The organism is Paenibacillus sp. NPDC058898, from assembly GCF_049316025.1.
GTDB lineage: Bacteria > Bacillota > Bacilli > Paenibacillales > Paenibacillaceae > Paenibacillus_AQ.
Map to the genome: position 1 here is coordinate 1 of NZ_JBMOSM010000003.1, position 115,343 is coordinate 115,343.

The window sequence follows — 115,343 nt, forward strand, 5'->3', positions numbered from 1 at the left end:
ATATCAGGAAAGCCCAAGCCTCGAAGTTTATACTTCCTGATATCTAAAGAAAAACGTCTATCGACGTACTTTCTCGGAAGACAGACCGCGGTTAAAGGAAGTTTTTCTTGCGATATCAGGAAGGCCCAAGCCTCGAAGTTTATACTTCCTGATATCTTTACAAAAGCCGCGGGATATATTCCAGCGGCTTCTTTTCCTTTTATTTTTTGGCCATATATTTGCGAATATCAAATGCGACCGCTGCTACGATAATAAGCCCTTTAATGATCAATTGCCAGTAGGGGCTGACGCCGATAAAGGTTAATCCGTAATTGATGACACCGAAGATAAGAACCCCGGCCATCACGCCTGGCACCGTGCCGATGCCTCCCGCAGTGGATACCCCGCCAACCACGCATGCGGCAATCGCATCCAGTTCATACATATTGCCGTAGTTATTCGTCGCGCCCCCGGTTCTCGCAGCCTCCAGTACACCGGCGATGCCATACAACGCACCGGAAATCGCGTAGATCGCTATAAGATTGCGGGCTACATTGATCCCCGATACATGCGCCGCTTGCACGTTGCCGCCGATGGCATACATGTTTTTGCCGAGCCGGGTTTTGTTGAATATGACCCAGCAGATGAACGCAACGAAGACGGCGATAATGACGATGTAAGGGAGTGAATATCCGCCGCCGAAGTCAATGTAGCCGCTGCCCCACACGGTAAAGTCCGGTCTCAAGCCGCCAATCGGCTGGGATTGGTTCGGCTCCATATCAAAATAGATGGAATTGATGCCGTAAATGCCGACCATCGTACCGAGCGTGGCTATGAATGGCGGCACATGCAGTTTAGCTACAATGAAACCATTGATTAACCCAACGACAAGCCCCGCTAATATACCGATAAGAATCGGCAATACAACCGATACTTGGGGCAGGTCCGGGAAGAAGCGGTTTGCGTATACATCCGTTTGCAGCATGGAAGCCGATACAACCGCCGTTAATCCGACAACGCGTCCTGCGGAGAGGTCAACCCCGCCGGTGATCAGAATGAACGCCGCACCAAGGGCGATAATTAATCGGGTGGAGGATTGCTGCAAAATATCCCGTAGCGTGGAGAAGGCCAGAAAATTGGGATCTGCGACTGCAATCCCGACAACAAGTAATATCAATACTACAAATATGGCGCGCTGCGCCAAATAATCTTTCACCTTACCGATGGTTTGCGTATTCATCGACTTCCCCTCCCGAATCAGCTGACCGCTGCTGTGCGGCAAGCCGCATGATTTCCTCTTCGCTTGCTTCCTGCCCTGCGAGAATTCCCGTCAGCCGCCCTTCGCTCATCACCATGATTCGGTCGGACATTCCGAGCAGCTCGGGCATTTCGGAGGAAATCATAATAATGCTCTTTCCTTGCTTGGCTAACTGCGTAATGATCGAATAAATCTCAAACTTAGCGCCTACATCGATTCCACGTGTCGGCTCATCCAGCAGAAGGATTTCAGGCTCGGTCAGAAGCCACCTTGCCAGCAGCACCTTCTGCTGATTGCCACCCGACAGGTTCCGTATCTGGGTATGGACCGATGGCGTTTTGGTTCTCAACTGCTCCACGTTCGTTCGCGCATCCTCGATTCCTCTGCGTTCATTTAACAGGAACGCGAAGTTTTGATACTTGCGAAGATTGGCAATGACGGTATTCTCATAGACCGAGAGAACCGGGAATATGCCAGTAACTCTGCGCTCTTCCGTCAGCAGCGCCATGTTGTTTTTCTTGGCATCAGAGGGTGATTTGATCTTTACCGGTTTCCCGTTAATCGAGATGGTTCCGGATGCCACCGGACGAAGCCCGAATATAGCTTCAACCAGTTCCGTTCGCTGTGCACCGACAAGGCCGCCAATGCCCAGGATCTCTCCCCGTCTTAGCTCGAAGGATACATTCTGAAACGATTTCGGATTCGTGGAACTTAATTGGTGGACCTGCATCCGGGTTTCGCCGGGAACGTTCGTCCGTTCAGGATAGCGCTCCGTCAAGTCCCGCCCCACCATACGGGTGATAATCAAATCGGTCGTCAGCTCGCCGGCTTGCCAGGTTCCCACATACTTCCCATCGCGCATGATCGTCACGTCATCGGATATGCGCAAAATCTCTTCCATTTTGTGCGAGATGTAGACAATCGACACGCCTTGCGAACGCAGCCTGTTCATGATGCTGAACAGATGCTCCACCTCATTCCCGGTCAGCGATGAGGTCGGTTCGTCCATGACAATCACCTTGGAGTGATAGGACACGGCTTTGACAATCTCAAGCGATTGGATCTTGGATACAGAAAGCGCTCCTGTTCTTGCCCTGGGATCAATATCGATACCGAGCTCGCGAAACAGGCGGAGCGTATCTTCTGCCATCTGTTTCTCATTCACGAATTTCAAAGGCCAGAAGCCCGTCATCGGAAATCTTCCAAGCCATATATTCTCCATCACGTTGCGATGCGGCACGGGATGAAGTTCCTGATGGATCATGGATATTCCATGATTCAGTGCGTCCTTGGAGCTGTTGATGGCTGCCTTGCTGCCGTTTAAATAAATATCACCTTCATCAGGCTTGTATATGCCGAATAAACATTTCATCAACGTTGATTTACCTGCCCCGTTCTCGCCCATAAGAGCATGCACGGTGCCTGGTCTCACCTTGAATGTTACGTCGTTTAGCGCCTGAACGCCGGGAAACGCCTTCGATATATTCCGCATCTCCAGCACATACGGTTCCATCACCTTCGGGATACCTCCTTCGCTAGCCGGATCGAAAAAAGCCGAATATAAAGGGACAACGCTTCGATTAGCCGCTGCCCCTTCCTATAACCCTGCTATTATTTCGCGTCGGCGATATTGTCCTTCGTTATTTTTTTGTAAGCGATCCATACGTATTTGCCGTCGGTAATATCAAATCCGGTGTTGTCCTTGTTCGGCGTTTCCCCTTTGGATAGTGCTGCGGCAATCGCAACAGAAGCTTTGCCCTGGCTCTTGGCATCATTAAGCACGGTGCCGAGAAGCGTGCCATCTTCCAGCGCCTGAATAGCCGGAGCTGTCGCATCTACGCCTACGACCGGCATATATTTGTCGCCGCTGAAATAACCCGCTGCTTTCAATGCCTCAATAGCGCCGAGCGCCATATCGTCATTGTTGGCCAGAACCGCTTCAATCTTGTCGCCATGGGATGCAAGGAAGGCTTGCATCTTTTCCTGTCCTTTCACGCGGTCCCACATAGCGGTATCCACCGCTAGCGCTTCGACTTCGATCCCCGCATCTTGAATCGCCTGTACGGAGAATTTGGTCCTCAGCTCGGCATCCTGATGACCCGGCTCACCCTGCAGCAAGACATACTGCAGCTTACCATCCCCGTTCTTGTCCGCCTTCGGATTGGCCTTCCAATAATCGACAATAAGCTGACCCGAAATCGTTCCGGATTCCTCCGCTTTCGCCCCTACGTAATACACCTTATCCCATTTGTTCATGTCTTCCGCGATCGGCTCCCGATTCAAGAAGACCACTGGTGTATTCGCAGTTTTAGCCTTATCGATAATGACACCGGCCGCCGTCCGGTCCACCGGGTTGATAATCATGGAGCTGTATTTCTTTGAAATAAACAGATCGATTTTCTCATTTTGAGTTGGCTGCGCATTTTGGCTATCCACGATATCCAGTTTGGCTACGCCATTCGCTGCATCGGACATCGCATTCCGAACGCCTGTCATGAACGTGTCGTCAAACTTATAAATCGCCACCCCGACTTGAGGGGTGCTGCCACCCGCCGCTTCACTTCCCTTGCTATCGCTGCCGGTTGAACTGCTCCCGCCGTTATTGCATGCCGCCGTGGTCAGCATCATGCCAGCCATAAGGATTATCAGCCATTTTTTCTTCACCTGGGTTGACCTCCCTTGTTTCATTCGAATTTTCAGTGACGGGTACGGCATTTATATGCCATATCTCACTGTCTACCGCCATTATGCCGCAATGCTCCTGACATTCAAATTCAAAATCCTCATGCTTTCTAGCAAAATTCTCATCACTTTACTTCTAAGCATCGCATCTTCTTTACTTCACAAATGGAAATAGCACCTTCTGATTATCCATCCAGAACATGTTGTCGGCATCAATTACCTTGGTCTCAAGCACAATCGGCTTGTCATATTTCGAACCATCTAAGACCTTCACGGCCTGTTCTACTCCCAGATAACCCGTGCTGAACCCGTTCTGCACAACGAGCTTATGAAGGATGCCATCCTGCAGAAGCTGAAGCTGCTCCAGATCACTTCCGAAGGTGACAATCTTGATCTTCCCCTGAACTTTCCTTCTCGCGACTTCTTTGGCCGCTCCCAAGGAAGCCTGAATATCAAGTGCCAGAATCCCGTCGACCGATTCCCGGTCCAGCAGCTGCTTGGCTGCCTGCCAGCATGCATCTTCACGTTTGCCGCACGCAGCTCCGTCCGCGATTTGAATCCCGCTCATTTCCGACAGTACACTTTTGGCGCCCTCTTCGCGGGCCATTAGGTCGGGATCCTCCCTGTCGGATCGAAGTATGGCGATAACACCCCGACCTTCAAGTAAGTCAGCCAGCTGCTCACCCGCCTTGCGTCCGGCCACCTCATTATTGATTGCAATGGCGGACAGGACACCTGTGGTCATTCGCTCATCATTCAAAGCGATGACGGGGACATCAGCCGCTGATGCCTGATCCCCTAATTTCTGCAGTACGGCTTCGGATGCCGGATCAATCAAAATCGCGGAGGAGCCTTTCTCCAGCACCTTCAATGCAGCTTGCAGTTGCTCCGCTTCATCGTCACTTGGCTCCAGCGGGATATAATCGAGCACCAATCCGTTTTCCTTGGCAGCCGCCTCAGCGCCTAATCGAATGGCATCCCCCTGCTCTTCGGCGTGTATGGGAGCCACGAGGGCAATATGCCGGAGTTCGGTTTCATTCTCATCCATGGTTGCGCCTGATGAACAAGATGTTAATAGGATCAAGGATAGGATAAGCACAACGAGACAGCCCTTAGGTACAACCGGTATCCGTACCACATGATGAATTCTAATCATTCTCCCGCCCCTCCCCCTTGTCGTGAATGACCGGAATCCGTATGCGAACAGTCGTGCCCACTTCGAGCTCGCTCTCAAATTCCAGACCGTAACGATGCCCATAATACAATTGGATGCGGTCATGAACATTTCGAACGGCCACACCAGAGCCTGCCGTATTGATAAATGGAGCCGGATTTTGACGCAGCGCTTCAACCTCCAATATCCTTTCAACCATCGCGGGAGACATTCCGACTCCATTGTCCTTCACCGTCATCTCCAATAGGTCGCCTTTGATAGCAGCCGTTATGTGAATATGTCCATGATCCACCATATACTCGATGCCATGTACGATGGCATTCTCAATTAAGGGCTGAAGCACCAGCTTTAATGTGTAACAAGACTGCGCTGCTTCATCCGCTTCGATCATAAAATCGAATTTCTGTTTATATCTCATCTGTTGGATGGTCAAATAATGCCTTGCATGTTCCAACTCCTCACGGACGCTTATCGATGTTTTTCCTTTACTCAAGCTCAAACGAAACAGCTTTGACAAGGAAGTAATCATCGTAATGACCTCCTCCTTCTTGCTCATGCCTACCATACGGACAACCGAATTCAACGTATTATATAAAAAATGCGGGTTGATCTGAGCCTGCAGAGCTTCCAGCTCGTATCTACGCTTCGATTCCTGCTCCTTCACAATCTGCTTCATGAGCTGCCTGATCTTATCCAGCATCAGATTGAAGCGGCTGGACAACTGTACCACTTCCAGCGGCCCCTGCATCGGGAGCTCCACATTGAAATCGCCCCGTTCCACTGCCTTCATCGTTCTGCCCATCCGGCGGATCGGGCGGGTCAGCATAGCCGAGAGAATTAGGGAGACCACGATGGCTAGCACCAGAACAATCGCCACAACCTGAACCAGATAACGATTGACCTCTTCTCTTGTTGTCATGATTTCATCCAAATAGGAAACCCCAACGATTTTCCATCCGATATTAACGACCGACTTCACCGTATTCAGCCGCTTGACTCCATCCGATTCATCAATGTAACTGTCCGAAGAAGTAAGTGCCCGTTCTACGCTCTCATTCCGAAGCCCCATGTAAATTAACTGCTGCTGGGGATGATACACGATGTTTCCCGCTCCTTCATCGATGATGTACGCATACCCTCGCTTCCCCAGGCTGATGCGGCTGCTCAGCTCATCGATCTTCTTGAAGTTGATATCCACCAGCAGAATGACATACGTCGGCTCTCCGTTATGAACAACCGTAATTCCTTTGCTCATCGTGACCACCCATTTAAATGTATGGTCGTACAAATTCTGCACATGCGGCAGCGAGAAGCTCAGATGGTCGGAGACTCTCATGGCCGAGTGAAACCAGCTCTGCTCCGTCACCCGGGCGCTGGGCTTAACCGGCATGGCCGGGTGGTTCCTCAGCATATCGCCCTGTTCATTAAATAAAGCGATGGAGACAATGTCATCCCGACTTCGCATGATGGTGTTCAGCTGTTGAGTCACCTGCTCATCGTCCCATTGCCCGTCCGCGAGCATATTTTCCTCAATGGCCCGATACAGCTGTGCCATCCCGTCCACATAATCCTCGAGATTATAGCTGACTTGATCCACGATTTGCTGGGCATTCAAAAACACGCTTTGCTCCGCCGATCGCGAGAATTTATTGAACAACAGAACAGCTACCACGATCACGATAAGCAGAATAAATGCCGAGAAGGACCACATGATGATCGATTGAATGCTGTGTGCGCGAAATCGCCTAACCCACCGCTGAATGGTTGGTTTAAACGAGTCCCGCTTAGCATACGTGATTTTCACCGAGTTTTACCCCCTCGCTTGTGTCCGGTATTCCTTGGGTGAGATGCCGACCTGCTTCTTGAAGCAGAAGCTGAAATAATTCGGATCTGCAAATCCGACACGCTCCGCGATTTCGAACGCTTTAAGTTCCGATGATCGAAGAAGCTCTTTGGCCGTTTCCATCCGAAGCTGCATCAAATACTGCACGTAGGTCATTTTGACTTCTCTTTTGAACACAGCGCTAAAATAGCCTGTACTGATATGAAGCTGCACGCACAGCTTCTGCAGCGATAGCTCCGAGTCACCGTAATGCTCCCGGGTATATTGGAGTGCCTTCTCCACGATGTCTTTGTACGCATGCTGCCTGGAGCTGGCGATATGCTTGCGTATAGTCAAACAGACATCCTGAAGCCAGGCTTTAGCCTCCTGCAATCCGGAAAACTTGAAAATCTCCGCATGCAGCTGAGACCCTGCGCCGAACAACACCTCGATCTCAATCCCGGATTCTTGAGCCGATCTCAATATAGCCGTTACAACCTCCAAAAGGTATACCTGAACGTCCTGAATGGTACAGGAGGCACCCATGAGCTCATCAAATATGTGCGAGATTGCTTCAGTTAATTCCTCTTCCGTTCCGAGTTTTAGACTGCGCATCAGCGCTTGCTCCTTTAATTCATCCAGACGAACTCCCTCCGGTCTCGGGCGCTCAACATCATCAATGAAGATGACTTTCTCGGCACCAAGAATCAATCGGTAGTCGAGCGCCAGCAGCGCATCCTGATAGGAATACTTAAGGTCGGACAGACTCCGCACCATAGAGCCCACTCCAATCGTAACCGGGAGCTTCAAATAATGAAGAATGCTTTTTAACAAGCGGTCAAGTGTCACCTGCAGCTCGCTAAACCACATTTCGTCTTCGCTCTCGTCATTCATAATCAACAGCACAATGCTGTCCTGATATATGAATACGCTTACAAAAAATTCAGGATCCAGAAGCTCCTTAGCAATGTTCAGCATGGCATGCAGCATTAAATCCAAGTCTCCCGAATGGCGAAGGGAAGTTGAGGACGTATGCTCCTTATCTACAGATGCGGGATATAATGCCATAACGGCAGCCAGGTAACTCCCCCCATTCAAAGACAAACCGTAATTTCGAGTCTTCTCCTCTATGATCGAGCGGGGCAATTTCCGGGTGAGCAGAGACGCAAAAAACGATTCCCGAAGCAAAGGCAGGCTCGTGCGGTAATGCTCCTTCAACTGGCGCACATCCTCACGCTGCGCAACCTCCATATCGATCTTGTCTTTGATCTTCCCCAATAGCTCCGTGAAGCTTTCGGCAGAGAATGGCTTCAGCAAATACTCGTCCACGCTGAGCGTAATCGCTTGACGGGCATAATCAAATTCATCGTATCCGGTTAAGATCACGATTTTGCACAGCGGCTGAAACTCTCTGAGCCACGAGGCCAGCTGGAGCCCATCCTGAAACGGCATACTGATATCGGTAATGACGACATCCGGCTCCAATCGTTCCGCAAGCTCCATCGCCTCTTTCCCGTTCTCCGCCGTTCCCTCGATCGTAAATCCGCAGGCTCCCCACTGGATTTCCTGCACGAGTCCCTCCCTAACATCGGCTTCATCGTCCACTAACAGCACTTTATACAAGGCAACCTCTCCTGTTCTAATCTGTCAAATTAGTTAAAAGAATCTAATGTGATCTTACCCCGGCGCATCCAAATTTGGAATGCATCTTTTTTCAAGCTTGATGAAGCAAAAAAAGAACGAATGCATGGCTCTTGAACAACAGAATGATTTCTGTTCATTAAGTCATGATTCGTTCTGATTTCAATTGTGTAAAAATCCTTACGCCTGAACAGGTACGGAGACGGGTTTAGCAGGCGCGCTTAATCTTTTAATGCTCAAGTAATAGGCAATGCCGAGCGGAATGACGGCTCCGAGCCAAGCCAGCGGATTTGCCAGGCTTGCGCCGAGGAACCCGATCTGCGCGGTCAGGAAGATGGCTGCCAGTACCCGCATAATCAGTTCCATAATGCCGGCTACGGTTGGGATAAAGCTCTGCCCCAGTCCCTGCAGCGTGAAGCGATAGATGAACAACAGCGACAGCAGCAAATAGGTGCTGCCGTTCGATAAGAAATACAGCCTGCTAAGGGTCAGCAATTCTTCCTCTCCTTGACCAACAAAGAGGCTGACGGCTGCAGGACCCGCAAATATAACCAGCAAGCCCACGGCGAGGCTGAAGGATCCCGAGACCCATATGCATTGTTTAACTCCAAGCTTGATTCGGTCTATGCGATTCGCTCCGAAGTTCTGGGCAGCAAAAGTCGCCATCGTAATGCCAAAGGAACTCATGGGTTGCGTAGCAAGCATGTCAATCTTCTGAGCTGCCGTATATGCGGCTACGGCCGTTGCCCCGAGACCGTTAAGCGTAATCTGTAGTATGATGGCTCCAATCGCAATGATGGAGGCTTGGAAGCCCATCGGAAAACCGACCCACATATGCTTGCGTATAAATGTCCAATCGATGGACCAATCGGCATTCTTAAACTGCAGAAGCGGAACCTTTTTGTGAATGTATAATAAGCAGAGCAGGCAGGAGAACAGCTGCGATACCACCGTAGCAAGCCCCGCTCCGGCTACTCCCATCTTGAATACGAGAATAAATAACAGATCAAGTACGATGTTCAGAATGCTTGCGACCACCAAGAAGAGAAGCGGCGTCCGGCTGTCCCCAAGTGCTCTGAGCAGGTTAGCCAGCAAGTTGAACAGAACGGCTGCGCCAACACCCCAGTTAATGACGATTAAATACGAATAAGCATCATCCAAGATTTCTGCTGGAGTGTTCATCATGACGAGAACAGGCCTCGTGAATATGACACTCACAATGGTAAGGAACACCGTGAATATAAGACTAATCCATATACTTGTTCCCACGCTTTTTCGAACGCCCGCGATATCCTTAGCGCCAAAGCGCTGCGTCGTTATGATGGACAAACCTGCCGTCAAGCCTTGGGCAAAGCCAATGACAAAAAACAAAATACTGCCCGTCGAGCCCACAGCCGCAAGTGCGTTCACACCAATGGTCCGCCCCACGATCAGGGTATCCGCCATATTATAAAATTGTTGAAAAATATTTCCGATCAAAAGCGGTATCGTAAACATAATGATCAGCCTGATCGGACTTCCTTGCGTCATGTCTCTCATGTAGATTCTCCTATGCCGTCCTTAAACGTTCCTCTTTATATTTAATTGATATTATAATGCTTTAAATATGCCTATAGAGCATCGCATTAAGAACATTATAATGGGTGAGGGTCGTTTGTATTCTTGTGTATCTTATCATGAAAGAACATAAATTTCTGCATATTTATCATCAAAACTAAAACAAGAACAGGTTATCAGCATTTGAACCGTTTGTAGCCGATTTTGATCCATGATCTTTCCATAACAGAAGAGGCCAACCGGTTATTCCGGTTGACCTTTTCAACATAATATAATGAGCTATATCAATGGAATCCCGATGATTTATGCTTCTTCAACAGCAAGCTTATCCAAAGCCAGCTTCGCACGCGAACGGGCTTCCCCCACTGTGCCGGCGGTTGACAACGCAACTGCGATCCGTCTTCCGATCTTGGTCACCGGTTTCCCAAAAATGCGCAGCTGCGTATTCGGAACAGCCAGTGCTTGCTCGGCGCCGGTAACTGTATAATTCTCCAGCTCTCTCGCCGCTTTTAGCGGACGGCTGGCTCCTGGCGTTATCAATTCGATCTCCGGGATCGGAAACCCAAGAATGGCACGGACGTGAAGCGCGAATTCAGATAAATTTTGCGTGACCAGTGTAACCAACCCGGTATCATGCGGTCGCGGAGACACCTCGCTAAAATACACTTTATCCTCAGTCAGGAACAATTCAACCCCAAACAATCCATAACCGCCAAGCTCATCGGTAATCTTCCTTGCAATATTTTTAGCTTCCTCGATTTGCTCTTCCGACATATTGTGTGGCTGCCAGGATTCGATATAGTCCCCGCTCTCCTGAATATGTCCGATTGGCGCACAGAAGCTTGTTCCATTGACGGAACGAACGGTCAGAAGCGTGATCTCCGACTGGAATATAATGAATTCCTCAATGATCACTCTTCCGTTCTGCACACGGCCGCCCTCCATGGCGATGTTCCAGCAGGACTCGATATCTCCTTCGCAGCGGCATACGCTCTGGCCTTTACCTGAGGAGCTCATCAGAGGTTTAATTACACATGGAAACCCCATTTCCAGAACAGCCTGTTTAAACTCCTCATAAGTATCGGCAAATCGATAGCCCGCAGTAGGCAGCCCTAACTCCTCTGAAGCTAACCGGCGAATCCCTTCTCGGTCCATCGTAAGCTTTGCAGCTCTGGCAGTAGGAATAACCCGGTACCCCTCTTCCTCCAGCTTAACCAGTTCCGAGGTAGCCAGCGCCTCGATCTCAGGTACGATCAGGTCCGGCTTCTCCTGCTCAATGATTGCGCGCAGTTTCTCCCCATCCAGCATATCGATGACATGGCTATGATCGGCAATCTGCATGGCAGGAGCGTCGGCATAACGATCGACGGCTATGGTTTCCACACCCAGTCTCTGTGCTTCAATCACGACTTCTTTTCCCAGTTCTCCCGAACCTAGCAGCAGTATTTTCTTCGTTTTTAACATCGTTGTTTTATCCCCTTTTCGTAGTTTCAGAGACTTATAGAATCAGAAAATAATAAAGAGGTAAGGGAAATAAGCTTCCCCTACCTCTGCCCAGGCGTACGGCCGTTGTCATCTATGTGCTCCCTCATGGTCCCCCATGCTGCGCCAGTCACACATAAACCTATACATTGTTATTTAAATCATACTGAATCTTCCCGTTAATTGCAATATCACCATAAGGCGACATTAGGATTTAGACTTCAACATATCGATCGCATCCTTCAGCGATTGAGAAAACCACTTCTTGGGGTGAATAACCAACTGAATGTCCAGTCGAATGTCGGAATGCGCAAAGGGAAGAATCGCAAGCTCACCACGTTTGATTTCCTCCTCTGCTACCATCTTCGGCAATAATGAGATGCCCGTACCGGACATCACATATCTCTTGATTGCCTCCGGATTGCCCAATTCCAGGCCTATTCGCATTGGAACTCCGCTAGCACGCAGCGCCTTTTCCAACATCATGCGGTAATTACAACTATCCTCGGGCATAATCCATTCGGCATCAGCCAGGTGTTCTAGCTCTATGACAGGTTTAACAAGAAGCGGATGATTCGGATGGGCAATCAGCAGAAGGGGCTCTTCCCGAATGGCGATCCAATTCAAGGAGGAGTCCTCTGGTTTTCTATCCAAAATAAGACCGAGATCATACTCGCCCTCTCTCACCTTACTGATAATGCTATCTTCACGATCCGGTTGTATGCGGATGACAAGATCTTCATGCCTTTGTTTCAGCTGGTGAATGACGGACGGAAGAAAATAAGCGGCCAGCGAGTCTATCGTTCCGATCGATAAGGTGCCTCCGCCTTGCATGGTCAGCTTTTCCTTCGACTGCTGGAACAGATCCAGCATTTGAACGGCATACTTAAGCAGCTCCTCGCCGGACTTCGTCAGGCGCAAGCCTCTGCCATAACGTTCAAACAGCTTGACGCCATATTCCTTCTCCAGCTTCTGAATCTGGGTGGTTACGCTGGATTGAGCATAACCCAACTCATTCGCGGCTTTCGTAAAACTCTGGCGAATCGCAACCTCCCTGAAGGTTTGCAGGTAGATGAGTTCCATCGCTATCTCATTATCAATAATATTGATAGTAATTATCTATTATTATAGATAACTCCGATCTTAATTCCCATGTTAAAGTATAGCCATCACTCATGAATTGGAGGAAAGGTTATGTTGAGTCAGCAAGAACTGCATGGCATTTTTGTTCCTGTGATCACTCCCTTTTTACAGGATTACGAACTGGATCTTCCTTCTTATCATCATTATTTGAAGAGTTTGTTATCCTACGATATTCAGGGATTGGTCATCAACGGAACGACCGGTGAAGCGCCGACAGTTGCTTGGGAGGAAGTCGTGCAGGTTGTGGAGGAAACGCGGGGGAGTTTGGGCGGACGGCTATTGCCGCTCATCATTGGTACAGGTACGAACGATACGGTATCCAGCTTAAAGCGAACGGAACTGGCAGGCCATATCGGTGCTGATGCCGTATTGGTCGTCACGCCGTATTACAGTCGCCCTTCGATCGATGGCATTCTGCAGCATTTCCGAAGGGTCGCCGAGGTCGGGATCCCGGTAATTCTGTACGAAGTTCCATCGCGTACTGGAATCCGGTTACCGGTTGATGTCATAAGAAGAATCATGGAGATCCCCGGCGTGATCGGGATGAAAGATAGCACTGAGAGTACGGAGCACATGAGAAGCCTATCTCATTACGATACGAAGCCCGTTCTATGCGGCAACGATGTCCTCTTTCATGAAATGCTGGTTCATGGAGCCTCTGGTGGAATATTGGCATCGGCCAATGTGAATACCGAGGTTTTCATTCGGGTGTTTCAATTAGCTGCCCAAGGAGATTACTCTCGATCCGAAATGGAGTTCGAAGGCCTGCTTCCCTACATTCGTAAGCTGTTTGAAGAATCCAATCCCGCTCCGCTAAAATGGTTGCTTGCCAAGCAGGGTATCATCTCATCGGACACCCTTCGACTGCCTATGGGACCCATTACGGAAAAGCTTAAGCTATCTTTAGATCACGCAATTCAACAACTGAAAAACACCGACTTCTCGGTGTAACCTGCTTTCTCCTCGAGAACGGCTAGGCGTACTCGCTGCCTTGCCATTCTTAAGCTGAAAGATTCATATTATGGGGCATGCACACTTTCAATTCAGGACAATTGTGATAGATGATGCAGATATTTATGCAAAAGTATGAAATTCCTGCTTAGATCTATCGCTTTAAAGGATTGATGAATGATTTCGACCCACTTATAATATGGGTACATTCAATCCTCCCAAAATTTTGAAAGGAGATTTGCAGTGCTGCCCTATTCCAGCCCTAATCATGATTTTGCCTTTGAACAATCTGTAATCGGAATGGCAATGGTATCGCTTGATGGAACGATTCTCAATGTGAATTCGGCACTATGTGATCTATTGGGATACACACAGCAGGAGCTAACTGCCGGGGCGCCGCAAGAAGAAAACAGCTTCCGCGAATTATTCAATCAAGTGGTTCAGAACACGAGTGCCGCTCAAGATCATCAGCAATCCATAACCCAGTTTGAATATATTTACCACCATCCATCCGATCGTGAAGTGTACCTGAGTGTACGTATCAGCGTTAAGCAGGACCTCGAGCAAAGTCGCCGTGACTATTTGGTACAATTCGAAGATCGAACCTTGCTGAGACAACTAATGAAGCAGCTTGAGCTGAAGGAACAAAAGCTTAATGAGGATGAAAATTCATTTCTGCAGCTTTTGGAGGGGCTTCCCCTCTCCGTATTCATAACCAAGAAAAGCATTGTGCACTATGTTAATTCAGCGGCACTCAGGCTTATTAACGCAGCTCATCCCCGTGACATCCTGGGGATATCAACTGATGTGATCGTTGACGTATCATACCATAACGAGCTATTCAAACGAAGGGCAAGGTATGCCGAAAGTGGAGAGATCGGAAGCGTCAATTATCTGATACGCTGTCTGGACGGACAAGAGAAAATGGTCAACGGGTTCACGTTAATCATAAATTATGAAGGCGAGAAAGCGGCGGTCGGGATCTTCAAAGACATCACAGAGCAGCTGATGGAAGAGGATCGCGTGATGCAATCCGAGAAGCTGACTACCGCCGGCCAGTTAGCCGCCGGCATTGCCCATGAAATTCGGAATCCATTAACTTCGATTAATGGATTCGTGAAGTTGCTGCGCTCCGCGGAGCGCAGCAACGAGCTTTATTTTGAAATCATTGAATCGGAGCTCAAACGCATCGAGCTCATTGTCAATGAACTCCTGGTGCTCTCGAAACCGCAGGGCGTTCACATCAGCGGACCCATCGACGTGTTTGCCATTATGGAACAGATCATTACGCTAATGAAGGTTCAAGCTGCCCTCAAAAATATCGAGATCATCTCTCATTATCCGAGGGTTCCGGTCTTCGTTCAGGGTGAAGTAAACCAGCTCAAGCAAGTATTCATCAATCTGCTAAAAAATGCCATGGAAGCGATGAATCAAGGTGGTACCATTACCTTAGACATTTTGCACAATTCTCAAGAGGTTCAAATTATCGTGCAGGATGAAGGGGTTGGAATGACGCAGGAGCAGATCCAATCTCTGGGACAGCCCTTTGTTACGACCAAAGACACCGGGACAGGACTCGGAATGATGATTACCAAGAACATTATTCATAATCATGGCGGAACGATGAACGTAGAGAGCATACCTGATCACGGGACAACCTTTACGATCCATTTACCGGCTTTATAACGCATACATATTATCGGAATGGTGCAGCTAGTTGATAACCGACATAATAAAAGACTTCTCTGATTAAAAAAGGGACTTTGCTTCTCAGGCTCTGATACGCACTCCGGGATGCGGGTGAAGGATTGGCTTCCAGCCCCAAATCTTCTACCATCATCATCGCCCGCTTCATATGCAGCGGGTCACTTACAATAAGGTAGGAGGACAGCCCTGCTGAATCTCCTACCTTATTGGCATAATGCAGATTTTGCTCGGTGATCCTCGAAGCCGTTTCGATAAGGATATCGCTCTCTGGAACACCATGCTCGATGGCATACTGCCTGGCGACTTCCGATTCAGCAAGTTCATCATCCGAACTACGTCCACCTGTAAATATCAGCTTGTTTACGTACTGACGGTCATACAGCCATAGTGCATGATCAATGCGTCCCTGAAAAACAGGCGAAGGCTCTCCTTCCCATACTGCAGCCCCCAGCACTATTGCTGCATCAGCCGGGATATTTACTATTCTTTGTGCGTAGTTCCAAATCGTGCTGCCCACATATATCGTATAAATCAGCAGGATTCCCATTAGTCCCAGCATAACTCGAATCACGATACCCTTTCTTCTGCCCCCAGTTTCCCTCGCGGGCATATTTCGCATCATGTTGCACCTCCAACGCCCACTCTTAATCTAGCTAAGTCATCCGTTCTAAGCAAGCCGCCCTTATTCACAGATTTCTGAAAAAATAAGCCCAATGCACCTCATTGTTATGAGAGATACATTGGGCACAGCATGTTAAAACATCAGAACTATGAAATAGTACGCCATTCAGACTTTAGCATAGCATAGGAATACTCATCCCACCAAATATCGCCACGAGGGATGCACTGTTGAAAATAGCCTTCTCTCCTCATGCCCAGCTTCTCCATCACCCGGTACGAAGGTGTATTCTCGGGCTGGCATGTCGCAATGATTCGATGCAATCCCAATACCTCGAAGCCGTGCTGAAGCAAAGCTCTGGCGGCTTCCGTGGCAAACCCCCTACGATGATAGGTCGAATTAAACACCCAGCCGATTTCATACGTATGTTCGCCAAACCATGGATGAAACACCATGTGACCAATCACATGCTGATCTTCCTGCAGCATAACCGCATAATGATGAGCTTTTTCGCCCTTGTTCTGCTCCAAAAATTGCTTCACCGTTTCTTTCGTATGCACCGGCTCAGGCATGTAATGCATCACCACCGGATCGGATGTATACTGCAGAACATCCTGCCAATCATCTGGTTCAAACTCGCGAATCACTAATCTTTCGGTAACGATATCCATTTGCCTAGCTCCTCTTCAAGTTGTATTTAAGTGTCCTCATTCCTCACACTTCAATACAGAGGCAAATGCGATTCGCCGTATATGCAGATCTTTCTTGATAACGCCGGGTCACCCTCTTTCACTGTACAGACTACTCCGAATATATTCGCCCTAAATTATAAGACTCCTTCATAATATGTCAAATTCCCGGTTATTTTGGCTGAGAATCGATTTCATTTTATCAAAATGCATGCCTTCATGATATAAGCAAAAGCTTAAGAATTCTTCTACCCTGGTTAACTTTAAACCTTTGGAGGTTGTATAGGGAGATAAAACCGTCTCGTGCAGATGCGCCCTGTACCTGTGTTCGATCCGCTGGACCTGACCCTCAAGCAGTTCAATAAGTTCTTACATGGAAGGCCACGAAGCGCTAATCTCCCTTGGCTTAGAACCCGTCCGGAACAGCTCGGTATCATGCTCGGGAAGGTGCATGGTCTCTCCAGATAGAATGTTTATTGCTGATTCAACTCGTCCAATAGCTGAAGCAGCGTTTCTTCCTTCACTGCGCTACCCCTCGTCTTTTTCATCAATAACATGATCCTCCAACAATATGGTATCAGATATGCGACGACTTGAACGTGATCCAGTCGGCAACCATTTATTGTTTAATGAATTTCCATTGACACCGGTTTCATTAAGGATATATTATAAACTTAAATAGAGTTTTTTAATATTAATTCTTCATAAACGTTTTGATAATCCCACATCCGCGTCCATTTAAGTTTATTTATTAAACTTAAGGGGCAAAGTGTTTAAAGAGGAAGGTAGTGATCGCACACAATGGAAGTACATTTGCCCAGCACGATTCGCAGGATGAACAAAGAGATTGTGCTCAACACCATTAAGGATATGGGACCTATAGCCCGGACCGACATTGCCAAAGAGACCGGGATAACCAAGGCAACCGTGTCCGATATCGTCAAGACACTCATTGAGGAGAAGTTAATTTTTGACGAGAAGGATGACGCCGATTTAAGCAAACGCGGCACAAGACTTCATTTTGCCAAGAACGCCGCCTTCGGTATCGCCGTTGATCTTGGGGGGACTACCCTCCATTTCGGACAATTCAATCTGGCCGGCGAATGCATCGCTAAGCATACCGTTGCTACTTATAAGCATCAGTCAAGCCGGGAATTTCTAGACCATATGGCAACCGACATCAAAGATTTCATTGAATCTACCAGACAGCCGGCCTACCGCCTCGCATTCATAAGTATTGCCACTCCCGGAATCGTTGATCCATCCTGCGGCATGGTCCTTGAAGGATCTCCCAACTTGCCGGAATGGAAGAACATTGATCTAAGGCAGTACTTTAGCAACGTATTTCAGGTACCCGTTACCGTTGAGAACGACGTGCGAGCTGCGCTTGTCGGCGAGATGTATGCCGGCGCGCTCCAGAATTTAAACTCTGCCGTGCTCATTGGCATTGGAACCGGGCTGGGTTCCGCTATTCTGATTGACGGCAAATTAATACGAGGTGCAAGAAACGCAGCAGGTGAAATTGGTTACATGCTGTTTCAGCAGCATCATTTGTATACCCCATCGGACAAGGGACACTTTGAAATTATATGTTCCGGTTCCGGTTTGGAAGCTGCTGCTCTTAAGATTTTCGATAAGAAGCTTACGGCTAAAGAAGTATTTGAGATGTCTGTGGAGGGAGATATCCAGGCATGTCATTTGGTTTCTAGATTCGAGGAGCATTTGGCCCTGGGCATTCTGAATATTATTTCCCTGCTCAATCCGGAGAAGATCCTGCTTATGGGTGGATTAACGCAATCCCTCTCGCTCGAAGGATTGAAGGCCAAAGTGGGGCTCCACACTACGGACGTGACCGATGTTACGATCGAGATATCAACCCTACAGCATCAATCGGCACTGCAAGGCATAGCCATTCTGGGCTTAAAGCAAGCTTACCCGTCACTTCAATATATGAATGACAAACAACTCTACTAATAGGAGCGTGATTATAAAATGTCAGGAATCCAATTGCACCCGCATGATATTGTAGACGAAGGTATACCGCAGATTATGTCTTATATTCGTAAGCTGAAGGATGTCCGTTACATCTTCCCTGAAGTTAATACTATTTTCGAACGAAATCCGAACCCTGTTGGCCGTTTACCGCGAAACGCCGTGCACGAAGTTGTATTCGGTACGGGAACGATGCACGCCATCCTACCTTCTTATGAGGGCTCTGGACTTGATCAGCGAAGAGAACTCACCCTCAGCCCGGATCAGGACCCTTTGATGATGATTAAAGAATCACTGCAGGACGAAGAGTACGAGATTATCCCGTGGCTGAATATTTTAAATGGCCATTTTGAAGGCCGTTTGCTCGCCAACAACCTAGTTACGGATATGGATGGACAAGTCATACCTCACTGGCTCTGTCCCAATGCCCCTGATGTCATCGGCTTCTGGGAAACAGCATTGCTCGACTTGCGCAAGCGTTACGGATACACGACTTACATGATTGATCGCATCCGGTATCCGGATTGGGGCGGCGAAGAAGTGAACCCGAAAGGATTGTTGACTTGCTTCTGTTCGCACTGCGAGAAGAAAATGCTGAAACAGCACATTGATGTAAGCGCCCTCAAGGATGCGCTGAGACAATGGACCTCTCTAATTGCAGAGAAAAAATTCGAGGAGGCCGTAACGTTTGCCCAAAACCATGAGCTTATACAAGAATGGATCACGTTTCGTCAACGAAGCGTAACCGGCTTCGTGGAACGTCTCATCGATCGCGTAAGGAAAGTAAACGAAGACTTTACCTTGTGGCTGGATCTCTGGCCTCCTGCTTACAGCTGGATGCTCGGTCAGGATTATGCAAGCATCACGAAGTTTGCGCCCGCCTTGAAACATTTTCCGTATCATAAGCTGGGCGGCGGTGCGGACGTACAAGGATTGATTCATTATTTAGCGGATACTGCAGAGGAACAGGAAAGCGCATTCCGAGCTTTTAAAAGATTCTTTGAGCTTCCGTACGACCTGTCCTATGAGACGTTTAAGCGAGAAGGGTTCCCTATTCAATTTGTCGCTGATCAGAACAACAAGGTGCGAAATCTATCCGCCCCCGATACGCGTATCTATAGCGGAATTCAGATGTGGAACATCTCTCCTCAGAATCTGATCGAGGCCGTGAAGGCCGGTGAGCGTAGTGCCGCAGATGAACTGCTGTACTATTGTTACGGCTGGGCTGCGGATGATCTGTTTGAAGCCATACAAACCTATCGAGAGAAAGGAATGAACTAGCATGCAAAAAATACAGCGCCCCATTATTTACTTTCTCATCTTTGCTACCATGTTTGTACTCGGCGGAATTCAGAACACCAAGGGGCTCATTCTGGAGAAGGTCCAGACCGATATCAATCTGGATCTCAGCCAAGTCGGCGTTATGGTATCCGTCTTTCAAGTAGGATTTTTGCTGGCAAGCCTTGTGGCCGGTATATTCGCAGACCGTAAAGGCATCAAGATCGTTATGACCTTCGGTACGGTTCTGATGATTCTCGGTTTAATCGGAACCGGCTCCTCCTATGCCGTGGCCTTCTTTCTCGGATTCTATCTGATTGTCGGTGTTGGTATCGGCTCCATGACAGTCTCTGTTGCGACGCTGATCCCCACCTTCTTCAAGGAACGATCCGGCGTGGTGTTCAACCTAGCCAACGCGTTATTCGGAGTTGGAATGATTGTTACTCCGCTCGTACTGAATGCGATTTTCTCTCACAACATCAGTTGGCGGATGTTCTATATCGGAGTAGCCGTCGTGATTGCCCTCATTCTGGCTGGACTTATGATGTTTAAACCGGAACGGAAGGTCGTCTCCGAAGAACAAGATAAAGTCAGCTTGATGTCGGTTGCAAGATTGTTTAAGGATCGCCAAATCTTATACGTCATTCTGTTCATTTTGTTCTATGTTGCAGCAGAAGCCGGATTCCTGAATTTCTTCCCTATCTTCTATACGTCGCTGGACATAGCCGGGATGGACGCGGCGCAGAAAGCCTCAACGGCAGCGTATATCATTGCCAGCTTTGCTTTCTTATTTACCATTGGACGTTTCGTGGGCGGGTTCATCATCTACAAGCTTGGCGAAAGACGCACCTTGATCGGATTCTCCGTATTCGCTTTTCTAGCCTTGATTCTCGGGCGGGTCCTGGTTGTGAACGCCAGCTATCTGATGATGCTGTTCGGACTTGCCCTGTCCGTATTGTTCCCGACGGCTCAGGGCATTGCTTCGAAACTCACGAAGCAGGCCGGGTCACTGCAAGGCCTCATCTACGTTGCCTCTGGTTTGGGAGGTGCCGTTGTTGGACTCTTGATCGGAGAAGTATCCGATTCCTTTGGCATTCAGCATGGATTTAATATGATCTTTCTTTTTACAGCAATTATTACAGTGTTGGCCCTGCTTATTCGCACCCCTGGACGGACAAAAGCCTAATCATTTCTGCATAATCATTATGCTCCCCAAGATCGCCCGCAGCATCGGGCGATCTTTTTATTTTTAGACTGCCACGATGCTCACAAGAGATTTTTCATCTTCTGTGCAACATTCGCACGTCCCGTCCGTCTATGGATATATAGCAGCAAGTACATTTTACCAATTCATGATAAGACTTAGTTGAATCCTAGCGTACTAGGATAATCTACATTTGGAGGATACTACCATGAAAAAAATCTACAAAGTACTAACAACCGCTACAGTTCTAGCGATGGCGGCAATGCCGATAGCAGCGAATGCACAGGACGTCCCTCCTGCTTCGGCCCACACGGGACAAGGTAACATCATGAACCAGGTGAAGAAGAGCGTGCCTGGAACGATGGGCTACATAACGGACTTCGTAAATGACAAAACAGGCACATGGATTACCGTAACCGGCCGGGGGTTGGCAGCAACCGATCAACAAGAAATCAGGCTCTCCGTATCCAAGGATACTAAAATCATCGATGCCCAAGGGAACCAGGTCCAGCTGCAAACGATCGTGGATAAAAACAAAGCGATAAAAGCTTTCTATAGCCCAAACATAACGAAGAGCTTACCCGCTCAAGGTTCGGCGCTTACGATTATTGTTCAGGATCACGACTTTGCCGTTATAGATGGAACTATCTCCGAGGTTAACAAACAAGGTATCCTTGTGGAGGGAACCAATCTGTACAACGACAGCCAAGAGACCATTCTGCTTCATCTGGATCCAAAAGCAAAAATCATCGATCAAAATGGCAACACTATGAAAGCAAGCGACCTGAAAACCGGCATGAGCATTCGTTCCTTCTATGGACCTGCCGTTGCGTTAAGTATGCCGCCTCAATCAACAACGAATTATATTCGGGTCAACGCGGATGCCGAGAATAACGATCAGGAGCAAGCAGCCGGTATTGACGGAATCCTTACAGAAGTGAAGGATGGAAGAATTTCGATTTCCGGTAAACCAACAAAAGCAGGTGACCTCGAATACATCGTGCTCGCTGTTGATGGCGACACAAAGATTGTAGATGCCGAGGGCAAACCATTAACAGTTGAAGCCTTGAAATCGGGTCTGCGAATCGAAGCTGAATACGTGTCCGTGATTTACCCTGCCCTGTCGCATGCAGATAAGATCGTGGTCTCCGATACCTCAGCGCCCAAAGTCGAAGGCACGATAACTGCATCCGAACGCACTTCTAAGGATCAACTGTATATCAATGTAGGTTCAGATCAATCCACGGATAACGATATCATCATCAACATCTCCAAGGATACTCAAGTGATTGGACTGAATCCCGACGAGAAGCTGGAACCCGGCATGAAAATCGTGGTCTTCCACTCCCCGATCATGACCATGTCCATACCCGCATTCACTTCCGCCGAAGTGATTATGGTTCAAGCCGACAACTAAGCTGATGTTCTGGCTGCTTACCGTAGCTAAAATAAATCGCCAAAAAACAAAAAAAACATCGTACTCAGGAATTCCTGAATACGATGTTTTTTTAATGTAGTAAGATATCAATCGTTACTTAACTATTCCTCAAATTCTACGTTGTGATATACCTGCTGAACATCCTCGAGGTCTTCCAATGCGTCGGTCAGCTTCTCGAACTGTACCTGTCCTTCTTCCGGTAAGGTGACAAAATTCTGAGCCAGCATGGTAAGCTCGGCAACGGTAAATTCCGTAATACCAGCGGCTTTGAATGCTTCCTGAACCGCATGGAACTGGTCGGGTTCGGCATAGACGATCACCGCTTCTTCCTCTTCCAGGATGTCTCGGACATCCAGGTCAGCTTCGAGCAGCAGATCCATGACTTCCTCTGCCGACTTACCTTCAACGCCGATTACTGCGGTTGGATCAAACATATAAGATACCGAACCGCTGACGCCCATATTACCGCCGTTCTTATTAAAGGCAGAACGTACAGCAGGCGCCGTACGATTGACGTTGTTGGTTAAAGCGTCAACAATGATCATCGAACCATTCGGACCAAAACCTTCATAGCGCAGCTCTTCATAATTCTCATCCCCGCTGCCTTTGGCTTTATCCAAGGCACGGTCAATAATGGCTTTCGGCACATTGTATGTTTTGGCACGCTCAAGAACAACCTTCAGCGCACGGTTGGACTCGGGATCCGGCTCGCCTTTTTTGGCAGCAACATAGATTTCTACACCGAATTTCGCGTATACGCGACTTGTATTAGCATCCTTGGATGCTTTCTTTTCCTTAATATTATTCCATTTACGGCCCATACATTTCCGCTCTCTTTCATCATTGAATCTGTAGCCGGTATTCAATAAATACCCCTGTCCATTATATCTCTATTAAGTCCCGTGAACAAGGTTAAGAGCGTATATCCGGAAAATAGACACATCCCCGTAATCATCAATCCGTGATGATCGCCGACGAGTAAGATTATCTTTCCCATGCCATGCCCCAAGGGCACAGCCTCGCTGACCATACACCCATTAACTTGGATGAATTGAAGGATAAAACTTTTATTGGCTTTAGGGAAGATTTTATATTCCAACAAATGAACGAGAAATTCTTGAAGGAGGCTGGAATTGCCCCCAAATATGTATGCCGGGTTGACGAACCTCCGGCTATTGTAAGTCTTGTTCGTGCTGGTCTTAGTGCTGCCCTCTTCGAATGTCTCAAAGGCACTTCCTGCTCATGAACAAATGCGGGAAGCGCTTTTTTTACGAAAAAAAGTAGATGAAATAAAAAAACAGTTGATTATTTATAGACAAAATAATATTATGTCTATGTATTAAACAACGAAATGCGCATTCGCTTGTTTTTTACGATATCCCATCTGTTAAGTACAGATCCCGAAAGGAGAAACCTTCATTTTGCTTAACAATCCCTATGTTCGAACGATTGTCTTGTCACGCATTCTCTTGAATCTTGGCATTTGGGTTCGTAACTTTGCCATTCTGCTATACGTTACCGACTTGACAGGCAATAACCCTGTGTATGTATCCCTCATATCCGTAGCTGAATTTGCGCCCATTTTCTTGTTTGCCTTCATCGGCGGTACTTTCGCGGACCGCTGGCGACCCAAGCGTACTATGGTGAGTTCTGATGCATTGTCTGCGGTATCGGTATTTCTCGTGCTGATTGCCGTTCATAACGGGTCGTGGCAGGCGTTGCTGGTACTCACATTCTTCTCAGCCGCCTTGTCACAATTTTCTCAGCCCTCAGCGATGAAGCTGTTCAAACAGCATGTACCCGCTGAACAGCTGCAATCCGTGATGGCCATGTTTCAATCCATGGTTGCCTTCTTTATGGTCATCGGCCCGATCGCAGGTGCATTTGTATATCAAAGGTTCGGCATTGAAATATCGCTGATCGCAACAGGCGCGTTATTCCTGGGTTCTGGATTGATTCTGACTTTGCTGCCTCGTGATTTGCAGGAAGAGACACAATCCAAGCAGCAGAACCTGAAACAAGAGCTTATCGAAGGACTTCGATATGTATGGAATAATCAAACGCTCCGAACACTGGGCGTGACCTTTGCCGTGGCTGGCTTGGCAGCCGGACTAATTCAGCCGCTCGCGATATTTGTGACGATTGAGAATCTCGGTCAGGATAAGTCATTCTTGCAATGGCTGTTAACGGTCAATGGGGCGGCGATGCTCGTCGGAGGAGGCTTCGTCATGGCATTTGCTAAGAAAATACCCCCTCAAACCTTACTTGCTCTCGGCCTGAGCGTTAGTGCTGTCGGGACCCTTGGTATCGGCTGGTCAACCAGCGTCATCTTTACGATACTGCTTCTAGTGCTTAACGGATTCTTTTATCCGACCATCCACATTGGAATCAACACCATGATCCTAAACAATACGGAGGGGCCGTATATCGGTCGGGTCGGCGGCGCCCTAACCCCCATCTATATGGGAATGATGGTGCTGGGCATGTCGCTGGGGGGATTGCTCAAAGACCAACTGTCCCTGTTCGCCGTTTATGCGGCCAGCACATTCTTATTCCTGACCGGTTCGGCGCTGCTGATCCCGTTGTTTAAAAAGAAAACGAGCACAGCCGGCGTATTGGAGCAATGAACAACAATAAGAGCCGCCTCACACATTTCTAGAGGCGGCTCTTATTCTCTTATTTTATTTTGAACTCCAGCATATGTTTTTCTACTTCTTGTTCAGATGCATACGATGAACGGGATTCAGGATACAACTTCAGTACCATAGACTCTGGATCATCCAGCATATTGCTGCTGAACGTATACTGAGACCCATCCTCCGTTCCGTGTCCCGACAAGCTGGACAATTTAAAACTTCGCCCATCTTCCGTCTTCGATACAATTTCAGATGGTTGTAACATGTCGCTTATCGAAAGCTTGGTTTGAAAATCAATTTTTTTCCCAGGATCGTAAGCGAATCTTACTTGTGTCATGAGCGGAGAAATCTCAACCTCAGATAACACAATCTGATGATCGCCTAGCTTGAATGTTTGATTTGGTTGATACGTCTCTGTCTTGATTGAAGCAAATTTCGGATCCAAGTTGAACTTAATTTTCATCCTCTCGGAGTAATTCATCTCTGACTTGACCGTTCCTGTCTTGGGATCAGACAGTTTGCCTCGATCTACGGATGCAATTTGAAAATCCACTTCAATGCTTCTAGGGAAAGGCTGGCTGCGATCCAACTTTAATGTTCCACGCCCTTGCCAGCTTTGACTCTCCCAGCCTCCTATTTTTGAGGTATTTCCTAAAGAACGGCCTGTTTGCGCATCCTTCATTCTAACACTGTTCACATCATAGATCTCCTGGCTGTAATCCGTCTTGGCTGAATATAACAGTATTAATTTGTTCTCGTCCGCTGTAACAGCATCGATGTTAATCTCGTAAAGTCCCGATTTCACCGACTTGTTGATCATCTGAATATAATTGTTTCTTATCGCCGACTCCAATGTACTTTGATCGATATCATAATCCATTCCCTTAAACTTGCTCAGTGCTCCCCAGTCCAACGTCTGCTCCTTGGCTGCCTGTGGAGCAACGGTGTCCTTGAACGGACTGAGCAGCCACAAACCGGCAGCCATAATAGTTATGAGTGTGATAGCAGCCACTTTCAAAGAATGATTTCGAGATTTCCCGCGCGTCCGTCCCATCGCCAACCCGCGCTGAATAGCGTATGTAGCATCGATAGCATGAAGCAGCTGCCGTTGTTCCTGACGGATCTGTTCCGCATCGGCAAGCATTGCTTGTTCTTCAGGACTAGTCATCCTGCCATTCCCCCCGATTATTCATTAATTTTCGTAAATGCTCCAGCCCCTTGTACTGCCATGTCTTTACTGTTCCCTCCGGCTTGCCGAGGATCGCAGCTATCTCCTTCAGCGTCATGTCATTATAATATTTCAATATCAGCACATGTCGGTACTTGGGCTTCACCTTTTTCAGAACGGGCCACATAGCAAGCCTGTTATGATTGAACCCTCCCAAAGCTGGTTCGACAATCGCTTTTTCCAGCTCATGATCAGGCACTGGGACAGCTCGCTTGCGACGTCTCTGTTCGTCAATACAAACATAGATCAAGATGCGGATGATCCAGGCTTTGAATGCTCTCCCTTCTTTTAACGTTGAACGCTTGACCCATGCTCTACACGTCATCTCCTGCACCGCTTCCAGGGCATCATATCGGTTGCGCAAATAACTGTAAGCAATATGGATCAGTGTGTCCTTGTGTTCCATAATAGCCTGGTAAAAATCGGTTTCTTCTTCCGTTGTTGTCAGTACCACCTTTTTCATCTCTGCTTGGGAGCCCATCATGATCTCCTCTCCTTCTCTCTCTCTATATGATGCTCTATGGGTTAAGACGGACGAACTCCCAAAACGGTTTTAATTTATCTCAATCCCATGTGCAATAAACAAAACAAACCGAAGCTCTCCTCAAGAAGAACTCCGGTTTGTTTATAACTGAGTATCATTATGCATGAAATTGTTGCCCGTCTAATACTTCCTTCACGTAACCGGCACGAATAACAAAGTCACCGAAATGCTCGCCTTGCTCGCGTTCTTGTGCAAATTGCTTCATGATGGGACGAAGGGAATCCAAAATTTCGGCCTCACCGATGTTTTCCTTATAAAGCTTGTTCAGTCGGTGTCCGGAGAAACCTCCACCCAGGTACATGTTATATTTTCCAGGCGCCTTTCCGATAAATGCGATTTCGGCCAGCATCGGTCTGGCACATCCATTCGGGCACCCGGTCATTCGAATGACGATATCCTCTTCGCGAAGTCCGTTCTCTTCCAGAATGACATCGATTTTATCCAATAACGTCGGCAAATATCGCTCGGATTCTGCCATCGCCAATCCACATGTCGGTAGGGCTACACATGCCATGGAATTTCTTCTCAGGGCAGAATCATGATGACCGTCCATAAGTCCGTAACGCTTGATGAGTTCTTCAATCTTTTTCTTCTTGTGGCTGCTGATATTGGCAATGATCAGATTCTGATTGGCCGTCAGACGAAAATCTCCATTATGGATTTGAGCGATTTCACGCAGGCCTGTCATCAGCAGGTAATCGGCTTCGTCTTTCACACGCCCGTTTTGGATGAACAGTGTAAAATGCCATTTGCCATTGCTGCCTTTAACCCAGCCGTAGCGATCACCATTATGATCAAAATGAAACGGTTTTGCCTCCTCCAGCTTCCAACCCAGACGGCTGGTGAGCTCGCCCACAAACCAATCGATTCCGCGATCATCAATCGTATATTTGAAACGAGCATGCTTGCGCACCGCACGGTCTCCGTAATCACGTTGGATCATCACCGTCTTCTCGGCCAAGTCAACGATCTGCTCGGGTTTGCAGAAACCAATGACTTTTGCCACTTGAGGATAGGTTAACGGATCACCGTGTGTCATCCCCATGCCACCGCCTACCGAAACGTTAAAGCCTTTCAATTGTCCTTCCTCAAGGATTGCAATGAGGCCAAGATCTTGGGAATACACATCAACATCATTGGAAGGCGGCACAGCCATCCCGATCTTGAATTTCCGCGGCAGATACACCGGCCCATAAATCGGCTCCTGCTCCTCCTGGAGGCTGTCTACAATCTTCTCGCCGTCCAGCCAAATCTCATGATACGCACGCGAGCGCGGATCGAGATGACTGCTAAGCATACGTGCCCATTCGTATACCTCCGAATGAATTTCGGATTGATAAGGGTTCGGATTGCACATCACGTTACGGTTGACGTCACCGCAAGCAGCCAATGTACTAAGCATGGCTTCATTCACTTCTTGAATGGTGCTCTTCATATTCCACTTCAGTACGCCATGAAGCTGAAAAGATTGGCGTGTGGTCAAGCGAATCGTTCCGTTGGCATACTTTTGGGCTACATGGTCCATCATCAGCCATTGCTCCGGAGTTACGACACCGCCAGCGGCACGAACACGCAGCATGAACTGGTAAGCAGGCTCAAGCTTTTGCTTGTGTCGTTCGTTACGCAAATCCCGGTCATCCTGCATATAACTGCCGTGAAATTTCATCAGGCGGTTATCGTCTTCGGGAATCGATGCCGTAATGCGATCCTCTAATGTCTCTACAAGACTGCCACGCAGATAGTTGCTTCGACGCTTGATGTCCTCAACATCACTATGCGGCGCACTATGGGGTGATACTAGATTATTATCAGACATGTTCCTTTTTCTCCTCTCAAAAACCACAGGGATGATCTCAATACACATCCCGCTGATAACGTTTCTGTTGCTGCATGAGCGTCAGATATTCCGCAGCTTCTTCCGGACTCATGCCGCCTTCTTGCTCGAGAATGGACCCCAGTGCGGAATGCACATCATGAGCCATCTTCTTCTCATCGCCGCAAACATAGACGCAGGCTCCTTCTTGGAGCCACTGATATAGCTCCTTGCTCTTCTCCAGCATGCGGTGCTGTACGTACACTTTTTGGTCCGTATCCCGAGAGAAAGCAACATCCATACGCGTCAGTACTCCATCCTTCAACCAACGCTGCCATTCAATCTGATAGAGGAAGTCCGTTGAGAAATGCTGATCTCCGTAGAACAACCATGATTTCCCTTCTGCCCCCGTCTCTTCCCGTTCCCCCAGAAAGGCTCTGAAAGGTGCCACGCCTGTACCAGGTCCGATCATAATGATCGGAGTGTCCGGATTCTCAGGCAGCTTAAAGTTCGGGTTATGCTGAATGTATACCGGCAGCGAATCGCCAGCTTCCAGACGATCTGCCAATTGTACGGAACATACGCCGTAGCGATGGCGGCCATGTGCTTCATAACGGACTGTTCGAACGGTAACATGAACTTCATCGGGAAATGCTTTGGAACTGCTTGCGATAGAGTAAAGCCGGGCCGGAATCTTGCGTAGTATGGATACAAAATCACTCGCCGCCACTTGCTGCAGACCATAATCCTGTACCAGATCGAGTAAATCCCGTTCCTCAATATAGGTGCGCAATTCCTGCTCATGACCTGGCTTCAGCAATGATTGTAGTCCTTCATTCCCTGAAATCTTAACCACTTGCTCGATCAGTGGTTTCGTGAGAACCGTAATTTCATAGTGACGGAGCAAGGCATCTCGAAGCGCTCGCGCTTCACCATGCTTATTAATGACAACCACTTCATCAGCATTCCATCCCATAGCAGCGATGAGATCATCCACCAGTTGCGGGTGATTTTCCGGATAGATTCCCAAGCTGTCGCCCGGCTCATACTGCAAATTCGAACCTTCAAGAGAAATTTCGATATGGCGTGTTTCACGGTCGGATCCTCTTCCGTTCAAATTCAAATTTTCGAGGATTTCCGCTTGAAATGGATTGCTTCTCGAAAATTCCGATTCCGTACTATCGCTCAGGGCTACCGCACTCCCATTTTCAACAACGGATGATCCCGCTCCAGCCTCGTTCAACGATAGAAGAACCTGATTCATCCATTCTGCAGCCGACTCATCAAAGTCCACATCGCAATCTACTCTTGGCGTCAGCCGCTTGCCGCCCAATTCCTCGAGCCGCTTGTCGAAATCTTTACCCGTTTGGCAGAAAAATTCATACGAGGTATCCCCCAGCGCCAGTACGGAATATTGAAGATGGTCTACCTGAGGTGCCCGCTTGCTATGCAAAAATTCATAGAATGGGATTGCATTATCCGGTGGTTCACCCTCTCCATGCGTACTGACGATAATCAGGAGATTCTGTAACTTCTTCAGATTGTTCGGTTTAAAATCGCTCATAGAAGACATCGTGACCTGCAGGCCAACCTCTTCCAGCTTCTTCGATAACTTTTTCGATAATCCATGACCATTGCCTGTCTGTGATCCGTATAGGACTGTGACTTCTTTAGTAGCTGTTGCCACCGGCGCCGATACAGCGGCTAACGTGTTCGCTTGCGGTGCTGCCACAACTGCTGCGGCTGCCGTTCCCTGTAATGCAGCGATAAATCCGCTGAGCCAGGTCCGCTGGGATTCTGTCAGTGTGGGCAGTAGGCGGTTCAGCAGTTCCACCTGTTCCTGATTAAAAGGACTGTTCATTACTTGAAGTTCCAACAATATCCACCTCTCAAAAGCGCACATTATTAATTCCTACTATTACGATACAATTAATTTTGTTTCTCCTTTGAACCTATCACAGCTTACCTGGACCGGTCAATTACAATGTTCTTATAGCATTTATCAGTTTTACTAATAAATCGGATTTTCCGAGTTTAACTATAAGTGAAACTCCACCAGCTTTAAAGAATATCGATATCCCCGAATGGTAATGATACCAATGATAAGGAGGAAGATATCGGATGCAAAATCAAGATTGCAATTTTACGCCGCTGAAAAACAAATTGAAGGAGCAGCTCTCAGATATCACGAGACAATTACAGCACATCATCGTCAATTTGGACCAGGATAGTTCATGTCTGCTGGGTGAGTTAGACCTTGTCAGAACTAAATTTTTGGAAGCTGAATCGATTTCATCAACGTATTATCTCAATTGTTTTCTCTTCCCCTTCACAAGCAAATACCAAGAAATCGCGAAATCCATATATCATCTCAGTCAAAAAAAACGGGGTGCGCTCATTGTGATTCAACGGGAAGATGGCCTGGATTCGTTAATGACGCCAGGGATTCCCTTGTCTGCAGAAATCACAAGTCCCTTGCTTGAATCCATATTTGTTCCTGGCAGCCCGCTGCACGATGGGGCTGTGCTCGTACGTAAAGAGATGATTATTTCCGCCGCGAACGTGTTGCCTTTAACAGCCAAAACCTATGGTGAACGTAAGCTCGGAACCCGTCACCGTGCAGCCATTGGCCTGTCTGAAATCAGCGATGCCTTGGTACTCGTTGTATCAGAGGAGACGGGCAAAACCTCCTTCTGCATGAAAGGAACGCTTTACCCCTTATCCATTAGCAGCCCCTAATTAGTCACATGAATCTCGGCCGGGCCGGAATCGCTGCATCTTTCATCGTGCAAGACTTAATCGATTAATACCGTTTTGATATCCATCCGATTTGTTCTAAGTAGGCGGCACGCCGATTCATTCTCTCCGCAATGCCTTAAGACCAAACCATGCAAAAAAGAGCCGCAGAATTAGCATCTGCGGCTCTTTTTATGGATCCATCCCATGTTGGGGATTTATTCAAATGTATAGGTCCAGAAACGTTCCGTCCCGAAGCGCTGCTCCACTTCCTTGGCCTTCATCTGTTTCTTGCCCAGCAGCTCTGCTGCTTGGAATTGAGAGCGATGAGCTTGAATGGAGTTCAGCTTCTGTACCATAAACATGGATACATCTTGATAAACATCCGGTTTACCCAATTCTCGCTCACAATTGTTGGAGAATGCCAGACATTGAACGACTGGTCGATCCCCGGCAGGCATACGCTGAATCGTGCGGATTACAGCCGCTCCCGTTGCGTCATGGTCAGGGTGAACGCTATATCCAGGGTAGAACGTGAACACCAGCGATGGCTTTATCTCCTGAAGCAGGGAAGCAATCGCGCTATCCAGCTTATTTTGATCCTCGAATTCAATCGTTTTATCATGGAAACCAAGCAATCTCAAATCCTGTATGCCTATCGCTTTGCAGGATTCCTCCAGCTCTGCTTTGCGAATGGTTGGAAGCGTGATACGGTTTGCAAACGGGGGAATGCCCATATTGCGGCCCATCTCCCCAAGCGTTAGGCAAGCATAGGTAACATGAGCGCCTTCCATAATATATTTAGCCAACGTTCCGGATAAACCAAATGCTTCATCATCCGGGTGCGGCAATATGACCAGTATGTTTTGCTCCATCAATCCTCGTCTCCTCTCTCTATTAAAAAGGCTCCCGGCTCAGCTGCAAAGCGACAACCAGTTTGCCCTGACTGTCATGACCTGCCATGATCAGCCGATCGGTATCACTCTGTTCGAAATGGGTGAGTCCTTCCGTATATACCCAGCCTTGACTCATTTTCAATCCAACCCGATAGGGTCCATTGCCGGATATAGAACCGTGGCTGTAACGAATGGTTGCATTCGTAATAAAGTTAGCCGCGGGATGCTTCGTGCTGTCATAATGGGCAGCATAAGCGCCTGTTGTCATCTCAAGGTGAATATATAAATCCTGGTCCTTCAATTTATCAATCATTTGTTGTACTTCGGTTTGATTTATGAGTTCCATAATTCCCTCCAATATAAAGAATCACAACATGTAAGCAGTCGATATGATAATTCTATCATAATTATAGAGCAGGACGAAAATATATAAACGAAGAAGTTTGATTTATCTCCCAGTAAAAAGAGAGGCGTATTCCGGCTGTGCTGCATATACGCTAAGGTCGTGCTCTGAAATAACCTTATAACCCTCCCTGCGCAGCAGAGCCGTAGTTACGCCATAACCAGCTATCTTCTCATTGGCAAATTCTCCATTATAAATCATGGCACTGCCGCAGGAAGGACTGCTCTCTTTCAGGACAATCAGCAATGCTCCGAGCTCTTGCGCCACTCGAAGCGCTTGGTAGGCACCATTTATATACATCTCGGTCACGTCTTTCCCGGACAATTCAACCACTCTAGCATTCCCTGCCAGTACGTCATCACCGTTTCCTCCAACGATCTCCGCAGGCTCCCGTGGAGTTGAGAATCCGCCAAGAAGTTCGGGACATACGGTCACAGCTTTCTTCGATTTGACCAGCTGCTGAATGTTCGCATCCAAACTGTCCGTAGCGTTATAACGAACCTGCAAACCGGCTAAACACGAGCTTACAACAATCACAGGTGACACCTCAAATCTCTCGTTCTTACTTACAAATAACAATACTGCCTATGCCATTCGCCCTCATTCAAGTATCAGGAATCAGAACCCAAATGTCAACGAAATGCAATGAAGAGCTGCCATGGTGTGCGGTAGCCTTCAATGCCAAAAGTGTATCAACATACGAACCGATCCTCTCCAGGGCTCAACGCAGCATGGGAGCAACCCTTTTGAGAAAATGATTCATTAATAATGGCAAAGAAATCAGAATCGGCGGATCATCCAGCCGGGGAACATGCAGAGTTACATGAAGATGCGGGGTCTTAGAATTTGGGGTAACGAAAATGGGTTCCTTCGAACGGGTACGCAGCGTGGTAGACTTAGGAAGCAAGAAATCAACCGCCTGCATGCCCCATGGGACCGAAGTAGCCATCAGATAATACGTTCCGGGTCTGACGTCGCCGAACCGAAACGAGCCGACGGAGGATAACAAAGTTCCGTATAACGGTAAACCTTCGGGAATCGGCTTGGCGAACAGCCCGATCAAGATGACACCCTGAAATGGAGCCGTTGCCTCTACCGTGCCCTCAACTGTCAGATTGGGATTCACAACCGGTATGGAGTCACGCCAGCTGTTCAGTTTCTGCAGGGATAACAGATGCTCGTCCGCCTCTTCCCTCGAGTTTCGAAACTGGGAAGGGGTTACTCCTACTCTTTCCGTAAAGCGTGTCGTAAATGTACCCAGACTCTGCTGACCGATCTCCATGGCGACATCCCGGATACTCAGATGTGTATGTAATAGCAAGTCCTTCGCTTTCTCCAAACGAAGCGAGGACACGTAATATAATGGAGGCAGTCCGATTCGATCCTTAAATATACGCGAAAAATGATATGGGCTGTATCCTATGTAATCCGCTAGTGTCGATAACGGAAGAGGCTCATAAATATTATTGTGAATATACGCGATTACCTCATCGATTTCAGCATATCGATCAGTCATCAGGTCTGCACCATCCTTCATTCCGGATATTATGTCTGGGTCCAATCCAACTCTTCCGAGGAACAGTTGTTCGCATTTATACTATCATATCCATCTAAAAAATGGAAGCTTTTATATGTTAAAAATATCACCTCACAAGTATAAACAAGCACAAAAAAAGCCGCGCTGCACGCGCGGCTTTCTTACCATCAATCCAAGTCCGGAATATGAATCTCAACCTCTTTTTTGCTTTGGGAAGACCGCAAGATGCCGTCCAGAATCGCTTGATTCCGAAGCACCTGCTCGCCCGGGATCGGTGCCGGCTTGCCTTCGCGCACAGCGCTTACGAAATCCTTGATTTTCTCCTCAAATACGTTAAGCTCATGGTGAACCAGCGGTATTGCGCTTTCGGTATGATGACCTTGGATATCATGGAACAAGGAGATCGATCCTACCTTCCCATCCCACACACCGCTCCAAGGGCCTGAACCTGCCGGTGTAATCTTCATGCCCGCATCCGTTCCAAGGAACATGGTCGCCCCCAAGGTATCCATATGCATAGCCCACGAAGTTTTAAAGTTAAGCACAAGGTCTCCTTCGAATCGTATCATCGCTACGCCGAAATCCTCGACGTTAAACGCTCCGGATTCGGAGTGATATTTGGGATTAGTGCCAAAATAATTCGATGTATACGCGGATACTGTCAACGGTTTGGGATATCCAAGTGCGTTCAGGGCCATATCCAAGGAATAACAGCCAATGTCCGCCATGGCACCTGCCCCTGAAATCTCCTGTCGGACAAACGTGCCACCCGGCATCCCACGGCGGCGACCGCCTCCGGTTTCCACATAATAGACTTTTCCAAGCTCGCCGTTTTGGATCAGATTCTTAATGATGCCCATGTTCGGATCATAACGCGGCTGGAAGCCTACATTGAGCATATTCCCTGTCTTCTTCGCGATCTGGACCATCTCGATGGCTTCATCCAACGTGACCGACATCGGTTTCTCGAGCATTACGTGTTTGCCCGCTGACAGCGCATCAATCGTGGTACTGTAATGAGCGACGTTTGGCGTACAGATGCTTACGCCATCCAGGTCGAGATCCAACAATCTGCGGTGATCATCAAATCCGATTGCCCCCTGAAGTCCCCAGCGCTCAATAAATTGATCGGCTCTGCCGGGTAAAATATCAGCTACGGCAACAATCTGCACATCGTCAATTTGTTTATAATACTTTGCATGCTCCCCCGCAATGCCGCCGCTTCCAATAATTCCTATTCGAATGGTTTTGCTCATGGCTGATACTCCCCCTACAATTTCACATTCATTGCTCGATATGTTGATGGCGTATATCCATATCTCTTTCGAAACACGGTATGCAAATAACTTCCGCTTGAGAAGCCTTCGTGGATGGCGATTTTATCAATCGACCAATTGGTATCGATCAGTTTCCTGCATACGGCTTCAAGCCGGACATGTTCCAGTATTTCGCTGAAGGACTGTCCTTCCGCTTGCTCCTTGAATATTCGCTGCAGCTGCCTTGAGCTGATATGCAGCTTCTCCGCGACGTCATCCAGTACAACCTCTCCCGAAGAGTTAGCATGGATATACTCCAGCGCCAATTGATAACGGTAAGCCTTCATATCCCGTGAAGGCAGCTCCGCTTCCGATGGCTCGGATTCATACGCGCGTACAGCGCGCAGCAATATTTGAATAATGCACTGCTTAATCGTTGTATACAGACCCGAATACTTCTCCTGAGAAGCCTGATAAGCCTCAAGGAAATAAGGCATCGCACGATGGATATCCATCGTTGGCTTCAGCGGTAATCCCCTCAGCTTCTCCATACAGTCATCGGCTTCCGCCATTTCCCATGGATCCGAAACAGGCAGCGCCTGGCTCTCATGATCGGATACCTCATCGCGTGGAATAATGTCCACATGCAGACATAATTCGTCCATCGGCTCCGCTGTATCCGCCTCCTGATAATGAAGCACATTCGGACCCGTTAAATAAAACATGCCTTCCCGCAGCGGATAAGGCTCCTCTTCCATAATAACGGTCCCCTTGCCGCGGGGTATGAAATGAAACTCATACTCCGCATGTTTGTGGAAGGAGACAATCTTTCCTGGCGGAAAGGTGGTGAGATGAAACCGAAGAACCCGGATCTCATAACGCCCCCAATAGACTCTCAGATCAAGTCGCTCCAAGGCATCCTGCCGATCTTTCATCAATTCGTATGGAAAATGGTTATTCATCCTGATGCATCATCCCTGTATCTTATGCTTGCAATTCATCCAAACGAATGGCGCGATGCTCTTTGGCCGAACGGTTGGATGCTTCCATCAGTTTGGTTAGTTCAACCGCAAATGCGATATTTTCCTCTGCAATGGTATCCTCTTGAATATGGGAAATCCATTGTTCAAATGCACTTGCACGATTCGCCGGTACCGGCAGCTGGGCCCAAGCATCCTTGTACTCTTCTTTTTTCGTTGAACGAATCAGAAGTTTGCTATCCGGCGTTCCGTACAGGATCGTACCATCCGTACCATGAATTTCAATCGTAAATGGCGAGAAGCTGTTAACAAATCCGGCTTCAACCACACCGACCGCTCCCGTAGCTGTAGAAAGCGTAGCAACGGCGTTGTCTTCCACTTCCTTACCCGTGATGTATCCGAAATTCGCATTGACATCAACCGCTTCTTCACCCAGGAACAGACGTGTCAAATACATCGGATGACATCCCAGATCGATTAAGGCGCCTCCACGGCACTGCTCCAGGCTGTAAAAATGCTCAGGCAGCCATCCGGCAGTCGCACCATTATGAGACAAGCGTACACGAACAAGTGTTACGGTGCCAAGCAACTCTTGCTGCAATACCTCGCGGATCGCCAAAGTATAACCGTCATTCAGTCGCGGTAGCGATACCGTTAATTTGACTTGGTTCTCATTCACGGCATTGATGATATCATTGACCTCTTGCAGGGTGGCAGCAATTACTTTTTCCGTGAAAATGTGTTTGCCTGCTGCCGCAGCTTTCAACATCACTTCTCTATGCATGGATGTCGGAGCATCCACGATCACGGCATCGATATCGTCACTCTGCAGCATGTCATCCAGGGATTCATAAAAAGGTACGCCTTGCTTCTCCGCTGCTTCTCTTCCGCGCTCTGGGTTCTCATCCCATACCGCTACGATTTGAGCATCCGGATGCTCCTGCGCTTGTTTCGTATAATCCCACGCGTGCACATGCCAATAACTAATTTTTCCGATTCTAATCATTCTCGTCACCTCAGTATCTAATATTAAGACATCATGCCATTAATCTATCACACGAACCGCCCGATTCACAGTGTAAAATTGCGACAATCAAGTTAGATATCACGACACGGTGACACGTAAAAAACTCCGCCAGTTGACGGAGTAGGCTGTGCTGTATCTAAAATTTCAATCGTCCTCTTGCAGATGTGATATGTGCAGTATGGTGCTTTCCATGCCAGGCGTACATGCCCATGGCGTATTCCAGACTGGTTTTTCGCTGGTTCTCTGGGTGATAGAACGTTCTGAGATAGTCTCCGTTATCCATGATGTCTAACAAAGCACCCCATCTGGCATGCATGCCATCAAGCAAAACAAGCGATGCCTCAATGTCCAGGATCAATGAATCTTGAAGGGCTGCCCACTTCTGCTCGTCATAAGGCTTAATTGTTGGGTTGTCTTCCGTTAAAGCAAGTTTAAACCGAATATAGCTGTTCATGTGGCTATCTGCAAGATGGTGAACGACTTGACGGATCGTCCAACCTCCATCTCGATAAGGTACATTCAGTTGTTCCTGGCTTAGCCCCTGGACTGCAGCCCTTAGTTTCTCCGGCAGGCTCTTAATCTCTTGAATCCAGGGCTCCCTTTGTTCAGGCGCGGAGTGCCCTTCCCATTCAAATTGCCCTATCGGGTATCTCAAATCCATGTTCCATCACTCCTTGATCATCATTTTTTGTAAAATTCGTATGGTAATGATATTAGCTTTTTACAACGAGTCCAGTATTCCTGATCTGATGTCAATCCACCGCAATCCGTTCAAAATTACGCAGCGTCCGAAGTGCATTCCATGTCAGAATGCCCTTCCATTCCTCCTTGGCCAACGGCCATACCTCTTCGTACTGGTACCAGTTCCAATTGGGCTCCCAGGCACCATCTTCCCCTTGATTCTCTATAAGCAAATCCAGTTCCAGCGGCAGAAGCTCTTGGTATTTAGCAAAATAAGGTGAATTCGGAGAATCCATAATGCTGAGCGGCGTTGCTCCGTATCCCTCGCGGCTGCCAGGATCCCTGCTTATGCAATTATCCATGAAGACCTCAAGAGTTTCTTCGATCTCGGACGCCTGTTCTTTCGGCAACCTTTCGTTCAAGCGCAAATAACAAAACAATTCATGCATTTCATGAAGATCGCTAGATTGTTTCAGGTAGTTCACAGCATAATCAATCCTTGATTCCAAAAACTCTAAAGGGTATAACTCCCGCTCGTCGATAAAATAGGCGGTGATATCCGCATTCGGATTTCCCCAATGATCCTTGAAGGCTCCGTACTGCCACCAGACCGCCCTCGGAGACTGCTCGGCTTCCTTAGGAATAATGTCCCACCCTGACCGCTCTGGCACATAGGAGTGCTCAAGATACTTTAACGCAGATATAACCCGTTCGCTGCGCTCCGGATGATCTGGATTTAACCGAAGAATCTCAAGCGCTCTGGTTGTTGCCAGAGCAGATGACTCCTTGCAGCGAAGATCGGGCTCAAGACCATGACCAAATCCACCGTCCTCGTTCTGGTAGCTGGCAAGCTTGGTTAATACGTCCGTAAACGACCCGTCCTCGAATTCGTACCGGAATAGTGCCCGTTCAAGGTCCCTGGCCTGGTGCAGCATATATTGCCTGGCTTGTTCAAATCGCATCCTGTTTAGCTTCTTCACTTGGATTCCAACTCCTCGTAGAAAGTGATTCGGTTGCCGAATGGATCAACGACACATAGTTCTTTGCTGTTCCAAGGTGCAGTCTCGATTCCGGGCCTGGAATACGGATAGTTCTGGCTTAGCAGCTGTTCGTGAAAACCTTCAATCCCTGCCATCTCCACGCGAATGGCTGCTCCTGGGGAACAGTCTCCGTAATGCTCCGTCAAATGAATCGTTAACAAATCCTTTGTTATTTGCATGTAGAGCGGTGCCGAGTCATCAAACCGATGTTCCCAATCCAAGGTAAAACCAAGATATTGGATATAGAATTCCCTTGCCTTCGTTTCATCGAATACCCTGAATAATGGTATGATTTTGCTCATGATCTGCCCCCTACTACATCCTTTATTTTTCAAACTCCTTATGTATGTACTGCTGACTTATTTAGAATATATCATAAATTCTGTAAGGCTCGTCCCAAAAATAAAAACCCAGCACAGATACATAAAACCACGTTTGCTGGGCCAGCTTTGGCAAGTATTCTTTTCATTTATAACTATTCATTCCTGGTCACTTTGGGCAGCTTCTTGGCTTTCTCGCGTTTAACACGACTCCACACCAGCAGAACGAGAAATGAACTACCCAGGCAGATAAAGATCACTTTCAAATAATGCTCAACCACATTCAGAATGTACTGCCACTGTTCGCCGAATATAAAGCCTATGCTGAAAAAGACCAGCACCCATGAGGCTACGCCCGTGTACCCATATAGCCACACCGTTCGATAGGGAACCCGAATCATGCCGATAAAATACCCGATAAATTGCCTGACCCCGGGTATGAAAAAACAAATAATGAGCAGCTTATTTCCATACTTGTTGTAATAGGCCTGCGTTTTCTCTACAAGGGACGGCTTAATAAACAGCCATTTTCCATAGCGCTCTATAAGCGGCATCCCCAGCTTGTATCCCAGGATATAGGTAATGGTTAGCCCCATGGCCGCTCCCATAAAAGCAGAGCCAACGGCAGGAACCATATCGATGATTCCTTTATAGGTCAAAAACCCGGTATAGGTTAAGGTACTATTTCCAGGAGGAATTGGAAGAGCAATAAAATCAAGGGGAAGCCCAATCAATAACACCAGGTAGCCGTATTGTTCAAACAACTGCTCAACCAATTCAAACAAATTCATGGGGAAAACTCCTTCATCTTACCGATAACTGTCATAGTAGTGTTGTAGAGCATCATTTACATAAACTTCTTTGTTCAGCACCTCGTAGGGCACCGGATTCATATTTTCAGACCATTCATGAGAATGGCGCTGATTCTGTTGAATATCCATCAATCTTGTGAGGACTGATAAAGCCGAATTTTTATGCGTGTTAATGGCCGCTCTTCGCTTCATTTCTTGCAATAAGGGCGGACTTGTAATTAATGTTAGCAATTGGTGCTCCAGTTCACCCGCCATGGCTTGCCGTGCCACGCCTATTCCAACCAGGTAGTCCGCATTATCCTGTTCTTGGCCTGGCAAGGGTTTCACTAACAGCATCGGCCGTTCCATCGTTAATGCCTCGGAAATCGTGAGGCCTCCCGGCTTTGTAATCATTAGGTCCGCTATCGCCATCAACTCATGCATACGATCTACGTAACCCATGACCGTGATTTGCGGATGATCTGAAAACTCTTCCAGCAGTGATTGATATAATTTCATATTGCGGCCGCACACGACCATAAACCGAACACCCTGCGGGTATGCCCTTGATTTCAAGAGTTCGATTATTTCTTTATCGATCATCCCTTCTCCACCGCCCATAATCAGTACGACCTGTTCGGATGGACACAAGCCGTAATAGGCTCGGAGCCGCTCCGGATCGACAGGTTGACTATACAGCGGATTAACGGGTATGCCGGTCACAGAGATCTTTTCGCTTGGCACGCCTTTGCGCTCCAATGCAACCTGTACCACATCGGAACCAACCATGTAATAATCCGTATGAGAGTGTATCCAGTAACTGTGATCTGTATGGTCCGTCATGACGGTTGCCGTTGGCACATTTGTGAAACCCATCGCTTTCAGCAGAGACATCCCCGCTGCTGCCGGCGGAAAGGTACTGACCACGATAGCCGGATTTTCCGTTTCCAGCATCGTGCTGAGCCTGTGAAGACTGAAGGTACTAAAGCGTTTCAGCATTTGGATGAGGGTGTTTTCCTCGCGCGTTTTCTGGAATAAGTATCCATAAAAGGATGGAAAGTGCTTCATCCATTGCACAAAGAAAAACTGACCAGCCACATGCAGCCGTGGATGGGTTAACTCCATGTAATCAATGACTTTCACGCGCAGATGAGGGTAGTTTCTTTTTGCTGATTCCACAATGGCCTTTGATGCCTGGTTGTGACCCTCTCCCAGACTTCCGGTTAATATGATGATTTTTTGCTCATATATGGATCTCATGAATATTACTCCTTATCTAACGTTATGTGATTCCAATGACATGCATCAGGTAAACGACCAGCCATCCAGAACCGAATCCAATCAGACTGCCTGCCAGGCAATCAGTTGGGTAATGATATCCCCAATATATACGGGATAGACCGACCAGCGCAGCCAGGATAATTAGCAATATCGTTGGCAGCGGAGATACCAGAAACAACAATGGTGTAATGACGGCAAAGATCGCCGTAGTGTGTCCTGACGGGAAGGAATAGTCCTTCAATGGAAAATTTCCAATCTTCACCTGCTCCAGAACCCGAAACGGACGATCTCTTCTGACGATCTTCTTGATGAGGACAACAATCAGATGGCTAATGGTTAAGGCAATGGCACTCTGATATGCCGTTATATCCCATGCTTCAAATGCAGCCCAGGCGATGAGCAGTGCGCTCAGAATCGTAAAGGTGGCTCCGCCGAGATGGGTAATGCCGCCGAACAGCCGATCAAAGGCTCTGTTGCTGATCGTCTGGTTGCACCAGACAAATACCCGGTGATCAAATCTTCGTAATCGCTCGATCATTCATTCTTCACCTGCCGTTACATCAACTGAATCTTTTGAACCCTGCACGACAGGGATTTCCGAACGTTTTTTCCTGCGTTTCTTGATTAAGTGAACCGTCAGCCAAATCCCTCCAATCAGAGCACCTACGGACATCAAAATAATCGTAAGCACGCTGTCCACCATATTCTCTGCAGCACGGCCATATACGTAGAAGAGCACACCTACGGTATAGAACTTCACGGCGCGTCCGATCGCTGCGTAGGTGAGAAGTTTCCATAAGGGATAGCTCATGCAGCCGGATAGAATGGTGAAGATTTTAAAGGGAATCGGTGTAAAAGCACCGACAAGAATTGCGGCTTCGCCATGCTTGGTAAACAAGGCGGTGGCGGAATCGTACCATTTTTTCTTCATGACCTTGGTTAAGACCAAATTTCCGGAAGCCTTGCCAATTCCATAACCGATCGGCGTTCCGATCAAGCAGCCGACAAATCCGATCGAGGCGAGCCAGATCGCACGGTCCGGACTCAATGCACTTAAAGACAATTGCGAGAAAAGCGCCGGGATCGGAAAAATAATCGCATCGATCATGGCATGAATAAATAATCCGATATCGCCTAAATTACGTAAAAAATCCATCAGGCCTTGTCTCCTCTGCTAGACTACACACTGGGCAATCCCTATACTGTGCGATATCGTGGGTCAAATTTATATCCGAAATCATCCGTTCACATTCCTCTCACATATCATGTTAATGTAAGAATATCATGATTGAAGAAAGATGACTTCCGTCTTCAGACGATAATCAACCTAGACTTAGGTCTAGATACTAATAGTAGATATAATATAGTAGATATAGTATAAACGAGTTTTATGATCAATAAGTTGAGTTTATAACCATTTGGACCATAAACAAAAAAAACAGCTTAGCCGCAATATGCGGCCAAACTGCCAAGCTCTAAGACCATGAACTATTCAAATTGACAAATTTGCGCGACCTCTCGGACCGAGTTCACCACATGATCGGCCTGCGATAAGTCCTGATTCCCCGAGTTCGGGTTCACGAAGCCGATGCAATTCATTCCAGCCGCCTTCGCTGCAGCAACGCCATGCCTTGCATCCTCAAGCACCATGCAATGCTCTGGATTCACTCCGAGCAATTCAGCCGCCTTAAGATACACATCCGGTGCCGGTTTCCCTTTCTCCACTTCTTCACCGCTCACAACGCATTCAAACTGATCCAAGAGATCGAACTTACGCAAGACGGCCGATATAAATACTGGTGGCGATGATGATGCAATAGCTGCCGGTATGTTACGTGCTTTAAGCTCAGCAAGGAGCTCCCGAATGCCATCTATAGGCTCCATTTCCCGTGAGGTGAGTATTTCAATTTTATTGGACAATTGGTATTCAATGATTTCCGAAACGGATTGAGCAAGCTGATGTTCATCTTTAATCGCTGCCCACATCTCCGGATTGGTCATGCCTACATACTTCTCCAGCTGTTCATGGGTTATCGCCGATCCGTAGTCGTTCATCACCTGAATATCGACTTCAAAGTGAAGCGGTTCACTGTCAATAATGACCCCATCCATGTCAAAAATAAATGCCTGTATCATGTTCATGCTCCTTTGTTGATATGTATTTTAGTTAACGCCAGATTATATCGAGTAACGTTCCCAGCACTCCGGTTTTATGGCCTCTGAGCACATCGGGATTGAATACTTCGACGAAACCGCATCGGGTACAGGATACAACAAGATCACTCAGATGAAATAATATCGTGCAGTTCCATAAGGGAATGAATCTCATACTTAGGTTGAATGGATGTCGGGTTTGCCTTGCGCAGCGGATTATACCAGCAGGTATCAATCCCGTAATGGATGCCTCCTTGTATATCGGAAGATAACGAATCGCCGACGATGAGAACCTCCTTCTTGTCGGGATGATTCAACTTATCGAATGCATAATCGAATATGCCTTCATGGGGCTTCTGGGACCCAGCATCCTCCGAAACAATGATGCATTCAAAGGAATCGCATAACGGAGACCGGCTAATTCGGTTAAACTGCACTTCCTTAATTCCGTTTGTGATGATCGCCATTCGTTGGCCGTGTTCGGTCAGTTGACTGCACAGCTCTTCTGCCCCTTCCATCAGAAAGGAGCCTTGCCCTAAATATTTTATGTAAACATCGCTAAAGGCATCGGCGTCCAAGGCACACTTAATGCCGTGTTCTGCCAACAGCCGATCAAACCTGGCAGTACGCAATTCAGGCTGTGTAACCTTCCCCTGCTCGAAATCACGCCACAACTGCTGGTTAATGCGTCTGTAGCTGTCTACGATGGCATCCGTGCACTCCTGATCAATCTCGCCAAAAACGCCGGACAACGCAAAAGCCTCCGATTTGGCATAGTCGTATAATGTTTCATCTGCATCAAATAAAATAACGTTGTAACGCACGGCTGCCCTCCTTCTCATGCTGCTTAACTTATGACAATCTGGGTTGCTGATTCACTTAGAAGCTATTCAGTCAAATGAAGAATCCTACACCCAAGGCAAGCTGTTTCATCATACCTCCTTAACCCTCTCTGCGGAGTTTATAGAGATGATACCGCTCCTGCTCAAGTTCGATCTCGCCGATATAGGTAAACCCGCATTTTTGGATGACTTTGTTGGAAGCGTGATTATGAACGAGGGCGACAGCGTTGAGTTCTCGCTCCCTTGTATTTCGGAACAAATAACGGATTAATGCCCGTACAGCTTGCGTTGTATATCCCTTATTGTAATGCTGATTCGAGATTCCGTACATAATCTCTCGATTGGGCTGAGGCAGTTCTTCCTTAGGACCTGTATTGCACCAGCCGATACATTCGCCTGTTTCTTTTAAGACCATGGCTAGCCGCAGACGCAGCTTCCCGACGTCCCCGCCGTCATGAACGGTCTGCAAGAACTGCCGGTTCTCCACAATTTCATAGTTGATTAACCATTCGAGCCGCTGTTCCCTGGGTACATCCCAACCGGGCAGGAACTGTCTGATCTCAGGTTCGTGCGTGATCTTAAAGATCGCATCAAGGTCTTCCACCATATATTCCCTGAGCAGGATGTCCTCACATTCAATTGTGAAGGGCATTCCTGGGGAATGGATACTTGTCTTGTTCAATATAGTCCTCCTGCATTCATTCGCTCGCTCATTTTCCCTGGCCCATCACGAGGGCTATTAACTGATCGGGCCGAGTATAAATATCATCAGGTTCAACGCTAAATTCTACGTTCTGTACGGTATCAAACCAATGCGCTCCAATGGTGAGCACCTGGGCTGATTTGCCTGCCGCTATATCGGCATCGCTGTCGCCGACAAAAACCACGTCCGATGTACTCAGACCGAGCAATTGAACGGCTTTGAATATCCCTTCCGGGTCCGGCTTGGAACGTTCAACCTCATCACCCGTAATGGTAGCGGCAAAAAAAACGTCCAGCTCCAGATTTCTTAGACATATATCCAGGCACCTTCTACTCTTGCCCGTAATAATGACCATGGGTTTATGTAAATCCCACAACTTCGAAATAAGATCCTGAATCGCCTCCGAAACCTGTACATGCTCCTGAAAATCCTTCTCGAAAACTTCGTAATAATAGGCTACGGCTTCGTCAACATGGGCTGGATTCGAGAGATTTTTAGTTATAATCTCTTCCTCCGTTGGCCCAAACGTCTGCACGATTTCCGCATCCGTCAGCGTTTTACCTTCATATTTCATGAAAACCGCCCGGAACGCTTTAAACGAAAGCGGCAGCGTATCTGCTAATGTACCATCAAAATCAAACAGCACTGCCTGAATGCTGGACATACCTCGCTCCCCTTTCATCCTTTGCTTCAAGAACGACTATACACCATCCCACTCAGACTAAATTCATCCTCATCTGAATGCTAATCATCTTCTGATCATCATCTAACGTCGTAATACGGACATCGAAGGGCTCAAATCCAAGCTTATGATAAAAAACCAGCCCTCTGGAGTTGGTATTATGGCAGCTAAGAGAAAAGGTTGTCATTCCATATTTCTCTTTGGCTATATCCATCATGGTCTGTAACAGCTTCTGCGCGGCTCCCATTCCCCTATGCGACGGAGCAACGATAACATTGCCGAGCAACAGAGATTGATCAACATCCTCATAAAAATTCGCATAAGCGACAACCTGCCCTGTAGATTCTTCAACAATAACCGTAGGATCATATCGATTTTCTAGCAAACTCAAGATTTGCTCCGGCGTCCAAGGAAACTCCGATCTGGGACTCACGTAAAACAGCTCCTCCGGCGTTTGAGGAAAGCTGCATATCGTTGATAAATCCTCGTCTGCCAGCGGCCTATGGGTGTACATATTACAAGCTCCTCCTTACTTCATATTTCGTGCAATATACATGCCTCTTCCAATCAAGCCTTGCGGATCATGCTCCACGTGAAGGCCCGCTTCCTGGAATGCCTTAATCATCTCATCCACGGTGAAGAGCCCCATACGATGCTCCTCCGTATAATGTTCAATTCCATGCTCGCTTCCAAACAAATACTCGAATTTCATGATCGAAATATTGCCTTCGCGGTCCGAATGGGACATCCTGCTCATATGGATCCCGCGACGCTCAGTCATGATCGCGTCCACTCTTCCGGCGGTCCAGACATCCGGTGTAAACCACGGCTCAACCAGAATGACACCCTCCTCGTTCAGATGCTCCTTAAACTGCGTAAGGGTCTGCACCAATAGATCCAGCGTTTTCACATAACCGATGGAGCTGAACAGACACAGGATCACATCATATTTCCGATCCAAGTGAAAACGGGTCATGTCGGCAACCGAATAATCACCCTCAGGATTTTTTGACTTCGCTATCGAGACGAATTCGGGATTTAGATCAATACCATCGATTGCATAGTACTTCTTTAAGAACAAAGCATGTTCAGCGGTTCCACAGGCAACGTCGAGCATGGTCCGGTAATCCTTACCCTGTCTTTCAATATAATCCCGGACCTGCTGGGCCTCCTGCTCATAATCCTTAAGGCTGTAAATTACATCATAATATTTCGACGATAAATCAAACATGGATTCACCAACTTTCCGCATCGGATAACATCATCTCAAGCCGGGTCATCCGTGCCAGGCATCTTCCATGATTATACAACTGTTCATCAGATTGAGTAACCCCTTGTTCACATAAGCAGCGGATTCATCAATATCCATGATTTGGGTCGCATGTGCTTACCCTTCGATACGTTTGTGTCTGTACCAATAGGAATAAATCTCTTTGTACTGAAGACGATCATACAATCGGCTTGCAGCAAGATTACTCTGTACCACCTGTAAATAGCTGCTCGTGGCTCCATTCTTCTTGGCCCACTGCAGTATATGTAACAGTAACTGTTTGCAAAACCCGCGATTTCGACATGCCGGAGCCGTAACCAGATCATATATTCCTACAAAGCCCTGCTCCAAAGCTCCGATCCCGCATGCTACAGGTTCAGCTTGATCATATAGGATGAAGAATCCATACGGTATCACGGAATAGTTAAACAGCTTTCTTTTCACAGCCTTGTTTCTCTCGGAAATTCCGGTAATATCCCCGAGCACATTCAGCCATTCATTGGTTAGCTTTTCTTCGATCTTAACCTCCTCATGGGATGGAGGCTCAATATCATCCAAGTGATCCAACACTCTAAAGCTGGTAGGATCCTGTATGGTATATCCCCTGGATTCCAAAATAGGATCGAGTTCCTGCGGATTGAATGGTGTCATTTTAAATATGACGTCAAGCCCGGCCTTCACGTATAAACGCTCACATTGTTCAATCTGGCCATAAAGGTCTATCGAAGGCTCCGTATAGAGAGCATGAATGGAGTTGGATCTCTTGGTATAACCGTCTGCAAATCGTAACAGCCATCCATGATGTGTCAAGGTTTGGAGCGCTGGCCAAGCGTTTAAGGTAAGCTCTTCGATTCTCTTATGCACGTATACCACTCCTACAATATGATAGGAATAAATATACGATAATACGATTTTTTATTCAATAAATAAAAATGTCTGCTTTCAACCAGAACTTCCACCCGACTTCGATAGTCGATTAACCGCCTATAATCTGAATGTAACAGGAACATCCGCAAGCCTTCTTTTCCATATCATATGGTCTGCTCCGCTCCCCCAATGGTCTTGAAGGACATAATTGGGTTCACCCAACTTCTTCTTCCAGATCTTCTGTGCATGGGAGTATCCGCTATCCAAACAAAATTCGGTCATTCCTTTACTGAGAAGCGTAAGATACATGACATTTAACATTAGACTTCCGATCCCTTGCTGTTGGTAATCAGGATCAACAAATACCGTTCCGATTTCAACCACATCACGCCATTCACCATCAGTAGCTTCCCGGATCAATGCATTGGATGGTCCAAACTCGATGCAGCTCACAATGTTGTTGTCTAGCAGTCCGATGAGAAAGTATCTCTGCTCTCCGTGCGTATCAAAATCCGCGTTCAAGTACCTATTTTTGCTGTCGATCTCCTGTTTCATGTCCTCCGATAAATCTGATAAACCTTCTTTGGCAAAAGTATCGGTAATCACGAACCTGAAAAAATCCTCCATGGCATCTATATCACCGCGATTAGGTCGCCTAACTTCTACTTGAAGCATGAAAAGTCCTCCTTGTATCTTCAATTACAATTGACACACAGGTTTTTGGTGTGTTTCATAACATAGGCTTTAACTTCATCCTTTTGTTCATCAGTTAGCTGGACGGGTTTCCATGTTTGGTCATCAGGGATGTGGATGGTTAGAGGCTGATCAAACTCCTGTTCGAGATTATTTGTATCCTCCGTCTGTAGATTTTTCAATCGTTTATGACTCTGATCATATACCTTTGTTATAATAAAGTTACCATTGCTATCATAATAATCTTCAATCGCCCGTACTCGTGACTGAGTTGCCCCTCGATTGTCTTCATAATTGGTAATGGAATTCACTTTTTTATAACCTGCGGGTACAGAGAATCCATCTGCATTCATCATTATATTTTCAGCGATAAAAGCTTCAACATGCTCTACCTTTTCACCTTCGCTCTGACAGGAGCACAAAACCAATACCATCCAGACAGAACAGATCCATAAACCCAATCGAAGTTTATTCTTCAGAGCCACAACCTCCTATATATCCCTAAGCAATTGTATTTTCTTTTCAATTTAACCTTCATGTTCATGAATTCCCGATGAGACGAATAATGTGTTCAACTCGGCAGCTGTGTCCTGTATGAACGTTTCCACTTTATCTAAGGTAAAATAAACCAGCTCAACCTTCGGCTCATTACGTTCATCCAACAGCCACTCTAATTTGAGCGTCCGGTACTGCTCCACCTCTGACTTTTCAACAAAAAGAGGTATGGAATGTCCTGCCGAATCCTTAAGTTTATTCAAAATGGAGTCTGTCCCATGCTGTGATCGTTTCAATTCGAATTCAAGCTGACTGACCTCTTGGTTATATGTATATCTTATGTTTTCTTCGTCCTCTATGTTTTCTTCCTTAAAATCAGCGTACAACGTCTGAACCCACCGTAAATCCGTGTAGATATGGGCAAAATAACCGTATATATATATATTCTTTCCATGCCTTCTCCGGCTTCAGATTTAGATAATGCAAATAATTCTCCTTGATGAGATTTGCGTCAGGCAGCCTTCCGTCATGTACCAGATGCGTAATCCCTTTCTGTTCTCTCGTGATCTTGCCTCTAACATGAATGGCATCCGGAGCGATGCTCCCGATCAGCAAATGCGGAGACGGCTCCGGTCCGCCCAGCTGCTGGGCAACCGCAAAATGGACCATGGGCCACGGCATAGCGATAACCTCCTGAACTTATCGTAATTGTGAGAAAGACCCAGCGCCCCAAATGCTCCCATCTCAGGTCTGAGTCTTGATGATCGGTTTGTCTTATAAATCATTGAAGTATACACCTTTCATGTGTTTACTCCAAGCGTTCATTGCGGATAACCATATGTAAGTGGTCTTCCCAAACCCCGTTAATCTTCAGGTATTTAATGGCCAGTCCTTCTTCGTAGAAGCCTAGTCGTCTCACTACATTCAACGAAGCTTTGTTTCTTGGCATGATGTTAGCTTCCAACCGGTGCAGCTCCAACGTATCAAAACAATAGGCGACCACGGCCCTAAGCGCTTCGGTCATATACCCTTTCCCCGTATGAGCCTGTGCCAGCTTGTATCCCACATGTGCCGATTGAAAGACGCCTCGAACGATATTACTGATCGCAATCGAACCGATGATTTCATCATCTTGATGCAGCCACACTTTAAACAGAGATCCGTCAGCTATGCTTCGACTCTCCGCAGCCAGAATCTCCGCCTGTTTATCGATGGTATAGAACTCAACTTCTCTAGCGGGCTCCCATACCTTCCAATGGTCATCGTTCTTGACTATAAAATCCACCACATCCGCTGCCCGATCCCGATCCATGGTCTTCAACTGCAGACGCGAAGTTTGTAGTGTAATGGACATGCAAAACTCCCCCTTGAACAGCTTAAACTGAAATCAGATCATACCATATTAGTCCCTTGGGATATAATGCCTTAGCTTTGATTGGGTAATTCCACGGGCTTTCCCCTCTGGCGTCAATCGGTATTCGAACTGCATAATCGTATCATGGGCAAAATAAACATATTCGACATCAGGCTCGTCCTTGAACACCACGACGACATAAAAGGGAGGCAGCTTAACGCCCCAGACGCCTTTTACCGACTGTATCTCATCCTTGCTGTAATGTTCTTCTTCAAGCAGGTAGGCATTCACCTTCTTAGCGTAGATCATTTTATTCGCCTGCACGTACACAAAGGGAGACAGAAGCACAAGAGCTAACAATACCAGTAATGCAATTCTGATTTTCTTCATTTTATTCCCTGCTATTTTCATAGATTAAAATGCCGTTTAACCTCTTCGTAGTTCTCCTGAATGCTTCTGCTTCCGTCCACAAATATAACCTTGAATCCCCGATCCATGGCGTCCTGGGCCACAAATGCCGCAAAGCCGATATCTCGTCCCATCCAATTCTGGAACGCGGTATCAGGATCATCGCATTGATTCAGAATATCATGGATCCATTCCCGCTTCGCATAATGCTCCTTCTGGAAATCCGGTACCGGCACGACCCAGATCGCCTGATGAGGGCTGAATACCAGCTCTGCTACTTTTTCCGGCAAAAGCGCTGCACCCTCCACAATGATGGGGCTCGTATCCGGCATGGCCGATACATCATCCACAATCATCCGGAATTCCTCGCGATAAAACTCCAGTTCTTCATGAACCTGCTGCTCTACAGGTCGCGACCACAACGCATTCCAGGTCATATCCTTCAATCGGAACATGGTGGGAAACTCAGACGGATTGCTTGCGTTCACATGCTTCTCGTTGAACAGATCACATTGATAATAGGTGTAGCCATAATCTTTCGTGATCATTTCAGCAATCGTGGATTTACCTGAACAGGGGGACCCCCCGATCCAATATACGTGGGAGTAGTCTTTTTTCTCGTTCATTATATAATCATGCCCCTCTGTCGCTATCTTGTCTTAACTCGTTTCGAATCTCCAGCAATACGTTCCAGATCGCCCTCAAATATACCACAACGAATAAAAAGCCTACTATCAATATCAATGCGAGCATTTCCATCTTCACCCCACCTTACTGCTTGGACTGGAGACCTGCATTCAACCATATCTCTTCTATATGTAATCCCTCTTGCCTTCAGCGCTTTTTCGTATTCGCAGCGTATCAAACAATCGCCCTTCATCATCGATGGCGCGCACTTCCAAGCGATCCAACGTTACAACGACTTGCAGAAAATGAGGCACCGCCAAAGACTGCGAAGTATGCCATTCCCTCTTGGGCAGCAACCAGCCCGGCATGGCTCCGGCGCCGCCTGCTACGATGTACACGATGCCGTTGTCGTAATCCACGGTTCCTTGCGTCAATGGGTGGCTTCGCTCATATACAATCGTATGCGAGTTGATAACCAGATCCACGCCATACCGTTCAAATACCGGGCAAAGCTGCCGCAAATCCTCGACTTGATAGCCGCCCGAAATATATGGCGGGTAGTGAAAATATACAATTTTCCACCTGCGATTGCTTGTTGAGAGCTCGCGTTCCAAGAAATCATACTGCGCATTTCCCGGACTCATTACGCCGGAGCTGCGAGGATAATCTTCTTTTCTGATCAAATCCGTGCTGTCCAAGCAGATAAAATGAGCGTCTCCGTAATAAAATGCGTAGAAATTCTTCGGTTCGGGAAAAGCAAACAGATCGTAATACCATGACGCGTTGTCCTCATGATTTCCCAGGCAACTGTAGATAGGCGTATCCACAAAAAAATCTCGTCCAGGCCCAAAGAAATACTTGTTCCAATCCTTAGCAAGGTTCCCGTCATGGACGACATCTCCTACAAACAAGGCGATATCGGGTCGATACTGCTTCATCCGGCTGAAAATTCTCTGATTTATACATCCTCCCGACGAATCAAACCCGCTGTAACCCCCGGTTTCACTGGTCACTGTAAAAGAGAATGGCTCACCTTGTCCTGCTGCTGTCTTGAACATATAAAATCCCGAATCAATCTTATAGGATTCATGCTGGGTGTAGATCCTGTAATAATAGGTGGTTCCGGGCTCGAGACCCTCCACCGTTATTTGATGTATCCGTGTTGGAGACTCATTAGCGAAAGTACCGAATAGGTCAACAGGCTGCTTGTAGTTCCCTTGATGTCCGCTATGTATTCTCTCAGCAAGCAGAACATCTACCCTGGAAGTTGCAGGGAGAGACGTTTCCCACATCACGGTCATGGTGTGCTCGGTCGGGTTTTGCAGGTACGGCCCTTTCATAATGGAAAGCATGTTCAGCCTCCTTCGTTCCTATTTTTCGGGAAATTATGGTAGCATAACCTCACTTCCTCTCTAATTATAACTATCCTTTCAGCTAAAAAGTTACGCTAACCTTACATTCACGCCAATGTCCAACATAACGAAAAGAACCGGCAAAAACCCCCGGTTCTTAGTGGAATTTATGATAGCCATACCCTCTTGTACCCTGAACTTAGCCTACCACAGCATCCAGTTCCGTCTCACGCTGTTCATGTTCGGGGACTAACACCTCGACCACGACTCTAGTCGGCACGCAGATGATCTGCTGGTAGGGTTCCGAAATAAATCCCATATCCAGTGCAATTCTCCTCGGGGCATCCGAGTATATCATCTGGATCCCGTAGTCGTACACTTTCAGCGTGTTGTGTCCAAACTTGGTCTTAATATCAATGATACGTCCGTCCCCGGTCAGTGGGACGGTTTCGTATTCTTTGCCATTCACCGTAATCAAGGCCTGCAGTTGTCCCTGCTGGTAATCCACATGGCTGTGTTTCCACCATTGCAGACCCGTGAAGGAGCCAAGGATCAGGATCAAGGCAAACAGGATCATATCTCCGCGTCTTATTCTGGACAACATGCTCCCTCCTGACATGCACAGTCTTCGAACCCAAGTATGAACCATCTGCGAAACCATCGAAATGAATTTTGTCACATTCGTCAACTACGCCATACGGCTTGTACAAACGGAAAATGAATCCCGTCTCTTCGTTATGGGAATGTCCGGTCTGTCAACAGGTCTATATCACGCGCGTGGATTTCAACCGACGGAGCCTATTCGCAAGGTGCTGAGCGACGGGTTGGGTTATAAGGAAATTTCAACTGAGGAGCTGCCCTTCTACGCCGGTGACCGTATCTTTATGCTTATTCCGGGCAATGCCGTATCCAGGCAAACTGCGGAAGTTATGATGCAGTCCTCGCTATGGGGCAACCTTCCGGCTGTCCGGAACGGCCTTGTTCATGTGTTGGAGGCAGAACGCTGGAACTACGGAGATGCCCATACGATGGTAAAGCTTCTGAACCTGCTGCCTGAACTATTATTGTCTACGTCCACTTCTAAAACCGCCTTATAGTTTCTCAATAAGCAATGCACAGAAGAATAGGAAAGCCATTCATTCTATCCGTTAAAATAATCCGTTCCGCCACAACTTCATCCGCCAGCAGGTAGCGAGTAATCGCGAGTATACTTTAGGCTTATGAATAGCAATGTTCACAACGTAATGTTGCTTCAAATCGGAACGATAGGAGGAAACAATAGAATGGCTAGAATCCGGATCGGCATGTTCTTCAGCGTATTTGTCGCCATGGTTGGATTAATGATCATCGCTCCCGTTATGCCGCCCTTGATCAGGGAATTGGGATTAAGCGAGACGCATTCCGGCTTGATCATATCCCTGGGTTCCATCGCAATGGCCGTCATGGGACCGGTATGGGGGAATTTAAGTGATTCCAAGGGCAGGAAGCCTGTCATTGTATTTGGTTTTATTGGCATGTTCGTCAGTTATATGTTATTCACTGCGGTTATGTACCTGGGTCTTCATGATAGAATCTCCGGTGTGCTGCTTATCCTCCTGCTCATTATTACGCGGGCTATGGTGGGTTTCTTTATTCCCGCTGTTCCCTCTTCGGCTCAGGCGTATATCGCCGATGTGACCGACGAGAAAGGCCGCTCCGCCGGAATGGCACTGCTTGGCGCGGCTAACGGGTTAGGCTTGGTATTGGGTCCTGCTATTGCCGGCGGGTTTGCGCTCATCAGCCTGATCGCCCCGCTGTATGCTGGTGCCCTTCTGCCGGTAATCGCTGTAGTTGCAGTTCTTTACCTTGTCCCTGCCACAAAACCGGTCATTCAGCAGAAGGCCCCCCGTGTGAATCCGTTCCAAAAAAGAGTTCGTCTTTATTTATTTGCGGGCCTGGCCACCATGCTGGGCATCATTACGGTACAAGTCATCGGCGGGTTTTATTATCAGGATCAGCTCGGGCTGACGACCAAGGAAACAGCCAGTATGATCTCCCTTAGTTTAATGATTAGCGGAGTCGCCATGATTGTCACGCAGGGCCTGCAGATGAAGAAACTCAAATGGTCTCCAAAAGCGATGATTCTGATCGGCGCAGTACTGCTTATGGCCAGTATGCTGCTGCTGCTCATCACCGGAAGCTTGATAAGCTACTTCATCGCATTCTTCTTATTCGGTGTAGGCACCGGACTGATGATGCCTGGATTTATGGCAGGCGCTTCGCTTGCGGTTAGTCGCGAGCAGCAAGGCGGCGTAGCCGGTCTGGTGTCTGCCGTTCAGGGCATTGCTGCCATGATCTCCCCGATTCTCAGCACGACCCTCTATCGAGTGGACAAACATATCCCCTTTGCGCTGATCGGGATCATTGTCCTTCTGATGGCATTGGTTGTGCTTGGAACACGGGATCAGCCCTCTGCGAATGATGCTTGATTCGACGACTTAAACAAAATAAGGCGTCCCCAAACGGGGATGCCTTTATTTGGATCACAAGAAAGTTAAACGATTGAGTGTAAATCTCCGTATCAGTAATACTTCTTAACTTCAGAAGGACTGACTCCATAAGTTTGGCGAAATGTCTGCGAGAATGCACTCACATTGCGATAACCTACGGTCAAGGCTGCCTCGGTCACGTTAGCCTCCCCGTTATGCAATAATTCCATCGCCCGCTCCATCCTGACCTTCCGGATGAACCCAAATACGGTTGTCCCGTAACATTGCTTGAAGCCCAGCTTAAGTTTATAATCATTCAGCCCAATTTCTTTGGCCAGCTCCAGCAACGAAGGCGGTGAAGCGTATCTCGACTCCAAAATCCCATGAGCGAGGCTTAGCTTGCGTACATCCGCCGCTGATAGCCCTTCAGGCAAGGATTCATGACCGAACAGCTGCTGGATCATTCGATCCAGCAGCTCATAAGCTGTACCTTCAACAAGCAGCATGGACCGCATGGGCTGACAGACATCATGAATCAATCTCTTGACCAGTTCTTGTTCAGGGGAGCGGAAAGACAAGTGGATTTTTTGAAATTCGGAAACGTCCAGCAGCTTCCTGAAATGATTCTCTTCACGCCCTGCAGCCTGGGCCACCGCAAAATTAAACAGGGAGACAGGAACGCCAAGCGAGAATGACTGATGCCGCTCTTGGTTCGGCAGCGTAAAGCGAACGTCAATATCCTCCATCAACAGCAGGGCGCTTGTCCCACGGTCCATGGTGCGATCCTTTCCGCCAATATGGATATGCCGTTCTCCGCTAAAATTGAACTGAATCTCGACCATGGGCTCTTTCGATTGAAACCGGTTCGTAAACCGGCGATGATATTGATAATCCGAATAGCACATCTGTAGGCCGCTAAAGGTCCGCAAACGGTGGAAGCCGCCTTCTCCCGCCGATGGAGCGAGCATATAGGCATTGCTGCCGGACTTTTGAATATTTAAAGTGGCAAAATAAGCATCATAGATCATCTGCAATGATTCCGAGCAGCGTGAAGCTGCCGAAAAATCCGGCTGCATGCCGGGCCCCCCCCCACCTTGGATTACAATGTTGATTTCATTATGAACTGCATTAATCACATACCTTTTTCTTCTATCAATACAGCTCCGTTGACCTGCATGCACAGATTACATACCGTCCATAGACTTGGGCTCCCTGATAACACCAATCTCGGCCGATATAAGGGTTCACATATTGCGAGATGCAATCCTGACACTTGGCCCGGCTTCCCACTGGATCGCTCGTATACCACCACCCGGAAGGGTATGGACATAGACCTCGGCAATCGTTAATCACCGTCTTGGGGGTGCAAATGATATAATCGGACGGACAAGAAGCATCTGCGCCGCAGCCCGAGCAATATTGTCCATGCGGAGGCCGGCAGGGCCCCGCAGCAAACGAGATTTTGACGATATCGTCATCATCGGGCCGGACCAATACTTTGGCAAGCGTCTCGGCTGTTTTTTGCGCAAATTTATTCAGCAGCGACTTCCGATTCATCTTCCGGGTAACCCGGCTGATCAACACCTGGGTCTCTTCGTCCTTGTTCTCCGGCTTCCGCCACATACTCTCACCTCATCCTAAGAAGCCCTTGATGCTTTCGCGTACGCTTCAAGTTGTTCCCTGCTGTTCACCAAACCCTTATGCCGGATAACGCCGTTCATATCCACCGCATAGGCATAAGGGGTGACCTGCACATCCAGATGATTCGCAAACTCCGAACTTACGATCAGCACCTCATCGTCATAAGCTATTTTTCGGACATAATCCGATGCTAAATCCACGGACGAGAATAGCAAAAGAATGGGTTTTACGTTATTCATCCTGGCGATCCGCCTAAAATCCGGCAAAATATCGGCGCATTCCTTACACGTCGGCGATCCAAACAGCATGATGGAAGGCCTGCCAATCAACTTGCTCGTGGACCACTCGGCTCCTTGCAAGGTCGTCGTTGTGGCTCCGGGTATTTTTTGGCCGACCGGAATGCCGGACTGATTCACACCTCTCGCAGTCCCCATCACCATAATCCCCAACTGGCGGAACAGGACCAGATTCAGAATGACCAACGGTACGACCAGAATCCACAGCATGGTATATGAGATCCAGAAGAACGTGTTCATCGCGGCCTCCTTACAACTTTTTAATTTTGGAAACATAAGGTGCAGCAATCTCGCGGTATATTCGGATTGCGTGCAGCGCATCCGGAACCCCTATGATGATAAACAGCGATAACAGCAGCATCATCCCCTCCATAAGCAGGCCGGTTACAGCGAAAGAGTGACTATGCGCAAACCAGACAGGATGGCTGTAGGCCAATCCCATGAGACCCATCGCCAGATTGAACCCAACCAATGGAAAGCCAAGCTTGGAGTTGATCTGAGGTCCGAGGCAGCCGCAGTCCACCCTTCCTTTTTTCCAGATGAAATAAGCGACGCCCAAGCCCTGAACGAAATAGAGTAAAGAGATGCCCAAGAAGCTGAGCCGCGATGGAAAACAATATACCAAGGTCACTGACAGGACTTGCAGCAGGGTGAGCAGAACATGCAGACGGGCACTTCCGGGGAAAAGATCCGGGTCACCGAATACACGGCTCCAGCCAAAGCTCACCACCGACAACAGCATGGGCAGAGTAACGGATATCGCGAGCAAATCGTAATACATGGACCGGTATGCTCCTTTCTCTTCAGTAGCTGATGATCCAGATGATGGAACCGATGATCAGCAGCTTGGATACCGTTTGCCGCACGGCCGTGAGAAGCGTGAGGTTGCGTACCCTCTTTTCAAGCATACGGTACACGATGGATCGGATCAGCGGGAGGCTGAACACCGTACCACGAACGACTCCAAACGTTGCCCCTGCCAGCAGGCTCAGCCACCATGGAGCGGTGAACAAGGAGACCAGGATATAGGCGTGAAAGAGGACGCCCACCTGCAATGTGATGAAACCCAAGCCCAGAATCTGGCCCCATAATGCCGCGGAGCGGTACCCTGCGTGCTTGATCCATTCGGAGGGAACGATGAAATTACCGGATGGAAGAATCCCCGTTTTCTGAATGAACTCTAAGCCCAGGAGTATGGCAAACAGCACGACAATAATATAGTTTTGATATAAACCAACAAGGGTTATTTTCAGCAAAAAATTAATGAAACCGATCGCCAGTCCCGTCATAGCGCCGCCCAGGGTACATGACACGATATACACCAGCGCATATTTGGATTTATTAACCTTCGTGCCTTCCAGACTGCCTAACACATTCAACCCACAGGTGGTGTCCACGCTGGCCACTGCAGCACCGACGGCAAATATAAAGAGCAACATCGACAGCAAGTCATGCCACCTCCCCACAATCCCTAGAAATGATCCCTTCACTTCTTCATCTTATGAGTGACAGCCTGTCGATTATTTACACAAATATGCGATGGATATGCCCGCTACATGGCTATCTTATTGAGAAAAAAAGAAACCGTCCATGGACAATCTCCATAGACGGTTTAGATTTATACATGCACGCTCCATGATTTCGTTATGCGACCTTATGATAATCCGAGATATCGACCTCAAGCGGCATTTCGGCTGCGCGTGCTTTTTGGGCCGCTTTAAAGAATACAATGACCAATATGACACTGATGACAGCACCCACGATATAAGAAACATTCATGGACTGCCTGAATCCGATCTGGGCATTCAGAATGTACACCGTCGTTGTGTAGAGCATAAACGCACCGGGAATCAGCGCCACCCAGTAATTTTTACGGGCAATGAACAGGTACATCGCACCGACAAACAGAGCAATAACCGCGGTGGCCTGGTTCGCCCAGGAGAAGTATCTCCAGAGAATGTTGAAATCAATCTGGGTTAAGGCGATCGAAATGATAAACAAAGGAATGGCAATGATAAGACGCCGCTTCATGCTGAATTGTGGCAGCTTGATATAATCGGCAATGATCATGCGCGCACTCCGGAATGCTGTATCCCCCGAGGTTATCGGCAACACGATCACTCCCAGTACAGCCAGCGTGCCTATAACGGCACCTAACGTCACCTTCGCCACCTCGCTTACGACAAGACCCGTTCCGCCGGAGGCAAGAAGCTCGTTCAAGCCATTGGGCCCCTGGAACAAACTCATCGCCGCTGCGGCCCATACCATGGCAATGATTCCCTCTGCAATCATCATTCCATAAAAAATTTTACGCCCCTGCTTCTCAGTCTGTGTGGTCCGGGAAATAATCGGCGTCTGGGTAGCATGGAATCCGGATAGAGCACCGCACGTAATGGTTAAAAACAAAAGCGGGAAAATCGGCATATGATCCGGATGCAAATTGGCTAACGTCAATTCCGGTATCGGTACCTGCTGTACAATCAGCATCCCGCCGACACCAAGAGATGCTATGAGTAACAGTGCGCCGAATATCGGATAGAAGCGGCCAATGATTTTATCAATGGGCAGAAGCGTAGCCAGAATGTAGTACCCGAAAATAAACAGGGTGATGATCCACAAGCTTACCTTGCCGTTCATCAGATTGTGAAGCAGGCTGGCTGGTGAGGTCACAAAGACGGTACCTACCAAGACCAGCAGCAGAATCGCGAAAGCGTTCACAACATGCTTCATCACTTTACCCAAAAACTTGCCAGCAAGCTCCGGCAGATGCGCACCGCGGTTGCGGATGGAGATCATACCCGTCAGGTAATCATGCACAGCCCCGGCAAAAATACACCCCAGCACAATCCAGATAAAAGCAACCGGTCCGTAGAGCGCTCCCATAATGGGTCCGAAAATGGGTCCCACTCCGGCTATATTGAGGAGCTGAATCAGCGAGTTTTTGTTTGTGCTCATGGGCAGATAATCGACGCCGTCCTGATTGACATAAGCAGGTGTGGCACGTTCTTCTTTAACTCCGAACATTTTTTCAATGTATTTTCCATAAGTGAAATATCCAATAACCAGCAGAATGATCGATATGATGAAGGTATACATGCCTTCGCCACCTTTCCTTGAAATCGCTTACATTGATTATAAGAAATTATCGAGGTCATAGGGCGATTTTGAACTAACATGTCGTCTAGACGCATTAAGATGTTCAAATTTAAGGTTATTATGCATATATACGGGGTTCTCTCATCAAGCTCTCATCAATCCTTCATCGACACATGAGCATTCCATACATCCTCATCACATCCACGTTTACTACTAGAGCTCCAAAGCTTCTCGAAATGCCTTGGCATAATTTCGGCTTACGGCTAGTTTGTCACTACAGCCCTTCAGCTCAAGCTGGAATGCTCCGTTAAACCAAGGAACCAGGCTTTTTACATAATCAAGATGTACCACATAGCTTTTATGAATCCGGAAGAATGGATACTGCCGAAGCTTCGTTTCCAGCTCCTTGAGCGGCGTTTTAACATGATATTGCTTATCGGCTGTGACAATCTTGGAGTATGCATCCTCCCGTGATATATAAATAATATCATTCGGGTCTATAAACTTGATTCCCCCCTCCACATCCAGCGACAGCTTGCCTGGAGCTTTTGAATACCCAGGTGCTGCAGAGTCTTCCTTCCGTAATGATTGCTCAAGGCGCCTCACCGTCTCCGCCAGCCGCTCTTCGTCTATGGGTTTTAACAGATAGTCCAGTGCTTCAAACCGGAAGGCCTCTGCACCGAATTGAGCATACGCCGTGGCAAACACGATTCTCGGAGGGAGCCTCAACTCGTTCAAGGCTCTTGCCGTTTCAAGCCCGTTCATTAAAGGCATTTCAATATCCAGAAATACGGCTTCCGGCTTCAACTGCATGGTCTTTAACACCGCCTGTTCCCCGGAATCCGCTTCCCCAACGATCTCGAGTGTAGGATGCTGCTTCAATAAATAGATCAGTTCTTCGCGGCTGTACCGTTCATCATCCACGATGAGTGTTCGAATGCGCTCGATCATGTTTAAGAAATCCCTGCCTTCATGAATGGAGTTTTACGTTATTGGCAGCGGGAATCTGAAATTGGATTTCTGTCCCGACCGCTTCATTACTGTTGATGTTTAATGATGCATGGGGTCCATACATCAAAGCTAATCTTCTGTTCACATTATACACAGCCATTCCCGTACCCGATGAAGAATCGAGCATTTGGCGACCCAATAACTGAAGCCGTTCCGGCGTAATCCCCGTTCCGTTATCCTTGATCGTAACGAATACACCGTTAGCCGGATCACCCTGAATGCGGATAAGGATGACACAATGGTCTGTTTTGTTCCTGAAACCGTGGCGTATGCTGTTCTCTATTAATGGCTGCAAGGTCAGCGGTGGTACAAGCGCCTGCAACGCAGAATCCTCTACCTCAAATTGAATTTGCAGCTTATCCTCGAACCTGGTTTGTTCAATGCTCATATAAGAACGTATATGCTGCAGTTCATCCTGGAGCGTGGCCTTCTCGGCGGTTGCGGCGGTCAAATTCTGGCGAATATAGTCCGATAGACTCCGCAGCAGCTTTCTTGCCTTCTCCGCATCAATCCGTGTTAAGGAGAGGATGGTGTTTAATGCATTAAACAAAAAGTGCGGATGAATTTGTGCTTGAAGCGTCTTGATCTCAGCTTCCCTGGCAAGTTCCTTGGTTTCCTCCAATTGAGCGGCCTCCAGCTGGTAGCTTAACAGCATCGTAAGACCTGACATTAATTCTGTCGTAACGTGGGTAATGTCCTTCGGACTTCGAAAATAGAATTTGAGGGTGCCCACGGTCACTCCTCCCTGTTTCAAAGGCCCGATGACAGCCGCTCCTAGCGGACAATCCGGCTTCTGGCACTGAATATGCGCCCGATCCGCGATCAGCTGCTCCCCTTGTTCAATGACCCGACGCGTCACTTCCGTCTGCAGCGGACGGTCCGACGCGTGATGATCATCCCCCGTCCCGACATGGGCCAGAATCATCCGGTCATTCGTAATCGCAATCGCACTGGCGTTGACTTCCTCGTAAAGAATCCGGCATACCGCTTCCGCGGATTGCGCATTCATCCCCTGACGCATGTATCCGATGGTTCTGCGGGCAATGCGAAGAGAAGCTTGAGCCTGCTGAGCCGCTACCTTCTCCTCTTCATTCAATACGGATCGAATAATGAGCAGAAACAAAGCACAACCGATCCCGTTAGCTACAATCATCGGTACTCCAATATAGCCGACCAAGGACATCGCCTGTTCGAATGGTCTGGACAAAAGCAGGATGATCAGCATTTGAAGGGATTCTGCCAATGCCCCCATTAGAAGCGCAGCTGAGAAAGAAACCTGCTCATTCTTCTTATGAAACAAGCTGGCCAGAAGCCCTGCAAGTATGGTCGCGAGCCCACAGGCCAAACTCGTGAATCCCCCTAATGTAAAACGGTGAAGCCCTGCAATCAGTCCAGCACCGAGCCCGATTCTGCAGCCTCCGAATAATCCGGCCATGACCACACCGACAACCCTTGAATTCGCAATCGCTTCGTCTCCGGACACCTGCATCATCCATTTGTTAACTTCAAGTGATTCGGTGTTCACCGTAATACCGGTATACGTCCCGATAATACCTAAAATCCCGAAGACTAATATGGCTTGTATCTGTTGTACAGACCCCAGCTTGTCCTGGCTTATCATTGTCCGGAAGAACCTCAACCGGGTTACGATAAATGCAATCGTCACAATAATTCCAATCCGCTCGGTCATTGTAATCAGCAGTTCAAACATGGCGTCACCCCGCAATCTGACTTTGAATCGGTTACTCGTCACGCATAGATTCCTTATGAAGTTTGCCGTAAACCTGGCAATACATACTAAATTATCATGGCAGAGGCTCAAAAAACAACAAAAAACCTCCCGCTTCAATTATATCTAAAGCGGAGGTTGTTAAACCCCATACCATCATATTCGTATGAGAATCTCAATCTATATGAATATCACCTGATAACCGGCTTTCTCCATTCCATATAAATACGGTCGCTGAACCCTTTTTCCTCTGTATCATCCTCGGATTTGCGTTCAAATTCCCGGAACCCTAATTTCTGATATAACGATAGCGCGACCTGGTTGCTGTCGGTCACTTCCAGAACATAACGCTTGTATGGCAGCTCCTCCATAACATGCTTCATTAAAGCGGTGGAAACGCCTTTGCCGCGCGCTTTTGTGGTAGTTGCCACACATTCGATATAACCCGTCTCGTCATTATAGGGCAATGCCGGGTTAAATTCGTTTTTCATGACATTATATGCAAGTTCCCCTGTCTTGTCTCCAAAAGCATCCTGAAGCGGAGCTAGTTCGACCGGCATGGCCCGCTGCCCATGATGGGAACAGGCTAAAATCCCGATCATGACTCCCTGGACCTCCGCTACATAAAACACCTCAGGACTGAAGAGACTCCGGAAGGCTTTCTTCAATGTGCTTCGGTCCTGGGTGAAATAGGACAATTCGTTATAATATCCATCAACAAACACTTCCGCCACTTCCTCGCGAACATCTCGTTCATAATCTGCCATTCTTCTAATCGTAATGGAGCACATGATGTTTACCTCCTGTCAAAAATGTAATCTGCGCTTCATATCCTTTCGAAATCCCTTATCTGCAATCAGGCACATCCCGCTAAACGTTAATAAGGCATATACGCCCGCTGCAACGGCTGTCCATAATACGTGCGACATGCCGATGGCGTACAGTAATAAGGGCACAAACCCAAGCAAGATCAGGGTTAACAAGTAACCTGCGAACTCGCGCCAGCGCATTTTTCTGGTGCAGCATATAACGGTAATCAGCAGGGTTGCCGCCATCATCAGGAACGGAATGACGTAACCGGTCGACCAGTAATTCGTACCCGCTGCGACGTTGAGCCAAAGCAGCATGCCGGACAGCCCGAGCAGCTGTACGACGATTTTGCCGCCGAGGTGCGACTTGGACATCAAAGTATGTCTGATGAACAGCCATGCATAGAGCACGCAGGGCATGAGGTACAGACTCCACCATACTTCGTGATTTCCCAGGATATTTATAAGAACGGATAAGCCGATGACGGACACGGCAATGAAGGTAAGCCACTTGGATAAAAGACTGCTCGCACGCTGCTCCTCAACAGCCTCATAGACGGGGTACCAAGAATTATCTCCCACAGATGGTGCGTTGCCCTTACCCTGTAAATTTCTCCGGCATAAGGGACATGTTGCGTGCGCCGGGTTTACGGATACCCCACAGCTCTCACATCTCATGCACCCATCCCCCAATCGTTGCTGACGATCCTTATATCCAATCCGCTTAAGATGGCAAGCTGACGAAAAAAGTGCCTGATCACATCACTTTCAACGATATTCCTGGCAAAGGTGATGGTCAACTGGTCATTGATCGAACTGACGGCACAGTTCATTGGACTCTTGGCTGTAGGATACATCGTGGTTTCCATCGACTCGATATGCGCAGCCATACTCGCAGGGATGTCGACTCGGCCCAGATTGGTAAGCGTTAGCGTTTTGGCCTCTTCACCGTAATGGTCGAATCCATAACGAATCGCCATATCCTTCAGTTTCAGCGGCGTGAATCGGGATAACAGGTTCTTCTCGTATTTCATGCTCCCGGCCATCGCTTGGCTTAGATAAGACTTCGTCGTTTTCTCTTTCATCTGTGCATGCACGATACCTTGTACATCATCCAATGTCATGCCTTCCTTCATCTGTACGCCAATGTTGATGACTGCAAAAAAGTTGCGCAGGCTGCTCGAAGGGAAGATTTTTCGCAGGTTCACCGGCATGCTAATCACGATCGGCCGGTTCTCGTTGTTGAAAGGCAACGTGGTCTCATAAACCGCCATGATCAAAATCGCTGTCAGGTAAGCGGTGAGGGTCACTCCCTTCTGCTTGGCCGCCCCATTCAGCCGCGAGGCGTGAATCATGCCGTGGATGACGTTATGTCCATAAGGCGAGAATCGGGTACCGGGAATTTGCAGGGCCTCCGGCATTCTGGAATCGGCCGTGGCCGAAGTATAATGAGCTTTAAAGCTGTCCTGTGCTTCGGCATAACGGGCAAATGAAGCGGGCGGCAGAATCAGACCTTCCTTGTCCTCCACGTTCTCACCGAGCAGATATAAATACTGGAATACCAAGGTTTTGAGGAACTCCAGTGCCCCACCGCCGTCTGTTAGCGCATGGAAAATCTCCACGCTGATTTTGTTGCCATGATATAAAACCCTTACCAAGCTTCCGTTCTCCGTCGAGAGGGCTGCAGGAGCACAGGGATAGGTGGATTCCGGTTCCACCATCAAACGTGTCTCCTTCTCCCGCAGAAATTTCCAGAACAGGCCATTTCTAAGCTCGACGTTCAATAGAGGGAATCGCTTTATTACACTATCGAGCGCCTGTTGCAAAACCGATGGTTTCACGTGACTTGTCAGCATCATCGACAATCGGTAGGTTGATGAATTCTCCCTCCCCGCAACCGCGGGAAACAGCTTCCCGGCGTGGTCAAGTTTATACCATTCTTCCATCTGTTGCTCTCCTCATTTCTTGTAGAACTCCCATATAACTGCACACAACAGCCTTACCTTATGTACGTCGCAATGCCTCTTTTACTCAAGCTTCAACCGCAGCCGATACCAAGAGGGCATACCCCTCTTCATGTAAAGGCCGCTTATCCGCCATTGAAAATCGCTTCATCAGCGATGAGCGGGTATGTATTAACATCATCGGAACAAGTAATTCGGTTCTTCGATCAATCCGGCTCTTGCCATCCGGGTGCATCACCGATAACAGCATTCGCAGGTAGGAAGTGGTCAGCTTCTGGAACAAGTCCGGTTTCATCGCTTTATGCTCAAAACCAAGCCCGTGCGTTAAACCACGGTGCAGCAGTGTAATCCCGACCAATGCCCTGACCTCGCTGAACTCCGATTGGCCTTCATATGCACGGCTAATCTGCAGCATGGACTTTCTTGCAAGTCTTGCTATTTTCAAAGCCGCACGATCTGGCCCTTCCGATCGGATGAGTTTCAGAATCGTTTCATTATCCAAATGAAGCTCGCCTACCAGATCTCCATTCTGAATAACCGTCGAGTCCTCGCAGACGATGCACTCTCCTCGATGCTTCTTAATCATGACCGTGCATATGCCAAAGCGCGAGATATGCGAGCTGCGGAACCTGGAAATGAAAGTGAAGATACGTTCCCACATCATCCAGGAGCTTTGCATGACGGTTTTAAGTAATTTTCGCAGCAGTTGAAACACCTCACTATATATTTGATTGAATATTGATTGAATATTTCATTCCATGATTCTCCAGTAAAATTCCGTTAATCTCATCATAAAGGAGATCTGCACAGGTTCACACCGCCCCAGGTACAGAGTTGCCCTCGGTCTCAAGACGGAGATGCGGATCAAAAAAAGCTGCCAATCCGAACGTTTTCGAGATGAGCACAGCTCTTGTTGAAATACTCAAAGACATTCCCCTATTCAAATTAATAACCTGCCACGTTCCTAACATCAGTTCTAATTGGTTTTTTTCGTAATATTAAAAAGTAAGCGCTTCATATTTGTGCAAATGTATACTCTTAGGATAAGCAAGCCATTGTAACTGCCGTAGAGTCCATTAGGTTTACATCAAACTGACAAGGATGTGACTACGATGATGCTTTCACATTTACGTAGGTGCGGGCTTTTGTTTCTGGCGGCAGTGTTCATCTCTGCAATCTGGGTTCCACTCCCACATGCCAAGGCAGCAGCGTTAATTACAATCGATTCCCATCAGGATGGGCAAACGCTTCAGCCGGGTGTGTCTGAGTTATTCGGGACCTACAATGGTGTGTATGAGCTTCAACTCATCGTAGACGGAGAGTTTGTAACGGATGTTCAGATGGATGATCCCAATGGCGATGACAGCGGGACCTGGTCCTACAAGCTCGATACGAGTCAATTGGACGGTTCAGTCGAAATGGTGCTGAAAGCAAATGACGCGGTTACGCGTTATGGTATCTGGTCTCCTTGGATACACCTGAACATTGATAATCCCGCAGCTCATATTCCAGAAGTGGAGATTACCAGCCCTATTGAGTATACTTTGCAGCGCAACAAAATGGATATTAACATATCCGCAGCAGGTAAAAATCCGATATCACTTGTTGAGCTCCGCATCGATGGTGGAGAATGGCTGCAGGTCTCCCCTGCCAAAAACGGCTATAAATATACATTCGATTCGCGTCAATCCCCGCTAAGGGTTCACAGCCTGGAAGCCAGAGCAACCGATTCTTATGGCAATACAGGTTATAGTCTAACGGTCTATGCAAGAACAGGGGGGCAGCCACCGGTTAACCAAGGTAATCATCCCGCGACGGTTACAGATGCCGTTTATACGGATCTCATCCATCCAACTCCCGTCAACGTAATTGAAGAAGTATACAGTCCCTCCGCGACGAACCCTAAAACGGTAACTAGCAGCACCTATAACTCAGAACCGCTGACAGATCAAGATCGTGCGATCTGGATCTGGGAAAATGCCTCCTACCCTCTCGTTCTGAATTCGAATTCCCGCGTTGTCCTCTCGTCCATGGCAAAGGATACCGCAACCTTTAATCAACGTCCGATTACGACACTTTATTTGGCTGTAGGTCAATATAACGGAACCAAAATGCTGGAGGATCATCGTAGTAAGGTCCAACAATTCATCGAGTGGGCACACGCCGAGGGTTTTCGGGTTCAAGCGTTGATCGCCGGTGGTACCACCCCGCCTTACTTCGGAGCCTATAATCGATATCTGTCTCATGCCGTAAGGGAATTTGAGCAGATACTGAACTACAATTTGGCCTCCGGCGAGTCTGCTCGTTTTGATGGCGTGAACTTGGATACAGAACCGTATATCCTGCCGGATTTCAAAACAGCAAAGCCTTCCGTCCAGATTCAGTACCTGGATATGCTGCAGCTGCTAATGGAACGTAAGCAGGCATCGGGACTCGCCTTGTCAGTCGGCGCAGCGATTCCTAGATGGTACGACACTTCGGCCGACGCCAGCAATATTACATGGAATGGAAAGACGAAATGGCTGTCTGAGCATATTCAGGACACGGCCGATTATATATCGATTATGAATTATCGTGATCAGGCCGATGGGAGCGCCGGTATTATCGCACAAGCGCTAAACGAGCTGGCCTATGCAAATACGATCAGCAAGCCGAAGTCGGTTGTGATCGGAGTCGAGACGAAAGACATCGCGGATGGCGGGGATCCGGAAACCATCAGCTTCCATGAAGAAGGGCGAACTTACATGGAGCAGGAGTTAAACAAGGTGTATGACGCTTTTCTGAACGATTCGGCGTTTGGAGGCATCGCTCTCCATCACTACTCCTCGATCGTTGATTTTCCAAGCGAATGGGGACCTGGCGGCTACGCATGGCAGCCTCCTGCTGACCACGAACCGCCAAGTACGGTTAGCGGGGCAACAGCTGCCACGTTTGATTTTCAACGCATTAATATAACTTACAATATGGCGATGGATAACTCGGCCGTTAATGCATATCGGATCTACCGCGGGACCGAAGCCGACTTTGAGATCGGATCCGCTACTTACGCCGGAACCTCGAAAGGACTTTCCTACAAAGATACCGGGCTGCTGCCGAGCACCACCTATTATTATAAAATCACAGCGGTCGATATCAGCGGCAATGAAGGAGCTCCCAGCGCGGCTGCTTCAGCAACAACGGCGCCGTCCACCATGAAACCGATGGTGATTGATCAGATGACCATCACCTATTCTAATGGTGCCGCCAGAGTATCCATGCAGATGGTTGATATGGAAACAAGGCAGCCTGTTACGGCCAAGATCAGCGGACGATTCACCCATATGGCAGGCAAATATGTTAATGCCACAACAAATGCGGAAGGCGTGTTCCAATCGCAATCCGAGCTCATCTCCGCATCCCGTGGCGAGATCGGTTTCCTGCCACGGCGCATCATGGCCGACTCCTATTACTGGGCCAGTGCTTATGACCAACTCCCGTACCCAACGGTGATATGGGAGCCTTGAGGCTCAGTTTGATTGTACGTTACAGTCGCATTTAGTAATCCAATAATTCTATTGGACTTACTTCATCTTCTTCCTTAAAAGACTCCTCGTCCGATTCAACTTGGTATACGAATTTAGAGCCGGTTTAAAAGGAAGCTCGAGAGGGGACAGTCTCAGCATTTGTACGAAATATCGTACAATTGGGCTTGCCGTCAGCAACCAGGTTCAGCATTTGTACGATATATCGTACAATCGGGCTTGCCGTCAGCAACCAATCTCATATTTTGTTCGAAAATCATTTTAAACGAACGCACCACGAACGTCTAATTTCGGCAAAGAAACCAAACAGAAACCTCTCCATGTTTATGATGGTTTTATACCACCACATATCAAAGAGAGGTTTCCTTTTTGATAACTATAATCTACTTAATGGTCGACAGCCATCCACACAGCTCTGGACCACGCAACGTGCGCACAAAGAGCAGTACACACGTTGTACTGATTGTACAGTATCCTTAAGTTAAGGCAGCGTGTTCAAGAATGGTCTTACCGTTTTGGCAAGCGTGTAATTCGTGGTCGCATCCCAGTTAATGGACCAAGTCATTGCTCCCCGTATATCAGGGTATTTAGCAACGGGCTTATAACTTCCACAGCTGTTTCCAGTTGCTAGACAATTCAGGGCATTATTTACGACCGTTGGAGAAACATATCCGCCTCCAGCTGCTGAAGAGGTAGCAGGTACTCCCAATCCCAATTGGGAAGGTGATACCCACTGCAGCGTTAAGTCCGAAAGAGCCGTAAGGAAATCAACAGTGCCTTGGGAATAGCATTTTCCGTCACGACCTAGCATGCATCCGGAATTATAATACTGGACATTAATTACGGTTGTCATATCCTTTAGATTGTTATAGAGCTGCATATAGGAGGTGTTTGGATTCTGCATGTCTATCGTTTGGGGAGCCATCGTCAGAACAAAATCATTTCCTACTTTTTGCTTCAGTTGGCGGATCGCATTGGTTAAGTTAGGTACATTCATACCATGCTCCAGATCAATGTCTATCCCATCAAGTCCAAATTGAGTGATGATTCCGTACATGCTGTTCACAAAGTTCGCTACATTCGGGGAAGGGTTATTCAAATTAATGTTCCCCTTTTCCCCTCCAACGGATATAATGACCTTCTTGCCTTGAGCACGTTTAGCCTGAATGTCCGCGATCAGCTCAGCATTTGTGTACCCACCGAGAGCAGCGGATAGCGCAGAATCTACAGTGAAAGTGACACCACCAGGGTTAGCAGGGTCCATCTCGGCAAACGCTAAAACAATGATGTCGTACTGATCCGGTATATCTCTCACTTTCAATTTGCTGGCACCATTGACGAAGTTCTGCCAGTACCCTGTCAATATATGCTTCGTCGGCTGGGGACCTCCGCCTGGTCCTTCTGTAGTTGTTGCATTCACGGTCGCACTAGCAGGGGAAAGATTCCCGGCAGCATCCTTAGCAATGACCTTAAAAGAATATGTCGTTTTTGGTGAAAGACCCGTTATTGTCGCTGTCGTACCGGTAACAGATATGGCAAGGGCTGTGCCTTGGTATACATCATATCCTGTCACGCCTACGTTGTCCGTAGATGCTTGCCAGGATAAAGTAACACTTGAAGAGGTGACTGCGCTTACAGTTACATTCGTAGGAGTTGTCGGAGCTACAGTATCACCACCTCCACCACCTTGAACAAACTGCCACAATGCAGGAACATTAGGCGGTTCCCACCCGGGTAATGAGGTATGAGATTGAATGGCTTTATACGCTTTCCCATCGTATGTCACGTTGTCGTTTACGGCATAAGACACATTGGGTGCCCAAGCACCTCGTTCTGCTGCAGAAACCTCTAGGGGAAAAAAGTTCATAATCATAGACACGACGACCAATAAAGGCAACATCATCACTCTCGATTTGTTCAGCACTCTGGATAAACCCTTGTTCATCCATTAAACCCTCCTCAATAATTGATAATTAAGCTTTAGCCCTATCTTGCATAAGACGACAAACATCACCTCCTGTATAAAATACAATCATCCTGTTACATTCTCAAAAACCAAGATGATCCATTTCACTTACTCAATTTTGATTCATTTACATATTTCGCAAGTTGATTTATATGTTAAAAATTTACTTTATATGTTGATTATTAAAAATAGCTCTGGATAATCAATTTAGTCTATGTAAGAAGATTTTCAAACAAGATGCACCCGGGCCTAGGCCTGAGCGTATGGCTGCTTCCCTATTTTGCAAGAAAAAAATAACCGTCCTCCTTGAAGTGTGTTCAGGAAAACGGCCGCTGTATGGTTAGTTTGGTTATAGGTTATGTTTCAGGCATCTCCCGAATAGATTTCGCCACTCTTATGGCCGTATGCAATGGTGATAAAAACCCAACTCTTCGTGAAGCAGCACTACGTATGCGGATCATACTTTCGATCCCTGTTGCCCCCAGATTTCTTATTGTACTTCTCCAAGGTTGAAATCCGGGGGCAAAGGGGACCGCTCTGCTTCTCCAGCATGCTTCCGCCTTCTCCGTTGGAGAATCGAAGACCCTAAAATGCGAATTATCGAACATGCTTCAATATAGTAAGTTCGAATCCTTGTAACGGTTAAAAACTGGATATACTCAGCGAAATCGTGATAATGTTCAAATTTCAATATCCGCATCAACAAAATATCGGCCCTTTACCCCACCAATCACTTTGTTAAGCTCACTCAGTACCCGCTTCTCTTCGATAGGATTGGTCCACCAATTGTCGCGCCTCCCTTGAGAACGATGGTCTGGGCACCACACATACTCATACCAAGGAGGCATAAAGGTCCTGAGCATCAGCTGGCATCGACGCATATGACCAGGTGCACTGACGAGCAAGAGTCGATGGATTCGTTGTAACCCTAACGCCCGATCAAGCCTCCCGTTTATCATGTTCATCAAACCCAAGCAAAGCTTGGTCGACTTCAGTATCGATAAAATTGCAATAGCTTTGCAGCGTCTGGAGCCCTCATTGTCCCATTAACTTGGACTGAACGGCAGCAGCATCCGCTAGGAAACTCTATACTTTAATCTAATCTACAGATTTAACACGCTTTGCCATAATAATATCCGGTTTTCCTATTCCATTCGCATCTGGTATAACGCCGACGATTACAAAACCTAACTTTCTATAAAAGTTCGCTGGGTGATCTAGACTTTCAAAATTGGATAGATGGGCCGGAATATCATCATACAAATTCACGTTTGCTAGACTGGTTTGATTATACTCATCATCCGTACCCAATATGATGGTTATACCTCCGCGTTGGTAGACCTGACGTTCAAAATCGATCACTAATAACTTGCCAAAGCCTCGCATTCTACTATCTTTTCTAATAACTAACGGATGCAATTCCCACACATTACCGTCATACTGACTTCTCCCGCCAATCCACCCGATAACTTCATCATCCCCATTAACTAATACTCTACTAATTGAATCATCACTGAGAGATTCGAAAACTTCACGTATGGCAGAATCTATTGTGGGCCATGCTTCAAAACTCTCATGCAATAGCCTAGCTGTTTGATTTATCTTTTCTATGTCATTTTCTAACAAATCAATTATGATCATGCATGTACTCCCACCATTCTTTAGGTTCTATAACTTCATCTCATTCCTATAGATTATTCAAAAAAAGACGGATCAAACGATCGTCCCATACCTGCACCTCTATATATCGTTCTGGTCCATGATCTCCATCTTTGTTCCATTCTTGCGGCCAACCATATTCGTCCACCAGCCGGAGGATTTCATTCTTTAAGTAGACCTTCCCTCTGTAAGGCTTTCCGTCTTTATAACGCATTGTGGGAAATAAGTCACCATACGTAAAACTAATCGTCTCGGGGTCAACAACATCGAGGGGAATCTTGACTTCCCTCCCGTTCTGATACCACCGCTTGATCCATTCACAAGGGCCAAGTGTCATGTAATGTGGATATTTATTCATCGCCCTGCCACCCTTGGCTATGAATAGCTCTTTTGCATACGACTCTATTCCACGTCGGATTACGATATAATCATCTGCACGTTGACTCGCAAACATATTTTTATTTTGTTGGAGTCTTCTCTGTACTTGCTGCGCTTCTTCAATGGATAGTGCGGATAGATTTCGAAAGGGTCCGGCTTCTGCATCATAATAATGATATAAGAATAATTCCATAACTCCTTCCTTTCCTTGATTACAGCGATACTATTTCGCTCGTAGATTTAAAACCCACTCATGTTTCTCAGAAGTCTCTGAAGCGTCAAATGTCAGCCCGTCCATGGTCAGCTTACCCTGATTCCATTTTATTCTGGATACTTGCAGCTTTTGATCAGTTGACTGCACATTCATGGGATGATCAGGAATCTCCATCTCCATCTCCATCTCCATCTCCATCTCATGATCATTTATGATTCTTACCTTGGATTTATGAGAAGAAATGACTGGAAGTCCACTTCCATATATCATATAGAGACCATACTTTTGATTATTTTCTTCATAAAAATACATACCCGTCCCTTTTGCATTCCACTCCCGATTTACAATGGTTGTCCATATTTCATATTCATTCTTCATCCATTGATTAACATGAAATAATAAAAACATGGATAGGACTACTGCAAGGACAAGTAATAATTGTTTTTTCATAGGCTACTCCATATTATTAAATAGCGACATACTTCATATATCAAGACTTGTGTTTTATCTTCGCGATCCTCTGCTTTTCACCCTCGATGTAGTCATATACTTTTGAAATCTCTTCTTCGTAGTTCTCTTTAATTTCAAAATATGGGACAGCAGTAGCTAAACACTTTTCACGGAAAGCATCATGCTCCTGTATATAATCTGTAACCGTTCCCTCTTCAGGATACATACGTGTTTCGATAGCATTTCGATGTTTAATGATGTTGGATTGGAAGTTTTGCTGAATATACGTGGTTGAGAATCCCAAGAATACCGGTATGATGTGCGCTGAGTAGGATGGCTCGATATCCTGAAGATGGTGAGGCAGGATGTAGCAGCCCTCAATGATTAGATTCTGATTATTCTCGATGTTCGTCTTGATGATCCCCTTGAGGATCGGCCATAATTTTTCACCGATAAACTCTGTTGAATCCAAGGGGGTGAAGCCACAGTTCATATCCGCTCTGTATAATCCCATTTTCAAATGGTCGATCGAAAGATATGGAACGTGATACCTCTCCAGCAATTGTTGCGCCATATAGGTCTTCCCCGTGCAGCTATTCCCGCTGATTAGTATAATCATGTTCGTCACAATCCTCCTTTAATGGCATAGGCATCAACTCGTTAGGCAAAAATCAGCCCTTTTTTTATATTTCTCTTTTTTATCCGCTCTATAGAACAAGCTGATATGAGTTGCTTGAAATTCTTGAACTGAGCTAACATACGACTCCAGCTCCTTCTTCATTTCGATGATCGAGTCAGAAACTACAGATTTTCGAGCAACCGTGATATGCGGTTTATATCGTTCTAACTCAAAACATTTCATGATTTGTTCCTGATTGGGGTTAAATATCGTTACAAGTCTCTTATGTAGTTCTACTAACTCATGGGATTTCACTTCTAAATAAAGGACATCCATATTCCCGAAAAATTTTAGGTCTCCCACACGTATTGGAAAATCACCAAATTCCGAAATCACCTTTTGACACTGCGGCAGCCATCCTATATCTTCCGTTAGTCCACACGATGCTTTTACCGTGATGTGGGGTCCGGAACTTTGATGACCGTTATACTTGTCTCTTAATTTCATAATTTTATCGTCAATATCCATGGGTGGGACAATTCCGAAGTAATACTCCAATGCAGCTACACCTCGCTTTATAAGCTATTGCAGACCATGATGATATTACTGCAAACGGTAGTATCCTCTACAAAATATACTATTCTTAGGTTTAATAAGAATTAAAAAAGAATTGATGATATCTGAAGATGATATGACCATGTTAAACCAACAAATATATAACATGAGTGATTTCATGAATCCGCTCATACCTATTGAAGCAAAAGCTGGAACTATAGACAACATCATAAGCGGAAGACTCATGAATAACCAAAACCTCTTTTTAGAAAGGGGAGTATCTGTATTAAGCCAAAAAAATATGCCGCTAAAAGTCAAACTTATATCACCAAGCTTATAGATAACTATAATGTGAAAGAACTCATGTATCACGAAAATACAAGCACTAAATAGGATTAATGTTATATAAAACACAACACTACTACTGGAACTGATAAATACTGGATTGGTTTCCGTAATCAATTGTGAGATTAAATCAACGCCAAAAACAAGGCCAGGTGCTAATGCAATACTTATCATTAACAAATATACAAACTTCATATAATGTGTTCGAAACCAAGGCTTTCGAATAAAAGGAAGCCATGAAGAAAAATCAATATCTGTTGCAGGAAGATTTTTAAACCATAAAATCATGTGTTAATTTCGCTCCTTTTCCAATTCAATCGATACCTCTTTGATGTACGACCACTACATAGTTCCCGTTAATGATCATCCATCATATGTTCTTGTATGGGGGCTTCTTCCATGATTATACATCTGTCCACAAAAAGGCGACAGCCAGAAATTACAGAAGAGATCAACTTCTCTTCTCAGAAACCATACATTGGGATTTTATTCAAAAAATTAAACCCTTTTTTATCCAAATGTGGTAAAGTGGAAGTCGAAAGTATAAGCGGTTTAACTTTTAGAAAGGAGGGTTTCATTTTTTTGTCAAAGCCTTCCCCTGTTGTCATTCCAAAAATTAAAAAGGAAGTGTCGCGATGATCACACGAAGCAAAATGATGGTCTTAAGTCTCTGCATTTGTATGTTGATCACATTATTTCCTACATCGGGCTTTGCTGAGGCAGAGGTTGAGGAAGAAACGGCAGCTGCTGCTGTGCCGAGTCCGTGGAAGCAACAAAATATCGGTTCACCGTCAGTGAAGGGCAATGCTTCTTATGATCCAACTGCTGATCAATTTTCCGTAAGCGGTGCGGGCAAGGACATCTGGGGCAAATCAGATCAGTTTAACTATGTGTACCAGCCCTGGACGGGAGACGGCGCAATTATCGCCCTTGTCTCTTCTCAAACCAATTCACACGAATTCGCCAAGGCCGGTATCATGATAAGGGAAACGCTGAATGCTGATTCCAAGCATGTCGATTTGCTGTTGACGCCTTCGAACGGGTTCACATTCCAGTACCGGGCAGAAACAGGCGGAACTTCCCAAAGCGAGAAAATTGCATCGACCAGCCCAGCCTGGATAAAGCTAGAACGTAAAGGCAACGTCATCAAAGGATATGTATCCAACAACGGTTTGAACTGGGGGGATTTAGGCAATGTGACTCTAAACATGAATGCCTCGTTGTATGTAGGATTGGCTGTCAGCAGCCATAATGAGACTAAATTAAGCACGGCTATTTTTGACAAGGTGAAGGTAAATGCGTCAGGTGATGTATACCCGCCTACCGAACCGACCCACTTGCAATCAACCAGTGTAACCGATACAACGGCAAGTATATCCTGGACTGCATCATTGGATGATGTTGGCGTGAAGGATTATGACGTGTATAAAGACGATGTGTTGGCGCAAGCGAATGTAACGGATACTTCTTACACCTTTACCGGTTTAACCCCGAATACCACATATAATTTCACGGTCAGGGCAAGAGATACAGCAGGGAATATTTCCAATGCCAGCAGTCCTCTCACCGTGAAAACGACGAACCAAACCGATACTCAGGCACCGACTGCCCCGACAGAACTTGAAAGCTCAAGCAAAACATCTTCATCAGTCCATTTGACCTGGACGGCATCAACAGATGACGTAGGCGTGTACGAGTACGATATTTATAGAAACGGCTCATTAGCAGGCAGCACGTCTGCCACATCCTTCAAGGTAACCGGACTTACGGCAAATACCACATACAGCTTCACCGTTAAAGCCAGGGATTTAGCAGGAAATATATCTGAGGCTAGCCAAGCGTTGTCGGTTAAAACGAACCCTGCCTCTTCCGATCCATATACACCAGAAGTTGTCGCTAACAACTTGGAAACGCCATGGGCTATCGATTTCGCACCGGATGGACGGATCTTCTTCACAGAACGCAATAGCGGCAGAGTTCGTGTCGTTGAGAACGGGAATTTGAAATCAACGCCGGTCATTACGCTCAGTTCTCCTTTTTATTATATGCCTAAGAGTGAAGGCGGCTTATTGGGACTGGCGCTTGATCCTAATTTTGCCACCAATCATTACATGTATATCTATCATTCCTACAAAACATCCGACAACAAAGTAGCCAACAGAGTTGTTCGTCTTAAAGAGAATAACAACAAAGCTACAATTGACAAGGTTCTGATCACTAATCTTCCTGGTGCGGTCTATCACAATGGCGGCCGCTTGAAAATAGGTCCGGACAACAAACTGTATTTCGGAGACGGCAACTACGGAAATAAAGATGATACACTCTCTTACCTCGGAGGGAAGATATTCCGCCTGAATTTGGACGGTACCATTCCTGCCGACAATCCATTTGGCGCCTCTTCTCCGATCTATAGCCGTGGACACCGGAACCCTCAAGGATTAGCATGGCAGCCTGGAACGAACCGTCTCTTTGAATCGGAGCATGGTGAATCCTCCAAGGACGAAATCAACTTCATAGAGCCCGGTAACAATTACGGCTGGCCTAAATATGAGGGCGGGAATCAGAATCAAACAGGCATTACACCTCCTCTGATTTATGCAAGCGGTACAACCTGGGCTCCCTCCGGCATGACCTTTGTAACTCAAGGGCCATGGGCAGGCAATCTTCTTGTTACCAACCTAAAAGGTAAGCAGATCATCCGCATGGTCATTGGAGAGCAGAACGGAAAGCCGACGATCAACAGTAGTGATCTTAATTATCTGTTTGTGAATAAATACGGCCGCATTCGCGACATTGTCGAAGCGCCAGACGGTTCGCTTTATTTCGTTACCAGTAACAATGGCGACAAAAATGGTGACGGCACTCCGGATAAACTTGTTCGATTGGTTCCTAACTTTTAGCGAATTTGAATCATGTTAATAGCTATACAAACCAGCGCGTGCCGATACCCATTGGCACACGCTGGTTTAAGTTACAGCTGAAACCACAGATCATATAATTTCATCGACTTGCTGTATCTAAGCAACGAGCTCCTTGTATAGCATCCTTTTGGAGCACCTTGTTCGATAATGTGGTACATTCGCGGAAAGCAAAATGTTTACATCCTAAACATTTGTTATGATCCAATCGGGATAATGCGTAATCAATCGCCTCACCCGTATGCCCAAAGAAGTGAGCCGCCCCAATAAAATCAAACAAACCAGTTCTCTTCAATACTTCCATAGGCTGTGGTTGGACACCTGATATAAGAACCAACCCACCAAACTTCTTGAAGTGTTTAACTAAGCTGGTTAAATTGTGCTCCCCTGTTGTATCCATAAAGGGTACTTTCCCCATGCGTAGAAGTAAGACTTTAGGTCTTTGATGAATCGTATCCATGATCGACTTCTCAAACATGTTCGCGGCACCAAAAAAGAGCGGACCTTCAATTGTGTACATACCGATTTGGGGACAATCATGCCCCTCGGTTACCATGTGTGCCTTTACTTTTTCATGGTTATCAGCTGGATCGGGAAGCACTTTAGTTACTCTCAAAACGTCACTCATTCGTTTCACAAACAGAATGACGGCCAAGATTAACCCCACTTCAACTGCAGTCGTTAAATTTGTAAATACGGTTAGTATAAATGTAATGAGGAGCACAATGGAATCGCTCGTTTTGGTTTTCAAGACGTGAGCAAATTCTTTCCGTTCGCTCATATTCCACGCAACGAGCATCAGGATGGGAGCCATACTGGCAAGTGGAATCTCAGATGCGAAAGGTGCAAATAAAATGAGGACCAAAAAAACAACAATACCATGTATTATTCCGGACATAGGCGAGACAGCCCCGCTTTTGATATTGGTTGCTGTCCGTGCAATGGCACCAGTTGCTGGAATGCCTCCAAATAGAGGTGTCACCATATTCGCGATGCCTTGCCCAATCAGTTCACGACTGCTCTGATGACGACTGCCGGTCATGCCATCGGCTACAACAGCCGATAACAAAGACTCAATACCACCCAACATAGCGATAATAAAAGCGGGACGAATCAGCGTTTCAATACGGTCCCAGGTTATTTGCGGAAAATGGAATTGAGGTAATGTACTAGGAATTGCTCCGAATGATGATCCAATCGTTGCTACATCACCTTTGAAGAACACAGCCGCAACCACACTGGATATGACAAGCCCCACTAAGGAACCCGGAACCTTCGGCATAATTCTGGGTGTAAGGAGAAGGACAACCAAACAAACCCCGGCTGTTATGACGCTGTAGATATTCGTGGTTGTCAGATGCATCACAATTTCCTTCATGTTAGGCAGAAAATTTTCATGTTTCTCGATACCACTTAGACCCAAAAAATTAGCAATTTGTCCGCTGAAGATAATTACTGCGATTCCAGCCGTAAATCCAATGGTTACCGGGCGAGGAATAAACTTAATCAACGCACCAAGTTTACATAATCCCATTAAGACAAGGATGATGCCAGCCATGAATCCGGCAATCAGCAAATTTTCGTATCCATATTGCATGACTATAGCGAAAAGGATGGGGATGAATGCACCGGTCGGCCCCCCAATTTGAAATTTAGAGCCTCCGAGCAAAGAAATTAAAATACCGGCAACGATGGTTGTATAAATACCATACTCGGGTTTGACACCAGCAGCAATAGCAAACGCCATTCCTAATGGAATGGCGATAATACCAACAATCAGGCCTGAAATAAGATCTTTACGGAATGCGGATGCATGATATCCCTCAAATCTTCCCGTCCATTTCATCTGCTTTACCTTCTTTTTTTCATATATTTGATTATTTGAATATATGTGAGATGTTACTCCTGCCAATGAATAATGTCAATCGCTAAAATCGTCTATTCTATAAACGAAAAAAACAAGGTGCTCCTGAGTATTGCTCACGGATGCCCTTGTTTTTTTAGTTATGGTTCATTTCGGATGACCTCAAGCAAAGAAATCGCATCAACGAGATGATTATCGAATATTTGCTTTGTAACAGCTAGCAATTCTTTAATCAACGGGTCACGTAAGGAATAAATGACCGATGTTCCGTCTTTTAAGCCAGTAACTACATTTTTATTTCGTAATACTGACAATTGTTGAGAAACGGCTGAACCTTCTGAACCCAAAATACTTTGCAATTCGTTGACGTTTTTATCTCCTTCGCTCAGCACCTCAAGAATTCGAATTCTCATCGGATGAGCCAGCGCTTTAAAAAAATCAGCTTTAAACTGTTGAATATTTTGATTTTGGTTCATGGCTATACTCCCTCAGTGGCTAAACTTTTGAATATATGAATATAATAACACAACCGTATACCAAACATCGCGTAAAAAAGAAACGCCTGAGCATCGATTGTTATTTGGTTGCAACTATCGTATAATACCCCTTATATTCAAATTTTTGAATATTTGATTTTATGACATTAATAAATGAGGAGTGGATGCGAATGTCAGGCTTTATGGTTAATGATCCATCACAACAAGATTCGCTATCCATTCACCCATCGACTTCGTTATTAAAAAAAGTGAGCAGACAAGCTGTCATTACGATTGGTATTCAGGCTCTGCATGAGGTCGGATCCGATCCTATTTGCAAAGTCTGCATTGCCAATGGAGGCTCCTGCTGTAATGGTTGCAGGCATCTTGCGGACGGAATTGGATGCCAGCAACGTAATACAAGTTGTACGGCATGGTTATGTGGGTTTCTTAAATTTTTGTTGTATGAAACAGGCCTGTTACGAGAATGGAATGACTTTTGGGACCAAGTACCGGGACAAGATTTTCGTGAGGATTTCACCCCAGAAGTTTTCTTCATGGAAAAGTCGTTACACCTTCCGGATATTCGAAATCTTAGCGAAGCTTTGGCAGCTGATCTTCAGGAGTTAGCCAGAACTCACATTGCGATTGGGTTCATACTTACACTTCGGGAAAAAATAGATAAAAATATTGACCAATTGGAGTATTTTGAACATGATCCAAAAAAGCAAATCAGCCTGAAAAGAAGCCTTAAAATGTTATCAGGTCCTTTTTATCGTTTTCAAAAAGAATTACATGAATATCGTCAAAAGCTTCAGAATACTAACTAACAACTGCAGGTTCTAGATCTGCTAGTTTATGGTGCATCTGCTCCGGAGAATTCATGTTCCGCATCGATTGCCCAAACGACTGCCGGAAAATCTGAACGATTCTGTTTTTCTCTTGGGATGAAGATTTCAATATCAGCCTCTTCGCTAAAATGAAAAAGCATTCATGCACCTCATTTCTTCCATGATTATACATTTAAAGATTTCTAATTGTTCTAAGTATTTCTCTTTTTACTTTCTCTACCACGCTATTTTTTTCTTGATTTGCATCAATTATGAGATCTGCCTTTTCCTTTACCCGGATTCCATTGAGTAAATACATCTCCTTGACTCCTCCATATAAATAATCCGATAAAAAATGATCTAGCAAGCTTATTAAAACTTCCGGATCATGCTTTAAGTTCTTAATCAGATCATAGATTCTTCTTCCAAGAGATACCTCGGGACTAACATCCAGGTAAATTACTAAATCTATGAGATCTGCCACTTCATCCCTTTCCTTTCCAAAAGGCTCTTCAAGTAATATGATCTCACCTGGTTTTAATTCTAGTTTTTCTTTTGGTTTCAAATTACCATACTCTTCTGCCCAACCAATTCCCTTATTTAGGATTACGGATTCACCATTTATAAGACAGATTAAATGTTCTCTAAGCAATGGTGTTTTAATTTCATTTGGATCTCCTCCACTGTGAATCCAACTAACAATACTCTCTGGAAAGTCTTTTCTTGATACGTAGTCATCGAAAAACAATGTTACGCAAGACAGTAGCTCTTTAGCTAATTCAATAACCAATGTACTCTTTCCAGACCCGGAATAACCGCTAACCGCAACTACTAAAGGTCTTTGCATCTACATCATCTCCTATAAAAAATATAAGAGCAGATCTCAGTAGAGATCTGCTCTTATTGTTGATCATCATAACATAGAAATTGTGCATTTCAAGTACTACTAAAGATTTTAATGCCTCGAGCAGACTGAGTGCAGAACGTCCTGCAGCGTGAGCACATGGTTAGATGATGTATGCAGCGAGCGTCTTTATATACTCTATACTCTCATATATTCTTCTCGTCATTAAATTCAATACAAAACGGTTGCGTTTCTGGGCTTAAACAGCACTCAATTCTTTGTCTAAAATCTTTCCATTCAACTTTTTTCAGTGCTTCTTCTATTGGAAAAAAGCCTGACTCCAAGCTCTCTGATGATTGTATTAATTCTCCACCTATAGGCTTCGCTAAAAATAGTGTATTGCAAATTGAATTTCCAACGTTCTGAAATATTCCACAGAATTTGATAATTTCTATGTCTATCCCTGACTCCTCTTTGGTTTCTCTTATGGCTGCGTGCCTTAAAGATTCTCCTACTTCAACTTGACCACCAGGCATCTCCCAGCCTCTTCTTGGTCCTTTAATAAGCAACAATTCGTTTTTTTCATTTATTACAATGGCAGCTGCCGAAACAATATGCTTGGGTGGATTCATAAAAGTCTCTCCTTAATCGATTGATGTAATTATGATCTAAGGTATTTTTGTAAGGTGCATTGCCCCGATGCGTGAATATGGTGTTGTATGACGTACGCAACTTCTGTGAGATTCTTTAACCAACTACTCGCAGCGTGAATATGTTGTTATCGGATGTTCGGGACTTCTTCGGTTTAGCAAAAAATAGATTTGTTTTTTAAAGCTGTTTTAATGTTTTTATTATTTCATTTGTTATAACTTCAGATCCACTAATATCCAGTAATTTAAAATAGACACTTCGTAAAAGGTTTTTGGTATTTCCTCTTATAATCTCATCTTGAGGATATATTCCCAATCTTTCAAAGCCTCCAAGTTGTTGCACCCAATTAATTATAATATCTTTCTTTAGAGTATTACGCTTTACAATTTGAAGAACGACTTCGGCTATCCTTTCATCTTCACCGTTTGTAAAATAATAGTTATTAACACAAGCCTTTGCCCCTACCAATTCTAAAATAAACAATATCTGTTCATGAGAATAATAGGACGAGGCGACGATTGAATCTAAAGCATCAGCCGCATGTGCAATCGAATGTGCCCATCCCTTGTCTAATACATATCCTCTAAAATCCTTTTCAAGTTCAAAATATAAAGTCACTCTAGAGTAAATATATTCATAATCCGTTTCAGTTAAATAATTGGAGATATCGTTGTAATGTAAAGCAAGTGGTATGAACAATACTGAAAAAGAACGCGTAAATACGGTATCTTGATCGTTATCCCCTATTCCATAGAATAAATGATCATCATCTAAGGTAACGTATAATACTTTTCTTACTGTTTCTATACTTAGTTCTTGATTCATTATCCATTTACTTAAAGTTCCATAAATGAGCTGATCCCTTAATTCCTCATCGATCGACCCAATGTGTTGAATCATTTCTTGAACTACTTGATCAATATCTGTTCCCTCAGGAACCTTATAATTATTATCTCTTACATCTCTCAGAAAGCTTTTAATGTTGTTCATTTTTTTCTCCTTTTGTTTAGGGTTCAGGTACTAAGGTTGCGATATCTCCATCAGGCATACAGGACCGGGGAGCTATTTGCCCCGCTCGGGAACGTAATGTTAGACGATTTTATTAACCTTGATTCATTAACTGTCAAATAATCCTATGTATCGTTTTTCTAATTCCTTATTAAATAAATCTATAGGTCTAAGATATTCTCGTTGATTATTTAGATCTATCGATTTGTAAACTCTATCATTATTCCATCTATTTAAATCATAATAATTATCAAATTCCTTTCTTACTTCCTGCATGATTAGAACAATATCATTCAGTGTTCTGAGAACACTTCTATTGTTAGTTGTTGTATAAACAGCTTCCTCGAAGTCTCTCCAGCAGCCCACGGGCGTCAGCCTGCCCGCTGTAAACGCATTGTTATGCGATTCCCTTGCCCATCTTCCAAACTGCTTCAATCTTTATCAATCTTCAAATTTGTTATACCAGAATACTGCTTTTTCATTAGCTGTCGGAAATTTTGAATAAAGCATATTATCAACTCCACCGATAATAAAATTGTTCTTGGAGTAAAACCTACATGCTGAAATATTAACATCTTGAGTTTCGAGCATAAGACCGATAAGTTTATTCTCCTTTGCCCATTCAATTGCTTTCCCTAGTAGTATTTTCCCAATCCCTTTGTTTCTCCAATTCTTTGCAACAGCGATATCTTTTAATAAAGCATAGCCATTCCAATGAGTACTAAGTTGTATTTGGCCTACACAATTATTATCAACATAATAGAAGTAGACAGCTTTTTTATCGTTATCTATATAACTTACGTCGATGTCTTCATTGTCATATCCCTTAGTATATTGTTCAGAGAATAGTTCTTCCGTGTAAGTCCAAATATCGTCTTCGTATTTAGGAATTATCCTTCCGAATACAGTCAATTCTTCATTAGCCTTATTAAAATCCTCTATATTTTCATGTGTCATTTTAATAATCATAATCCCAAGTATCTCCTTAGATAGTTTACGTTTACTCAGATCTGCAAGGGCTTCGCATAATGCTCTGGTATCTACGAACCCGAGGCTTAAGGAGGTGCCAACGATCAGGTCCAACGGACTTAGCCTCACAGGGTTGTTCGCGAATCTACTTCTCTGCTCACTACTTCTTACAAACCAAGGGCAGAGCCCGTAGAGGAAATACACTATTAAACGACGGACCTTTCATAATCTTTGTATACTATAAACGGCTTGTTCGGCACCAAATCTTATAATTCTTTTCTCCATTATCATACCTACTTTCTCTAACAACTTGCATGATCTAATGTTTGCCGTTTGTGTTTCTGCTACTAACTTCTGTATTCCTAGTTCATTAAAAGCATATTCAATCAATCTACTAATAACCTCCGTTGCAAGACCAACTCCCCAGTATTCTGGAAGGAACTGATACGACACTTCAATGTTTTCACCATCGTAATATTCGTCCAAAGATATCAAGCCGATAAATTCTTTGCTTTCTGACATTCTCACAATCCAATAACTTGAACTATCCTCATTAGATTTATTAATGATTTCAAAATATTTGATTCTCAGGGATTGTTCATCATCAGTTGTTCCGCCAAGGTAAGATCGAACATGCTCATTTATGTATAATCTCTTTACATTTTCATAATCACTTTCTTGAATTATAGAAAGTAAACATCGTTTTGTTGTTAACATGGAGAACCTCCATGGATCATCTTTTTAGTTTTTTAAAATCACGCTGGTTCACATAACGTTTGGTGTTCCCGACAGTTAACTCCACTAAGCCCCAAAGGGGGGAGTCGCAACTGCGGTTAGGGAGTTGAATATGGTTGCTGAGTCCGCTTCTTCGAAATGCTGCTAATACATCTCGTCGGGCGGTCTACTCAATCGGCTGTCCGGTCTATAATATTTAGTTACGATATGGTACAAGGATTTTTCCTTGAAGCCGAGACTCTCGTACAGCGTTTTCGCAGGATTGCCTTTGACTACCTCAAGCTTAACGATCTTTTCGCCACGATGCATCATCTCATTCAAAAGAAATGAAACGAAGGCTTTACCGTATCCACGAGATTGCATATCTGGCCGAACTGCCACCTGACGCAGCTCACAGCCGTCAATAACTCCACATGCCGCTATTTCACCACCGATATCCATTACAAATCTGTTGTTTCTATCTTTCAAAAAATTATTCCGTTCCCATTCTGAAGGTGCAATATAATACGATGGGAGAATACCAACTCGTTCACGCATTTTGTAAAAAGCCATTTCGCGAATAACATGCCACACAGGATAATCATCATCTTCATACTGCCTGATAGGAAAATGACTTTCAGGAAGAATTTCTCCTTCACGCACCATGATATAAGAAGAATGAAGTATATGGTAACCGTTCTTACATACAAATTGCAGAGAAGATCGATCGCCGTCCATACATGCACCAATCGAACGTTCGACTGCCTCGTATTGATTAAGTAATTGTTCTGCGCTTTCAATAAGCTTGCTACCGATGCCCTTTCCTCTATATTCCTTTCTTACAAAGATTGTCATCTCGGTTCCTCTCCCCTTAAAACCGCTAAAGGAGAGAAATCCCACGGTCACATTGTTGTAACAAGCAACAAATATACCTTCAGGAAAATTGATTTCGGTCTCCAGAAACTTTTCCTTAAAGTATTCATCCCCAAACAACATGGCTTGGATAGCGGATATATCCCTTTCGGGTTTGTAGGGTTCTATTATTAGATTCTCCACCTTGATAATCCTTTCAATTAATAGGGAGGTAACATCACCGTTTTGTGTGTTTTATCCACTCGTTATAATCATGACATCAATGTATCGCCTGAATCCTATTCCTCGAACCATCTCCGTCGACCAAGGGGCGAATGCCTCGCAGTAGGAATGTCATGTGAGTTGATGTAATTGCCATCTCCAAAATACCGTTAAATCATGTTTCCCTTATATGTACTTCTTTCTCTCCATCTTCCCAAACCACATGAATTTCGAATGTTCCATCTTGGAAAAAGTAGGGCATTCTTCTTCTGATAGATTGTTGCATAGGTAAATGTTCTAAATCTGAAATCTTCACCCACTCTGGTATACCTTCTGTGAAATCCGACAATAATTCTCCAGAAAAATCGTTTGTTAAGTAATTTAAAATAATGTGTCTATCATTGGCTTCTTCATTTACGTACTCATAGATCCCTTTAAACCTCAGATTTTTAACAATAAGTCCTGTTTCTTCTTTTACTTCTCTGATCGCACCTTCAATTGGACTTTCAGGAAATTCCAATTTGCCTCCAGGAGCAATATATCCCTTAAAATTATCATGGGTTCTATTAAGCATTAAAACCCTATCCTCATCTTGCACCATACACAGAGTCCACATCTTATAATTTACATCTTTCATAATTCACCTCATCGATATAACTTCTTCGCAAAAGAAAACGGATTGATCAGGTAATTTCGTATTCTCAGCTACTCCATCTATGTATTCAATATCTCCTCTTTATCCGATAATCTCATATGCTACTCTTCGGATTTCCTGTTCAGGCTCTATTGCATAGATTTTCTGTACATTTCCGACAAAGTGTCGAGTAAGGAGCCCGGTACCTGCGCCATTATCAGCAACAACTCCATGACTCGCATTGGCTTCATTCATAACAAAAGTACATGCCTCTACGGAATACGGCTATCGATATTTATCATATAACAAAGCTTTTTCATAAGTCATGAAACCGAGAATCTTAAGGTCACGAAGTGACCGGCTACGCTTGCATAGTTAACCTCGCAGGTGTGTCCGCTGATCCCACTTCCCCGAAATGCTTCTGGCGGACCGAGGGTCGTAAGGCCCGATGCGCGAATTTTGTGTTATATGATGTCAAAGCCTTCATCGATTACTTACAAGTTTTTCTCATCAATCTTTGCAAAAATAAATGTATCTCTTAACGTACTCCCATCAACAGATGTATCTTCATTTCTTAGTGTCCCTTCTAATGTAAATCCTAATCTTTCTGGAATTGATCTACTCTTATCATTCAATGTATCGCATCGAATTTCCACTCTTCGAGCTTTTAATACATTAAATGCAAAGTCAGAAATACCCTGTACTGCTTCAGTCATAAATCCTTGCCCACTATGTCGACTGTCTATCCAGTATCCGATCTCGAATTTAGGTATATTCCAGTTAGGATTATGTAGTCCTGAAGATCCAATATATTGGTTAGTATCTTTATGAAAGATAAGAAATCTAAGATCTTCTCTCTTTAAAAATTTCAAATAAGCCTCTCTTAAGTTAGCTTCAATTATTTCCTCTGATTGTTCTTTCTGTGCAAAAGGAAGCCATCTTCTTAATTCATTTAGTGAAGCCATAATGGATTCATATACTATCTTTCCATCTCCAGGATATGGACTTCTGATCAGTAATCTATCAGTAAAAAATTGGCTTGGAAAATCTATTAATATCGGATTCAAAAAATAGTCGCCCCTTTGTTTTTTTATTGTTTGCATTGATTGCATCTAACTCCATATCCACAAACTTCACAAATCCCCACCACACACTGGAATATACGCTCCGGTAATAAACGACGACAAGTCCGAAGCCAGGAATGCCACCGCATTGGCAACGATAATATGAGGCAGCGCGCCGAAGTGTTCAAGCACCGCATCCCGCCAAGGTTCTGACCATGACGCGGCCTAATTGGCCCGCCGCTCCCGTAATTAACGCAATGTTATCCGTCAAATCCATCTTTATTGTGCATTCGCTCCTCTACCGTCTGACTGGTTATTTTCGCCTATCATACCATAATCATCTACCGCCAGGCATGACAAAAAAGACCAGAAAAGATCTTCCGGTCCTGGCCTAAACCTATCATAATCTATCTAATCCATGGATCACGGATCACCTTCTAAACTTTCCAACCTAAACCTTACGGTTCAAAACCCTTCTGACTCACAAACAACTGCTCCTCCGGAAACTCCCTGCTAAATCGATTATAGACCACTTGATAAGCAGCTGGATCGTACCATTCCTGCTCCCCAAGCTCCTCGTATAGAGCTTGAACCGGCAGTCTTTTTGTACGTTTCCCACCACTGCCATCCCCCATAAAATAATCGTCGATGCACACGCGATTCACAAGCGACCGCAGGATCTGTGGGAAAGCCTCCGTGCTCGGAAGCACGGGTGCAATCGCTGCTTGAACGGGAATTCCTGCGTCTCTCAGGAGTGCCAGGGCTTTCAGTCTCGCTTGGATCGGCGGGGCTGATGGCGTAAAATGCTTGCGCATCTCATCACGGTCCGTCTCGACCGTCATGCTTACCCGCACGCGTTCTCCTAACTGCTGCAGCAGATCAATATCCCGCTGGACCAACGGACTGCGCGTCTGTACGAGCAGAAAATCCGGCGGTTCGCTGACCATCACCTCAAGCAATGCACGAGTCACTTCTTCCTTGGCCTCAATCGGCTGGTACGGATCGGTGCTGGAAGACATGAAAATCGTGACGGGTCCCTTGGACTTGGCACGCTTCAGTTCTTTACGCAGGATGGCAGCAGATTCGAGCTTAACGTCAACCCAGCTCCCCCATTCCTGATTGCGGAATATCGATACCGGCATTTGCCGGACATAGCAATAAGAACAAGCGAAGGTGCAGCCCGTATACGGATTCAAGGTATGGCTGTACCCATTCAGGAATCCCGTTCCTTTATTAAGCAGGGTCTTTGGCGTTTTATAAAACACTTCTTGTTTCACCTCGGACACCCCATTCCTGTACTTTCTTCTATTATACTATTTCTCGCCTGACATCCCATAATGAATGAGTGACTCACGAGCCCCTCTATTTGGCATCATGAAAAATAATCCCGAGGCTGTATCGGGTCCCCGACGTAATCGTGCTAACGCCATGCCGGAGCGTGGTCCGGTAATACCCCCGTGTTCCCTGAACGGGACGATGGTTGGTCGGAAAGATTAACCCCGCTCCTTGTTCCAAGGAGATTACATGTCCCCGGCTCTGTGCCCGCGGCCGCTGCTCGATGAGCAGAAACTCTCCTCCCGTGTAATCGACTTCCTTCTCATTCAGAACAAACACCACTTGAAACGGGAAAAATTCATCTCCGTACAAATCCTGATGCAAGCAGTTATAACCGCCCTCTTCATATTTCAAAATCAACGGCGTAGAACGCTCTTGCCCCTGCGCATGGCACATCTCAAGAAACTCATCCAAGCTCGCCGGATACCTCTCCTCATGTCCAAGCCACGTCAACCAGCGGTTGGCCTTCAGCGCAAGCTCAGGATAAAAGCCTTCCCGAAGCTGCTGCAGCGATTCTGGCAGTGGAGCTTGATAATACTTGTACTCTCCGAGCCCAAACCGGTGTCTAGCCATATTGATCGTGCTCCGAAACCGCTCCTCTTCCGAATAGGTGTTGATAATCTCCGTACACTCTTCACGCAGCAGCAGCTTTGGAATGACCGCATATCCCTGTTCATCCAAAGCTTCTTGTATCGCCGTCCAATCGAGCCCTGCTATGCGTTGCGGCAATGAATTAGGCATAATTCATACTCTCTCTCATCCTGGCTCGCTCACCCTCAAGCTCCAGCAGCCGGGTCTTCATGGCAAGCCCCCCGCGATACCCCGTCAATGCGCCGCTTTTGCCAATTACCCGATGACAAGGAACTGTTATCAGCAGCGGATTCGCCCCGATAGCCGCTCCTACAGCTCGAACAGCTGACGGTTTTCCGATTTGGTTGGCGATGTCAGAATACGTAAAAGTCTGCCCATACGGGATCTGACATAGCGTATTCCATACCGCCATCTGAAAAGCGGTCCCCTTGTAGTCCATCGCCACCTCAAACCGATCGCGTTTCCCCTGGAGATACTCCACCATCTCGGCAGCAAACGGCTGCATGGCTTCATCGTTCTGCACGAGTTCACAGCCAGGGAATTTCGCTTGCGCCCATTCTTCCAACTCTGTTAAAGGCTTATCCTGTGATCCGACGAAACATAAGCCCTGCTCCGTGGCCGCGATGTATACATTCCAGTTATCATGACGCAGTTGCGTCCAGTTAATGGTAATCGAATGATTGGATTTCATGATCGTGCACCTCCGCACTCGTATTTTTTAAATGTTGCCCGCGATAGCTTAGTGGGGTCATCCCCGTTTTCCTCTTAAACAGCGTGATAAAATAAGCCGTATTCTCCATGCCCACTTTATGGCCGATATCCGAAATGGCCAGGCTGGAATTCGTCAGGAGCTCTTTGGCCTTGCCGATCCGGCAATCCTGGATGTATTCCATCGGGGTCTGACCTTTGACGCGCTTAAATATCCGGTGCAGGTGGTACGGACTTCCGTGGCTCACATCGGCTAATACATCAAGTGACAAATGATCCATATAGTGTGTATCGATATACTCGGTGACGAGTTCAATCCATTCGTGGTCCGGCAGACGTTCTCCCGTAGGCTTGCACCTTTTGCATGGCCGGAAACGCTCAGCTTTAGCTTCATCCGCCGATTGAAACACGCGCACATTTTCAAACTTCGGGGGTCTGGATTTACAGGATGGCCTGCAGAAGATCTTTGTTGTCTGCACCGCATAGAAAAACTTGCCGTCACTGTCCTTGTCGTTGTTGATAATGGCCTGCCACTGGGCTTCGGTCGGTTGTATTCGGTTTGCCACGTTTCCTCACCTCCGCTAACATTATAACCACAGGATAATCCTGTTGTACGCTTTTTGGAATAGAAGAGCAAGATAACAAAATTATACGGTCTGCATTTATGGTACAACTAGTATAGAAGAGTTCAGGTGCGAAAGGAAACGATGAAGATGCAGGAGCGAAACCAGATACATGACGATAAGCCCTATACTATGGAGAATCATCTCCCCCAGGACAGCTGGGAAGATCATGCCGAAGCCATAAGGCTGTTCGTACCGAAGGAGTTCAGTTTTACGGAGAACCTCAATTATTTGCAAAGATCGCCGAACGAATGTCTTTTTCATATCCGAAATGACAGCATCTACCGGGCTATCCCGCTTGATGGTGACATCGCTGTGATTGAAGTCCGTGCGGAGCCTCAAGAACAGGCGATCCTTGTTCGGTTTTTGGGGAATACCGCCCCCTCCGATCCCTGCAAGCGGGCGGAAGTAGCGGGTTATGTTCGGGACTGGTTCGATCTGAATACCGATCTCGTACCGTTCTATACGATGGCGGAAGCAGATCCATTACTCAGTCAAGCCGTTCAATCCTTCTACGGGCTTCGCAATATGGGTATTCCCGATCTGTTTGAGGCTTTGTGCTGGGGCATTCTGGGGCAGCAGATTAACCTGGCCTATGCCTATACGTTAAAAAGACGTTTCGTAGAAGCCTTCGGCCGCCGCGTGGAGTGTGAAGGAGAGGTTTATTGGATCTTCCCAAGACCTGAAGACATTGCACCGCTGCGTGTTGAAGACCTGGACGGACTTCGTATGACCGTGAAAAAAGGCGAGTACCTCATCGGGGTCGCTCAACTCATGATAGGAGGGAAATTGACGAAGGAGCAGCTCCTTGAAGCAGGCAGCTTGAAACAAGCGGAGAAACAACTGGTCAGCATTCGCGGGATCGGACCGTGGACGGCCAATTATGTGTTGATGCGCTGTTTGCGAATGCCGGCGGCTTTTCCTATCGATGATGTGGGTCTGCACAACGCCATCAAACATCTGCTGGGCTTGGAGGCGAAACCGACGAAGAAGGAAATACTGGAGCTGTCGGCAGCATGGGCGAACTGGGAATCCTACGCCACCTTTTATCTGTGGAGGTTTCTCTATTAAAGTTCAAACATAATAAAGAGGACGTCTCCCTCTTCTGCCATCGCTGACAGCAGGGAGACCTCCCCTATTTAGCAAACCCTTTGATCCGAGAATCAACTATTCGATGAAGTACAGTTTACCGTCAACCTCGAGTGAGATCGCGGATTGCGACAAATCGTCTTTAAGCTTCTTAGCATAATCCACCACTTGATTAAGCGAGTCCTTGTCAAGCTTCTCGGCAAACGCGTACACGATCGTTACTTTTTCCTTGATCAGGGTTTTGTTATTGTCCACCCATGCCCCTTCACCCGGAATCGCCGTTGCCCCGCCAAACCAGCCGGACAGCTTTGTCAGTGTTTGGTCAACAAACTTCTGATGAGCTGCATCCGTAATCGGAATATCTCCCTTCACCGTTGAAGGCACGTAAATCTTAACGACATGATCCAAATGGAACTGATCGTTCAGAGCACTCTGTGTAATGGCGGTTGCCGTCGGATTGCCCTCTGCACTAAAAGACTGCTGAACCGGTACTACGATAAGTGTTAACAATAATGCCGCTGCAAAAGCGATAAGCCAACCTTTTCTCTTCATGTCCATTTCTCCTTTATGTATGGTCTCGTATCCCGTACAAGCATGGCATTTCAGTTCTCCAGTGCAACCTTCCTGCCATCCGCACGATACAAACTAGCACATATTATATACTGGCCTTTGCTTATCAGCTATGGGACATACGGATTATATTATGCGGAATCATGTAAAAAAGCCGATATTCCCGATAAACAAACTACAAGAATTCGACTTTTGATGATTACAGCGCTATTTTATCGATCCGATCCAGGATAAACTCTCCACCGAACGATGATCCATGCTGCCGTTCAAAATAGCTTGAACATCATGCAGCGTATCCTGCAAATGCACCCGCTCGCCAGGTAACCCGGTGTAAGCCTCGGCAACGTAAAAAGGCTGCGTAAGATAAGCCTCAAGCCGTTCTCCACGCTCATAAACCTCCGTCTCGGATGCCGGAATGGCCTGCAATCCTCGCACTTGAACCAGTGAACGCAGCTCGCGATAACGGCGCAGCAGCTTCTGGGCCCGCTGTTGGACCGATAAGTGAGCCTGATCCAGGTGAACGCCTTCCGATACGGAAGATGTAGAATATAACGGGTTCACGGCAGGAAACATATGTCTGGCCGCCAGATCGGCATCGAAATACCACAGCGTCTCCAGCGGTCCGTAAGGCATGTCTTCATCGACAACCGCACCTTTAAGGTCCACAAGAAAAGTCGTGACCTGCCTCAAACCCTCTTGTTGAAGATGTTCCTGGAGGTCGTAGATTTTGCCGGTCAAGACATGCTCCCGGTCCGCTGCAAACACAATCTCTTTATTGGCATTCGCATTCGTCACAATGGAATAGGTTTCTTCTATTGAATTGGCAACCCGTTCTACGTCATTCAGCATATCCTGCAGCTCGGGATATTCGCCTTCCGGCTTCAGCAGAATCGTCATATACCCTTCCTGCTTGAAGTGATGAAACAATTCACCGAGCAGCACCAATTGGCCCATTCCGGGACGGGCGACCAGCCCGACGGTACCGCCTTTGGCCAGAGGAGCAAATAGATCAAGGGGCTTAATGCCCGTTTCGATCATCTCCACGCTTTCCCCGCGCAGGATCAGTTCATCCAGACTGCATTTTGCCAGAGATGCCAATGCGGCAATGGTGCGGACTTCCGCCCGACCAACGGGAATTTTTCCTGTGCATAGGTTGGAGACCGTGGCCGGCCGTAATCCCACGGATTTGGCTGCGCTGGTCAGGTTCGGAACTCTTTGTCGTAACAGTGATACATTCAGCTTCAGATTGTCCAAGTGCGTACACCCTTTTTAGTGATAGATTGATGGTTCTTACTAATCTCTTTCAGAAAAGAGTCTGCGGTGCGGACAAACACATCCACATCCGGTTCAAAAATATTATGATCATGCTCCTCGAACGCCACGATGCTTGCCTGAGGCAGCGACTCCTTATATTGTTCCACTGCTTCTAATGATAACCCGGGATGTGGTTTTACGCCACGGATAATAAGGACTGGGCAAGTCAATCGGGTTAAGTCGTTCCACAATTCGACCCTAGCCGATTCCTGTTGCAGCGCCTGTAAAGCCGATGTTTTCATACGGTCGGACAGCTTCTTTCCTCTCCAAGGCGGTAGCGAAGCAAAGAATTCCACCCATCCCGCTGGCAGCTGGGTATGAACCGCAGGATAGTCTCCGATGATCAGGCCTTGAATTCGTTCCGGATTCTGAACCGCGTAGCCTAACTGATAGGACACCCCTCGGGAGTATCCCATGAGTACGAATTGCTCAAGTTCAAGATGACAAATAGCCGCATCAATGTCGCTGATATGGTCTTCGAGTGCATATCCCGAGACAGGCGAATCACTTCGTCCCCGGCCGCGAAGTGTGATGACAACGATATGTCTGGGCGTCAGCTTTTCCATTATGGCGATGTAATCCTCAGCCGACTCGGACAGTCCCGGGATGATGACCAATGAGTTTTTTTCATTCCTAAGCTCCCGATGTACCTCCGTCACATGAATATATACCCCTTGGTTATTGACCATTGTCTCGTATAACTGCATACATTAGACCTCCTTAAAAATGGACATTTATTTATGAAGTTTGATTATAGAGTTATCTCCTTTTTTTCATCTGTTCACCTCAACGCCCCAAAAGGTAAAAATGCGTGCACGCCCTTTAGGATGTTCACGATCTGGGTTACCCGCAGATCCACCGTCAAGGTGGCGTAGGCGTACGCCTCCGTTCTTGAAATAGAGTAAAGCTCGGTCATGAGATCAAGCATCCCGCTTAAGGCCATCCACATGGCTTCGTCCAGATCCTCGTGGAACCCCATCGTAAGCCACCCGGTACTCGTCTTGGCTCTGGGCATCGTTATGGGCATGTCGTCACGGACATGAAAAGTTAGACATACCTTATCCATGGGGCATTCCAGGGCGGGACCGCTAACTTCGCCGTCGCCCTGAGCCGCATGTCCATCCCCTGTTGAGAACAGCCCACCATCCACAGGAATCGGCAGGTACAACGTGCTGCCAGCTGTCAACTCTTTGCAATCGAGATTGCCTCCATATGGGCGCGGCACAAAAGTCGTATGCTTGCCTATTTCCTTCGGCGGCATGCCCATAACCCCCATAAACGGTTTCAGGCCGATGCTGTGCTTGAAATCTCCGAACTGACTCCTGCCTGTCATTGTCCTGGCATCCAATTCAAAATCCAGCGTCACTTCCTTGGTGTCGGTCATGCCCAGCTTCTCGTTCCAATAACTCGGAAAACCTCCGGCAGAGGTCCACCCCCACGATCCGGGAATTACTTCGTTGATCTGAATCTCCAATGTAAGTCCGGGTTTAGCCCCTTGAATATGGACGGGACCTAATAAAGCATGCCCAAAATGCTTCTCCTGCCGCTCCGGCTTGCGCTCCGTAAACTTCGTTCTCGCCGCGCCCGGGGCAGCACGCTTCTCCAGTCCCCAACCCGCATCCAAGGTTTGATACACGACAGTATCCCCAGACTGAATGTATAGGGCGGGCTCCAGTTCCCTGCTAAAAAATCCATGAAGCGTATGAATATCCGGTAGCAGCATATGAACCTGTGACATCTATCTTTCTCCCTTCACAGCCATAATCAGAGTGGCCATTCCATATCTCATATTCACTCTGTTACTTTATAAGGTATTTTAAATTACTCTTAGAGTCAATAATTAATTACTTCATAACGTAATATTAATTACTCTTAATACATTTTGTTACTCATACCCGTTCGTACCAAAGTAGGTCGTTGCAGCACAAAAAAACCGTCCGCTGAGCAGCTTCACTGCGAGGGACGGTTCATCACCATGTTCACTTAAATTTCATATCAGCTAATGATTGAGCGTTCATGGGAATGGTAACCGTTATTTTGCGCATGGCCATTCTCATTACACTCTATTCTTTCTTCAAATCCTTACACTGGAATCCCGCACGACCATCTGCGGCATCAATTTCACGGCCCGCTCTTCCCTCGGAATTCCCAACATGCGATCCATCAGGATTTGTGCTGCCTTGCGGCCGATTTCCTCCTGCTGCAAGGCAACAGACGTCAGCTTGGGATATACGCGGGAGGCAAGGTCCAGATTATCCATCCCCACAACGGCAACGTCATGGGGAATGCGCAGACCGGCTTCCTCGCAGGCCTTCATGACCCCGATCGCCATTAAATCGTTCGCGGCAACAATGCCCTCCGGATGGTCGGGCCCTTCCAGCCACGCCTTCGCCATTGCATAACCGCCGCTTTCGGTGTAATCGGATTCGGCGATAAAACGCGGGATCAAGGGTATTCCGGCATTCAGCATGGCATCCCGATACCCGCAGAACCGCTCGTGGCCGGTCTGCTCGCTCAGATTGCCGCCGAGATAGGCGATGCTGCGCAGGCCTTGACGGATCAGATGCTCCGTGCTTTGCTTGATCCCGTCATATGTGTCCACATACACATAGTCGAAGCGGTCATTCCCTTCCGGCGAGACATATTTATTCGTGAGCACGACCGGTGCTTGCAGTGCATTGATGGCCCCGATATTCTCTTCACCGAAATGAAAGGACACCATGATCATGCCGTCGGCCACATTTTCCCGCAGGGTCTGAATCGCCTTCATCTCCTCCTGGAGCCTGTGCTTGGTGTAGAACAGAATCATCAGGTAATCATGCTCTTCCAGCACCTGATTGATTCCGTTGATCATATCGAAGTAGAAAGGGTTGCATATATCTGGCACGGCAAAAATGATTTTGTTGGTTTGTCTCATTTTCAGCATTTTCGCTGCATGATCGGGCGCATAGTTCATTTCTTTGGCAGCTTCCAGAATTTTGCTCTTCGTTTTGGGACTGCAGTAACCTCGTCCCGACAAGGCTCTGGACACCGTAGAAGGGGATACGCCTACCCGTTCAGCAATCGTATAAATCGTATGTTTGTCCATCCTATCCTCCATTAACAACCATGGAAACGCCATATGCTCCCGCAAAAGGCTCCATGGATTCACACTATCACCTTACCGCCAGGTAAGCAATAGCTCCTCCTTTATATAACCTCCCGCTCATCATTATCCGGAAGCTCCGGGAATGGCGCATGGGGCTCGGCCTGATACCAGAATGCCGTCGATGCAATATCGCTCTGCTGCGGAAGATACCTTCCTCCGGACCTCCAGCCGAGATCCTGAATGGTCACGCGAAGATCGCTTTGAAAGCGGATTGGATCCATGACATGCCATCGATACATGCCAAAACGCTGTTGACTTCGATACAAACCGTCCGGCTTCAGCACTTGGTGCATCCCCAGATATGGCGTCGAGTAGGTTCGATAGGTACCAATCGGCTGCTCCCAATTCCAGGCTCCGCCAAAATAATCTTCCGTTCCCGTACCGCATAGGGTCGGATAATCCTGATCCCCGTCCATATAGAACTTGATCTCGCCTTCGCCCCACCAGCCGTTATTATTCACCTGCCAAGCGAGGTAAGTCCCTACATAGTGCCCGTGTCCAGTTACGCCATCCAGAATGGTATAAACCTCTTTATAAGGAACGGGATTCGTTCTCCGCCACTGCGCGTGAAAATAAGCCTCATCTTCCGGGATGTCCGTCAGCGTATAGTCAATTTGATAGTAAAGGACTGCCTTTTCCGGCGCACGGTTCTCCATCGTCAATCGGGCATGCTTGCGGAAAGGCATCTGCCAGTAGCTGTTCATGCCGCCGGCCGGATTCACGGCAACCGGAATCGAGTTGACATCGCTGCGCTCCCCCCATCCGTTACAGAACAAATCACCGACGGGTACCTCAACCGAAGGGGACTTCTCATCGTCCCAATACATGCGGATAATCAGATTGCGCCACAGCGTCGGATGGCAGGTAAGCCAGATATGCTGAATCGCCCCGGGACCCTGAATGTCACCCATCGTAAACGTTTCTCCCGGTAAAATCTCCACGGAAGGAGAGACCTTCCAGCCCACGCCCAAGTCCCTGGAAGCCGCTGCGCCCGTGCCGTCGGTGGCCATGCCGCCCTTTCCTTTGTCACCGGTAAAATTCTCCGCGCTGATAGATCTTGTCTGCGCATTGGACAGCCGGGATAAATTTCCGAGGTGCATGTTGAGCCCATTAAAGTTCGTCATCTGTTATCGCTCCTTTAGTATGTGATATCGTATCCGTACCGTTCTTTCAACGTTTGGCCCAGGTGATCCTTAATTCGCAGGTAAGCTTCAGCGGCCGCACCGTTCCCCCAATCGAAGATGGTGAATGTCCCCATGCCTCGTCCCTCCTCGTCCACAACACCATCATGACCGTAATTCTCCATCATGAAGCCGTAATCCTTCTCGTTAAAGAAAGGATACGCCCGCTCCCACTGCTGTTTTGTTTTTTCATTCTCGGGACAATACATCATGACGAACGAGGCCTGCAAAGCGGCGATCCCGCGCTCAATATATTCGGGCAGATCCAGTTCCATCCCATATTGCAGGATCAACTCGGCAAACAAGCTTTGCCGCGCATCATTCCACTCCCCATCACAGTTCATGACGCCGAATCCGCCCAATACGTCAACATACAGGTAGGGAGGCTGCCAGGAAGCCTGCGTCATCAGCATTTCATCCAGCACACATTGGCCAACGTTCAAATAGGCAGGATTGCCGCTCATTTTATACATATGGTATAACGCTTCCGCCGTCCAAAACATGGAGAAATTGCACTGCTTGAACATGTTATTCCTAGCCACCTTGTTGCCTGGAAGATCTTCACGACCATAACCGCAGCAGGACCAATAGGTCTCGAAATCCTCCCACCTGCCGGTCGGCACGATCTCCTTCATCACAACCTCCAGCGCCCGCTGTGCCGCTTCCTTGTATTTGGAATCCGGGCGCAATTCATGCAGCTTCAGCAAAAAAGTGACGGATAGCGAAGTTTCCGGGGACTCTCGAAGAATATCCAGCGGCGCTAACGTATCCTGATTGAGCCAGGCCGGAAAATAGCCTTTCGCGTCTTGGAGGGGCACAAGCGCATCTGCATAGCGCACGGCATATTCCAGCAGCCTTGGATCCGGCTCTAGCTCATCAAACCAGCGAAGCATGAGCAGCGCCGTCCAGCTCATATCCAGCACGTGATAAGGGGCATCCGCAATCGAACCCCATGGATCAGCCGGATTGCGATTGGAATTTCCCCAGAAGGCAGACGCCCAGTTCCCGGAACGGTTAACCTCCTGTCCATCTACCACTACCCGCTTCATCTCCGTTGCAATGACGGCGGGAAAGAACCCGCCGCGCTGAGGAGCAGCGAGAGCAAGCTCTTTCATTAGCAGAGCTTTCCGAACTAACTCCGAATCGCCTTGTGCCCGGCCGTAACGACAGATGCCTTGTGCCGAGCGAAGGGAGCTGAACCATGCCTGATTCCAGACGGATCGGCTCTCCCGCTCGTTTGGCACGCCCGGATAATTCGGGCTTTGACTCACATCGGCAATGAATACCGCAGCCCCTACGTTCCGTCCGTCCCATTCGAACTCCTGCCATACCGTGTCTTTCCAGTGACGAAAAGCCCAATCATAGGCATGCCTTACATAGTGGTCAAGATGGACCTCTTCATAGATACTGTGACGGAATTGCGTATGCCCCCACCTGTCCCATAAAAACTGCAGTACCAGCCGCCAGGGATTGAATACGGCTTGATCAGCCTCCACCATTTTAAGAAAGAAGCCGATTCGTATCATTCCTGGCGGGTATGAAGCCCCATTCACCTTCTCAAACAGCACATGCTCGCTCACCCGAGTTCGGCTCATTCCCAAGACAAGCAGGTTATTAGGAGCATCCAGGTCCATGTACCAACGAGCGTCCGCATCCTTCGTGATCAGATCCAGATCCGGTATGAGCATGAGCGTCCTTGTATGATCATGAACGATGAGCGCGGGCGAACGAAAGCAGTGTTGGTCCATCACATGCCGGGATGTCGGTGTTACATGAGGCGCCCAGTAAAAATGAGGCAGGAATGCCGGCTCCAAGCGCATCTGCCAGTCATCCTGTTGAATCTCCTGCTCCAGTTCGAAGGTCAGTATGCAATGAATCGTGTCCTCGTCCAGTTGATGCAGACTTACCTTCGGAGCCGCTTGCCCAATATGGTCGTAATCCCACTGCTTTACAAATAACTCCGGTAATCGTCTCATAAGTTCCTCCTTTCTCCCCGGTTTTCTGCCATGGGCTCATCATTAATTCTTAACCACGCTGAAATCGTCAACCTGAATCCACATATCTGACGTTGCCCACATCCCGGCGTATATCTCCAGACTATGATGCTGGCCCGAGTTGAAGGTAACCGTCTTCAGGGTATATCCAGGAATTTGCTGAAATGCAGTTTCATTTAGCACCGGACCTCCGCCAAGCTGCCTTACGCCGAAATATCCATCGTTATGGTTGTCTGAGGTACGGATCCATGCCGATAATGTGTATTCGGTATCCGGCTCGACAAAAATCTCCTGTTTGATTGAATTCCAGCCGCTGCCGGCCCTTGCATACGCGTTGTTCGCCCCGGTGCGCGCAAATCCGAGATTGCGGTCTACACCGGCAGTTCCGTTCGAATACCAAGGCGACGTTAGGCTTGAAGATGTTTGCGATTCAAATCCGGCATGACCCACCAGATTCGAATCCCTCATCAGCGACACATCGTCCAGCTGAAGCCAGGTATCCCCGTCAGCCCACATCCCCGCGTACAATTCCACGACAGAACGGTTCCCGGAATTAAAGGTCACCGTCAGTTCCGTGTAATCAGGCAATTGGGCAAAAGCGGTTTCCTTAACGACGGGACCATCTACAGGCTCCCTTATCCCGAAGTAACCTTCCGTATTGTTGCTCGATGTACGAACCCAGCCTTTCAGCGTGTAATTGGTGTACGGCTGCACCACGACCCGCTGCTTGATCGCGTTCCATCCGCTGCCATTGCGTACATAGCCATTATTCTCACCGGTTCGGGCATTTCCGAGCTTGCGGTCCAAGCCGCCCTCACCCGTAACATACCATGGAGCCATGACCGGCGTTTTTATCTGCGTTTCGAAGCCTGGGTCCGAGATGAGATTGTCGCCGAGCATGTCAGGGGCCAGCGTGGTCTTCATTAGATGAGTATTGTAATCCGGGTACCAGGTCGACATGATAAAATACATCTCAGGCCCGTTATTGGACAGCGGATGCATATACGCATTGTACTGACCAAGGCCCGTAAAATCTCCAGACACCAGAATTTTTTCCCCGCTCCATGGGCCGATCGGCGTTGCCGCATCCCGCATGACGATCGCCTGCCGGTCTTCGTTCAGATAGGTCATGATATACCGTTTGAAGTGGGCATTGTAAGCAACGGACATCTCGCCCGCCACACCGATCGCCACTGGCCGGGCCGCAGCCTGTGCGGCCGACCAGCCGTTACCGTCCCAATAACGATAATCCCCGATATTCAGCAGCGCATTCTCCGGTACCCGGGCAAGATATACATCCCCGAAGCGGCCATTTGGCGTAGTATACATGTAAACAAATCCGCTGTCCTTAAGGAATGCCGCCATTTGAAAAGGATTGTTCCAGGTTGACGTGTTGTTGTACCAGCGGGCGGACGGACTCTTGGTCCAGTTCTGCCCGTTGTCATCCGAGTAAGCGATGCCGGAGTAATTCGTATACCATCGCCCTGCTGGTCCCCAGTGATTCACGGACATATAATGGATATAATGCCTGTTGCCGATGGTTACGCCTGCCGTCGGGATGACTGTCATCTCATCATTGTTGATTTTTTTGGAGGGGAGAATCTCTTTGGCGTGGCCGGGCTTGCTCTGAATCATTGTTGAGAACGTAAGTCCATCCTCCAGATTCTTATCTGATGAGATTGCCAGCAAATTGCTCCGGTTCCAGTTGCCTGCCGTGTCGTTGGTATCGCCGAAAGCAATGAAATATTCGCCGCCGCCCTTATCCCACACGATGCCCAAATCCGTCCCGCTCACATTGTAGTTAATGTGGGTTTGATTCGGATTCGGCATGGTCTCTCCGGCAGGTGTTGCACCCGTTACCCGGGCTATCATCTTCGTGCCTTCCGGTGTCAGCGCTTTGGCGCTGCCTGCCCAAGCGGAAGCAAATATTATGGACATGGCGAGAATACCTGTCGTCATCTTCCTCGTAAACATTATGGACATCCTCCTTCACATCATCGGCCTTAAGCAGCGGTGCTATTTATGTTCTCGAATACATGGCTAAGTCAATTCCAGCATTGCCATGCTTCGGGGCGGAAGCGTTAGCAAGCGCTGAGCATCTTGCTGTGGACCGCAATTAACGGCCTGCTCACGCGCTAGCGTGAACAGCCGTCCGTTCACTGCCGTTTTCCCGTAGTCTTCCGGACGAAAATCTACACGAATCGTTTGCTCCTCTTCAGTCACATTCGCAAAGAATAAGCCAACATCTCCTTGCTCATTCTGCCATGCCGCGTGTATGACGGAGTCAGTCAAAAGTTCCCCCTCATTGTTATACTCCGGTGTTTCCTTACCATGGTTATAATGAAACCATTTCATGGAAGTCTGAGGGCTGTCGAAGGAGAGCGGCCGAAGCATGGTCCCATATGACCAATACGCCTTCGCTGCTCCGGTCCGTAGTCGTGCATACAGGGCCAAGTAATCTGCCCTGTTCGTGGAGAAGGCATACCCGCGCGGATCAAACGAATAGTAATGCTCCTCCGCCTTATTTTCGTTGCCGTCCAGTACCTCCATCGGGCTGTATTCGTAATTCAATTCGTACAATCCGCCCCAGAGGTACGTGCGTGCCACCGTAAAATAGTACAGCTCCCCGATCTCCTCCGTCAGCTTGCCCCAGCCATCCAGTCTCAGCGCGCCGTACTCATGATATACGTACGTGAACATCGGGATCAGGCGGGCCTCGCCTGACTTAAGCAGTTCCCGGATTGGCCAGCCTTCAAGCGGCGCTGCGGGCTGCCCTCCGGCCCGCGCCTGATAATAGTCGATCAGATCCAGCATCGTCTCATTGATCATCTCGGTGCCCATGGGGATATAACGGCCTGCAGTTTTGCACATGGCCGCCTTCGTATCCGCATAGTTCCGCCTGTAGGCATCCTCTATCATGATGCCGGCTCCAACCGGATGACCATGACTTTCATCCATGCAGATTTTCAGAATGTTGTTGGCGGAGATGTCATAATAAATCGCATCGACATCATCACTCTGCTGCAGCGCCGTATCCCGTTTCACATGAAAGTCATGAGTATACGGATGTGCCGGACAGAGGAACGGGAAGCGGTACGCATCCACGCTTTTTTTCAGATCGGGAAATTTCTGCGCGGCTTCCCTGCCAAGTGCGCCGTCCGCTCCGTCAAAATGATACAGGTAATCGAACTCGAAAGGAGCGAAGCGGTGGCCCAGCTTTCGGATCAGAGCGATGTTCTCTGGGTTGAAGCGGGTCGGAAACCAATCGTCGTATCCCCCAGGCACGCCGCTGCCAAACGTTTGCGGCCGGTGCGTCCAGTCTGGGCCCAGGATGTGAAACATCGGCGTTCCGATGCTTTCATGGTATTTCTGAATCCATGCAGTCCGATCCGATCCCGCATTGATCCCAAAGGTAGCTGCCCCCATATCCTCATGCAGCCATTGACTCCCCTCCTTCGCAGCCCTGCCCGCAAGCTTGCCTCGTGAACACCATTTCTGCTGTACGGCCCAGCTCTTGTATCGATCAGCAGCTTCGTACCACCCGGTTCCTGACAGAAGCGACAGCTGCACCGGGTAATGAGGCTGAATCCCTTTACCGGTACCCATATCACTGCAGCCATGGATCATCGAAGCTTCCAGCATGCCGTTTCCGTTCTTGAAGAAATTAAGCCACTTCGGATGGCCTTCGCCGTCCAGGGCCGCGAAATACAGCCCGCCCCTGTCCTTGCCATAATAGGCAAAGAACTGCATCGTCGCCCCTGAGAAGCTTTCCGGGTACGGCATGAAACGAAAACCGATCCCATTCATTTCAAACACCTTCATCGGGTCGTTGACCTCAAATCCGGTAGCAAAGGGGTGAGCAATATAATCCTCCTCCCCATGCTCCGTAATCGTGGTCAAATTCGGGATAATCGGATATTCCAGACTAAGCAATCTGCAATCCGAGTTGTTTTCAGCGTCGCATCGGAATTCAATACCGTCCCCCTCCGCCGAGAGTGTCAAGGAAGAGGTTACGATCATGCCTTCCTGCGTGTGCCAGCTTAGTCGAACTTGATCCTGCCCGGATGCCGTCTTGTTCCTGCCCCAATCGAATCGCTGAAAGGAACTGCTGAAGCCCGCGTCTGTCTCAAGGCGAAAGGGATCCGTAATGCCCGCAACCGCGATATAATCGATCCCTCTTAAGTTATCGCGAACAGCTTGAATCGTACCGTCCGTCTCGCTGAGTTCAAGCCGGATGAGTCTGTTCTCAAGAATAATCATGCTTCACCTCCACCTGTATGGCTTAGATCGTTTATTTTAATCCGGAGATTTTGATTCCTGATATGATGTGCTTCTGGAAGAAGAGGAACAGGATAATGGTCGGCAGACAGGAAAGCGCCGATCCGGCCATCAACATGCCCATTTCCGTTGCACGCTCGGAACGGAAGGTGTACAAGTACTGCATAATCTGAAACAGCTCCGGATTGGTAATCGTCATCGTCGGCCATACGAAGGAGTTCCAATAGGCTAAATAGGAGCCAATGCCCACAATGACAAAGACCGGGAACGACATTGGAATGAAAATATGCGTAAAAATCTTGATCCTGCCCGCTCCATCGATCAGTGCCGCCTCTTCCAGCGCCATTGGAATATTCAGATAGAATTGGCGGATGAAGAACATATGTCCCGCGGAAGCAATCCCGGGCAATACGAGCACCGCAAGGGTGTCGAGCATGCCCATCTCATTCACCACGATAAAGGAGGTCAGCAGGATCGCCATGCCGGGAATGAACATGGTGATGATGACGTAAACCCACAGAAATGTCTTGAACCGGAATTCCAGCCTGGAGAAGACGTAAGCCGCAGTAGCGTTAACGGCCAAGCTTAGCGATGCAAAAAGAACGGCGCCCCCGAATGTAACCAGCATCGTTTGAATGAAGGCCGAATCACCCAGAATGTCCATGTAATTCTGAACCATCCATTTCTTCGGGAAGAATCGGAACGGAGTGGCAAGCACCTCCGCTTTGTCTTTGAACCCGGCAAGGATGACCCACAGCAGCGGGAACAGAGCCATAATGGTCACCAGGCCGGTCAAGAGTGTCATCAATGTTTTTTGAAGTCCGTTGAACGTTTTCATCTTGTTATCCTCCTGTCTTCCCTAACCGTCGATCGCTTTTTCCGAATTCAACACTCTGAAGATGATGGCCGAGATACTGCCCAGGACCACAAACAACAGCAGCGATGCCGCGATCGAGTTGCCGACCATGACGTCGTTGCGGAAATGGTTCAAGATGTACAGGTTCGGCGTTGTGGTCTCGCTAAGCGGTCCGCCGCCCGTCATCACGAGGGACAGCTCGAACTGTGAGATTTGCGCCGTAAATCCGGTTACGAGCAGATACAGGATCACATTGCGCATGAGCGGAATCGTGATATACCACATCCGGACAAAGGTGCCCGCTCCTTCCAGTTCCGCAGCCTCATAGTAGCTTTTCGGAATATCGTGGAGACCTGCCAGCATGATCAGCGTTGTAAGGCCGAAGCCCAGCCATACGGCAGGGGCTGCGATGCTGGGCAGTGCCGTAGCTACTTCGGCAAGCCACGCTTTCGGCTCGTATCCGAACAGTCCGATGATGTAGTTGGCCAAGCCGCCTGCATAATCGAAGATAAAGACGAAGATGACCGATGCAACGATCCCGGAAATGATGGTTGGGATGTACACGGAGGTCTTCACAACGCTTGCAAAGCCGGAGCCCAGGTTCTTAATGATGTTGGCGAACAGAAATGAGAGAATCAGCATTGTCGGAACGACCATAAGGGCAAACTTGAGCCCTACCCAGATGGACTGGAGAAAGAGGTCATCGGTCAGCACCATATAGAAGTTCTGTAAGCCCACAAAGGTGGAATCCTGGTAGAAGCTCCAATTATAGAAGCTCACGCGCAGGGCATAGAAGAAAGGTATGATGACAAAGATCGTCAGCAGGATGACGATGGGTGCGAGAAGCAAATAAGCCACCCCATTGTCCTGCCGGTAATTTTTCTTAAACATGTAGAGTCACCACCATGACCTAAGGATGAGGCAGCCATCCGAAATCGGATATCCGTATCTGAAGGGATAATTCCCGGGTGGCCGCCAAAGCGCTAATTTTTCGGATTTGTGCCGGCAAGATTGTTCTTGGTTATGAAATCGTTAATATCCTTTTCCGCTTTCTCCAGCGCCTTATCCACCGGCGTTCCTTTCATGGCGGACTCAATGGATGTGGAGAGTGCAAAGCTGATGTCCCATGGATAGATCGGTTCAGCCTGGGAGTGTGGAATGATCTGCTCAGAGACCAGCGCACGCCAAGTATCCTTGGATGCATCCGGATCGGATTTCATCGCTTCGTCCACCGATTTACGCGGGGAGAACTTGGAGAATTGGGACGTCTTGAAAAAGTCGATCATGATGTTTGGATCCCCGGCGAGGAGATAAGAGATGAAATCTGCCGATTCTTGCGCATGCTTGGATTTTCCGTCTACCGCGAGCGACCAGCCGCCAAGCGTTGCCGTCGGTTTCGTCAAATCGCCGTCCAACGATGCCATCGGTGCAATCCCCACTTTATCTACCAAATCCTTATAAGTGTTGCGAAGCTGCCCCATCGCCCAGGAACCGCAAATCTGGATGGCAATCTTGCCCTCGCCGAAAGGCTTGATATCCGCATATCCGGCCAGAGCCTGCTTCGGCATGACGCCAGATTGGTAAGCTTTCTGGTAAAAATTCAAGAGCGCCTTGTAGCCGTCATTATTTACGTCTGCTTTGGACCAGTCCTCCGTAACCGCAAGATGTCCTGCTGCATTATACTGCAGCCCCCAGCTCGACCAGCCCAAATCCGGAGCGGTTTGTGCGATCGATAACCCGAACACGCCTTTCTTGGTCAGCTTCTGAGCTGCATCCAGAAGCTCATCCCACGACTTCGGCGGCTGATTCGGATCAAGCCCGGCCTCCTGGAACAAATCCTTCCGATAGAACATGACGGCAGAAGGTTCGACCAGCTTCGGATAAGCGTAGTACTTACCGTTAACGGACACAAATTCCTTCATGTTGTCGTACAAATCATCGAATACTGCCGGATCCATCAAATCGTTCAGTGCCGTCAGCTGTCCTGTCTTCGCGGCATTAGCCACGTTGCCGTAGTTGATCGTTCGGATATCCGGCGCTTTCCCCGCGGCTTGAGCCGCTTTCATTTTTTGATCCCAAGCGTCGCCTGGAACGATCGTCAGTTTCACTTCCACATTATTCTGAGATTTGTTGTACTCGCCGACCCATTTTTTGAACCACTCATCGGTCGTTTCCTCGAATTTTTGCGCCCAAAAGTTGATTACGACTTTATCGCCGCTGCTGCCACCATTGTTTGCGCTTTCATTTTCCGGTGAATTGCTTGATGCTCCGCCTGCCGGGCCGCCGGATCGTCCGCCACAACCTGTAACGAGCAGCGCCAGTACCATAAGTGTGGAGAACAAAACTTTCCAGGATTTGAAACTGATGTTTTTTTTCTGCACCATGAACCCTCCTTATAATGGATCAAACTATTTAAACGCGATTCGCATTTAAACCGAACATTCGTTGAATCCGTTGTCATTTTTCCAGAGAAGCTTTATACCAAAAGACGTTGTACGGATCCCACAAAGATAGCGTGAAATAAATCGTTCGCCCGTCATTCTCGGTATACCGATCATTCATATAGGGACCATACAGTCCTGGATAATCCTCGGCTCGGACCAAATCCAGAGGCTCGCCCCACGGCCCCCACGGCGTCATCCCTTCACGTATGACAACACCCTGGCCTTCCTTCAGATATGTCATCAGCCAACGTTCCAGATAAGAGTTCCATACAACAGAAAGCTCGCCGACCGTGTCATCCACTACATTCTGGGCATCTTTCTTATCGGTACTCCATCTGGGATTACCATCATCGTCCAGACCACTATAGTACTCGTACTCGGACAGATTCTCGATGTTCTCTTCTCCCACCTTCATGAGCTGAACGCCGCCATAGCGTCCGGCTGGAATACCCCAGAAATAAATGTCCGTCCCGCCTGCTTCATTCTTTACCTTATAGGGACTGACCTGAGTGAAATTGCTGTTCCCCGGCCAACGCAGTTGATCCTGGAGCTCCCACGTCTCACCGTTATCAACCGATTTGGCCACGCTGCTGTAGTTGGCGTCCCACTTCCCGGGATCTCCCCAATGATTGACCGACATGTAGTACACATACAATGCACCACCTGCCGCAATGCCATGAGTCGGAATTTTGGTCATTTCTTCATAATCGATTTTGACGGAGGGCAGCAGCTCCTTGGCTGTACCGAATTCATCCGTCACCATGTTTTCAAACGTGATGCCGTCAGCCGGTTCCATATCCGTGGTATAGGCCATCGTATTGGAGCGCCAGTAGCTGCCCCCTCCGCCTATCTGATCTGGCGCCCGTTCGCCGAACGTATCCCCGAACACGAAGTAAGTTCGTTCCCCATCGTTCATCATAGAACCGAGATCGGTACCGTACACCGCGTATCGATCGGTACGATTGGGGGATCGTTCGCCAGTCAATTGCGAAATTTGTTCCAGGCCGGTAATGCCTGTTAATATAAAGCCCTTGTCTGCTCCATCTAGCTGGGGATTCACCTTGCTGCCGCTCATGCAGCCGCAAAGAAGCACGAGTAGGCTGGCGAGCAAGGCCGATTTCAATTTCAAGCTCATCTCCCCTTTCGATTCACTATTCCACCCCTTTATATTAAGGGTTGGAGTGCCCGAATATTTGCTTCATACTATCATCGTTAAGCGGCTTGATATCCGGCAGAGGCTTTCTCTTATCCACCTTAGGCAGCGCCGGGAAAGGACGATGAGGTTCAGCCTGATACCAGTACGCCGTAGAGGAAACATCGTCGCTCCGATGATTGTTATGTCCGTGCTCGATCGTTACCTTGATGCTGCTCTCGAACATGATCGGGTCGAGGATATGATACCGGTACGTGGAGATTTTGCCGCTCCAGTTCGGTCCCCCTCCCAGAATAATGCCATGATAAGGCGTGCACACCTCCTGCTGCGGACACCAGGCCGTGTTGAAATAATCCTCCATCCCCGTTCCGTGCAAGGTCGGAGGCCATGGCTCCCCATCGATGAAAATCATGTCGTCCCCTTCGCCGTACCAGTTCCACTCCCGCGTATCGCGCAGGTTATGGACATTGAAGTTGCAGCCGATGTAATGACCTTTCCCCACCGCATCCAGGATGACATAGTTCCCGTCGCCGGTCGTATTCTTGCCGCCGAATTCATAGAAGGCGTTATCCACTTCGTCATCCGGTATCCCGTCCGTAGGATTTTCTCGATGCCACTGGGCATGAAATCTAAGCTCCTCCTCAGGCAGCTTATCGTATGATTCGTAATTCACATAGAAATAGAATTTGATCGGTTGGTCCGCCTCGCTCTCAATCGTAATGCGGGCTCCATCCGCAAACGGCATGCGGAAGAAGCAGTTGAATGCCTTGCCGTCCTCGGGACTCATCATCAATGCCGCAGACGTATAGTTTTTGGTGATCCCGTGCCCCATTCCGAAAAAATCACCGATCGGCGCTTCCACGCTGGGCTCCGCCTCCTGGTCCCAGTACATGCGGAGAACGATTTTACGCGGTAGATACAATTCCTCAGCAGGCGCGTCAGTCGCCATCGTCATCCAGATGTGGGTGATGGCGCCCGCGCCTGGAATGTTGCAAATTTCGGTCAGGTCGCCAGGGTTGATGGAGAAGTAATCTTTATTGCCTCCCGAACGGTCGTAGCTGGATTCCCGTTTACTTTTCCCGTTGCGAGTAAGGCTGAGTGAAGATAATGCTGAATGATTGTTCATGGATGGTTCGCTCCTTTTAGATTGGTGGATAAAGGTTATATAAGTACTTCTAGAACTCGTTTCCCAAAATGTGGCATCGATTGCAGAATTGATGGTGATGGAATGCAGGGTCCTTCCAGAACCTGCATTCCCAGTTTATGAGTCCAACGCCGCCAGGCGATATTTCGTTGTGACCTCGCGTTTATTCAGGCTTTCATTCACACATTCATTCCGGTGATTTACCGCTTCTTAATGCCTTCAAGCGTTTCAGCACCCCGTTTTCGCCTCTGCCCAAATAATCATGAAGGCCTTTATATTCCTTGTACAATTGATCATACACGCGCACATTGGCCTCAATCGGCTTAAAGGTCTCTTTCCGAACACGGGCTATTGCTTCCGCAGCCTCAACGATGCTCCCAAAGCCACCTTGCTCTTTGCCTGCCGCCACGGCACCGAACATGGCTGCACCAAAAGCGGCCGTCTGGATTGTATCCGCTACTTTGATTTCTTTGCCGGTAACGTCAGCATAGATTTGCATCAGCAAACGGTTTCGCTGCGGCAATCCGCCGCAAGCATAGAGCTCCTGGACTTCTACGCCGCTTACGGTAAAAGCATCGATAATCGCCCGCGTTCCAAAGGCAGTGGCCTCCAGCAGCGCCCGGTATATTTCCGCAGGCTTGGTTTGCAGGGTCAAGCCGAGCATTACGCCGCTAAGATCGGCATCCATCAGTACAGAGCGGCTTCCGTTCCACCAATCGAGTGCCAGTAGTCCGCTTTGGCCAGGCGCATACCCAGCCGCTTCCTTCTCAAGCCACTCATGAATGCCAAGCCGCTCTTCGGATGCTTTGCGACGAACATATTCCGGCACAGCCTCTTCCACATACCACGCGAAGATGTCGCCTACGGCCGATTGCCCGGCCTCATACCCGTAATAACCGGGAATGATCCCGTCCTCGACGACGCCGCAAATGCCTTCGCCCGTCACTTCCTTGTCGCTTAAAATCAAGTGACAAGTAGAGGTTCCCATCGCAAGCACCAGCTTGCCAGGGGTTACCACACTAACGGCCGGCACCATGGCATGGGCATCGATGATGGCTACGGCGACCGCGGTGCCCGGCAGAAGCCCGGTCATGGCTGCCATAGATTCGGTTAATCCGCCCGCTTTCGAGCCCAAGGGCTTGATCGGGCCTCTCAGCTTCGTCTCCACGAGGTCACCAAACCTCGGATCAAGTGACTTCAGGAACTCCTTGGACGGGTATCCCTCCCGTTTATGCCAATTGGCTTTGTAGCCTGAGGTGCAGCTGCTCCGCGCGAGCTGACCGGTCAATTGCATGACCACCCAATCGGCAGCCTCCATGAACAATACAGCCTGCTCATAGATCTCCGGAGCTTCATTCAGAATCTGTAAAGACTTCGCAAGCATCCACTCCGAGGAGAGCTTACCTCCATAGCGAGCAAGAAATTTCTCACCCCGCCGTATTGCGGCTTCATTAATCAGGTTCGCTTCATCCTGTGCCGCGTGGTGCTTCCACAGCTTTACCCAGCTATGCGGGTTGTCTCTCCACTCCTCCAGCATGCACAGCGGAGTTCCCCCGGCATCCAGCGGCATCATTGTACACGCTGTAAAATCGACGCCAATCCCTATGACTTGATCAGGTGATACGTTAGCCTCCAACAACACACGCGGGATGGATTGCTGAAGGACTTCCATGTAGTCCCCCGGATGCTGCAGCGCCCAATCCTGTTCCAGCTTCAAGTCCGAGTGGACCAGCACCTCGTCCATAACTCCGTGCGTGTATGGCGTCACATGCGTCGCAACTTCTTGCCCTGTATTGATATCAACGAGCAAAGCCCTGCCCGATTCGGTACCGAAATCCACGCCAATAGTGTATAACTGCTTCATTTCATCCGCCTCCTATTTATACAACGGACCATAAGACGCGCATGCCCGGTAGTCTGCCGAGACCGGCTCCAGTCCGCCGAAAGCGGTCCATGCGCTCGGCCGGAATATCCGTTCCTCTGGTACGTTATGCATGCATACCGGAATGCGGAGCATCGAAGCCAAGGTGATCAGATCTCCGCCGATATGGCCGTAACTCATGGCGGCATGGTTGGATCCCCAGCTGCTCATCACGGTGTATACATCCTTGAACAGTCCCTCGCCGGTCAGATTTGGCACGAACCAGGTCGTCGGCCACGTAGGATCGCTTCGCTGATCCAATACATCGTGCACCGCCTCCGGCAGCTCCACGGTCATTCCCTCGGCAATATGAAGGACCGGCCCGACACCCGCAACCATATTGATCCTCGCAATCGTGACCGGCATGCCTTCCCGGGTCGTGAAGTCTGTTGAGAAGCCGCCGCCGCGGAAGAAATCGATAGCCGGACACCACTTGACCGCATCCAGACAGTCTTGAACTTCCTCCTGCGTGATTTCCCAGAACGGCTTCATCGCCGGTCTGCCGTCCTTCGTCTGCCTTCCCGTTCCGTCAAGGGCAGCAGGCCCGGAGTTGATCAGATGGATCATGCCCTGCTCTGCGATCCCCTCAAGCTGATACCCTGTTACACGCTTTACCGCTTCAGGGCTCCAATATGTACGAACATCTGCAAATACCTGGGCTGCGTCCGTCAGGAGATGTCCGAACAGCATCGTAATTCCGTTCAAATTATCGTTCTCCGTTGCAACCATGTAGGGTTCCCTCAGACCATTCCAATCAAAGGAGGAATTGAGTACTGCCTCCATGAAATCTCCGGTCGGGAAATAGTCCGTCCAGGCACGCTGTCCTTGAAACCCTGCTGCCAGCGCATTTCGCCCGAGCGCTTCCTCCCCGTATCCCATTTCCGCCAGCTTCGGATTGCCCACCATCAAATCGCGTGCGATTAACGCCATCTTCGCGACGGTCTCCCAATCCTGCCGCTTCTGCTCATCGGTTCGCTTTAAATGCTCTGGATTGACGTCCGTCCCTGGCTTGCAGTTCTCTTTAATCCAGGCCAGTGCCCGCTCATATTCGTCGCGGTCGTATATTTCCAGCTCGATTCGCCTTACAAATTCCGTCATATCCACGTATTCATTGCGCATCCCAAGATACTTCTGGAAAAAGTTCTCGTCGACGATACAACCCGCGATTCCCATGGATACGGTACCCATCGACAGATAGGAAGTCCCCCTCATGGTCGCTACGGCAAGGCCTGCCTTTGCAAATTGCAGAAGCTTCTCCTGTACGTCAGCTGTAATTTCGGTATCCCCGATATCCTGCACATCGCGTCCATAGATCGAGAAAGCCGGGAGTCCCTTCTGATTATGTGCTCCAAGAGCTGCCGCCAGATACACGGCACCGGGGCGCTCGGTTCCGTTAAATCCCCAAATCGCTTTCGGCCTTGTCGGATGGGTATCCATCGTTTCCGTCGGATAGCACCAGGAAGGTGTCACCGAAATGGTTAGTCCTACATTTTCCCTGGCAAACTTCTCTTCCGTTCTTGCGGCTTCGGCTACTCCTCCAATGCAGGTGTCGGCAATCACGCATTCAACCGGAAGCCCGTTGCTATGCCTTAGATTTTCGGTAAGCAGGCGTGCAGTTCGCTTCGCCATATCCATCGTTACATCCTCTAACGATTCCCGAATGCCTCCCCTCCGACCATCGACGACTGGACGAATGCCGATCTTCGGCAATTGATTCTGCAATCGATTGCAGGTTTGGGTTTGATAATGCATTGTCATCATCCTCTCTGTTTTTAGAACGGCAGCTTATAGGTCAATTCAGCTGTTTCACTTCATTGCTGTAAATTTCAATTTCCGGATCAGACAGCGGTGCTTCTTCGCGAATTCGACGTAAAAGAATCTCACCAGCTTTGATTCCCATTTCATAGGGATGCTGTTCCATATAATAAAGTCCCGATCCTTTGAGTAATGGACCGGCCTCTACCTCACCGAAAGAAGCTACTGCCATGTCATCCG

General features: G+C 47.5%; 115 protein-coding genes, 1 pseudogene and 1 riboswitch (1 of these 117 running past the window's edge). Of the genes and pseudogenes, 15 read left to right on the plus strand and 101 right to left on the minus strand.

Going from position 1 to position 115,343, the window contains the following annotated elements; translation table 11 throughout:
* Nucleotides 1–199 precede the first annotated feature (199 nt).
* From mglC to ACOZB4_RS08505, 9 genes are all read right to left on the minus strand, one after another.
* Nucleotides 200–1,219, minus strand: coding sequence for a galactose/methyl galactoside ABC transporter permease MglC (gene mglC / locus ACOZB4_RS08465; RefSeq protein WP_379413817.1), 1,020 nt, complete (start codon nt 1,217–1,219; stop codon nt 200–202).
* Nucleotides 1,197–2,750, minus strand: coding sequence for a sugar ABC transporter ATP-binding protein (locus ACOZB4_RS08470; RefSeq protein WP_379413844.1), 1,554 nt, complete (start codon nt 2,748–2,750; stop codon nt 1,197–1,199). The genes mglC and ACOZB4_RS08470 overlap by 23 nt, the downstream gene beginning before the upstream one ends.
* A 98-nt stretch (nt 2,751–2,848) precedes the next feature.
* Nucleotides 2,849–3,874, minus strand: a complete 1,026-nt coding sequence (locus ACOZB4_RS08475) for a galactose ABC transporter substrate-binding protein (RefSeq protein WP_372238789.1) — start codon at nt 3,872–3,874, stop codon at nt 2,849–2,851.
* 199 nt (nt 3,875–4,073) lie between these two features.
* Nucleotides 4,074–5,075 carry a substrate-binding domain-containing protein gene (locus ACOZB4_RS08480; RefSeq protein ID WP_379413814.1) on the minus strand — a complete coding sequence of 334 codons (1,002 nt, stop codon included), beginning with the start codon at nt 5,073–5,075 and terminating at the stop codon, nt 4,074–4,076.
* Nucleotides 5,068–6,897, minus strand: coding sequence for a cache domain-containing sensor histidine kinase (locus ACOZB4_RS08485; protein ID WP_379413812.1), 1,830 nt, complete (start codon nt 6,895–6,897; stop codon nt 5,068–5,070). The genes ACOZB4_RS08480 and ACOZB4_RS08485 overlap by 8 nt, the downstream gene beginning before the upstream one ends.
* Before the next feature lie 6 nt (nt 6,898–6,903).
* Nucleotides 6,904–8,538 (minus strand): response regulator, encoded by a 1,635-nt coding sequence (locus ACOZB4_RS08490; protein WP_379413809.1) that lies wholly within the window; start codon nt 8,536–8,538, stop codon nt 6,904–6,906.
* A gap of 198 nt (nt 8,539–8,736) precedes the next feature.
* The gene (locus tag ACOZB4_RS08495) at nt 8,737–10,095 is read right to left on the minus strand and encodes an MATE family efflux transporter (protein ID WP_379413807.1); all 1,359 of its coding nucleotides are present in this window, start codon (nt 10,093–10,095) and stop codon (nt 8,737–8,739) included.
* 321 nt (nt 10,096–10,416) lie between these two features.
* Complete coding sequence (gene purT / locus ACOZB4_RS08500; protein WP_379413803.1) at nt 10,417–11,577, minus strand: phosphoribosylglycinamide formyltransferase 2; 1,161 nt, start codon at nt 11,575–11,577, stop codon at nt 10,417–10,419.
* A gap of 81 nt (nt 11,578–11,658) precedes the next feature.
* Nucleotides 11,659–11,739: riboswitch (ZMP/ZTP riboswitch) on the minus strand.
* A 63-nt stretch (nt 11,740–11,802) separates the two neighbouring features.
* Nucleotides 11,803–12,678 carry a LysR family transcriptional regulator gene (locus ACOZB4_RS08505; RefSeq protein ID WP_379413801.1) on the minus strand — a complete coding sequence of 292 codons (876 nt, stop codon included), beginning with the start codon at nt 12,676–12,678 and terminating at the stop codon, nt 11,803–11,805.
* Nucleotides 12,679–12,789: 111 nt separating this feature from the next.
* Between ACOZB4_RS08505 and dapA the strand changes: the two genes are divergently transcribed.
* Together dapA and ACOZB4_RS08515 are read left to right on the plus strand one after the other, a co-directional pair.
* Entirely contained in the window at nt 12,790–13,689 is a 900-nt protein-coding gene (gene dapA / locus ACOZB4_RS08510) for a 4-hydroxy-tetrahydrodipicolinate synthase (RefSeq protein WP_379413798.1), read from the plus strand.
* Nucleotides 13,690–13,932: 243 nt separating this feature from the next.
* Nucleotides 13,933–15,375: an ATP-binding protein gene (locus ACOZB4_RS08515; RefSeq protein WP_422759525.1), complete on the plus strand. Its 1,443-nt coding sequence runs from the start codon at nt 13,933–13,935 to the stop codon at nt 15,373–15,375.
* A gap of 10 nt (nt 15,376–15,385) precedes the next feature.
* Here the strand turns inward: ACOZB4_RS08515 and ACOZB4_RS08520 are convergent, their stop codons facing one another.
* Nucleotides 15,386–16,018, minus strand: coding sequence for a YdcF family protein (locus tag ACOZB4_RS08520; RefSeq protein ID WP_379413790.1), 633 nt, complete (start codon nt 16,016–16,018; stop codon nt 15,386–15,388).
* 146 nt (nt 16,019–16,164) lie between these two features.
* On the minus strand, nt 16,165–16,686 hold the full coding sequence (locus ACOZB4_RS08525; RefSeq protein WP_379413788.1) for a GNAT family N-acetyltransferase: 522 nt from the start codon (nt 16,684–16,686) through the stop codon (nt 16,165–16,167).
* 819 nt (nt 16,687–17,505) lie between these two features.
* Between ACOZB4_RS08525 and ACOZB4_RS08530 the strand changes: the two genes are divergently transcribed.
* The 4 genes from ACOZB4_RS08530 (at nt 17,506) to ACOZB4_RS08545 (ending at nt 22,595) form a co-directional block, all read left to right on the plus strand.
* Nucleotides 17,506–18,678 (plus strand): ROK family transcriptional regulator, encoded by a 1,173-nt coding sequence (locus ACOZB4_RS08530; protein WP_379413785.1) that lies wholly within the window; start codon nt 17,506–17,508, stop codon nt 18,676–18,678.
* 18 nt (nt 18,679–18,696) lie between these two features.
* A complete protein-coding gene (locus ACOZB4_RS08535; protein ID WP_379413782.1) occupies nt 18,697–19,977 on the plus strand; it encodes a hypothetical protein in 1,281 nt (426 codons plus the stop codon).
* A 1-nt stretch (nt 19,978) separates the two neighbouring features.
* Nucleotides 19,979–21,160: an MFS transporter gene (locus ACOZB4_RS08540; RefSeq protein ID WP_379413780.1), complete on the plus strand. Its 1,182-nt coding sequence runs from the start codon at nt 19,979–19,981 to the stop codon at nt 21,158–21,160.
* Between the two features lie 226 nt (nt 21,161–21,386).
* Nucleotides 21,387–22,595 (plus strand): peptidase, encoded by a 1,209-nt coding sequence (locus ACOZB4_RS08545; RefSeq protein WP_379413778.1) that lies wholly within the window; start codon nt 21,387–21,389, stop codon nt 22,593–22,595.
* Nucleotides 22,596–22,717: 122 nt separating this feature from the next.
* On the opposite strand, the gene ACOZB4_RS08550 is transcribed toward ACOZB4_RS08545, so the two are convergent.
* Nucleotides 22,718–23,437: a YebC/PmpR family DNA-binding transcriptional regulator gene (locus ACOZB4_RS08550; protein WP_379413776.1), complete on the minus strand. Its 720-nt coding sequence runs from the start codon at nt 23,435–23,437 to the stop codon at nt 22,718–22,720.
* Nucleotides 23,438–23,616: 179 nt separating this feature from the next.
* Between ACOZB4_RS08550 and ACOZB4_RS08555 the strand changes: the two genes are divergently transcribed.
* Together ACOZB4_RS08555 and ACOZB4_RS08560 are read left to right on the plus strand one after the other, a co-directional pair.
* Entirely contained in the window at nt 23,617–23,862 is a 246-nt protein-coding gene (locus tag ACOZB4_RS08555; RefSeq protein ID WP_379413774.1) for a LysR family transcriptional regulator substrate-binding protein, read from the plus strand.
* Between the two features lie 175 nt (nt 23,863–24,037).
* Nucleotides 24,038–25,243, plus strand: a complete 1,206-nt coding sequence (locus ACOZB4_RS08560; RefSeq protein ID WP_379413771.1) for an MFS transporter — start codon at nt 24,038–24,040, stop codon at nt 25,241–25,243.
* Between the two features lie 49 nt (nt 25,244–25,292).
* Here the strand turns inward: ACOZB4_RS08560 and ACOZB4_RS08565 are convergent, their stop codons facing one another.
* From ACOZB4_RS08565 to ACOZB4_RS08580, 4 genes are all read right to left on the minus strand, one after another.
* Nucleotides 25,293–26,420 (minus strand): DUF4179 domain-containing protein, encoded by a 1,128-nt coding sequence (locus ACOZB4_RS08565; RefSeq protein WP_379413768.1) that lies wholly within the window; start codon nt 26,418–26,420, stop codon nt 25,293–25,295.
* The gene (locus tag ACOZB4_RS08570) at nt 26,413–26,964 is read right to left on the minus strand and encodes an RNA polymerase sigma factor (protein ID WP_379413765.1); all 552 of its coding nucleotides are present in this window, start codon (nt 26,962–26,964) and stop codon (nt 26,413–26,415) included. The genes ACOZB4_RS08565 and ACOZB4_RS08570 overlap by 8 nt, the downstream gene beginning before the upstream one ends.
* A 157-nt stretch (nt 26,965–27,121) precedes the next feature.
* Nucleotides 27,122–28,840 (minus strand): assimilatory sulfite reductase (NADPH) hemoprotein subunit, encoded by a 1,719-nt coding sequence (gene cysI / locus ACOZB4_RS08575; RefSeq protein ID WP_379413763.1) that lies wholly within the window; start codon nt 28,838–28,840, stop codon nt 27,122–27,124.
* Between the two features lie 37 nt (nt 28,841–28,877).
* Complete coding sequence (locus ACOZB4_RS08580) at nt 28,878–30,713, minus strand: assimilatory sulfite reductase (NADPH) flavoprotein subunit (protein WP_379413759.1); 1,836 nt, start codon at nt 30,711–30,713, stop codon at nt 28,878–28,880.
* 245 nt (nt 30,714–30,958) lie between these two features.
* Here ACOZB4_RS08580 and cdaS point away from each other — a divergent pair, with 245 nt between their 5' ends.
* On the plus strand, nt 30,959–31,576 hold the full coding sequence (gene cdaS, locus ACOZB4_RS08585) for a sporulation-specific diadenylate cyclase CdaS (RefSeq protein WP_379413755.1): 618 nt from the start codon (nt 30,959–30,961) through the stop codon (nt 31,574–31,576).
* Between the two features lie 215 nt (nt 31,577–31,791).
* On the opposite strand, the gene bshB2 is transcribed toward cdaS, so the two are convergent.
* The 31 genes from bshB2 to ACOZB4_RS08740 form a co-directional block, all read right to left on the minus strand.
* Nucleotides 31,792–32,448: a bacillithiol biosynthesis deacetylase BshB2 gene (gene bshB2, locus ACOZB4_RS08590; protein WP_379413752.1), complete on the minus strand. Its 657-nt coding sequence runs from the start codon at nt 32,446–32,448 to the stop codon at nt 31,792–31,794.
* A gap of 22 nt (nt 32,449–32,470) precedes the next feature.
* On the minus strand, nt 32,471–32,815 hold the full coding sequence (locus ACOZB4_RS08595; RefSeq protein ID WP_076321818.1) for a YojF family protein: 345 nt from the start codon (nt 32,813–32,815) through the stop codon (nt 32,471–32,473).
* Between the two features lie 102 nt (nt 32,816–32,917).
* Nucleotides 32,918–33,409, minus strand: coding sequence for a DUF523 domain-containing protein (locus ACOZB4_RS08600; RefSeq protein WP_379413840.1), 492 nt, complete (start codon nt 33,407–33,409; stop codon nt 32,918–32,920).
* A gap of 184 nt (nt 33,410–33,593) precedes the next feature.
* The gene (locus ACOZB4_RS08605; protein ID WP_379413749.1) at nt 33,594–34,388 is read right to left on the minus strand and encodes a helix-turn-helix transcriptional regulator; all 795 of its coding nucleotides are present in this window, start codon (nt 34,386–34,388) and stop codon (nt 33,594–33,596) included.
* Between the two features lie 188 nt (nt 34,389–34,576).
* Nucleotides 34,577–35,665 (minus strand): Gfo/Idh/MocA family protein, encoded by a 1,089-nt coding sequence (locus ACOZB4_RS08610; RefSeq protein WP_076321821.1) that lies wholly within the window; start codon nt 35,663–35,665, stop codon nt 34,577–34,579.
* A gap of 14 nt (nt 35,666–35,679) precedes the next feature.
* Nucleotides 35,680–36,627, minus strand: a complete 948-nt coding sequence (locus ACOZB4_RS08615; RefSeq protein WP_379413746.1) for an AraC family transcriptional regulator — start codon at nt 36,625–36,627, stop codon at nt 35,680–35,682.
* 22 nt (nt 36,628–36,649) lie between these two features.
* Entirely contained in the window at nt 36,650–37,651 is a 1,002-nt protein-coding gene (locus ACOZB4_RS08620) for a Gfo/Idh/MocA family protein (RefSeq protein WP_379413743.1), read from the minus strand.
* Nucleotides 37,652–37,808: 157 nt separating this feature from the next.
* Nucleotides 37,809–38,333 (minus strand): YfiT family bacillithiol transferase, encoded by a 525-nt coding sequence (locus ACOZB4_RS08625; RefSeq protein ID WP_379413740.1) that lies wholly within the window; start codon nt 38,331–38,333, stop codon nt 37,809–37,811.
* Nucleotides 38,334–38,424: 91 nt separating this feature from the next.
* The gene (locus ACOZB4_RS08630) at nt 38,425–39,333 is read right to left on the minus strand and encodes a hypothetical protein (RefSeq protein ID WP_379413738.1); all 909 of its coding nucleotides are present in this window, start codon (nt 39,331–39,333) and stop codon (nt 38,425–38,427) included.
* On the minus strand, nt 39,330–39,695 hold the full coding sequence (locus tag ACOZB4_RS08635; protein ID WP_076321826.1) for a glyoxalase superfamily protein: 366 nt from the start codon (nt 39,693–39,695) through the stop codon (nt 39,330–39,332). Before ACOZB4_RS08635 ends, ACOZB4_RS08630 begins: the two co-directional genes overlap by 4 nt.
* Nucleotides 39,696–39,868: 173 nt before the next feature.
* The gene (locus ACOZB4_RS08640; RefSeq protein ID WP_076321827.1) at nt 39,869–40,504 is read right to left on the minus strand and encodes a DedA family protein; all 636 of its coding nucleotides are present in this window, start codon (nt 40,502–40,504) and stop codon (nt 39,869–39,871) included.
* Nucleotides 40,505–40,522: 18 nt separating this feature from the next.
* Nucleotides 40,523–41,764: an MGDG synthase family glycosyltransferase gene (locus tag ACOZB4_RS08645; protein WP_379413735.1), complete on the minus strand. Its 1,242-nt coding sequence runs from the start codon at nt 41,762–41,764 to the stop codon at nt 40,523–40,525.
* A 22-nt stretch (nt 41,765–41,786) separates the two neighbouring features.
* Nucleotides 41,787–42,323, minus strand: coding sequence for a phosphatase PAP2 family protein (locus ACOZB4_RS08650; protein WP_076321829.1), 537 nt, complete (start codon nt 42,321–42,323; stop codon nt 41,787–41,789).
* On the minus strand, nt 42,324–42,941 hold the full coding sequence (locus ACOZB4_RS08655; RefSeq protein WP_379413731.1) for a YqaA family protein: 618 nt from the start codon (nt 42,939–42,941) through the stop codon (nt 42,324–42,326).
* A 332-nt stretch (nt 42,942–43,273) separates the two neighbouring features.
* Entirely contained in the window at nt 43,274–43,921 is a 648-nt protein-coding gene (locus ACOZB4_RS08660) for an HAD family hydrolase (protein WP_076321831.1), read from the minus strand.
* Between the two features lie 143 nt (nt 43,922–44,064).
* Nucleotides 44,065–44,763 carry a YjjG family noncanonical pyrimidine nucleotidase gene (locus ACOZB4_RS08665; protein WP_379413728.1) on the minus strand — a complete coding sequence of 233 codons (699 nt, stop codon included), beginning with the start codon at nt 44,761–44,763 and terminating at the stop codon, nt 44,065–44,067.
* Nucleotides 44,764–44,881: 118 nt separating this feature from the next.
* Nucleotides 44,882–45,433: a GNAT family N-acetyltransferase gene (locus ACOZB4_RS08670; RefSeq protein WP_379413837.1), complete on the minus strand. Its 552-nt coding sequence runs from the start codon at nt 45,431–45,433 to the stop codon at nt 44,882–44,884.
* A 58-nt stretch (nt 45,434–45,491) separates the two neighbouring features.
* Entirely contained in the window at nt 45,492–46,148 is a 657-nt protein-coding gene (locus ACOZB4_RS08675; protein WP_379413725.1) for an HAD family hydrolase, read from the minus strand.
* A gap of 52 nt (nt 46,149–46,200) precedes the next feature.
* On the minus strand, nt 46,201–46,680 hold the full coding sequence (locus ACOZB4_RS08680) for a GNAT family N-acetyltransferase (RefSeq protein WP_379413722.1): 480 nt from the start codon (nt 46,678–46,680) through the stop codon (nt 46,201–46,203).
* A gap of 15 nt (nt 46,681–46,695) precedes the next feature.
* Complete coding sequence (locus tag ACOZB4_RS08685) at nt 46,696–47,418, minus strand: class I SAM-dependent DNA methyltransferase (protein WP_379413720.1); 723 nt, start codon at nt 47,416–47,418, stop codon at nt 46,696–46,698.
* A gap of 135 nt (nt 47,419–47,553) precedes the next feature.
* The gene (locus tag ACOZB4_RS08690; protein ID WP_379413718.1) at nt 47,554–48,300 is read right to left on the minus strand and encodes a GNAT family N-acetyltransferase; all 747 of its coding nucleotides are present in this window, start codon (nt 48,298–48,300) and stop codon (nt 47,554–47,556) included.
* Between the two features lie 120 nt (nt 48,301–48,420).
* Nucleotides 48,421–48,978 carry a GNAT family N-acetyltransferase gene (locus ACOZB4_RS08695; protein ID WP_379413716.1) on the minus strand — a complete coding sequence of 186 codons (558 nt, stop codon included), beginning with the start codon at nt 48,976–48,978 and terminating at the stop codon, nt 48,421–48,423.
* A gap of 20 nt (nt 48,979–48,998) precedes the next feature.
* Entirely contained in the window at nt 48,999–49,481 is a 483-nt protein-coding gene (locus ACOZB4_RS08700) for a hypothetical protein (RefSeq protein WP_379413713.1), read from the minus strand.
* Nucleotides 49,482–49,523: 42 nt separating this feature from the next.
* Nucleotides 49,524–49,754 carry a hypothetical protein gene (locus tag ACOZB4_RS08705; RefSeq protein ID WP_379413711.1) on the minus strand — a complete coding sequence of 77 codons (231 nt, stop codon included), beginning with the start codon at nt 49,752–49,754 and terminating at the stop codon, nt 49,524–49,526.
* Between the two features lie 112 nt (nt 49,755–49,866).
* Entirely contained in the window at nt 49,867–50,172 is a 306-nt protein-coding gene (locus ACOZB4_RS08710) for a hypothetical protein (protein ID WP_379413709.1), read from the minus strand.
* 127 nt (nt 50,173–50,299) lie between these two features.
* Entirely contained in the window at nt 50,300–50,845 is a 546-nt protein-coding gene (locus tag ACOZB4_RS08715; RefSeq protein ID WP_379413707.1) for a GNAT family N-acetyltransferase, read from the minus strand.
* Nucleotides 50,846–50,893: 48 nt separating this feature from the next.
* On the minus strand, nt 50,894–51,235 hold the full coding sequence (locus ACOZB4_RS08720; protein WP_379413704.1) for a DUF3139 domain-containing protein: 342 nt from the start codon (nt 51,233–51,235) through the stop codon (nt 50,894–50,896).
* A gap of 17 nt (nt 51,236–51,252) precedes the next feature.
* Nucleotides 51,253–51,879, minus strand: a complete 627-nt coding sequence (locus ACOZB4_RS08725) for a hypothetical protein (protein ID WP_379413702.1) — start codon at nt 51,877–51,879, stop codon at nt 51,253–51,255.
* A 7-nt stretch (nt 51,880–51,886) separates the two neighbouring features.
* On the minus strand, nt 51,887–52,012 hold the full coding sequence (locus ACOZB4_RS08730) for a hypothetical protein (RefSeq protein ID WP_379413700.1): 126 nt from the start codon (nt 52,010–52,012) through the stop codon (nt 51,887–51,889).
* 53 nt (nt 52,013–52,065) lie between these two features.
* A complete protein-coding gene (locus ACOZB4_RS08735; RefSeq protein ID WP_379413698.1) occupies nt 52,066–53,232 on the minus strand; it encodes a metallophosphoesterase in 1,167 nt (388 codons plus the stop codon).
* Nucleotides 53,233–53,431: 199 nt separating this feature from the next.
* Nucleotides 53,432–53,833, minus strand: a complete 402-nt coding sequence (locus ACOZB4_RS08740; RefSeq protein WP_422759526.1) for a NusG domain II-containing protein — start codon at nt 53,831–53,833, stop codon at nt 53,432–53,434.
* A gap of 64 nt (nt 53,834–53,897) precedes the next feature.
* On the opposite strand from ACOZB4_RS08740, the gene ACOZB4_RS08745 reads away from it, so the two are divergent.
* Nucleotides 53,898–54,329 (plus strand): hypothetical protein, encoded by a 432-nt coding sequence (locus ACOZB4_RS08745; protein WP_379413692.1) that lies wholly within the window; start codon nt 53,898–53,900, stop codon nt 54,327–54,329.
* Nucleotides 54,330–54,515: 186 nt separating this feature from the next.
* Nucleotides 54,516–55,700 (plus strand): MFS transporter, encoded by a 1,185-nt coding sequence (locus ACOZB4_RS08750; RefSeq protein WP_379413690.1) that lies wholly within the window; start codon nt 54,516–54,518, stop codon nt 55,698–55,700.
* 92 nt (nt 55,701–55,792) lie between these two features.
* On the opposite strand, the gene ACOZB4_RS08755 is transcribed toward ACOZB4_RS08750, so the two are convergent.
* The 12 genes from ACOZB4_RS08755 to ACOZB4_RS08810 all read right to left on the minus strand — a co-directional run bounded on the left by ACOZB4_RS08755 (nt 55,793) and on the right by ACOZB4_RS08810 (nt 66,925).
* Nucleotides 55,793–56,776 (minus strand): helix-turn-helix transcriptional regulator, encoded by a 984-nt coding sequence (locus tag ACOZB4_RS08755; RefSeq protein WP_379413686.1) that lies wholly within the window; start codon nt 56,774–56,776, stop codon nt 55,793–55,795.
* 76 nt (nt 56,777–56,852) lie between these two features.
* Nucleotides 56,853–57,323 (minus strand): hypothetical protein, encoded by a 471-nt coding sequence (locus tag ACOZB4_RS08760; protein WP_379413683.1) that lies wholly within the window; start codon nt 57,321–57,323, stop codon nt 56,853–56,855.
* A gap of 14 nt (nt 57,324–57,337) precedes the next feature.
* On the minus strand, nt 57,338–57,877 hold the full coding sequence (locus ACOZB4_RS08765) for a methylamine dehydrogenase (protein ID WP_379413681.1): 540 nt from the start codon (nt 57,875–57,877) through the stop codon (nt 57,338–57,340).
* Nucleotides 57,878–57,887: 10 nt separating this feature from the next.
* Nucleotides 57,888–58,418, minus strand: coding sequence for a hypothetical protein (locus tag ACOZB4_RS08770; RefSeq protein ID WP_379413679.1), 531 nt, complete (start codon nt 58,416–58,418; stop codon nt 57,888–57,890).
* Nucleotides 58,419–58,440: 22 nt separating this feature from the next.
* The gene (locus ACOZB4_RS08775) at nt 58,441–59,076 is read right to left on the minus strand and encodes a hypothetical protein (RefSeq protein ID WP_379413834.1); all 636 of its coding nucleotides are present in this window, start codon (nt 59,074–59,076) and stop codon (nt 58,441–58,443) included.
* Nucleotides 59,077–59,281: 205 nt separating this feature from the next.
* Nucleotides 59,282–60,733: a carbon starvation CstA family protein gene (locus ACOZB4_RS08780; protein WP_379413677.1), complete on the minus strand. Its 1,452-nt coding sequence runs from the start codon at nt 60,731–60,733 to the stop codon at nt 59,282–59,284.
* A 213-nt stretch (nt 60,734–60,946) separates the two neighbouring features.
* Nucleotides 60,947–61,684, minus strand: coding sequence for a LytR/AlgR family response regulator transcription factor (locus ACOZB4_RS08785; RefSeq protein WP_379413675.1), 738 nt, complete (start codon nt 61,682–61,684; stop codon nt 60,947–60,949).
* Nucleotides 61,685–61,703: 19 nt separating this feature from the next.
* Nucleotides 61,704–63,455 (minus strand): LytS/YhcK type 5TM receptor domain-containing protein, encoded by a 1,752-nt coding sequence (locus ACOZB4_RS08790; protein WP_379413831.1) that lies wholly within the window; start codon nt 63,453–63,455, stop codon nt 61,704–61,706.
* A 209-nt stretch (nt 63,456–63,664) separates the two neighbouring features.
* Nucleotides 63,665–64,264, minus strand: coding sequence for a GNAT family N-acetyltransferase (locus tag ACOZB4_RS08795; RefSeq protein ID WP_379413672.1), 600 nt, complete (start codon nt 64,262–64,264; stop codon nt 63,665–63,667).
* Nucleotides 64,265–64,279: 15 nt separating this feature from the next.
* Complete coding sequence (locus ACOZB4_RS08800; protein WP_379413670.1) at nt 64,280–64,864, minus strand: DUF6320 domain-containing protein; 585 nt, start codon at nt 64,862–64,864, stop codon at nt 64,280–64,282.
* 92 nt (nt 64,865–64,956) lie between these two features.
* Nucleotides 64,957–66,228, minus strand: a complete 1,272-nt coding sequence (locus ACOZB4_RS08805; protein ID WP_379413668.1) for an alcohol acetyltransferase — start codon at nt 66,226–66,228, stop codon at nt 64,957–64,959.
* An 85-nt stretch (nt 66,229–66,313) separates the two neighbouring features.
* Nucleotides 66,314–66,925, minus strand: coding sequence for a YkoP family protein (locus ACOZB4_RS08810; protein WP_379413666.1), 612 nt, complete (start codon nt 66,923–66,925; stop codon nt 66,314–66,316).
* Nucleotides 66,926–67,358: 433 nt separating this feature from the next.
* On the opposite strand from ACOZB4_RS08810, the gene ACOZB4_RS08815 reads away from it, so the two are divergent.
* A complete protein-coding gene (locus ACOZB4_RS08815) occupies nt 67,359–69,749 on the plus strand; it encodes a fibronectin type III domain-containing protein (protein ID WP_379413663.1) in 2,391 nt (796 codons plus the stop codon).
* Between the two features lie 499 nt (nt 69,750–70,248).
* Here ACOZB4_RS08815 and ACOZB4_RS08820 read toward each other — a convergent pair whose 3' ends face one another.
* The 8 genes from ACOZB4_RS08820 to ACOZB4_RS08855 all read right to left on the minus strand — a co-directional run bounded on the left by ACOZB4_RS08820 (nt 70,249) and on the right by ACOZB4_RS08855 (nt 76,241).
* Nucleotides 70,249–71,712 (minus strand): chitinase, encoded by a 1,464-nt coding sequence (locus ACOZB4_RS08820; protein ID WP_379413660.1) that lies wholly within the window; start codon nt 71,710–71,712, stop codon nt 70,249–70,251.
* Nucleotides 71,713–72,413: 701 nt separating this feature from the next.
* Complete coding sequence (locus ACOZB4_RS08825; protein ID WP_422759527.1) at nt 72,414–72,692, minus strand: hypothetical protein; 279 nt, start codon at nt 72,690–72,692, stop codon at nt 72,414–72,416.
* 139 nt (nt 72,693–72,831) lie between these two features.
* A complete protein-coding gene (locus ACOZB4_RS08830) occupies nt 72,832–73,374 on the minus strand; it encodes a GNAT family N-acetyltransferase (RefSeq protein ID WP_076321860.1) in 543 nt (180 codons plus the stop codon).
* Nucleotides 73,375–73,420: 46 nt separating this feature from the next.
* Nucleotides 73,421–73,963 (minus strand): hypothetical protein, encoded by a 543-nt coding sequence (locus ACOZB4_RS08835; RefSeq protein ID WP_379413655.1) that lies wholly within the window; start codon nt 73,961–73,963, stop codon nt 73,421–73,423.
* A 30-nt stretch (nt 73,964–73,993) separates the two neighbouring features.
* Nucleotides 73,994–74,434, minus strand: a complete 441-nt coding sequence (locus ACOZB4_RS08840; RefSeq protein ID WP_379413653.1) for a hypothetical protein — start codon at nt 74,432–74,434, stop codon at nt 73,994–73,996.
* A gap of 40 nt (nt 74,435–74,474) precedes the next feature.
* Complete coding sequence (locus tag ACOZB4_RS08845; RefSeq protein ID WP_379413651.1) at nt 74,475–75,053, minus strand: AAA family ATPase; 579 nt, start codon at nt 75,051–75,053, stop codon at nt 74,475–74,477.
* Between the two features lie 33 nt (nt 75,054–75,086).
* Nucleotides 75,087–75,581: a 2'-5' RNA ligase family protein gene (locus ACOZB4_RS08850; RefSeq protein WP_379413649.1), complete on the minus strand. Its 495-nt coding sequence runs from the start codon at nt 75,579–75,581 to the stop codon at nt 75,087–75,089.
* A gap of 75 nt (nt 75,582–75,656) precedes the next feature.
* Nucleotides 75,657–76,241, minus strand: coding sequence for a DUF3267 domain-containing protein (locus tag ACOZB4_RS08855; protein ID WP_379413647.1), 585 nt, complete (start codon nt 76,239–76,241; stop codon nt 75,657–75,659).
* Nucleotides 76,242–76,633: 392 nt separating this feature from the next.
* On the opposite strand from ACOZB4_RS08855, the gene ACOZB4_RS08860 reads away from it, so the two are divergent.
* Complete coding sequence (locus tag ACOZB4_RS08860) at nt 76,634–78,853, plus strand: PQQ-dependent sugar dehydrogenase (RefSeq protein ID WP_379413645.1); 2,220 nt, start codon at nt 76,634–76,636, stop codon at nt 78,851–78,853.
* Nucleotides 78,854–78,953: 100 nt separating this feature from the next.
* Here ACOZB4_RS08860 and ACOZB4_RS08865 read toward each other — a convergent pair whose 3' ends face one another.
* Nucleotides 78,954–80,717, minus strand: coding sequence for a SulP family inorganic anion transporter (locus ACOZB4_RS08865; protein ID WP_379413641.1), 1,764 nt, complete (start codon nt 80,715–80,717; stop codon nt 78,954–78,956).
* A gap of 158 nt (nt 80,718–80,875) precedes the next feature.
* A complete protein-coding gene (locus tag ACOZB4_RS08870; protein WP_076321867.1) occupies nt 80,876–81,211 on the minus strand; it encodes an ArsR/SmtB family transcription factor in 336 nt (111 codons plus the stop codon).
* 191 nt (nt 81,212–81,402) lie between these two features.
* On the opposite strand from ACOZB4_RS08870, the gene ACOZB4_RS08875 reads away from it, so the two are divergent.
* Nucleotides 81,403–82,041: a hypothetical protein gene (locus ACOZB4_RS08875; RefSeq protein WP_379413637.1), complete on the plus strand. Its 639-nt coding sequence runs from the start codon at nt 81,403–81,405 to the stop codon at nt 82,039–82,041.
* A 26-nt stretch (nt 82,042–82,067) separates the two neighbouring features.
* On the opposite strand, the gene ACOZB4_RS08880 is transcribed toward ACOZB4_RS08875, so the two are convergent.
* The 15 genes and pseudogenes from ACOZB4_RS08880 to ACOZB4_RS08950 all read right to left on the minus strand — a co-directional run bounded on the left by ACOZB4_RS08880 (nt 82,068) and on the right by ACOZB4_RS08950 (nt 92,199).
* Nucleotides 82,068–82,202, minus strand: a complete 135-nt coding sequence (locus ACOZB4_RS08880) for a DUF6886 family protein (protein ID WP_379413634.1) — start codon at nt 82,200–82,202, stop codon at nt 82,068–82,070.
* A gap of 32 nt (nt 82,203–82,234) precedes the next feature.
* Nucleotides 82,235–82,888: a uridine kinase family protein gene (locus ACOZB4_RS08885; RefSeq protein ID WP_339265711.1), complete on the minus strand. Its 654-nt coding sequence runs from the start codon at nt 82,886–82,888 to the stop codon at nt 82,235–82,237.
* Nucleotides 82,889–83,091: 203 nt separating this feature from the next.
* Entirely contained in the window at nt 83,092–83,517 is a 426-nt protein-coding gene (locus ACOZB4_RS08890) for an NUDIX hydrolase (protein ID WP_379413630.1), read from the minus strand.
* Nucleotides 83,518–83,713: 196 nt separating this feature from the next.
* Nucleotides 83,714–84,526 carry a DUF2785 domain-containing protein gene (locus ACOZB4_RS08895; RefSeq protein ID WP_379413627.1) on the minus strand — a complete coding sequence of 271 codons (813 nt, stop codon included), beginning with the start codon at nt 84,524–84,526 and terminating at the stop codon, nt 83,714–83,716.
* Nucleotides 84,527–84,652: 126 nt separating this feature from the next.
* Nucleotides 84,653–84,979, minus strand: a complete 327-nt coding sequence (locus ACOZB4_RS08900) for a DUF6933 domain-containing protein (RefSeq protein ID WP_379413624.1) — start codon at nt 84,977–84,979, stop codon at nt 84,653–84,655.
* Between the two features lie 6 nt (nt 84,980–84,985).
* Nucleotides 84,986–85,513, minus strand: coding sequence for a GNAT family N-acetyltransferase (locus tag ACOZB4_RS08905; protein WP_379413621.1), 528 nt, complete (start codon nt 85,511–85,513; stop codon nt 84,986–84,988).
* Nucleotides 85,514–85,735: 222 nt separating this feature from the next.
* Nucleotides 85,736–86,230 carry a GNAT family N-acetyltransferase gene (locus ACOZB4_RS08910; protein ID WP_379413618.1) on the minus strand — a complete coding sequence of 165 codons (495 nt, stop codon included), beginning with the start codon at nt 86,228–86,230 and terminating at the stop codon, nt 85,736–85,738.
* Between the two features lie 162 nt (nt 86,231–86,392).
* A complete protein-coding gene (locus tag ACOZB4_RS08915; RefSeq protein ID WP_422759528.1) occupies nt 86,393–87,283 on the minus strand; it encodes a GNAT family N-acetyltransferase in 891 nt (296 codons plus the stop codon).
* A gap of 193 nt (nt 87,284–87,476) precedes the next feature.
* Nucleotides 87,477–87,938: an 8-oxo-dGTP diphosphatase gene (locus ACOZB4_RS08920; RefSeq protein ID WP_379413610.1), complete on the minus strand. Its 462-nt coding sequence runs from the start codon at nt 87,936–87,938 to the stop codon at nt 87,477–87,479.
* Between the two features lie 491 nt (nt 87,939–88,429).
* Complete coding sequence (locus ACOZB4_RS08925; RefSeq protein ID WP_215154628.1) at nt 88,430–89,002, minus strand: GNAT family N-acetyltransferase; 573 nt, start codon at nt 89,000–89,002, stop codon at nt 88,430–88,432.
* 66 nt (nt 89,003–89,068) lie between these two features.
* Nucleotides 89,069–89,155, minus strand: a pseudogene (locus ACOZB4_RS08930) (SDR family oxidoreductase); the annotation flags it as partial.
* A 302-nt stretch (nt 89,156–89,457) separates the two neighbouring features.
* A complete protein-coding gene (locus tag ACOZB4_RS08935) occupies nt 89,458–90,276 on the minus strand; it encodes an SPL family radical SAM protein (RefSeq protein WP_379413608.1) in 819 nt (272 codons plus the stop codon).
* A gap of 85 nt (nt 90,277–90,361) precedes the next feature.
* Nucleotides 90,362–91,075 carry a 2OG-Fe(II) oxygenase gene (locus ACOZB4_RS08940; protein WP_379413606.1) on the minus strand — a complete coding sequence of 238 codons (714 nt, stop codon included), beginning with the start codon at nt 91,073–91,075 and terminating at the stop codon, nt 90,362–90,364.
* Nucleotides 91,068–91,616 carry a methylated-DNA--[protein]-cysteine S-methyltransferase gene (locus ACOZB4_RS08945; protein WP_379413602.1) on the minus strand — a complete coding sequence of 183 codons (549 nt, stop codon included), beginning with the start codon at nt 91,614–91,616 and terminating at the stop codon, nt 91,068–91,070. Before ACOZB4_RS08945 ends, ACOZB4_RS08940 begins: the two co-directional genes overlap by 8 nt.
* On the minus strand, nt 91,588–92,199 hold the full coding sequence (locus tag ACOZB4_RS08950; RefSeq protein WP_379413600.1) for a bifunctional transcriptional activator/DNA repair enzyme AdaA: 612 nt from the start codon (nt 92,197–92,199) through the stop codon (nt 91,588–91,590). Before ACOZB4_RS08950 ends, ACOZB4_RS08945 begins: the two co-directional genes overlap by 29 nt.
* A gap of 147 nt (nt 92,200–92,346) precedes the next feature.
* Between ACOZB4_RS08950 and ACOZB4_RS08955 the strand changes: the two genes are divergently transcribed.
* Nucleotides 92,347–93,327 carry a DNA-3-methyladenine glycosylase family protein gene (locus ACOZB4_RS08955; protein ID WP_422759529.1) on the plus strand — a complete coding sequence of 327 codons (981 nt, stop codon included), beginning with the start codon at nt 92,347–92,349 and terminating at the stop codon, nt 93,325–93,327.
* A gap of 96 nt (nt 93,328–93,423) precedes the next feature.
* On the opposite strand, the gene ACOZB4_RS08960 is transcribed toward ACOZB4_RS08955, so the two are convergent.
* From ACOZB4_RS08960 to ACOZB4_RS09040, 17 genes are all read right to left on the minus strand, one after another.
* Nucleotides 93,424–93,897: a DUF3574 domain-containing protein gene (locus ACOZB4_RS08960; protein ID WP_071220445.1), complete on the minus strand. Its 474-nt coding sequence runs from the start codon at nt 93,895–93,897 to the stop codon at nt 93,424–93,426.
* 225 nt (nt 93,898–94,122) lie between these two features.
* Nucleotides 94,123–95,169, minus strand: a complete 1,047-nt coding sequence (locus ACOZB4_RS08965) for a hypothetical protein (RefSeq protein WP_379413597.1) — start codon at nt 95,167–95,169, stop codon at nt 94,123–94,125.
* Nucleotides 95,157–95,936: an alpha/beta fold hydrolase gene (locus tag ACOZB4_RS08970; protein WP_379413594.1), complete on the minus strand. Its 780-nt coding sequence runs from the start codon at nt 95,934–95,936 to the stop codon at nt 95,157–95,159. The genes ACOZB4_RS08965 and ACOZB4_RS08970 overlap by 13 nt, the downstream gene beginning before the upstream one ends.
* Nucleotides 95,937–96,010: 74 nt before the next feature.
* Entirely contained in the window at nt 96,011–96,967 is a 957-nt protein-coding gene (locus ACOZB4_RS08975) for an acetamidase/formamidase family protein (protein ID WP_379413592.1), read from the minus strand.
* 336 nt (nt 96,968–97,303) lie between these two features.
* Nucleotides 97,304–98,317 carry a LacI family DNA-binding transcriptional regulator gene (locus ACOZB4_RS08980; RefSeq protein ID WP_076321883.1) on the minus strand — a complete coding sequence of 338 codons (1,014 nt, stop codon included), beginning with the start codon at nt 98,315–98,317 and terminating at the stop codon, nt 97,304–97,306.
* A gap of 101 nt (nt 98,318–98,418) precedes the next feature.
* Nucleotides 98,419–99,501: a glycoside hydrolase family 172 protein gene (locus tag ACOZB4_RS08985; protein ID WP_379413588.1), complete on the minus strand. Its 1,083-nt coding sequence runs from the start codon at nt 99,499–99,501 to the stop codon at nt 98,419–98,421.
* Between the two features lie 14 nt (nt 99,502–99,515).
* Nucleotides 99,516–101,534: a hypothetical protein gene (locus ACOZB4_RS08990; RefSeq protein ID WP_379413584.1), complete on the minus strand. Its 2,019-nt coding sequence runs from the start codon at nt 101,532–101,534 to the stop codon at nt 99,516–99,518.
* Between the two features lie 42 nt (nt 101,535–101,576).
* Nucleotides 101,577–103,526, minus strand: coding sequence for a DUF4185 domain-containing protein (locus ACOZB4_RS08995; protein ID WP_379413582.1), 1,950 nt, complete (start codon nt 103,524–103,526; stop codon nt 101,577–101,579).
* A 66-nt stretch (nt 103,527–103,592) separates the two neighbouring features.
* Nucleotides 103,593–105,812: a DUF6259 domain-containing protein gene (locus tag ACOZB4_RS09000; RefSeq protein ID WP_379413580.1), complete on the minus strand. Its 2,220-nt coding sequence runs from the start codon at nt 105,810–105,812 to the stop codon at nt 103,593–103,595.
* A gap of 31 nt (nt 105,813–105,843) precedes the next feature.
* Nucleotides 105,844–106,668, minus strand: coding sequence for a carbohydrate ABC transporter permease (locus ACOZB4_RS09005; RefSeq protein ID WP_076321887.1), 825 nt, complete (start codon nt 106,666–106,668; stop codon nt 105,844–105,846).
* A 21-nt stretch (nt 106,669–106,689) separates the two neighbouring features.
* Complete coding sequence (locus tag ACOZB4_RS09010) at nt 106,690–107,577, minus strand: carbohydrate ABC transporter permease (RefSeq protein ID WP_076321888.1); 888 nt, start codon at nt 107,575–107,577, stop codon at nt 106,690–106,692.
* Nucleotides 107,578–107,669: 92 nt separating this feature from the next.
* Complete coding sequence (locus tag ACOZB4_RS09015) at nt 107,670–109,067, minus strand: ABC transporter substrate-binding protein (RefSeq protein ID WP_422759530.1); 1,398 nt, start codon at nt 109,065–109,067, stop codon at nt 107,670–107,672.
* 76 nt (nt 109,068–109,143) lie between these two features.
* Nucleotides 109,144–110,259: a DUF4185 domain-containing protein gene (locus ACOZB4_RS09020; RefSeq protein ID WP_422759531.1), complete on the minus strand. Its 1,116-nt coding sequence runs from the start codon at nt 110,257–110,259 to the stop codon at nt 109,144–109,146.
* Between the two features lie 40 nt (nt 110,260–110,299).
* Entirely contained in the window at nt 110,300–111,409 is a 1,110-nt protein-coding gene (locus ACOZB4_RS09025) for a glycoside hydrolase family 172 protein (protein ID WP_215154516.1), read from the minus strand.
* Nucleotides 111,410–111,614: 205 nt separating this feature from the next.
* On the minus strand, nt 111,615–113,291 hold the full coding sequence (locus ACOZB4_RS09030) for a ribulokinase (RefSeq protein ID WP_379413569.1): 1,677 nt from the start codon (nt 113,289–113,291) through the stop codon (nt 111,615–111,617).
* A 12-nt stretch (nt 113,292–113,303) separates the two neighbouring features.
* Entirely contained in the window at nt 113,304–115,100 is a 1,797-nt protein-coding gene (locus ACOZB4_RS09035; RefSeq protein WP_379413564.1) for an L-fucose isomerase, read from the minus strand.
* Between the two features lie 40 nt (nt 115,101–115,140).
* Nucleotides 115,141–115,343 carry the final stretch of a LacI family DNA-binding transcriptional regulator gene (locus tag ACOZB4_RS09040; RefSeq protein ID WP_379413561.1) on the minus strand. 805 nt of this gene lie beyond the right edge of the window, so only the last 203 of its 1,008 coding nucleotides appear in the window; the start codon falls outside the window, past its right edge; it ends in the stop codon at nt 115,141–115,143.

Coding starts and splice junctions, on each gene's coding strand:
- ACOZB4_RS08680 (WP_379413722.1), bottom strand. CDS start 46,680: ATGTACACCCATAGGCCGCTGGCAGACGAGGATTTATCAACGATATGC.
- ACOZB4_RS08550 (WP_379413776.1), bottom strand. CDS start 23,437: ATGGGCCGTAAATGGAATAATATTAAGGAAAAGAAAGCATCCAAGGAT.
- ACOZB4_RS08945 (WP_379413602.1), bottom strand. CDS start 91,616: ATGAAATCCAATCATTCGATTACCATTAACTGGACGCAACTGCGTCAT.
- ACOZB4_RS09000 (WP_379413580.1), bottom strand. CDS start 105,812: ATGATTATTCTTGAGAACAGACTCATCCGGCTTGAACTCAGCGAGACG.
- ACOZB4_RS08830 (WP_076321860.1), bottom strand. CDS start 73,374: ATGATCATAATTGATTTGTTAGAAAATGACATAGAAAAGATAAATCAA.
- ACOZB4_RS08505 (WP_379413801.1), bottom strand. CDS start 12,678: ATGGAACTCATCTACCTGCAAACCTTCAGGGAGGTTGCGATTCGCCAG.
- ACOZB4_RS08715 (WP_379413707.1), bottom strand. CDS start 50,845: ATGTCCATTACACTACAAACTTCGCGTCTGCAGTTGAAGACCATGGAT.
- ACOZB4_RS08855 (WP_379413647.1), bottom strand. CDS start 76,241: ATGATTTTATGGTTTAAAAATCTTCCTGCAACAGATATTGATTTTTCT.
- ACOZB4_RS08895 (WP_379413627.1), bottom strand. CDS start 84,526: ATGAACAACATTAAAAGCTTTCTGAGAGATGTAAGAGATAATAATTAT.
- ACOZB4_RS08660 (WP_076321831.1), bottom strand. CDS start 43,921: ATGATACAGGCATTTATTTTTGACATGGATGGGGTCATTATTGACAGT.
- ACOZB4_RS08885 (WP_339265711.1), bottom strand. CDS start 82,888: ATGCAAAGACCTTTAGTAGTTGCGGTTAGCGGTTATTCCGGGTCTGGA.
- ACOZB4_RS08790 (WP_379413831.1), bottom strand. CDS start 63,455: ATGTTTGAACTGCTGATTACAATGACCGAGCGGATTGGAATTATTGTG.
- ACOZB4_RS08760 (WP_379413683.1), bottom strand. CDS start 57,323: ATGTGGCGGAAGCCGGAGAACAAGGACGAAGAGACCCAGGTGTTGATC.
- ACOZB4_RS08480 (WP_379413814.1), bottom strand. CDS start 5,075: ATGATTAGAATTCATCATGTGGTACGGATACCGGTTGTACCTAAGGGC.
- ACOZB4_RS08685 (WP_379413720.1), bottom strand. CDS start 47,418: ATGCGGAAAGTTGGTGAATCCATGTTTGATTTATCGTCGAAATATTAT.
- ACOZB4_RS08890 (WP_379413630.1), bottom strand. CDS start 83,517: ATGAATCCACCCAAGCATATTGTTTCGGCAGCTGCCATTGTAATAAAT.
- ACOZB4_RS08840 (WP_379413653.1), bottom strand. CDS start 74,434: ATGAAAAAACAATTATTACTTGTCCTTGCAGTAGTCCTATCCATGTTT.
- ACOZB4_RS08745 (WP_379413692.1), top strand. CDS start 53,898: ATGAATTTTGTCACATTCGTCAACTACGCCATACGGCTTGTACAAACG.
- ACOZB4_RS08595 (WP_076321818.1), bottom strand. CDS start 32,815: ATGGAACTCATAAATCAAACCGAAGTACAACAAATGATTGATAAATTG.
- mglC (WP_379413817.1), bottom strand. CDS start 1,219: ATGAATACGCAAACCATCGGTAAGGTGAAAGATTATTTGGCGCAGCGC.
- dapA (WP_379413798.1), top strand. CDS start 12,790: ATGTTGAGTCAGCAAGAACTGCATGGCATTTTTGTTCCTGTGATCACT.
- ACOZB4_RS08755 (WP_379413686.1), bottom strand. CDS start 56,776: ATGCAGCCGGATTTTTCGGCAGCTTCACGCTGCTCGGAATCATTGCAG.
- ACOZB4_RS08620 (WP_379413743.1), bottom strand. CDS start 37,651: ATGATTAGAATCGGAAAAATTAGTTATTGGCATGTGCACGCGTGGGAT.
- ACOZB4_RS09005 (WP_076321887.1), bottom strand. CDS start 106,668: ATGAAAACGTTCAACGGACTTCAAAAAACATTGATGACACTCTTGACC.
- ACOZB4_RS08820 (WP_379413660.1), bottom strand. CDS start 71,712: ATGAACAAGGGTTTATCCAGAGTGCTGAACAAATCGAGAGTGATGATG.
- ACOZB4_RS09025 (WP_215154516.1), bottom strand. CDS start 111,409: ATGAACAATCATTCAGCATTATCTTCACTCAGCCTTACTCGCAACGGG.
- ACOZB4_RS08905 (WP_379413621.1), bottom strand. CDS start 85,513: ATGATTATTAAAATGACACATGAAAATATAGAGGATTTTAATAAGGCT.
- ACOZB4_RS08810 (WP_379413666.1), bottom strand. CDS start 66,925: ATGCAAAGCTCCTGGATGATGTGGGAACGTATCTTCACTTTCATTTCC.
- ACOZB4_RS08750 (WP_379413690.1), top strand. CDS start 54,516: ATGGCTAGAATCCGGATCGGCATGTTCTTCAGCGTATTTGTCGCCATG.
- ACOZB4_RS09030 (WP_379413569.1), bottom strand. CDS start 113,291: ATGAAGCAGTTATACACTATTGGCGTGGATTTCGGTACCGAATCGGGC.
- ACOZB4_RS08835 (WP_379413655.1), bottom strand. CDS start 73,963: ATGGAATTATTCTTATATCATTATTATGATGCAGAAGCCGGACCCTTT.
- cysI (WP_379413763.1), bottom strand. CDS start 28,840: ATGTCTGATAATAATCTAGTATCACCCCATAGTGCGCCGCATAGTGAT.
- ACOZB4_RS08525 (WP_379413788.1), bottom strand. CDS start 16,686: ATGGATATCGTTACCGAAAGATTAGTGATTCGCGAGTTTGAACCAGAT.
- ACOZB4_RS08910 (WP_379413618.1), bottom strand. CDS start 86,230: ATGTTAACAACAAAACGATGTTTACTTTCTATAATTCAAGAAAGTGAT.
- ACOZB4_RS08880 (WP_379413634.1), bottom strand. CDS start 82,202: ATGCTTTTTCATTTTAGCGAAGAGGCTGATATTGAAATCTTCATCCCA.
- cdaS (WP_379413755.1), top strand. CDS start 30,959: ATGCAAAATCAAGATTGCAATTTTACGCCGCTGAAAAACAAATTGAAG.
- ACOZB4_RS08725 (WP_379413702.1), bottom strand. CDS start 51,879: ATGAACGAGAAAAAAGACTACTCCCACGTATATTGGATCGGGGGGTCC.
- purT (WP_379413803.1), bottom strand. CDS start 11,577: ATGTTAAAAACGAAGAAAATACTGCTGCTAGGTTCGGGAGAACTGGGA.
- ACOZB4_RS08815 (WP_379413663.1), top strand. CDS start 67,359: ATGATGCTTTCACATTTACGTAGGTGCGGGCTTTTGTTTCTGGCGGCA.
- ACOZB4_RS08940 (WP_379413606.1), bottom strand. CDS start 91,075: ATGCCTAATTCATTGCCGCAACGCATAGCAGGGCTCGATTGGACGGCG.
- ACOZB4_RS08695 (WP_379413716.1), bottom strand. CDS start 48,978: ATGCTTCAAGTAGAAGTTAGGCGACCTAATCGCGGTGATATAGATGCC.
- ACOZB4_RS08770 (WP_379413679.1), bottom strand. CDS start 58,418: ATGTATTACGATTTGCTCGCGATATCCGTTACTCTGCCCATGCTGTTG.
- ACOZB4_RS08875 (WP_379413637.1), top strand. CDS start 81,403: ATGTCAGGCTTTATGGTTAATGATCCATCACAACAAGATTCGCTATCC.
- ACOZB4_RS08795 (WP_379413672.1), bottom strand. CDS start 64,264: ATGTGCTCCATTACGATTAGAAGAATGGCAGATTATGAACGAGATGTT.
- ACOZB4_RS08535 (WP_379413782.1), top strand. CDS start 18,697: ATGTCAGGAATCCAATTGCACCCGCATGATATTGTAGACGAAGGTATA.
- ACOZB4_RS08765 (WP_379413681.1), bottom strand. CDS start 57,877: ATGAACACGTTCTTCTGGATCTCATATACCATGCTGTGGATTCTGGTC.
- ACOZB4_RS08735 (WP_379413698.1), bottom strand. CDS start 53,232: ATGCTTTCCATTATGAAAGGGCCGTACCTGCAAAACCCGACCGAGCAC.
- ACOZB4_RS08850 (WP_379413649.1), bottom strand. CDS start 75,581: ATGGATATTGACGATAAAATTATGAAATTAAGAGACAAGTATAACGGT.
- ACOZB4_RS08635 (WP_076321826.1), bottom strand. CDS start 39,695: ATGAGCAAAATCATACCATTATTCAGGGTATTCGATGAAACGAAGGCA.
- ACOZB4_RS09010 (WP_076321888.1), bottom strand. CDS start 107,577: ATGTTTAAGAAAAATTACCGGCAGGACAATGGGGTGGCTTATTTGCTT.
- ACOZB4_RS08775 (WP_379413834.1), bottom strand. CDS start 59,076: ATGTTGCTCTTTATATTTGCCGTCGGTGCTGCAGTGGCCAGCGTGGAC.
- ACOZB4_RS08475 (WP_372238789.1), bottom strand. CDS start 3,874: ATGGCTGGCATGATGCTGACCACGGCGGCATGCAATAACGGCGGGAGC.
- ACOZB4_RS08670 (WP_379413837.1), bottom strand. CDS start 45,433: ATGCCCTTCACAATTGAATGTGAGGACATCCTGCTCAGGGAATATATG.
- ACOZB4_RS09035 (WP_379413564.1), bottom strand. CDS start 115,100: ATGCATTATCAAACCCAAACCTGCAATCGATTGCAGAATCAATTGCCG.
- ACOZB4_RS08975 (WP_379413592.1), bottom strand. CDS start 96,967: ATGTCACAGGTTCATATGCTGCTACCGGATATTCATACGCTTCATGGA.
- ACOZB4_RS08955 (WP_422759529.1), top strand. CDS start 92,347: ATGCAGGAGCGAAACCAGATACATGACGATAAGCCCTATACTATGGAG.
- ACOZB4_RS08985 (WP_379413588.1), bottom strand. CDS start 99,501: ATGACGAACTTTAATGGGCTCAACATGCACCTCGGAAATTTATCCCGG.
- ACOZB4_RS08845 (WP_379413651.1), bottom strand. CDS start 75,053: ATGATTATACTAATCAGCGGGAATAGCTGCACGGGGAAGACCTATATG.
- ACOZB4_RS08860 (WP_379413645.1), top strand. CDS start 76,634: ATGTTGATCACATTATTTCCTACATCGGGCTTTGCTGAGGCAGAGGTT.
- ACOZB4_RS08720 (WP_379413704.1), bottom strand. CDS start 51,235: ATGAAGAAAATCAGAATTGCATTACTGGTATTGTTAGCTCTTGTGCTT.
- ACOZB4_RS08730 (WP_379413700.1), bottom strand. CDS start 52,012: ATGGAAATGCTCGCATTGATATTGATAGTAGGCTTTTTATTCGTTGTG.
- ACOZB4_RS08995 (WP_379413582.1), bottom strand. CDS start 103,526: ATGTTTACGAGGAAGATGACGACAGGTATTCTCGCCATGTCCATAATA.
- ACOZB4_RS08640 (WP_076321827.1), bottom strand. CDS start 40,504: ATGAATTTGTTTGAATTGGTTGAGCAGTTGTTTGAACAATACGGCTAC.
- ACOZB4_RS08805 (WP_379413668.1), bottom strand. CDS start 66,228: ATGGAAGAATGGTATAAACTTGACCACGCCGGGAAGCTGTTTCCCGCG.
- ACOZB4_RS08520 (WP_379413790.1), bottom strand. CDS start 16,018: ATGATGCGAAATATGCCCGCGAGGGAAACTGGGGGCAGAAGAAAGGGT.
- ACOZB4_RS08990 (WP_379413584.1), bottom strand. CDS start 101,534: ATGAGACGATTACCGGAGTTATTTGTAAAGCAGTGGGATTACGACCAT.
- ACOZB4_RS08785 (WP_379413675.1), bottom strand. CDS start 61,684: ATGATCGAGCGCATTCGAACACTCATCGTGGATGATGAACGGTACAGC.
- ACOZB4_RS08780 (WP_379413677.1), bottom strand. CDS start 60,733: ATGTATACCTTCATCATATCGATCATTCTGCTGGTTATTGGATATTTC.
- ACOZB4_RS08615 (WP_379413746.1), bottom strand. CDS start 36,627: ATGAATAACCATTTTCCATACGAATTGATGAAAGATCGGCAGGATGCC.
- ACOZB4_RS08650 (WP_076321829.1), bottom strand. CDS start 42,323: ATGATCGAGCGATTACGAAGATTTGATCACCGGGTATTTGTCTGGTGC.
- ACOZB4_RS08645 (WP_379413735.1), bottom strand. CDS start 41,764: ATGAGATCCATATATGAGCAAAAAATCATCATATTAACCGGAAGTCTG.
- ACOZB4_RS08920 (WP_379413610.1), bottom strand. CDS start 87,938: ATGAAAGATGTAAATTATAAGATGTGGACTCTGTGTATGGTGCAAGAT.
- ACOZB4_RS08545 (WP_379413778.1), top strand. CDS start 21,387: ATGAAAAAAATCTACAAAGTACTAACAACCGCTACAGTTCTAGCGATG.
- ACOZB4_RS08675 (WP_379413725.1), bottom strand. CDS start 46,148: ATGTCCAGCATTCAGGCAGTGCTGTTTGATTTTGATGGTACATTAGCA.
- ACOZB4_RS08980 (WP_076321883.1), bottom strand. CDS start 98,317: ATGGACAAACATACGATTTATACGATTGCTGAACGGGTAGGCGTATCC.
- ACOZB4_RS08870 (WP_076321867.1), bottom strand. CDS start 81,211: ATGAACCAAAATCAAAATATTCAACAGTTTAAAGCTGATTTTTTTAAA.
- ACOZB4_RS08470 (WP_379413844.1), bottom strand. CDS start 2,750: ATGGAACCGTATGTGCTGGAGATGCGGAATATATCGAAGGCGTTTCCC.
- ACOZB4_RS08555 (WP_379413774.1), top strand. CDS start 23,617: ATGCCCCAAGGGCACAGCCTCGCTGACCATACACCCATTAACTTGGAT.
- ACOZB4_RS08865 (WP_379413641.1), bottom strand. CDS start 80,717: ATGAAATGGACGGGAAGATTTGAGGGATATCATGCATCCGCATTCCGT.
- ACOZB4_RS08960 (WP_071220445.1), bottom strand. CDS start 93,897: ATGAAGAGAAAAGGTTGGCTTATCGCTTTTGCAGCGGCATTATTGTTA.
- ACOZB4_RS08495 (WP_379413807.1), bottom strand. CDS start 10,095: ATGAGAGACATGACGCAAGGAAGTCCGATCAGGCTGATCATTATGTTT.
- ACOZB4_RS08605 (WP_379413749.1), bottom strand. CDS start 34,388: ATGACTGATCGATATGCTGAAATCGATGAGGTAATCGCGTATATTCAC.
- ACOZB4_RS08970 (WP_379413594.1), bottom strand. CDS start 95,936: ATGCAGTTATACGAGACAATGGTCAATAACCAAGGGGTATATATTCAT.
- ACOZB4_RS08565 (WP_379413768.1), bottom strand. CDS start 26,420: ATGACTAGTCCTGAAGAACAAGCAATGCTTGCCGATGCGGAACAGATC.
- ACOZB4_RS08825 (WP_422759527.1), bottom strand. CDS start 72,692: ATGATAAACGGGAGGCTTGATCGGGCGTTAGGGTTACAACGAATCCAT.
- ACOZB4_RS08610 (WP_076321821.1), bottom strand. CDS start 35,665: ATGAGCAAAACCATTCGAATAGGAATTATTGGAAGCGGCGGCATTGCG.
- ACOZB4_RS08710 (WP_379413709.1), bottom strand. CDS start 50,172: ATGCCGTGGCCCATGGTCCATTTTGCGGTTGCCCAGCAGCTGGGCGGA.
- bshB2 (WP_379413752.1), bottom strand. CDS start 32,448: ATGGAGCAAAACATACTGGTCATATTGCCGCACCCGGATGATGAAGCA.
- ACOZB4_RS08655 (WP_379413731.1), bottom strand. CDS start 42,941: ATGGATTTTTTACGTAATTTAGGCGATATCGGATTATTTATTCATGCC.
- ACOZB4_RS08625 (WP_379413740.1), bottom strand. CDS start 38,333: ATGGATTTGAGATACCCGATAGGGCAATTTGAATGGGAAGGGCACTCC.
- ACOZB4_RS08570 (WP_379413765.1), bottom strand. CDS start 26,964: ATGATGGGCTCCCAAGCAGAGATGAAAAAGGTGGTACTGACAACAACG.
- ACOZB4_RS08540 (WP_379413780.1), top strand. CDS start 19,979: ATGCAAAAAATACAGCGCCCCATTATTTACTTTCTCATCTTTGCTACC.
- ACOZB4_RS08530 (WP_379413785.1), top strand. CDS start 17,506: ATGGAAGTACATTTGCCCAGCACGATTCGCAGGATGAACAAAGAGATT.